The 115,343-nt window shown below is 38.4% G+C and carries 98 protein-coding genes, 5 pseudogenes and 1 riboswitch (2 of these 104 running past the window's edge); of the genes and pseudogenes, 77 read left to right on the forward strand and 26 right to left on the reverse strand.

The genetic code is table 11. The features are described from left to right. A protein-coding gene (locus OSO01_RS04775; RefSeq protein ID WP_147209217.1) for a heavy metal translocating P-type ATPase crosses the window boundary here: on the forward strand, positions 1-1,647 show its 3' portion. 780 nt of this gene lie to the left of the window's left edge; only the last 1,647 of its 2,427 coding nucleotides appear in the window; its start codon lies beyond the left edge, outside the window; it ends in the stop codon at positions 1,645-1,647. Positions 1,648-1,650: 3 nt separating this feature from the next. Further along, the gene (locus OSO01_RS23250) at positions 1,651-1,818 is read left to right on the forward strand and encodes a hypothetical protein (protein WP_186813561.1); all 168 of its coding nucleotides are present in this window, start codon (positions 1,651-1,653) and stop codon (positions 1,816-1,818) included. 56 nt (positions 1,819-1,874) lie between these two features. Here OSO01_RS23250 and OSO01_RS04780 read toward each other — a convergent pair whose 3' ends face one another. Continuing rightward, complete coding sequence (locus OSO01_RS04780; protein WP_147209218.1) at positions 1,875-2,741, reverse strand: SDR family oxidoreductase; 867 nt, start codon at positions 2,739-2,741, stop codon at positions 1,875-1,877. Between the two features lie 274 nt (positions 2,742-3,015). Between OSO01_RS04780 and OSO01_RS04785 the strand changes: the two genes are divergently transcribed. The 3 genes from OSO01_RS04785 (at position 3,016) to OSO01_RS04795 (ending at position 6,032) form a co-directional block, all read left to right on the forward strand. Next, positions 3,016-3,456 carry a hypothetical protein gene (locus OSO01_RS04785; RefSeq protein WP_147209220.1) on the forward strand — a complete coding sequence of 147 codons (441 nt, stop codon included), beginning with the start codon at positions 3,016-3,018 and terminating at the stop codon, positions 3,454-3,456. Between the two features lie 289 nt (positions 3,457-3,745). Continuing rightward, entirely contained in the window at positions 3,746-4,789 is a 1,044-nt protein-coding gene (locus OSO01_RS04790; RefSeq protein WP_147209222.1) for an ArsR/SmtB family transcription factor, read from the forward strand. 13 nt (positions 4,790-4,802) lie between these two features. Continuing rightward, on the forward strand, positions 4,803-6,032 hold the full coding sequence (locus OSO01_RS04795) for an MFS transporter (RefSeq protein ID WP_147209224.1): 1,230 nt from the start codon (positions 4,803-4,805) through the stop codon (positions 6,030-6,032). A 107-nt stretch (positions 6,033-6,139) separates the two neighbouring features. Here the strand turns inward: OSO01_RS04795 and OSO01_RS04800 are convergent, their stop codons facing one another. Continuing rightward, positions 6,140-7,291, reverse strand: a complete 1,152-nt coding sequence (locus OSO01_RS04800) for an acyl-CoA dehydrogenase family protein (protein WP_147209226.1) — start codon at positions 7,289-7,291, stop codon at positions 6,140-6,142. A 177-nt stretch (positions 7,292-7,468) separates the two neighbouring features. On the opposite strand from OSO01_RS04800, the gene OSO01_RS04805 reads away from it, so the two are divergent. From OSO01_RS04805 to glnA, 7 genes are all read left to right on the forward strand, one after another. Further along, a complete protein-coding gene (locus tag OSO01_RS04805) occupies positions 7,469-8,065 on the forward strand; it encodes a DNA-3-methyladenine glycosylase (protein WP_147209228.1) in 597 nt (198 codons plus the stop codon). A gap of 221 nt (positions 8,066-8,286) precedes the next feature. Next, complete coding sequence (locus OSO01_RS04810; RefSeq protein ID WP_147209402.1) at positions 8,287-9,552, forward strand: beta-ketoacyl-[acyl-carrier-protein] synthase family protein; 1,266 nt, start codon at positions 8,287-8,289, stop codon at positions 9,550-9,552. 48 nt (positions 9,553-9,600) lie between these two features. Continuing rightward, a complete protein-coding gene (locus OSO01_RS04815) occupies positions 9,601-11,325 on the forward strand; it encodes a class I adenylate-forming enzyme family protein (protein ID WP_147209230.1) in 1,725 nt (574 codons plus the stop codon). Between the two features lie 358 nt (positions 11,326-11,683). Next, positions 11,684-13,228: a gluconokinase gene (gene gntK / locus OSO01_RS04820; RefSeq protein WP_147209403.1), complete on the forward strand. Its 1,545-nt coding sequence runs from the start codon at positions 11,684-11,686 to the stop codon at positions 13,226-13,228. An 18-nt stretch (positions 13,229-13,246) separates the two neighbouring features. Then, complete coding sequence (locus OSO01_RS04825) at positions 13,247-14,605, forward strand: gluconate:H+ symporter (RefSeq protein ID WP_147209232.1); 1,359 nt, start codon at positions 13,247-13,249, stop codon at positions 14,603-14,605. A gap of 179 nt (positions 14,606-14,784) precedes the next feature. After that, complete coding sequence (gene gnd, locus OSO01_RS04830; RefSeq protein WP_147209404.1) at positions 14,785-16,182, forward strand: decarboxylating NADP(+)-dependent phosphogluconate dehydrogenase; 1,398 nt, start codon at positions 14,785-14,787, stop codon at positions 16,180-16,182. Positions 16,183-16,593: 411 nt separating this feature from the next. Then, on the forward strand, positions 16,594-17,931 hold the full coding sequence (glnA, locus tag OSO01_RS04835; protein ID WP_147209234.1) for a type I glutamate--ammonia ligase: 1,338 nt from the start codon (positions 16,594-16,596) through the stop codon (positions 17,929-17,931). 67 nt (positions 17,932-17,998) lie between these two features. Here the strand turns inward: glnA and OSO01_RS04840 are convergent. Further along, positions 17,999-18,187, reverse strand: a pseudogene (locus tag OSO01_RS04840) (PLP-dependent transferase); the annotation flags it as partial. A 62-nt stretch (positions 18,188-18,249) separates the two neighbouring features. Here OSO01_RS04840 and OSO01_RS04845 point away from each other — a divergent pair. Continuing rightward, positions 18,250-18,600: pseudogene (locus OSO01_RS04845) on the forward strand (ATP-binding cassette domain-containing protein); the annotation flags it as partial. A gap of 63 nt (positions 18,601-18,663) precedes the next feature. Here OSO01_RS04845 and OSO01_RS04850 read toward each other — a convergent pair. Further along, a complete protein-coding gene (locus tag OSO01_RS04850; RefSeq protein ID WP_246145051.1) occupies positions 18,664-19,821 on the reverse strand; it encodes a CapA family protein in 1,158 nt (385 codons plus the stop codon). A 288-nt stretch (positions 19,822-20,109) separates the two neighbouring features. On the opposite strand from OSO01_RS04850, the gene OSO01_RS04855 reads away from it, so the two are divergent. Then, complete coding sequence (locus tag OSO01_RS04855; protein ID WP_147209241.1) at positions 20,110-21,150, forward strand: YdcF family protein; 1,041 nt, start codon at positions 20,110-20,112, stop codon at positions 21,148-21,150. A 78-nt stretch (positions 21,151-21,228) separates the two neighbouring features. On the opposite strand, the gene chbG is transcribed toward OSO01_RS04855, so the two are convergent. Both chbG and OSO01_RS04865 read right to left on the reverse strand, forming a co-directional pair. Further along, a complete protein-coding gene (gene chbG / locus OSO01_RS04860; protein WP_147209242.1) occupies positions 21,229-21,921 on the reverse strand; it encodes a chitin disaccharide deacetylase in 693 nt (230 codons plus the stop codon). 156 nt (positions 21,922-22,077) lie between these two features. Beyond that, positions 22,078-22,815 carry a GntR family transcriptional regulator gene (locus OSO01_RS04865; protein ID WP_147209244.1) on the reverse strand — a complete coding sequence of 246 codons (738 nt, stop codon included), beginning with the start codon at positions 22,813-22,815 and terminating at the stop codon, positions 22,078-22,080. A 312-nt stretch (positions 22,816-23,127) separates the two neighbouring features. Here OSO01_RS04865 and OSO01_RS04870 point away from each other — a divergent pair, with 312 nt between their 5' ends. The 6 genes and pseudogenes from OSO01_RS04870 to OSO01_RS23655 form a co-directional block, all read left to right on the forward strand. Then, positions 23,128-24,438 (forward strand): 6-phospho-beta-glucosidase, encoded by a 1,311-nt coding sequence (locus OSO01_RS04870; protein WP_147209246.1) that lies wholly within the window; start codon positions 23,128-23,130, stop codon positions 24,436-24,438. 11 nt (positions 24,439-24,449) lie between these two features. After that, on the forward strand, positions 24,450-25,739 hold the full coding sequence (locus OSO01_RS04875) for a PTS sugar transporter subunit IIC (protein ID WP_147209247.1): 1,290 nt from the start codon (positions 24,450-24,452) through the stop codon (positions 25,737-25,739). 2 nt (positions 25,740-25,741) lie between these two features. Further along, entirely contained in the window at positions 25,742-26,077 is a 336-nt protein-coding gene (locus OSO01_RS04880; RefSeq protein WP_147209248.1) for a PTS lactose/cellobiose transporter subunit IIA, read from the forward strand. Position 26,078: 1 nt separating this feature from the next. After that, positions 26,079-26,387 carry a PTS sugar transporter subunit IIB gene (locus OSO01_RS04885; RefSeq protein WP_147209250.1) on the forward strand — a complete coding sequence of 103 codons (309 nt, stop codon included), beginning with the start codon at positions 26,079-26,081 and terminating at the stop codon, positions 26,385-26,387. 312 nt (positions 26,388-26,699) lie between these two features. Next, positions 26,700-27,752 (forward strand): 2,3-butanediol dehydrogenase, encoded by a 1,053-nt coding sequence (locus OSO01_RS04890; RefSeq protein WP_147209252.1) that lies wholly within the window; start codon positions 26,700-26,702, stop codon positions 27,750-27,752. Between the two features lie 167 nt (positions 27,753-27,919). Continuing rightward, positions 27,920-28,471 (forward strand): annotated as a pseudogene (locus OSO01_RS23655) (N-acetylmuramoyl-L-alanine amidase family protein); the annotation flags it as partial. Between the two features lie 520 nt (positions 28,472-28,991). On the opposite strand, the gene gpmA reads toward OSO01_RS23655, so the two are convergent. Together gpmA and OSO01_RS23255 are read right to left on the reverse strand one after the other, a co-directional pair. Next, positions 28,992-29,687 carry a 2,3-diphosphoglycerate-dependent phosphoglycerate mutase gene (gpmA, locus tag OSO01_RS04900; RefSeq protein ID WP_147209255.1) on the reverse strand — a complete coding sequence of 232 codons (696 nt, stop codon included), beginning with the start codon at positions 29,685-29,687 and terminating at the stop codon, positions 28,992-28,994. A gap of 103 nt (positions 29,688-29,790) precedes the next feature. Further along, a complete protein-coding gene (locus OSO01_RS23255; RefSeq protein WP_156985819.1) occupies positions 29,791-29,934 on the reverse strand; it encodes a hypothetical protein in 144 nt (47 codons plus the stop codon). Between the two features lie 148 nt (positions 29,935-30,082). On the opposite strand from OSO01_RS23255, the gene mmuM reads away from it, so the two are divergent. The 6 genes from mmuM to OSO01_RS04930 all read left to right on the forward strand — a co-directional run bounded on the left by mmuM (position 30,083) and on the right by OSO01_RS04930 (position 37,702). Beyond that, complete coding sequence (mmuM, locus tag OSO01_RS04905; RefSeq protein WP_147209257.1) at positions 30,083-31,048, forward strand: homocysteine S-methyltransferase; 966 nt, start codon at positions 30,083-30,085, stop codon at positions 31,046-31,048. Positions 31,049-31,303: 255 nt separating this feature from the next. Further along, entirely contained in the window at positions 31,304-32,329 is a 1,026-nt protein-coding gene (locus tag OSO01_RS04910; RefSeq protein WP_147209259.1) for an extracellular solute-binding protein, read from the forward strand. Positions 32,330-32,417: 88 nt separating this feature from the next. Continuing rightward, the gene (locus OSO01_RS04915; RefSeq protein ID WP_147209260.1) at positions 32,418-33,530 is read left to right on the forward strand and encodes an ABC transporter ATP-binding protein; all 1,113 of its coding nucleotides are present in this window, start codon (positions 32,418-32,420) and stop codon (positions 33,528-33,530) included. Further along, positions 33,514-35,172 carry an ABC transporter permease gene (locus OSO01_RS04920; RefSeq protein ID WP_198048606.1) on the forward strand — a complete coding sequence of 553 codons (1,659 nt, stop codon included), beginning with the start codon at positions 33,514-33,516 and terminating at the stop codon, positions 35,170-35,172. The genes OSO01_RS04915 and OSO01_RS04920 overlap by 17 nt, the downstream gene beginning before the upstream one ends. 75 nt (positions 35,173-35,247) lie before the next feature. Continuing rightward, on the forward strand, positions 35,248-36,939 hold the full coding sequence (locus OSO01_RS04925; protein ID WP_147209262.1) for a sensor histidine kinase: 1,692 nt from the start codon (positions 35,248-35,250) through the stop codon (positions 36,937-36,939). Continuing rightward, the gene (locus tag OSO01_RS04930) at positions 36,932-37,702 is read left to right on the forward strand and encodes a response regulator transcription factor (protein WP_147209264.1); all 771 of its coding nucleotides are present in this window, start codon (positions 36,932-36,934) and stop codon (positions 37,700-37,702) included. Before OSO01_RS04925 ends, OSO01_RS04930 begins: the two co-directional genes overlap by 8 nt. Before the next feature lie 96 nt (positions 37,703-37,798). On the opposite strand, the gene OSO01_RS04935 is transcribed toward OSO01_RS04930, so the two are convergent. Next, complete coding sequence (locus tag OSO01_RS04935; protein ID WP_147209409.1) at positions 37,799-39,019, reverse strand: amidohydrolase; 1,221 nt, start codon at positions 39,017-39,019, stop codon at positions 37,799-37,801. A 29-nt stretch (positions 39,020-39,048) separates the two neighbouring features. Next, positions 39,049-40,278, reverse strand: coding sequence for an amidohydrolase (locus tag OSO01_RS04940; RefSeq protein ID WP_147209266.1), 1,230 nt, complete (start codon positions 40,276-40,278; stop codon positions 39,049-39,051). Between the two features lie 205 nt (positions 40,279-40,483). Here OSO01_RS04940 and OSO01_RS04945 point away from each other — a divergent pair, with 205 nt between their 5' ends. Together OSO01_RS04945 and OSO01_RS04950 are read left to right on the forward strand one after the other, a co-directional pair. Continuing rightward, positions 40,484-40,888, forward strand: coding sequence for a MarR family winged helix-turn-helix transcriptional regulator (locus OSO01_RS04945; RefSeq protein WP_147209268.1), 405 nt, complete (start codon positions 40,484-40,486; stop codon positions 40,886-40,888). A gap of 19 nt (positions 40,889-40,907) precedes the next feature. Next, a complete protein-coding gene (locus tag OSO01_RS04950) occupies positions 40,908-42,116 on the forward strand; it encodes an MFS transporter (RefSeq protein ID WP_246145052.1) in 1,209 nt (402 codons plus the stop codon). Positions 42,117-42,187: 71 nt separating this feature from the next. Here the strand turns inward: OSO01_RS04950 and OSO01_RS04955 are convergent, their stop codons facing one another. Next, on the reverse strand, positions 42,188-42,736 hold the full coding sequence (locus tag OSO01_RS04955) for a nucleotidyltransferase family protein (RefSeq protein WP_147209272.1): 549 nt from the start codon (positions 42,734-42,736) through the stop codon (positions 42,188-42,190). A 573-nt stretch (positions 42,737-43,309) separates the two neighbouring features. Here OSO01_RS04955 and OSO01_RS04960 point away from each other — a divergent pair. The 7 genes from OSO01_RS04960 to OSO01_RS04990 all read left to right on the forward strand — a co-directional run bounded on the left by OSO01_RS04960 (position 43,310) and on the right by OSO01_RS04990 (position 55,330). After that, complete coding sequence (locus tag OSO01_RS04960) at positions 43,310-45,043, forward strand: phospho-sugar mutase (protein ID WP_147209274.1); 1,734 nt, start codon at positions 43,310-43,312, stop codon at positions 45,041-45,043. Between the two features lie 44 nt (positions 45,044-45,087). Beyond that, the gene (gene glgB, locus OSO01_RS04965) at positions 45,088-47,016 is read left to right on the forward strand and encodes a 1,4-alpha-glucan branching protein GlgB (RefSeq protein ID WP_147209276.1); all 1,929 of its coding nucleotides are present in this window, start codon (positions 45,088-45,090) and stop codon (positions 47,014-47,016) included. Between the two features lie 104 nt (positions 47,017-47,120). After that, entirely contained in the window at positions 47,121-48,263 is a 1,143-nt protein-coding gene (locus OSO01_RS04970; protein ID WP_147209278.1) for a glucose-1-phosphate adenylyltransferase, read from the forward strand. Then, complete coding sequence (gene glgD, locus OSO01_RS04975; RefSeq protein ID WP_147209280.1) at positions 48,253-49,425, forward strand: glucose-1-phosphate adenylyltransferase subunit GlgD; 1,173 nt, start codon at positions 48,253-48,255, stop codon at positions 49,423-49,425. The genes OSO01_RS04970 and glgD overlap by 11 nt, the downstream gene beginning before the upstream one ends. A gap of 14 nt (positions 49,426-49,439) precedes the next feature. Continuing rightward, positions 49,440-50,873 carry a glycogen synthase GlgA gene (gene glgA / locus OSO01_RS04980; RefSeq protein ID WP_147209282.1) on the forward strand — a complete coding sequence of 478 codons (1,434 nt, stop codon included), beginning with the start codon at positions 49,440-49,442 and terminating at the stop codon, positions 50,871-50,873. Between the two features lie 202 nt (positions 50,874-51,075). Further along, complete coding sequence (locus OSO01_RS04985) at positions 51,076-53,496, forward strand: glycogen/starch/alpha-glucan phosphorylase (RefSeq protein WP_147209284.1); 2,421 nt, start codon at positions 51,076-51,078, stop codon at positions 53,494-53,496. Between the two features lie 4 nt (positions 53,497-53,500). After that, positions 53,501-55,330, forward strand: a complete 1,830-nt coding sequence (locus OSO01_RS04990) for a glycoside hydrolase family 13 protein (RefSeq protein WP_147209286.1) — start codon at positions 53,501-53,503, stop codon at positions 55,328-55,330. Between the two features lie 54 nt (positions 55,331-55,384). On the opposite strand, the gene OSO01_RS04995 is transcribed toward OSO01_RS04990, so the two are convergent. Beyond that, positions 55,385-55,849 (reverse strand): DUF1307 domain-containing protein, encoded by a 465-nt coding sequence (locus OSO01_RS04995; protein WP_147209288.1) that lies wholly within the window; start codon positions 55,847-55,849, stop codon positions 55,385-55,387. 197 nt (positions 55,850-56,046) lie between these two features. Continuing rightward, positions 56,047-56,520: a DUF1307 domain-containing protein gene (locus OSO01_RS05000; protein WP_147209290.1), complete on the reverse strand. Its 474-nt coding sequence runs from the start codon at positions 56,518-56,520 to the stop codon at positions 56,047-56,049. Between the two features lie 385 nt (positions 56,521-56,905). Here OSO01_RS05000 and OSO01_RS05005 point away from each other — a divergent pair, with 385 nt between their 5' ends. The 7 genes from OSO01_RS05005 (at position 56,906) to OSO01_RS05035 (ending at position 63,539) form a co-directional block, all read left to right on the forward strand. Then, on the forward strand, positions 56,906-57,298 hold the full coding sequence (locus tag OSO01_RS05005) for a hypothetical protein (RefSeq protein WP_147209291.1): 393 nt from the start codon (positions 56,906-56,908) through the stop codon (positions 57,296-57,298). Between the two features lie 243 nt (positions 57,299-57,541). Further along, entirely contained in the window at positions 57,542-58,657 is a 1,116-nt protein-coding gene (locus tag OSO01_RS05010) for an ABC transporter ATP-binding protein (protein ID WP_147209293.1), read from the forward strand. Further along, positions 58,654-59,592: a carbohydrate ABC transporter permease gene (locus OSO01_RS05015; RefSeq protein ID WP_147209294.1), complete on the forward strand. Its 939-nt coding sequence runs from the start codon at positions 58,654-58,656 to the stop codon at positions 59,590-59,592. Before OSO01_RS05010 ends, OSO01_RS05015 begins: the two co-directional genes overlap by 4 nt. After that, positions 59,589-60,404 carry a carbohydrate ABC transporter permease gene (locus OSO01_RS05020; protein ID WP_246145053.1) on the forward strand — a complete coding sequence of 272 codons (816 nt, stop codon included), beginning with the start codon at positions 59,589-59,591 and terminating at the stop codon, positions 60,402-60,404. The genes OSO01_RS05015 and OSO01_RS05020 overlap by 4 nt, the downstream gene beginning before the upstream one ends. A 21-nt stretch (positions 60,405-60,425) precedes the next feature. Beyond that, positions 60,426-61,769 carry an ABC transporter substrate-binding protein gene (locus OSO01_RS05025; RefSeq protein WP_246145060.1) on the forward strand — a complete coding sequence of 448 codons (1,344 nt, stop codon included), beginning with the start codon at positions 60,426-60,428 and terminating at the stop codon, positions 61,767-61,769. 137 nt (positions 61,770-61,906) lie between these two features. Further along, the gene (locus OSO01_RS05030; protein WP_246145055.1) at positions 61,907-62,668 is read left to right on the forward strand and encodes a glycerophosphodiester phosphodiesterase family protein; all 762 of its coding nucleotides are present in this window, start codon (positions 61,907-61,909) and stop codon (positions 62,666-62,668) included. After that, positions 62,655-63,539, forward strand: coding sequence for a glycerophosphodiester phosphodiesterase (locus tag OSO01_RS05035; RefSeq protein WP_147209296.1), 885 nt, complete (start codon positions 62,655-62,657; stop codon positions 63,537-63,539). The genes OSO01_RS05030 and OSO01_RS05035 overlap by 14 nt, the downstream gene beginning before the upstream one ends. 169 nt (positions 63,540-63,708) lie before the next feature. Here OSO01_RS05035 and OSO01_RS05040 read toward each other — a convergent pair whose 3' ends face one another. Further along, a complete protein-coding gene (locus tag OSO01_RS05040) occupies positions 63,709-64,560 on the reverse strand; it encodes an AraC family transcriptional regulator (protein WP_147209297.1) in 852 nt (283 codons plus the stop codon). Between the two features lie 97 nt (positions 64,561-64,657). Beyond that, entirely contained in the window at positions 64,658-65,191 is a 534-nt protein-coding gene (locus OSO01_RS05045; RefSeq protein WP_147209298.1) for a GNAT family N-acetyltransferase, read from the reverse strand. A gap of 103 nt (positions 65,192-65,294) precedes the next feature. Here OSO01_RS05045 and OSO01_RS05050 point away from each other — a divergent pair, with 103 nt between their 5' ends. Both OSO01_RS05050 and OSO01_RS05055 read left to right on the forward strand, forming a co-directional pair. Continuing rightward, complete coding sequence (locus OSO01_RS05050) at positions 65,295-66,083, forward strand: aminoglycoside adenylyltransferase domain-containing protein (protein WP_186813563.1); 789 nt, start codon at positions 65,295-65,297, stop codon at positions 66,081-66,083. 112 nt (positions 66,084-66,195) lie between these two features. Then, a complete protein-coding gene (locus OSO01_RS05055) occupies positions 66,196-66,930 on the forward strand; it encodes an alpha/beta hydrolase (protein WP_147209302.1) in 735 nt (244 codons plus the stop codon). Between the two features lie 167 nt (positions 66,931-67,097). On the opposite strand, the gene OSO01_RS05060 is transcribed toward OSO01_RS05055, so the two are convergent. Then, on the reverse strand, positions 67,098-67,346 hold the full coding sequence (locus tag OSO01_RS05060; protein WP_077604723.1) for a hypothetical protein: 249 nt from the start codon (positions 67,344-67,346) through the stop codon (positions 67,098-67,100). A 259-nt stretch (positions 67,347-67,605) separates the two neighbouring features. Here OSO01_RS05060 and OSO01_RS23660 point away from each other — a divergent pair. Beyond that, a pseudogene (locus tag OSO01_RS23660) lies at positions 67,606-68,610 on the forward strand (Rpn family recombination-promoting nuclease/putative transposase). A 183-nt stretch (positions 68,611-68,793) separates the two neighbouring features. Here OSO01_RS23660 and OSO01_RS05075 read toward each other — a convergent pair. Next, positions 68,794-70,038: a YeeE/YedE family protein gene (locus OSO01_RS05075; RefSeq protein WP_147209306.1), complete on the reverse strand. Its 1,245-nt coding sequence runs from the start codon at positions 70,036-70,038 to the stop codon at positions 68,794-68,796. A gap of 312 nt (positions 70,039-70,350) precedes the next feature. Between OSO01_RS05075 and OSO01_RS05080 the strand changes: the two genes are divergently transcribed. The 17 genes from OSO01_RS05080 (at position 70,351) to OSO01_RS05160 (ending at position 87,930) form a co-directional block, all read left to right on the forward strand. Continuing rightward, positions 70,351-72,423, forward strand: a complete 2,073-nt coding sequence (locus OSO01_RS05080; RefSeq protein WP_147209308.1) for a BglG family transcription antiterminator — start codon at positions 70,351-70,353, stop codon at positions 72,421-72,423. A gap of 33 nt (positions 72,424-72,456) precedes the next feature. Next, a complete protein-coding gene (locus tag OSO01_RS05085) occupies positions 72,457-73,476 on the forward strand; it encodes a zinc-binding dehydrogenase (protein ID WP_147209309.1) in 1,020 nt (339 codons plus the stop codon). Positions 73,477-73,511: 35 nt separating this feature from the next. After that, positions 73,512-73,991, forward strand: a complete 480-nt coding sequence (locus tag OSO01_RS05090) for a PTS sugar transporter subunit IIA (protein WP_147209311.1) — start codon at positions 73,512-73,514, stop codon at positions 73,989-73,991. Between the two features lie 28 nt (positions 73,992-74,019). Further along, on the forward strand, positions 74,020-74,307 hold the full coding sequence (locus OSO01_RS05095) for a PTS sugar transporter subunit IIB (RefSeq protein ID WP_147209312.1): 288 nt from the start codon (positions 74,020-74,022) through the stop codon (positions 74,305-74,307). Positions 74,308-74,357: 50 nt separating this feature from the next. Next, complete coding sequence (locus OSO01_RS05100) at positions 74,358-75,716, forward strand: PTS galactitol transporter subunit IIC (RefSeq protein ID WP_147209314.1); 1,359 nt, start codon at positions 74,358-74,360, stop codon at positions 75,714-75,716. Between the two features lie 23 nt (positions 75,717-75,739). Further along, positions 75,740-75,943, forward strand: a complete 204-nt coding sequence (locus tag OSO01_RS05105; RefSeq protein ID WP_147209316.1) for a hypothetical protein — start codon at positions 75,740-75,742, stop codon at positions 75,941-75,943. A gap of 187 nt (positions 75,944-76,130) precedes the next feature. Further along, on the forward strand, positions 76,131-77,132 hold the full coding sequence (locus OSO01_RS05110) for a dihydroxyacetone kinase subunit DhaK (protein WP_147209318.1): 1,002 nt from the start codon (positions 76,131-76,133) through the stop codon (positions 77,130-77,132). Beyond that, positions 77,132-77,767 carry a dihydroxyacetone kinase subunit DhaL gene (gene dhaL / locus OSO01_RS05115; protein ID WP_147209320.1) on the forward strand — a complete coding sequence of 212 codons (636 nt, stop codon included), beginning with the start codon at positions 77,132-77,134 and terminating at the stop codon, positions 77,765-77,767. The genes OSO01_RS05110 and dhaL overlap by 1 nt, the downstream gene beginning before the upstream one ends. Before the next feature lie 107 nt (positions 77,768-77,874). Then, positions 77,875-78,699, forward strand: a complete 825-nt coding sequence (gene rhaD, locus OSO01_RS05120; RefSeq protein ID WP_147209322.1) for a rhamnulose-1-phosphate aldolase — start codon at positions 77,875-77,877, stop codon at positions 78,697-78,699. Between the two features lie 368 nt (positions 78,700-79,067). Beyond that, positions 79,068-81,125: a BglG family transcription antiterminator gene (locus OSO01_RS05125; protein ID WP_186813565.1), complete on the forward strand. Its 2,058-nt coding sequence runs from the start codon at positions 79,068-79,070 to the stop codon at positions 81,123-81,125. 1 nt (position 81,126) lies between these two features. After that, positions 81,127-81,594, forward strand: a complete 468-nt coding sequence (locus OSO01_RS05130; RefSeq protein WP_147209326.1) for a PTS sugar transporter subunit IIA — start codon at positions 81,127-81,129, stop codon at positions 81,592-81,594. A gap of 17 nt (positions 81,595-81,611) precedes the next feature. Beyond that, positions 81,612-81,893 carry a PTS sugar transporter subunit IIB gene (locus OSO01_RS05135; protein WP_147209328.1) on the forward strand — a complete coding sequence of 94 codons (282 nt, stop codon included), beginning with the start codon at positions 81,612-81,614 and terminating at the stop codon, positions 81,891-81,893. 187 nt (positions 81,894-82,080) lie between these two features. After that, positions 82,081-83,448 (forward strand): PTS galactitol transporter subunit IIC, encoded by a 1,368-nt coding sequence (locus OSO01_RS05140; RefSeq protein ID WP_147209330.1) that lies wholly within the window; start codon positions 82,081-82,083, stop codon positions 83,446-83,448. A gap of 49 nt (positions 83,449-83,497) precedes the next feature. Beyond that, on the forward strand, positions 83,498-84,526 hold the full coding sequence (locus tag OSO01_RS05145; RefSeq protein ID WP_147209332.1) for an alcohol dehydrogenase catalytic domain-containing protein: 1,029 nt from the start codon (positions 83,498-83,500) through the stop codon (positions 84,524-84,526). Between the two features lie 14 nt (positions 84,527-84,540). Next, on the forward strand, positions 84,541-85,374 hold the full coding sequence (locus OSO01_RS05150; RefSeq protein WP_246145056.1) for a class II aldolase: 834 nt from the start codon (positions 84,541-84,543) through the stop codon (positions 85,372-85,374). 2 nt (positions 85,375-85,376) lie between these two features. After that, positions 85,377-86,873 carry an FGGY-family carbohydrate kinase gene (locus tag OSO01_RS05155; RefSeq protein WP_147209334.1) on the forward strand — a complete coding sequence of 499 codons (1,497 nt, stop codon included), beginning with the start codon at positions 85,377-85,379 and terminating at the stop codon, positions 86,871-86,873. A gap of 4 nt (positions 86,874-86,877) precedes the next feature. Then, complete coding sequence (locus tag OSO01_RS05160) at positions 86,878-87,930, forward strand: galactitol-1-phosphate 5-dehydrogenase (protein WP_147209336.1); 1,053 nt, start codon at positions 86,878-86,880, stop codon at positions 87,928-87,930. 351 nt (positions 87,931-88,281) lie between these two features. Here OSO01_RS05160 and OSO01_RS05165 read toward each other — a convergent pair whose 3' ends face one another. The 6 genes from OSO01_RS05165 to OSO01_RS05190 all read right to left on the reverse strand — a co-directional run bounded on the left by OSO01_RS05165 (position 88,282) and on the right by OSO01_RS05190 (position 94,717). Beyond that, a complete protein-coding gene (locus OSO01_RS05165) occupies positions 88,282-89,106 on the reverse strand; it encodes a Cof-type HAD-IIB family hydrolase (RefSeq protein ID WP_186813567.1) in 825 nt (274 codons plus the stop codon). Positions 89,107-89,430: 324 nt separating this feature from the next. Continuing rightward, on the reverse strand, positions 89,431-91,023 hold the full coding sequence (locus OSO01_RS05170) for a bifunctional metallophosphatase/5'-nucleotidase (protein WP_186813568.1): 1,593 nt from the start codon (positions 91,021-91,023) through the stop codon (positions 89,431-89,433). A 104-nt stretch (positions 91,024-91,127) separates the two neighbouring features. Further along, on the reverse strand, positions 91,128-91,931 hold the full coding sequence (phnE, locus tag OSO01_RS05175; protein ID WP_147209339.1) for a phosphonate ABC transporter, permease protein PhnE: 804 nt from the start codon (positions 91,929-91,931) through the stop codon (positions 91,128-91,130). Continuing rightward, complete coding sequence (gene phnE, locus OSO01_RS05180) at positions 91,928-92,719, reverse strand: phosphonate ABC transporter, permease protein PhnE (protein ID WP_147209415.1); 792 nt, start codon at positions 92,717-92,719, stop codon at positions 91,928-91,930. Before phnE (OSO01_RS05180) ends, phnE (OSO01_RS05175) begins: the two co-directional genes overlap by 4 nt. Continuing rightward, positions 92,719-93,492, reverse strand: a complete 774-nt coding sequence (gene phnC / locus OSO01_RS05185) for a phosphonate ABC transporter ATP-binding protein (RefSeq protein WP_147209340.1) — start codon at positions 93,490-93,492, stop codon at positions 92,719-92,721. The genes phnE (OSO01_RS05180) and phnC overlap by 1 nt, the downstream gene beginning before the upstream one ends. Positions 93,493-93,778: 286 nt before the next feature. Further along, entirely contained in the window at positions 93,779-94,717 is a 939-nt protein-coding gene (locus tag OSO01_RS05190; protein ID WP_147209341.1) for a phosphate/phosphite/phosphonate ABC transporter substrate-binding protein, read from the reverse strand. A gap of 254 nt (positions 94,718-94,971) precedes the next feature. Between OSO01_RS05190 and OSO01_RS05195 the strand changes: the two genes are divergently transcribed. Beyond that, positions 94,972-96,564, forward strand: a complete 1,593-nt coding sequence (locus OSO01_RS05195; protein WP_147209342.1) for a motility-associated ABC transporter substrate-binding family protein — start codon at positions 94,972-94,974, stop codon at positions 96,562-96,564. Positions 96,565-96,832: 268 nt separating this feature from the next. Continuing rightward, complete coding sequence (locus tag OSO01_RS05200) at positions 96,833-97,639, forward strand: histidinol-phosphatase (protein WP_147209416.1); 807 nt, start codon at positions 96,833-96,835, stop codon at positions 97,637-97,639. A gap of 117 nt (positions 97,640-97,756) precedes the next feature. On the opposite strand, the gene galT is transcribed toward OSO01_RS05200, so the two are convergent. Genes galT through OSO01_RS05215 form a run of 3 tightly spaced genes read right to left on the reverse strand, consistent with a single transcriptional unit; the run spans position 97,757 to position 101,417 of the window. Further along, the gene (galT, locus tag OSO01_RS05205; RefSeq protein ID WP_147209343.1) at positions 97,757-99,241 is read right to left on the reverse strand and encodes a UDP-glucose--hexose-1-phosphate uridylyltransferase; all 1,485 of its coding nucleotides are present in this window, start codon (positions 99,239-99,241) and stop codon (positions 97,757-97,759) included. Next, complete coding sequence (galE, locus tag OSO01_RS05210) at positions 99,238-100,242, reverse strand: UDP-glucose 4-epimerase GalE (protein WP_147209345.1); 1,005 nt, start codon at positions 100,240-100,242, stop codon at positions 99,238-99,240. Before galE ends, galT begins: the two co-directional genes overlap by 4 nt. Continuing rightward, positions 100,239-101,417 carry a galactokinase gene (locus tag OSO01_RS05215; RefSeq protein WP_147209346.1) on the reverse strand — a complete coding sequence of 393 codons (1,179 nt, stop codon included), beginning with the start codon at positions 101,415-101,417 and terminating at the stop codon, positions 100,239-100,241. The genes galE and OSO01_RS05215 overlap by 4 nt, the downstream gene beginning before the upstream one ends. A 380-nt stretch (positions 101,418-101,797) precedes the next feature. Here OSO01_RS05215 and OSO01_RS05220 point away from each other — a divergent pair, with 380 nt between their 5' ends. The 13 genes and pseudogenes from OSO01_RS05220 to OSO01_RS05280 all read left to right on the forward strand — a co-directional run. After that, positions 101,798-102,679: an aldose 1-epimerase family protein gene (locus OSO01_RS05220; RefSeq protein ID WP_147209348.1), complete on the forward strand. Its 882-nt coding sequence runs from the start codon at positions 101,798-101,800 to the stop codon at positions 102,677-102,679. Between the two features lie 100 nt (positions 102,680-102,779). Beyond that, positions 102,780-104,711, forward strand: coding sequence for a fructose-1,6-bisphosphatase (locus tag OSO01_RS05225; protein ID WP_147209349.1), 1,932 nt, complete (start codon positions 102,780-102,782; stop codon positions 104,709-104,711). A gap of 109 nt (positions 104,712-104,820) precedes the next feature. Continuing rightward, positions 104,821-105,006: riboswitch (cobalamin riboswitch) on the forward strand. Between the two features lie 493 nt (positions 105,007-105,499). Further along, positions 105,500-106,630, forward strand: coding sequence for a 1-propanol dehydrogenase PduQ (locus OSO01_RS05230; RefSeq protein ID WP_147209351.1), 1,131 nt, complete (start codon positions 105,500-105,502; stop codon positions 106,628-106,630). 251 nt (positions 106,631-106,881) lie between these two features. Further along, complete coding sequence (locus OSO01_RS05235) at positions 106,882-107,454, forward strand: ANTAR domain-containing response regulator (protein WP_147209352.1); 573 nt, start codon at positions 106,882-106,884, stop codon at positions 107,452-107,454. Further along, entirely contained in the window at positions 107,447-108,832 is a 1,386-nt protein-coding gene (locus OSO01_RS05240; RefSeq protein WP_147209354.1) for a histidine kinase N-terminal domain-containing protein, read from the forward strand. Before OSO01_RS05235 ends, OSO01_RS05240 begins: the two co-directional genes overlap by 8 nt. Before the next feature lie 121 nt (positions 108,833-108,953). Then, positions 108,954-110,381 carry an ethanolamine ammonia-lyase reactivating factor EutA gene (gene eutA, locus OSO01_RS05245; RefSeq protein WP_147209355.1) on the forward strand — a complete coding sequence of 476 codons (1,428 nt, stop codon included), beginning with the start codon at positions 108,954-108,956 and terminating at the stop codon, positions 110,379-110,381. A 32-nt stretch (positions 110,382-110,413) separates the two neighbouring features. After that, positions 110,414-111,781: an ethanolamine ammonia-lyase subunit EutB gene (locus OSO01_RS05250; RefSeq protein WP_147209357.1), complete on the forward strand. Its 1,368-nt coding sequence runs from the start codon at positions 110,414-110,416 to the stop codon at positions 111,779-111,781. A gap of 12 nt (positions 111,782-111,793) precedes the next feature. Then, a complete protein-coding gene (gene eutC / locus OSO01_RS05255) occupies positions 111,794-112,687 on the forward strand; it encodes an ethanolamine ammonia-lyase subunit EutC (protein ID WP_147209358.1) in 894 nt (297 codons plus the stop codon). 62 nt (positions 112,688-112,749) lie between these two features. Further along, on the forward strand, positions 112,750-113,403 hold the full coding sequence (gene eutL / locus OSO01_RS05260) for an ethanolamine utilization microcompartment protein EutL (protein ID WP_077604704.1): 654 nt from the start codon (positions 112,750-112,752) through the stop codon (positions 113,401-113,403). 9 nt (positions 113,404-113,412) lie between these two features. Beyond that, positions 113,413-113,955, forward strand: coding sequence for a BMC domain-containing protein (locus OSO01_RS23905; RefSeq protein ID WP_147209360.1), 543 nt, complete (start codon positions 113,413-113,415; stop codon positions 113,953-113,955). 27 nt (positions 113,956-113,982) lie between these two features. Next, a complete protein-coding gene (gene pduA / locus OSO01_RS05270) occupies positions 113,983-114,273 on the forward strand; it encodes a propanediol utilization microcompartment protein PduA (RefSeq protein WP_077604702.1) in 291 nt (96 codons plus the stop codon). Between the two features lie 40 nt (positions 114,274-114,313). Beyond that, positions 114,314-114,940 (forward strand): annotated as a pseudogene (gene eutD / locus OSO01_RS05275) (ethanolamine utilization phosphate acetyltransferase EutD); the annotation flags it as partial. Between the two features lie 242 nt (positions 114,941-115,182). Further along, positions 115,183-115,343, forward strand: the 5' portion of a protein-coding gene (locus OSO01_RS05280; protein WP_147209362.1) for a EutN/CcmL family microcompartment protein. Its footprint extends 109 nt past the window's final position; only the first 161 of its 270 coding nucleotides appear in the window; its start codon is at positions 115,183-115,185; its stop codon lies off the right edge, out of view.

Consider the following 115,343-nt stretch of genomic DNA (forward strand, 5'->3'; position numbering starts at 1 on the left):
CTTTACTTTGAGGCTGCTGCGGTGATTATTACGTTAGTCCTGCTTGGCAAATTATTTGAAGTTCGTGCGAAAGGCCGTACTGGTCAGGCGATAAAAAAATTGCTGGATATGCAGGCAAAAACTGCCCGTGTTATCCGTGACGGCGAAGAGTTGGAAATAGCTATTGAAGAAGTAGCTGTCGGCGATCATATTATTGTTCGACCAGGAGAAAAAATACCCGTTGATGGAGCAATTATAAAAGGAAAATCAGCTGTTGATGAATCAATGATTACCGGAGAAAGTATTCCCGTTGATAAAAATATCGGAGATACAGCAATTGGCTCAACCATCAATAAAAATGGCATGCTGACCATCGAAGCAACCAAGATTGGAAAAGATACAGCGCTTGCCCAGATTGTGAAGGTAGTGGAAGAAGCACAGGGGAGCAAGGCTGATATTCAGCGTGTAGCAGACCGAGTATCTGGAATCTTTGTTCCTGTTGTTGTCGGGCTGGCTGTCATAACATTCCTTGCCTGGTATATCTTTGTTGCACCGGGTGATTTACGTGCAGCTTTAGTTCCTGCCATTACCGTTTTGGTTATTGCCTGTCCTTGTGCGCTTGGCTTAGCAACACCGACCTCTGTAATGGCCGGTTCAGGCAGAGCTGCAGAATTAGGCGTCTTGTTTAAAGGTGGGGAGTATTTAGAAAATACACGATTAATTGAAACAATTGTATTAGATAAAACGGGAACAGTAACGAAAGGTGAGCCTGGACTGACTGATGTCGTTCCTCAAGGCGATGTTACAGAGGAAGACTTATTAAGAATGGCAGCCTCCGCTGAGAAGCATTCAGAGCATCCGCTTGCTGAAGCAATTGTTAAAGGTGCAGAAGAACAAAATATTTCATTAATCGAAACAACAGATTTTCAATCTATACCCGGCGCTGGTATTCAAGTGACCTGGGAGGGAGAACCTCTCTTTATCGGAACAAGAAAATTAATGAAACAGCAAAATATTGATATCAGTATTATGGAAGAAAAAATGATAGAAATGGAAGCTGACGGAAAGACAGCAATGCTCGTTGGTTTTCAAGGAATGCTTATAGGAATGATTGCTGTTGCTGATACTGTAAAAGAAACTTCGAAGGCAGCTATTGAGCGTTTGCATGAACAAGGACTGGAAGTGATTTTGCTTACGGGAGATAATGAACGGACAGCGCAGGCGATTGCGAAAGAAGTCGGAGTAGATCGTGTTATTGCAGAAGTCTTACCAGAGCAAAAAGCAGATGAAATCAAACGGCTCCAGCAGGAAGGTAAAAAAGTTGCTATGGTAGGTGACGGCATTAATGATGCTCCTGCCTTAGCCATTGCAGATATTGGAATGGCGATTGGTACAGGAACAGATGTAGCGATAGAGGCAGCCGATGTAACGCTGATGCGCGGCGATTTACACAGTGTAGCTGACAGTATTGAGCTGAGTGCTAAAACGATGCGGAACATTAAACAAAATCTATTTTTCGCCTTTGCCTATAATTCTGCCTCCATTCCAATTGCTGCGATTGGATTATTGGCTCCTTGGGTTGCCGGCGCAGCGATGGCATGCAGCTCTGTATCTGTTGTTCTTAACGCTTTAAGACTGCAACGCTTGAAGCTGAAAAGGGAGGTATAATCCATGTCGATAAAAAAATGGGCGAGTATCGGGATTATCTATGTATGTGTTGTTGTTATTGCATACGGGACGATTGCAGGAAAGAATCCATTTGAAAGTAAGGATATAGAGCCTCATGATCATGCGGCAGTGCAAATCTTAGAAGTGAACCAGGGTGATTATTTCATATAGAAATAGGAAATAGCCGGTATTCTCTCGTCAGAATACCGGCTATTTTTGCAGGATGCTTAAGACGATGTCCAGCTTCCTCCATTAATATGGATAGCTTGTCCAGTCATATAAGAAGCTTCTTTGGAGGCAAGCATCACATAAGGCCAGGCATGCTCTGAAGGCTGTCCAGGCCGTCCCATTAAGGAATCCTGTCCAAATTTCTCAACCTCAGCTTCATCAAATGAAGATGGGATTAACGGAGTCCAGACAGGTCCAGGAGCAACCGTGTTTGCCCGGATGCCTTTTTTAGCAAGGCTTTGCGCGATACTTCTTGTGAATGAGGTAATCGCCCCTTTTGTTGCAGAATAATCCATTAATGTGGCATGCCCCTTATACGAATTAATAGAAGAAGTACTAATGATGGAATCTCCCTCACTCATATGGGGAACAGCTGCTTTTGTCAGATAGAACTGTGAAAAGAAATTCACACGGAATACTTCTTCAAACTGTTCAGAAGGAATATCCTCTACATTCTCCTGAACAAATTGGATAGCAGCATTATTAACCAGAATATTGATACCGCCAAATGCTTGTACGGTTTTTTCGACTAAATCAATACAATGGGATTCTTTTTTTATATCTCCAGGGAGAAGAAGGCATTGAACTCCTTCAGCTTCCACAGATTTCTTCGTATCCTCCGCATCTTCATGCTCGTCCAAATAGGAGATTGCTACGTTTGCTCCTTCTTTTGCGTATAAAATGGCTACAGCCCGGCCAATACCGCTGTCACCGCCAGTAATCAACGCATTTTTCCCTCGTAATTTATCCGTTCCTTGATAATCATATGGCTGATGCGGGAGCGGATTCATTTTTGATTCGAGTCCCGGCTGTTTGTCTTGTTTCTGTCTAGGAGTACCATTCTTCTGTATCTCTGTTGGTTCCATTAATGTGTTCCTCCTTTTATTCATTTTCTCATGTACTTAGCAACATTTTTCCACGTATTGGTGTTTTATAAACATTTTTATTGGAAAAGAAGTGAAAGCAAATGCTTCGAATTCGAACCATGCGGATAAAAAAGATGAACTTTTCCCTCTATTTGTATGCTTCTTGTTTTTTTCAGTGCAATTTAGGGAAAGGATTTTTAAGAGCCACACTGATAGATACTCAGACAATAAGATTATTCTCCTCATAACAAGGTTAAGGAGTTGAACGAAGGATATGAAATCATCTTGGAAGAAAATAAAAAGACAGTTAACACTACCTTTTTTTACACCGACAATTGACAGCTTTATCACATTAGGGTTTGCGATTGCCGGTGCTATTGCGGGGAGTTTTATGCGGGGGATTATCCCTTTGTGGCAGCTGTTGCTGTATGCTGTTATTTTCTTAATCATTATCACGCCGATTCTTAGAAATATAGGAAATAAATGGAGGGAGAAAAAAGGAATTGAAGAAAAGGATTTGAAGCCTAATAAGCTGGTAGATCGCGTCGTGCTCAATGTTCTTCTTGGTTTTTCGATTGTTTGTTTTGTGATCGCGCTGATTATAAATTTATTAGCGGAATCTTTTAACTGGGCATGGTTAGGTTTTCATGTGGTTGTTATTTTAGTTGTTTATTTTGCCCGCTTTATACATTTCAAACGGCTGGAAAAGAGCTGATTATCAATTATTGTTATAGGTTCGTGTTGATGGGTGCTTATTTTCGCACTTTCAGGGACTACTGTCTTATAATAAGTACTTTCTTTTCTGTTAAGAGAGTGCTTTTTTATAAATTAAATACTCTTTATAAGAGGATATCCCGTATTAATAATGTATGTCCTGTAAAGTGCTGCAAAATGAGACGTAAGAAAGAATCAGGCAAAATAATTCTATAAATGTGAAATGTTATGTTCTATATTTGTGGAATAAATGATACGATAAAGTTAATAAAATACAAAGGAGTGATAACATGGATGTTTTGCAATTAACAAGCAGAGAAAGGGAGAGCTATGGGATCCAATTGACTTATTCTATATTATGGGAGTGTGCTTTAGGAATCGCAGCAATAACAAACATAAGATTGCTGGATACGTTGGAGAAGCCAAAAGAATATTGGATACAGACAAGAGAATCTGTTTCAGCAGAGTTATCGGAGGAATTGGAGTATGTTGAACAAAATAATACATGGAAGGCATTGCTCCAAATACTCCACCAGCAGGAATTTTCCAGTCTGGATGCATTTCAGCAATATGTACAGCATTTAACAGATATAGAATTGAAATTTATTTGTCTGCCATTTGTTGGAAATCAGCATCAGGCAGATCGTGAGCAGGCTGCGCAAGGGGAGAAAAAAGCAATCAAAGAGCTGATGCGCATTACGAATAATAATCCCTTTTTTCCTGCCTATATTGAATTTATCAGCAGTTGTGAAGCAGAGTCTTTAAAAAAGCATCTGATAAAGGTCATGAACAGCTGGTACCAAGAAATAGTGAGAAAGAGTGAGCAGGAAACAAAGGTCATTTTGGAAAAGGATTATCAGTCAAAGAAAGAGAAGCAGCAGAAAGTATCTTCGGAGGAATTAGTGCAATGGGCTACCGGCGGAGTTACCTACACACCTGAACCAAGTGTACATACCGTCTTGTTAATCCCTCAATATATTTATCGTCCGTGGAATATTGAGGCTGATATTGAGGGAACAAAAGTATTTTATTATCCTGTTTCCAATGAAAGTGTGTCTCCAAGTGACCGTTATATGCCAGATTATTTTTTGGTTCAAAAATATAAGGCATTGGGTGATGAGGTGCGTCTGAAAATGGTTAAAATGCTGTTTGAGCATCCCAGGACATTACAGGATATGACGGAAAAACTGGATATAGGGAAGTCAACCATCCATCATCATTTGAAAATATTAAGAGCAGCGAAATTAGTAGAGATAATTGATTCAAAGTATTGCTTAAAAAATAATGTATTTACTCTGTTAGCAAAGGAATTTGACTGGTATCTGGAAAAATGAAAGGAGGAAGCGGATGGACACACCGATTTTCAGAAATAGATCTTTTCTTTCCATATGGATTGGCAATGGGATTTCAGAACTGGGCGGTGCTTTCGGAACCTTTTGCAATTCCATTTTAATCTATCAATTAACAGGCTCGAAACTAGCATTAGGCAGCATGTGGCTGTTATATTTTATTCCCTCTTTAGTGCTCCAGTTATTTATCGGTCCCTTTATTGACCGGTGGAGCCGAAAATGGATATTGATTTTCTGCCAGATAGCAAGAGGTTTTATCTTTCTTGTACCGCTGTTTGCCTTATTGACAGAAACGCTTTTGCCATGGCACATCTACCTGGTGCAGATAATTGTTGGATTAATTACCCCGCTCTATGTTCCGGCAAATCAGGCAATAACTCCTTCCATCGTGGCAAAGGGGCAATTGGAAGAAGCAAATGCTTATTTGGAAGGTACAGCGCGGTTAATGACTTTTACTGCTCCTTTTTTAGGCGGAGTTGTGATTGAGTATGTCGGTGTTATGCCCACAATGGCTTTAGTAAGTACACTGCTTTTATTAAGCGGTTTCACATTATTTTTTATCCAGGAGACCAGAATCCCGCAAAATAAGAGAGCGTCATGGTTAAAGGAATTTACAGAAGGAATGACTTACTTTTTCAAAAAGCGTGTCATTGTCTGGCTGGGGATATTTCTGGGATTTGTCCAGTTTGGTGTTGGTGTGACAATGGTTACCACACTTCCTTACATTACAGAAGAATTATCGGGAAGCTATGCTGAATACGGCTATTTTATGGCAGGTTTTCCGGTCGGGTTTATTTTAGGTTCAATCCTGGTCGGTAAAATAAAATATAAAAGTCGCAGAAGATTAATGCTGGGGGCCTTATTTATTGGCGGACTTACCTTTGTTTTCTTATTTATCAACACAAGTGTTATATTAGGAATTTTGGCAGAAGCAGCAGGAGGAATTGCCATGGCAGTTTTTGGGATACATAATACGACAATCTGTCAAAAAATCATACCTCACCACTTAATGGGAAAAATATTCTCTGTCCGGTTGTTAATTATCCGGTGTATGATGCCATTAGGTGTATTGGCGGGCGGATTTTTAAGCGAAATATGGGGAGTCCGGCCATTGTATTTATTGATAGGAATGGTGATAAGTACAACCTCTTTATTGGGAATACTGCTTCCGTATTTTAAGTTTATGGATGAGGAGATAGAAAAGAAAAAAGAACAGAAGATGGCTTGAAAAAATAAGCTATATGAAATCAGATTTTCATATAGCTTATTTTCATTAAAAGTGCTTCATTTATTATCATTCGTTTAATACCTTCAAAAACGCGACAATCAAAGGCCTTACAGCTCCCGTATCGACTTATCGGCTAACTGCATGATCGTCATATCATCCATTGGCGGATTATGCAGACCGGCCCGGACATCGCGGTAATAGCGTTCAAAATTATTTCTCAGCTTAAGGCTTTGTGCGCCGACAACACGCATGGCAAGATCTACACCTTGCACGGCTTTATTGGTGACAGACAGCTTCACAGCTCCTAATTCAGGGCCCATGCTATTTCTAATTTCTTCATCACTATTATCCCACTTTTCAGCAACTGCATGAAGAAAGTATTGTGATTCCAGCAAAAGAAGCTCCAGGTCACCAAGTTTTTGTTTCACATTAGGCAGTTCCGAAATAGTTCCCTTGATGCTGTTAGGTGAATAGCTTGTTGCAAAGGCAACTGCATCCTTCTGGGCAGCCTGCGCGATACCGAGATAGCATGCTGGAATATGCAATAACCAGCCTGTTGTTTTTCTTTTCTGATTCGATGTAATTTCAACAAGATCCTCTTTATCTAAACGAACCTCTTCTAAAACGAGATCATGACTGCCAGAACCGCGCATTGCGATAGAATCCCATGTTTCTTCCACATTGACACCTTCCAAATCATGCTTTACAAGGAAATTACCAACATCATCCGTTCCGTCAATAGACGCACTGACCACAAAATAAGTTAAGATTGGTGACAATGTCGTAAAGGTTTTCCGTCCGGTAATTATCCAGCCGCCATCTGTTTTTACTGCTGTTGTTTCCGGCTTCCCGCCGCGGGTTGGACTACCTGTTGCCGGTTCGGTTGCGGCATTGTTTAATAATGCACCATTTTCGATAACGTCCTTGATAACCTTTGTATAAACATTTTCGCTCCAAGGCCTGCTTTCGCCTAAATGCTTCATAATCCCCATATGCCAGCCGATAGACAATGCAGTTGAGCCGTCTGCCTGAGCGATGATCTGCTGATAGGTAAGCAATTCATCAAGTGAAATACCAGCGCCGCCATCCTCTTTTGGCACAGTGAGTGCAGGGTAGCCGATTTCTTGCAGGTCTTTAAAGTTTTCATAAGGAAAAGCACCGTCTGGAAGCTGACGGACACGTTCTCCAAAGGGTTTAATTGTTTTGGATAAAAGTTGGATTCGCTCTTCTTTTGTTTGTAAGTCTACTAAACTACTCATACTGTATTCCTCCTTGTAAAAGACAAAGTATGTTAATCAGATTTGTTTTATTTATATTATTTCATTGTTGGAGAAATAGTTCAATTAACATGTAACGCATTTTTTTGTATAATCTAATGATCGATATACTATAAAATAGGGTAGACTAGAGTAGAGAGAATGTAAGGAGTGTATACATTGAATCAGGACCTGAATTTAACCCCTTTACCAGAAACTTTTTACCAATATCCCACTTTACAATTAGCAGAAGAACTGCTTGGGTGCGTTTTAGTAAAGCAAACGGAGGAGGGGACGAGCTCTGGATTTATTGTGGAAACAGAAGCATATCTGGGAAGTGCTGACAGAGCAGCACATGGATTTGGAAACCGGCGGACAAAAAGAACGGAGATTTTATATGCTAAGGCGGGGATGACATATACCCATCTCATCCATAATCATTGTTTGATTAATGTCGTCAGCGCGGAGAAGGAAGTACCGGAAAGTGTATTAATCCGGGCAGTAGAGCCTTATACAGGCGTTGATCAGATGCTTGCCCGCCGTCCGGTGAAAAAATTTCAAAACCTGACAAGCGGCCCAGGCAAACTGTCGCAGGCTTTGGATATTAATATGGGTGATTATGGACGGTCTCTTATGGAGCCGCCGTTATTTATTGCTGAAGGAAAGAAGCCTGAGAAAATCAGCAGCGGTCCACGGATTGGTATTGATAATTCTGGTGAGGCAAGGGATTATCCATATCGGTTTTGGGTTGCCGGTAATAAGTTTGTTTCTAAATAAGACCTGAGATCCTCGTTATCATTTGTTGGATAACGAGGATTTTTTCATCTGGAAATGCGAATATTGATTTGGATAGTTTGAGGAAAATATATACTTACTCTATAATGATACTGAGAATTAAAAACTATATGACAGCTTTGAAATTATAGCTGATTATGTTCATAATAAAGACAGAATGCAGGGGAAGATATTGTCTAAAAATATGCAGAGGAGCATGAATGATGAAGCAGATAGAGATTGCAGTAACAGGGATGGGAGCTGTCTCTCCATTCGGTATGGGGGTATCAACTTTTTGGGATAATTTAATTGCGAATCGTTCTGCAGTAAGGGAAATAACAGATGATAATGTAAGCAAATGGACAAAGGTGGGTGCGCGCGTGCCTGAATTTGCGGCTGTCGATTTTCTTCCTAAAAAGATAATCAGAAATACTGATTATTTTACCCAACTGGCACTAATTGCAGCAGATGAAGCATTAAAGGACGCCGGATTGTTCAAAAGTGATGGAGAAACCTTTAGAGATGGTATAGACCGGAATCGCTTTGGAACAGCAATCGGAACAGCATTTGGGGGCATTCAATCCTTGGAACAGGCTTCTGAAAAATTGACGACGGGACGGGCAAAAAGAGTAGGTCCGCGAATGATCTCCAAATCAATTCCGAATGCAGCAGCAAGTACCATTTCTATACAGTACGGATTCCGTGGGCCATCTAATACATATGTAACAGCTTGTGCAGCTTCGGCGAATGCTATTGGTGAATCAGCTTACTGGTTTTTCCGCGATGATGTTGATTATATTCTTGCTGGGGGTGTAGACAGCCTGTGGTCTAATGTTTTTTTATCTGGGTTAGGAGATGCGGGTGCATTGGCAGTAAAAGGACCGGAGGATTTTTCAACGTGGTCCCGTCCGTTTGATGCTGCCCGGACAGGGATGGTAATGGGAGAAGGAGCAGGTTTATTTGTTCTTGAGCCGCTAGAGCGTGCCAAAGCAAGGGGAGCACATATCTATGCAACCTTAAAAGGATACGGAGCCTCCAATGATGCTTATCATGATACATCACCGGACCCAGAAGGAACAAGTGCTGCATTGGCAATCGAGCGGGCGCTCCGTTCAGCACAGCTGGACCCGGCAGATATTGATTATATTAATGCGCATGCAACATCTACACCGGCTGGTGATATTGCTGAAACTAAGGCATTAAAAATGATATTTAGAGAGAGGCTGGATGATATGCCGGTCAGCTCGATCAAAGGCAGTGTCGGACATCTATTGGGAGCTGCCGGAGCGATCGAAAGTATTGCATGCATTAAGGCTATAGAGACAGGAATTTTACCAGCAACACTTCATTCGGAAACACGGGATGAAGAGGCTCCAAAGGATATTGTTCCAAATACAAGCCGGAAGCAGCAAATTAAGACAGCGATGAGTAACTCCTTTGGCTTCGGTGGTCAAAACGGAATTGTGATTTGGCAGGCACCGGAGGCTTAATTTCACGAAGAAAAAAGATGGAATGAATAATGAAATGGAGAGATAACAATGCTTGGAGAACAACAAGCTCGTATAAGTGTGGCAGATAGACAAGCTGTACTGGAAAAGATGTATCCGAGTTGGGAAAAGCGGACAATTGCAGCACATTTTTATAAGCAATGTCAGCAATATGGCGAATCCCCATTGATTATGATGCCGGATAAGGTCGTGACCTATGGAGAAATGTGGGAAATGGCATATGATTATGCAAAAGCGATGCTTCATTTAGGGGTTGCGCCGGGGGAGCATATAGCTATCTTAATGGAAAATGAACCAGAATATGTTGCTTTATTTATTGCTTCCTCAATGGTTGGAGCAATTGTGGTTCCTTTGAATACACAGCTTCAAAAAGAAGAGTTAACCTACATGCTTCGTCAATCCGATACAAATTGGCTGATTACCCATCAATTTGCCGGTAAACAGAATCATGCCGAAGCTTTAAAAGATGTTGTTTATGAACTTCAGGAGGATGCAAAGAGTCCTTTTAAAAAGGCAGTTTGTATACCGAATAAAGATACAGAGATTCCGTCTGTTTATATGCAATGGGACGTATTTTTACAGGGGGCGGAAGCAGTAGAAGAATCCAGTTTAAACAATCGCTGGAAGGAAACCGATGCCCCGGATACTTGTGCGGCAATTATTTATACATCTGGATCAACCGGTTTGCCAAAAGGAGTTATGCTGACAGATGATATGCTGCTCCGTTCTGGTTTTGCGACATGTCTGACTAGAGGATATGAAGCGGGAAGGCGGATTTATGCACCATTGCCAATGTACCATGTTTATTTTCTGCAGGAAGGATTATTTGCTGCTTCCTTTGTAGGAGGAGGTATGGTGACATGTCACGCTTTCCAGCCGCTGCAATCGCTACAGCTGATGGAAAAATACCATGTACATGATTTTCTTGCTGTACCATCGATGCTTGTTGCCTTATTGAATCGCCCGGAGGTTAAAAGTATAAACTTAGATCATCTTTATGCGCTATTATGCTGTGCAGCACCCTCTCCAGTCCCGCTATGGAAAAGAGCAGTAGACGAGCTGGGAGTGACGGAGATTGGAACGGGCTGTGGAGCAACAGAAGCAGGCTCTACGACAATGCTTACTGAAATTGGTGACCCTTTGGAAATTATCTCGACAACAGTAGGGAAGGTGAAAACGGCAGGTATTGCGGGCTATCCGGAATTTGGAGATAAAAGCGTCACCTACAAAATTATTGATCCAGATACGAGGGAAACATTGCCCGACGGGTCTGTCGGTGAGCTTGCAGTACGGGGGAATGTTGTCACGGAGGGCTATTATAAAAAGCCGGAGGAAACAGCTTTTGCAAAGGATAAGGAAGGCTATATCCGCAGCGGAGACTTAGGAATGATTGATGAGCAAGGATATATCCGATTATTAGGCAGAAGTAAAGACCTTTATAAAGTATCTGGAGAAACAGTGGCTCCGAAAGAAGTGGAGGATGTTATTTCCATACATCCGGCAGTGAATCAGGTCTATATTGTCGGTGTACCGGATCAATTAACAACAGAAACAGGTGCCGCATTTATCGAATTAAAACAAGGTGAAACCTGTACAAAACAGGAAATTAGACAACTGTGCCGTGAGCATGTGGCGCGTTTCAAAATACCGCGTTATATCTGGTTTGTGGAAGCGAAGGACTGGCCGCTTACAGGAACAGGTAAGATTCAGAAATTTAAACTGCAGGATATAGCACGGGAAAAATTGAAGAAATAATAGATGAACCCTCCTGTCGAGTGAGATAAATCTTGCTTGGCAGGAGGGTTTTTACTCAGGTGGAATAAGGATATATTTGTAAGTTTGGGATAGATTGAAATATTTCATTTAGCTTGTTAAAAGCTCCCAATTGGTTTTTTTATGAAAAAATATAATAAAAGCGTTTACAAAGAAAAAAATACATGATAGTATACCTGTATACAAGTATTCATAAAAAACATATATGTCTTGAAAGCCCTTTATTATAATAAAATAGAGAAATGCAAGTACATTCGATAACTGATAGAAATATATCTTCAAGGAACAAACAGGTTCCGAAAAAAGATTGTGAGGGATAAAAGTGAATCAAAATAAATTTATGCTCGGCGTGGATATTGGTACAACAAGCACAAAAGCAGTACTTTACCGGGAAACTGGCGAAATAATTGCGCAGAGCAACCAGGGCTATGATCTAAATACACCAGATGTTCGAACAGCTGAGCAGAATCCGGAAGAAATTTATCAGGCAGTACTTTATGTCATCCGGCAAACAATCAAGGACTCAGAGATAGATAAAGAGGATCTTTCCTTTATTTCTTTTAGCAGCGCCATGCACAGCTTAATTGCGATGGACGAAAATAATAAAGCAATTACACCCTGTATCACCTGGGCAGATAACCGCAGCTTAAATTGGGCAAATAAAATCAAGAATGAATGGAACGGTAATGACGTTTACATGCGGACAGGTACACCGATTCATCCTATGTCTCCACTTAGTAAAATTACATGGCTGGAGCAGGAGCATCCGGAATTAGCTGGAAAGACAAAGAAATACATTGGCATTAAAGAATACGTTTTTAATCAATTATTCGGTGAGTATGTGATGGATTATTCTCTTGGCTCAGCTACAGGGATGATGAATCTGGAAGAGCTTGCCTGGGATAAAGGAGCTCTTGAGATTACAGGTATTTCAGAGAGTAAACTGCCAAGGCTGGTTCCTACTACAGAAATTTTTTCTGATTGCCGCTCTGAAATTGCGGCGGATTTAGGGATTGCTCCAGATACTAAATTTGTTATTGGAGCAAGTGACGGGGTGCTTTCTAATATTGGAGTGAATGCAATTAAAGAAGGAGACGTTGCAATTACAATCGGTACAAGCGGGGCAATCCGCACCGTTATTCCCAAACCCCGCACGGATCAAAAAGGGCGTATCTTTTGTTATGCGTTAACAGAAGATCATTGGGTAATTGGCGGACCGGTAAATAACGGCGGCATGGTGCTGCGCTGGATTCGTGATGAGCTTGCTGCAAGTGAAGTAGAAACAGCGAAACGCTTAAATATTGATGCTTATGAAGTATTAACTGCTATTGCGAAACAGGTAGAGCCGGGGTCAAATGGATTGTTATTCCATCCATTTTTAGCCGGTGAACGTGCTCCACTTTGGAATGCCAATGTCCGCGGGTCATTTATTGGCTTAACTTTAAATCATAAAAAAGAACATATGGTTCGCTCTGCTTTAGAAGGAGTTATTTTTAACCTATACACAGTGTTCTTAGCATTGGTAGAAGTAATGGATGTTCCAGTGAGGTCTATCAAGGCAACAGGAGGTTTCTCAAAATCAGGGCTTTGGCGTCAAATGATGGCAGATATTTTTGATCAGAATGTTATTGTTCCAAAAAGCTATGAATCTTCTTGCCTGGGAGCTTGTTTACTCGGACTGTATGCAGAAGGAAAAATTGATTCTTTCGATGTTGTGGAAGAATTGATTGGGTTTACGCATCAGCACGAACCAAATCCAGAGCATATTCAGGCTTATCGGGAATTAATGCCAATCTTTATTAATATTTCACGTTCACTCGAACAGGAATATGAACAGATTGCAGCTTATCAAGAAAGAAAATCATTAGAAAATAAAAAGAAATAGAACGGGAGATGAAGAAAGATGGAAAATATTTTTCCGCTTATCATTGTTGCGTTAGCAGTAACTGCATTGCTGCTGCTTATCATGAAGTGGAACCTGAATACGTTCATTTCATTGATTGTCGTTGCTTTTCTGACTGCATTAGCATTAGGAATGTCTCTTGGAGAAATAGTTGATACGGTTAAATCGGGATTAGGGGGAACATTAGGCGATATTGCACTCATTTTCGTTTTTGGTGCAATGTTAGGTAAATTAGTTGCTGATGCCGGGGGAGCACAGCGTATCGCTTTAACGCTGATTAATGCATTCGGTAAAAAACGTATCCAATGGGCGGTAGTAATTGCTTCCTTTATTATTGGTGTTGCGCTGTTCTTTGAGGTAGGACTGGTACTATTAATTCCGATTGTTTATCAGATTGCGAAAGAAATTAAATTGCCATTATTATACCTTGGTTTACCAATGACAGCTGCATTATCTGTAACGCACGGATTCTTGCCGCCTCATCCGGGACCAACAGTTATTGCAGAGCAATATGGGGCAAATATTGGTGTAGTACTGCTAATTGGTATCGTTATTGCGGTTCCGACAGTTATTCTTGCAGGGCCGTTGTTTACAAAGGTTGCTCAAAAATTAGTGCCGGACGCTTTTTCAAGGATCGGCAATATTGGATCTCTTGGTAACACTAAAACATTTAAAGAAGAAGAAACACCTGGATTTGGTATTAGTGCCCTGACTGCGCTTTCTCCAGTGATTTTGATGGCGGTTACAACGATAGTGCAGCTGTTTCAGGAAATTGGCGGTATTGCGGATAATCTGTTCTTTGAAATAGTGCGTACGATTGGTGATCCAACCACGGCTCTCCTGCTTTCTCTGTTATTTGCTATTTACACAATGGGAATAGCGCGCAAGATTCCAATGAAGACATTAATGAGTTCAGCAGAGGAATCAGTTCGCGGGATTAGTATTATTCTGCTGGTTACTGCGGGCGGTGGTGCTTTGAAGCAGGTATTAATCGACGGTGGTGTCGGTGATGCAGTAGCTAATATTTTTTCCGGCACGAGTATGTCTCCCATTTTTCTTGCCTGGTTAATCGCAGCTATTCTCAGAGTTGCATTAGGATCGGCAACAGTAGCGGCATTGACAACTGCCGGAATGGTTATCCCATTAGTAGAAGGATCTGATGTGAATTTGGCATTGATGGTATTAGCTACAGGTGCCGGAAGTCTGATTGCTTCACACGTAAACGATACAGGATTTTGGATTTTTAAGGAATATTTTAATTTATCTATGAAAGAAACATTTGCAACATGGACGTTGCTGGAAACAATAATTTCTGTATCGGGTCTTGTATTTACTCTATTATTCAGCTTATTTATTTAAAGAAATAATCTGTAAAAAATTGTAAGGTTATCAGACAGGTACCGAATTTATTTGTCAGAGCGAAAAAAGCTGCTAAAATCTTATATTTTCATATAGTGTACAGTATGTGTTCAAATTCCTGCAATGTAATTTTTACAGTGAGAATTTGAACACTTTTTTAAAGGAAGGGAATGAAGAAAATGAATTCAATTGGTGTCTTTGGACTAGGTGTTATGGGAGCAAACCTTGCTATGAATATGGCGAACAAGAATGGAAAAGTAGCTATTTATAATTATACATCTGATTTAACAGATTCATTTCAAGCAAAGCATCAAAATAAGAATATTGAAGCGCATTATCAGTTGGACAGCTTTATAAATTCTTTGGAAAAACCAAGAAAAATCTTTCTTATGGTTACAGCGGGACAAGTTGTGGATTCGGTTATAGCCAGTCTCCTGCCATTATTAGATCAAGGCGATATTATAATGGATGGAGGAAACTCTAATTTTCTGGATTCTAACAGGAGGTATGGATACTTAAAGAAAAAAGGACTCCATTTTATTAGTGTTGGTGTTTCAGGTGGAGAAAAAGGTGCTTTGAATGGGCCAGCGTTAATGCCAAGCGGAGATAAAGAGGCCTATCAGCAGGTCGCTCCAATTTTAGAAAAAATTGCCGCACAGGTAGATGGCAAGCCATGCTGTTCGTATCTTGGCAAAGAAGGCTCAGGACACTATGTGAAAATGGTGCATAATGGAATTGAATATGCAGATATGCAGCTTATAACAGAAGCCTATCAATTCTTACGGGAGAGATTAAAGCTTGATGTCAATCAGATTGCTGCTATTTTTGAAGAATGGAATAATGGGGAGCTGGAAAGCTATTTGATGGAAATCACGTCTGCTATATTAACCCATGTTGATGAGGAGACAAATCTTCCTATGGTTGATGTGATTTTAGACAAATCAGCTCAAAAGGGAACCGGTAAATGGACAAGCCAAAATGCATTGGATATCGGTGTATCCTTATCTATTATTACAGAATCCGTATTTATGCGCTTTTTATCAACTGTAAAGGAAGAGCGTATGATTGCGGAACAAGAGCTGAACGGCCCTAATCCATTTATGGGGGCGGTTAATAAAAAAGAGTGGATTGAACTGGTGCGTCAGGCATTATTTATGGGAAAAATCTGTACCTACGCGCAAGGATTCTACCAATATAAACAGGCTTCTGAGCAATATAAATGGGAGCTGCAGCTGGATGAAATTGCTTTGATTTTCGGTGGAGGTTGCATTATTCGTGCGGGTATCCTGAATGAAATCAGTAATGCATTTAAGGAAAATAAGGAGCTGTCAAATCTTTTTCTTTCTCCATACTTCAAAGACAAGCTTAATAATTATCAAGAGGCTATTCGTAAAGTAGTGATAAAAGGGATGGAGACAGGGCTGGCGCTGCCATGCTTCAACGCTTCATTGATATATTATGATGGCTATCGTTCTGCAAAAAGCGGTGCAAATATGATTCAGGCACAGCGCGATTATTTTGGAGCTCATACGTATCAGCGTGTTGACAAAGAAGGCGATTTTCATACAATCTGGTAAAACAAGTTTTGACTTTAGTTAATCAGGTAATACAGTAGCGGTTTCCTTTTTGTATAATTTTATCATTTCCCCATCTTAAAATAACATAATAAAAAATACCCTTTCAATTAGGTGGTTACCTTAATCGGAAAGGGTATTTTTATTGTCAATAAAAGTTATAAATTTTATTTGTAATAAAACCTAACATTTTATTGACAACAAACCTAACACTAGTGTAATATAAAAAAATCAAAGAAAACATTAAAAGCTAATCTATCTATAAAAGTTTAAAGAAAGCAAGTATAAGATAAGAGGATTTAGTATGTTTCTTCGCGAACACTGATTTCAGGTTAAAAAAGAGTTATCGCTGTAAAAAATGCAGTGGAAGCTTTCTTTTCATAATTATTAAAGATATTTTTAGGAGGGGAACAAATGGCAGAAAAATTAACAAAAGAAAAAATTTTAAAGCAGATTAAAGAAGAGAATGTGCGTTTTATCCGTCTTCAGTTTACTGATATGCTGGGCACAATTAAAAACGTTGAAATTCCTTTAAGTCAATTAGATAAGGCGCTGGATAATAAAATGGCTTTTGATGGTTCCAGTATAGAGGGGTTTGTACGTATTGAAGAATCAGATATGCTTCTATATCCTGATTTAGATACATTCGTTATTTTCCCATGGACCTCTGAAAAAGGTAAGGTGGCACGTTTTATCTGTGATATTTATAGCCCTGATGGTACTCCTTTCGAAGGCTGTCCGCGTTATAATCTGAAGCGTAATCTGAAAAAAATGGAGGAATTAGGTTTTGATGCCTTTAATATTGGTACAGAGCCGGAGTTCTTCTTATTCAAATTAGATGAAAAAGGAGCGCCGACATTAGAATTAAACGACCAGGGCGGATATTTTGATTTAGCACCGACAGATTTAGGTGAAAATTGCCGTCGTGATATTGTGCTGGAGCTTGAAGAAATGGGCTTTGAAATTGAAGCATCACATCACGAGGTGGCGCCGGGACAGCATGAAATTGATTTTAAATACTCCGATGCATTAAAGCATGCGGATGATATTCAAACATTTAAATTGGTAGTAAAAACAATCGCCAGAAAGCATAACCTGCACGCTACATTTATGCCGAAGCCTTTATTTGGCGTAAATGGTTCCGGGATGCATACAAATATGTCTCTGTTTAAAGGGAAGAAAAATGTGTTTTTTGATGAGAGTGCAGAGCTGCAATTAAGTAAAACTGCATATCAATTTACTGCTGGTATTCTTGTCCATGCCACAAACTTCACAGCGGTAACAAACCCGACAGTAAATTCTTATAAGCGTCTCGTTCCCGGCTATGAAGCACCTTGTTATGTAGCTTGGTCTGCTTCAAACCGCAGTCCTTTAGTTCGTGTTCCATCTTCCCGCGGACTAAGTACACGTATTGAGGTGCGCAGTGTTGACCCGTCTGCTAATCCGTACATGGCTTTAACAGTTCTATTAGCTGCAGGTTTAGATGGTATCAAAAGAGAATTGAAAATACCAGAATCGGTCGATCGTAATATTTATGTGATGAATAAAAAAGAACGGGAAGAAAATGGGGTAAAAGACCTTCCAGCTACTCTGAAAGAAGCGATGAGCAAACTTGAAGAAGATGAAGTGCTCGTAGAATCTTTGGGTGAGCATTTATTTGAACATTTTATGGAAGCGAAGGATATTGAATGGGATATGTTCCGCACTTCTGTTCATCCTTGGGAACGGGAGCAATATCTGACAAATTATTAAAGCTGGTTTATAAAAAAAGGTATTGCGGCGCTTATTAGTCAACTGCAATACCTTTCCTTTTATACTATTATAATGCTCTGTCTAAATCCTCAATTAAATCATCTGCATCCTCTATTCCAACTGAAATTCGAAGTAATGCTTTGGATATCCCAAATTCCTGCTGCCTGTCTTCCGGGATAGTTGCATGTGTCATTTTTGCCGGCACGGATATAAGGCTTTCGACCGCTAAGCTGACAGCTAATTGGAAAATCTGAAGCCAGTATAAAAGATGCCAAAGAAAGAAGCGTTAAGCATTGGCGAACGGCTGCTGGACAGAGTGGGTTACTTGCTCATAAAAATCATTATCCAGTACAGCTTTCAGGAGGGCAGGAGCAGCGCGTTGCCATCGCCCGTTCATTGGCGATGGATCCAAAGGTAATGCTCTTCGACGAACCGACCTCAGCACTTGATCCGGAGCTTGTCAGTGAAGTTTTAAAAGTTATGCGTGATTTGGTAAATGAAGGAATGACAATGGTTGTTGTTACGCATGAAATGAAATTTGCCGAGGAAGTGGCAGACGAGGTTATTTTTATTGATGATGGGTTTATTGTTGAAAAGAGAGAACCGGCACAAATCTTCAGGGAACCTGCCAAAGAAAGAACACAACGATTTTTAAGCCTGATTCGATAGGTTTGATTTAGTGTATATAAAAGGGAGGAGTTCTTGTAAAAAGAATCCTCCCTTTTATGTTAGTCAGCCGGATAATCCGATCCATTCCAGCTCAGGCATCCATTGTGTCATATGCGATTTTATTTCAGACATAACTTCATCCAAATCCTCAATTTGTTCCTCAGATGCTTTTTCTAATGGAACTACTTGGATATTTGACATTGTATCTCCATCTTCCTCAAACTCTACAAAGGTTGGCAGAAAACGTGGGGCCTTGACACGCACCTCATCTTCCTCCTTTACCAAATCAAATTCAAAAATCCCGCCAATACGATTGTAAAATTGATATTGACCTGACAGGAAGTTTCCTAAAGAATAAGCTACTAATGTTTTATTTCCTTCTTTTCCTTCCAGCCATTCGACTGGCTGAAGAACATGTGGATGATTACCGATCACGACATCAACGCCAAGATCAGCAGCGTATTGCGCTAAATCCGCCTGATCCTGATTAGGCGTTCTCTCTTCTTCTACGCCAAAATGTAAGCTGACAATGGTTACATCGGCAAGCTCATTTGCTTTTTCGACTTCTTCTTTTATCTGCTCACGGTCAATCAAATTAACGAGATAAGGTTTGCCATCAGGTATGGGCATGCCGTTTGTTCCGTATGTGTAGCTCAAAAAAGCAACAGAAATATCCTGGTCTGTTTCTAATACTCTAATTTCAGACTGGTCCTCTTTACTTTGGAAGCTTCCGGTGTAAGGCATGCTGATTTCTTTATAATAGGCAATAGCATTTTGAATTGCTTCTTCTCCTCTATCTAAAGTATGGTTATTTGCCATTGTTACGATATCAACACCTGCATCCTGCAGGTCATCTCCAATTTCAAAGGGACTGTTAAAATTAGGATATCCAGATAAACCGATAGATTCGCCGCCCATAATGGTTTCCTGGTTGGCAATAGTGATTTCGGGTTCTTTTAAATAATCTGCAACCTCAGCAAGCATCGGTTTGAAATCATATTTTTCTCCATCCCAAGCATCGTCGTAGACACGGTCATGAATTAATATATCTCCAATTGCAGCAACAGTAACTTTAGGATCAATCTCATCCGTTTCTTTAATTGTCTGGGAGTTCTCCCTCATGGAATGAGAGGAGCCTGTATTATTATCGGGAGATGGAGTGCAGGCTGTTAAAAGAAAGAAAAACAATAAAAAAGATATGAAAAATTTAAATTTATACATGAAAAATCCTCCGGTACGTATTTGTTTCGGCTGAGCATGCCCGTTTATTCTAACAGACAGGAAGGATGCTCCAGCTGTAATGGAGCATCTACTTTTGTTACTCTGAAAAGATTGTTTAATTAACTTGGAATAATAACATTGATTTTAGAATGTCTTTTAGATATCCTACCATAAAAAACACATTAGACAAATAGTGATTTCATCAGCATAAAAGCTTATAATGAAAGAATCTTCTTCATTTCAGATGAGAGGCCTAACCAACCTGGAGATTAAAAGAGGTGAATTGATTTGTTATACTTTATTGCTTCCATACCCCTGTTATTTTTAATTCTTTTTCTAATCAGTTATTTGCAGGATCCCCGTAAACTGATTAATGGACTTTTGTTTAATGGATTTTTAATCACATTCTTTTTCTTCTGTGCATTCTTTTATATATACATCGATGGTCCTTATCAATATCTGGTATTAGCTTTTCCGTTAATACTATTAATTGTTCTGATACCGTTTGGTGTGCTCGCATTAATTGCCGGCTTATTTTATAATGCAAAAGTGCTGAGAGAGAAGGAAGGAAAAAGATTCAGGAATTCTTTAACCTTAATGATGGCCATCGTCATACTTGCTTTAATTATTATTAATATCGTTAATCCGGAACAGTTTTTCCCGGAGTATTTACAGCCGCTTTTTGGGGGAGCTGGGTTGGTCGTTGTTTATGTGTTATTACATATGTTTAATTTTTTGACAGCCTATGGATTGAATCAATGGAATCGGCCGAAACGGGATCAGGATTTCATTATTGTATTAGGAAGCGGATTAATCAATGATCGCGTTCCGCCATTATTGGCAAGCAGAATTGATAAAGCGATTGATTTTTATCATCGGCAGAAAGAAGTCTCAGCTCCTCCTAAAATTATTTTTTCCGGAGGACAGGGGCCTGATGAGGGTATTTCTGAGGCAGAAGCAATGCAAAGCTATGCAGTGGAAAAAGGGATACCAATCGAAGACACTATTCAGGAGAACAAATCTGTCAGCACATATGAAAATATGAGATTTTCCAAAAAAATCATGGATAACATGAATGGAGAAGGAAATTATCATAGCATTTTTGCGACAAATAATTTTCATCTGTTCCGTGCCGGGATTTATGCAAGAAAAGCAGGTTTAGACAGTCAGGGAATTGGTTCAAAAACAGCATTTTATTATTGGCCGAACGCAATGGTCAGAGAATATATTGCTGTGGTTGTCATGGGGCGCCGGCGCCATTTTCTGATCGTAAGCTGTATCATGGGCTTTTCTTTGCTACTGGCAATCATCAGCTATTTGTTCACATAAGAAATCATCCAAATAAAAAAGAAATCCAAACACGTCAAATTCTAATGGAAGAATGCTGATAAATGTTTGGATTTCTTTTTATTTTACCCAATCAGGAATTTCTATTCTGTTAAGAATTTCTATTTCCTTCTCGCGGTCATCTGTATACGAGCTGACCTTTCTTAAATCGTCATCCGCCCGTCCCGGGTGCGTCATCACTTCGATTGATTGTACATTTTCTTTTTGAAGAACGTCGAATAAATTATCGGTGACACCTTCTTTGTAAAATCCTGTCCACAATGTATCCGTCCAGCATATTTCCGGGTGGTCTGATAAAGAATCAACATATCGTACAGGGACATTATATTCTTTAGCAAGCTTGATAACTAGATTTTTTAAAGGAGGCCAGCCATGAACATGATGGTGGCTGTCGATATGATTCAGTGCTAAACCTGTAGCTGTATAAGCATCCAATTGTGCACGCCATTCCGATTCAATCTCGGCAAGGTTCGGAGTCTCCATATCACGAAAACTACTGGTGAATTTAAAGGTTCCATCTGATTTCACAAGATTTGGAACAGAGGGATGAAGGGGAAATCCCCAAGTTAACACAAGATGAATCCCAACTTTTAAATTAGGATTTTCTTTTGCTTTTTCTACAGCATAGCCGGTGGCAAGTCCATTCATCATTAATGTTGTTGATGTGACACAGCCGTTTTGATGTGCTTGAATGATTCCATCTGTAACACCTTTTGTCAGTCCAAAATCATCTGCATTAATTTCTATTCTCATATTAAAAACACTCCTGATAGATTTGTAGTTAAATAAGAAAAATAGTTTTATGATTAAATTCTTATTCAGAAATAACTATGTCCACCTTTAAACGCCGAACGTTACACCACTCCCAAATAGCGTGAATTCAGGAATATACATCTCGAAACGGGTGTATTACGCTTTTGGTTCTTCCTTGTTATAGGAACGTTCAATAGAAAAGTTAGTCTTATCTCCCCGAAAGAAGGATCTGGAAAATTCGACTTTATTCCCTTGTTCATCCTCAGCCGATGTTTCAATATAAAAGCAGGGAAGCCCTTGTTCACATTCTAAAAATTTGCATATCTGCTCATCTGCAAAGACTATTTCAATATTTTCTGAGGTTTTTGCAATCCACACATCAAAGAACTCATCTAATGATTTGTATAAAGAATTACCAGCATGTTCTATTGTAATTCCAGGAGCAACAGACCAGGGAACATAAGCTACTTCGTACTGTGTCGGCTCTCCATTGGCTTTGCGGACACGTTCGATACGCTGAATTGGATCCTGAAGATTTACGTTTAGTTGATTAGATAATAACTCATTTGCGGCAACGACAGAAATGTCTGATACCTCAATTTCCGGATGTTTACCCTGATCGGCTAATTGATCACTATACCGTCTGATGGTTTGTGATAATGCCTGGTTTACTTTCTTGTCAGCCACAAAAGTACCCCGTCCTTGCTGACGTAATAAATATCCCTCTAATGTAAGCTGATTTAATGCAGTACGAACGGTGGTACGGCTTACATTAAAACTTTTACATAATTCCAATTCAGGAGGAATTTTTTCACCAGGCTGGTATTGGTTTGTTTTAATACGATGTAACAATTCTTCCTTGATATAAGTGTGTAGTGATTGGTTTCTCTCCATAGGTTCCGTACTCCTTTAACGACACTTTTAAAAAATCATACCCTTTTAAGTGTAAAAGTACAAGGGATAAAACATTGAATAGGACTAAAGACTCATTAAAGATGCCATGTCCTTCTGGTTATTGGTTAAAACAGTAAATAATCGTTTCTGTTATAAAGATAGTTTACAAGATAATAAATAAAAAAACAATTGTTATAACAAATTTATTTTATTTTGTGTAGACAAATAAAAATTTGTATGATACATTTAAATCGAATTAATTCAAAAACAATTAAAGCGATTACAAAAATAGCAATAAAGGAGTAATAAATCATGTCTTTAAAAGTAGTAATTATCGGTGGAGGATCCAGTTATACTCCAGAAATTTTAGAAGGACTTATTCAAAGGCAACCTACATTTCCAGTCTCAGAAATTGTTCTGGTTGATGTTGAAGAAGGAGTGGAAAAGGTAGAGACAATTTGCCAACTGGGAAACAGAATGATTAAAGAAGCCAAAGTAAATATTAAATTAACCTGGACTTTGGATAGGAGAGCAGCTTTACAAGGAGCGGATTTTGTTTCCACACAGATTCGGGTTGGCGGATTAGCTGCTAGAGCTCAAGATGAACGCATTCCTCTGAAACATGGTTTGATTGGTCAGGAGACAAATGGTGCTGGCGGGATAATGAAAGCGTTTCGAACGATTCCGGTCTTAATGGAGGTGGCTGAGGAAGTACATGAAATCTGTCCGGATGCCTGGATGATTAACTTTACAAATCCGGCAGGTATGGTTACAGAAGCACTGCTAAACCACTCAGCACATAAAAAGGTTATTGGTGTCTGTAATATACCATTTAATATGCGTCATTCTACAGCGGAATTATTACAAGTGCCTCCAGAGGATGTATTAATTCGATTTATCGGGTTAAATCATTTTGTATTTGGAGATCGTGTCTATGTCGGCGGAGAGGATCGAACAGAGGATGTATTCCAGAAGCTGATTCAAAAAGAGTTTGATTACAGCCCGGCGAATATTATGCCATTAGATTGGTCAGAAACATTTATTAAATCCACCAAGCTGTTGCCAAATCCATATCATCAATACTATTTCCAATCAGAAACCGTATTGGAGAAGGATTTAAAAGCTTATGAAGAAAATGGTACACGTGCTGAAATTGTTCAAGAATTAGAAGCATCCCTTTTCGAACTGTACAAGCAGGAGAGTCTTCGGGAAAAACCGGAAGAATTAGAAAAGCGGGGCGGTGCTTTTTACAGTCAGGTTGCCTGCAGTTTGATGGATTCCATATATAATAATAAAGAAGACATCCAAACGGTAAATACATGGAATCACGGCACCATCCCTGAATTACCTTATGATGCAGTAATTGAAGCAAATTGTGTCATTACAAAGAATGGTCCAAAACCAATCACAATTGGTGAAATTCCTGCACCGATGCGAGGAATGATCCAGAATATGAAAGCAATGGAAGAACTGGTTATTAAAGCGAGTATTTCAGGGGAGTATGAGGATGCTTATAATGCATTTTTAGTAAATCCGTTGATTCAGGATGAGAAAAAAGCAAAAATTGTTTTAGATGAACTTATAGAAGCACATAAAGATTATTTACCACAATTTAACCGGTAGGGGGAAGAAAGATGAATAATAAATTTATGCAAAAATTTATTGAAATTGCTGGTCGTATTGGTTCACAACGTCATTTAGTCGCTATTCGTGATGGTTTTGTAGCAACAATGCCTTTAATTATTATTGGGTCATTAGCTGTTTTAATTAATAATTTTCCTGCGTTTGGCAGCTTTAGTATTGTGGATATTTTAAACAATATTTTTGGAGAAGGGAACTGGCAGACAGTTGGGGGAAGCATTTGGAATGCCACGTTCGCAGTTATTGGACTACTCATTTCGTTTACGATAGCTTATAATTTAGCTAAGTCCTATGAAGTAGATGGATTATCTGCCGGTTTAATATCGATAGCTTCATATATTATGCTCGTACCGGTTACAGAGGATTTTGGTCTGAATATGAACTGGTTGGGAACGCAGGGACTTTTTGTAGCAATTATTGTAGCGCTTATTGTAACAGAACTATTTCGTCTTCTTATTAAGGCAAATATCACAATTAAAATGCCTGAAGGAGTGCCTGAGGGTGTAACCCGCTCATTTGCTGCGTTAATCCCAGCAATGATTATTCTTGCATTTGTAGGCTTATTCCAGGCAATTGTAAGCGTATTTGTAGAAATAAGTGTTTTTGAAGTTATTTTTAATCTTATTCAAGAGCCGTTGCAGGGACTCGGAAATACACTGCCGGCAGCATTGGTCGTTGCATTCTTAAATCATTTACTATGGTTCTTTGGTCTACATGGTACAAATATTATTGGATCTGTTATTGAGCCGGTTTATCTGCCGCTTATTGAACAAAATGCAAACCTGTTCCAGCAGGGGATGTCCGCATTCGATGTGCCGAACATTGTTACAAAACCATTCTTGGATTCCTTTGTCTTCATGGGTGGATCAGGAACTACACTGGCATTATTAATAGCAATATTTATTGTGATTCGCCGGGAAAAGAATCATCCGTATCGTGAGGTAGCAAAATTATCTGCACCTGCAGGGATATTTAACATCAATGAGCCAGTAATTTTTGGTTTACCAATTGTACTAAATCCAGTATTCTTAATCCCGTTTATTATCGTTCCTGTTACCCTTACTATTATTTCGTACTTTGCCTTATCTTGGGGACTCGTACCAAAAACAGTAGCAATTGTTCCATGGAATATCCCGCCGATATTGAGTGGCTACTTAGTAACTGGCGGAAGTGTTAAAGGAATTATCCTTCAGCTGGTCAACTTAACAGTCGCCATACTGCTATACGTTCCATTTGTAATGGCAGGTGTACGTGCGATGAAAGAAAAAATGGGAGGGCAATAAGTATGACAATGACAAAAGAAGAAGTACAAATGCTTTCGTTTCAAATTATCTTACATGCCGGGAATGCGAAATCAGACGCAATGGAGGCTTTGATTCTGGCTAAAAAAGGAAAATATGAAGAAGCAGCTAAAAAGATGGAATCAGCAGATGAGGCATTTGCAGAGGCTCATCATATGCAAACAGATCTTTTACATGATGAGGCAAATGGAAAAACAACGGAGCTTTCCGTGATTCTGATTCATGCGCAGGATCACTTGATGAATGCTTTAACGGTAAAAGATTTAGCTGTTGAAATGATAGATATGCATAAAAAAATAAATCGTCTGGAGGAGAAGTAATATGAAGATACGTTTAGTTTGTTCAGCGGGAATGTCTACGTCAATGCTTGTGAAAAAGATGAAGGAAGCTGCAGAAAAACAGGACTTTGAAGCAGATATTGAAGCAGTTGCAGAGTCACAGCTGAAGAATCATCTCGAATCCTTACAGGTTGTTCTTATTGGTCCGCAAGTCCGTTATCTGGAAGGTAAAATTAAAGAAAGCCTGGAGCCGCAGGGTGTAAAGGTTGCTGTAATTGATCAGATGGCTTATGGAATGATGCAGGGTGATAAAGTTCTGAAGCAGGCAATTGATTTAAATGAAGGAAACTAAAATAAACATGAAAAACTCGTATCTGCGGATACGAGTTTTTTAGTCTAAAGGTATTTTTTGTAGAAATCTTTCAGCTTCTCAACTGCTTTTTTTGCAAGTTCGTTCTGATCATATAAATCATAATGAGATACTATTCTATAGGGGATGGTGCTTTTTAAATGCATCCATACTGGCCGGGTAGTATAATAGAATCGTAGACAGAGTGTATTCGCCAGAAGGATCAGGTAAATAAGGACTAGTAAGACCCTTCCGTTTAGAGAAAGCAAACTCTGCCTTTCATAATTTAATTGTAGAATGGGAGAGATATTTTTTATGAAAGCAGCAAGAATTTACGCTGAAAAAGATGTCCGGGTGGAGAATGTCGAAGTAAAAGAAGTCGGGGCAAAAGATGTGAAAGTAGAAGTAGCCTGGACAGGAATTTGTGGTTCAGACTTACATGCTTATTCTCATTTTATTGGTATTCCAACAGAAGAGCATCCAATATCAAAAAGACAAGCTCCGCTGACATTGGGCCATGAGTTCAGTGGAACAGTAACGGAAGTAGGCAGCGATGTAACAGCATTAAAACCGGGTGACCGTGTTTGTATCGAACCGAATCTTCGCTGTGGAGAATGTAAGGAATGTCGTGAAGGAAATTATCATTTATGCAGAAACAGCAATGCAGCCTTTATCGGGCTTGCCGATGATGGTGGATTTGCAGAATACTGCGTCATGGATGAACAGTATTGTCATCAAATCCCGGATAACATGACATTAGAGCAGGCAGCACTTGTCGAACCGACGGCTGTAACCTATCATGGTGTAGATTTAGCAGGTGTGAAAGCCGGTGATGCTGTACTGGTTACCGGTGCAGGCCCAATTGGTCTATTAACAGTTCTCTCAGCTCGTGCAGCTGGAGCAAGTAAAGTATTCGTCAGTGATGTTTCGAAAGAACGTTTAGCGTTAGCAGAGTCTTTTGGATTTGTAAAAGCATTAAATCCAATGGAAGATGATGTGATTGGTACCATTATGGAAGATACAAATGGTGATGGTGTTGACGTGGCATTAGAATGTGCAGGCGTTCAGCCGACATTTGATACATGTTTGGAAGCTATCAAACGTACAGGTACCGTTTGTGTGGTCGCCATTTTTGGACAAAATCCAGAAATCAATGCATTTGCTTCTACAGTTAAAGAAGCAAACATTAAATTCTCTCTGGCCTATTCTAATATTTATGATCGTGTGATCAATCTGATTGCCAGTGGACAAATCCCTGCTGAAAAAGTAGTGACTAATAAAATTAAATTAGATAATGTTGTAGAAGAAGGATTTGAATTATTGCTTAATGACAAGAGCCAATCTAAAATTCTTGTCAGTGCGAAATAAAGATTATTATCCAATTTTTGAAAGCCTGCAGACAGTTCTGCAGGCTTTTTCTATAAAAATACAGATAAACTGCCTTTATTATTAAAAAATCAGCAAATATCGTAAGGAGCATGTTTGTACGGGCAAGCTCTTTTTTCAATATTTTAAAATAGAGAGAGTGTGTTTTTATGGTGAAGATTTATTTGGATCCCGGACATGGAGGAAGTGATACAGGAGCTGTAGGACAAGGATTGCAGGAAAAGCATGTAACACTAGCGATTGCTTTAAAAATACGAAATATCTTGAACAATCGTTATCAAGGGCATCAAATTCGGATGAGCCGTTCGACAGATAGTACTGTATCGCTGGCAGCGCGAACGAATGATGCGAACCAGTGGGGCGCAGATTATTTTATTTCTATTCACATTAACGCCGGGGGAGGAGCAGGCTACGAGGATTATATTCATTCGAACCTTTCTAATCAAGGAACCACAGGAAAATACCGGCAAATCATGCATGAAGAAATAATAAAGCAGGCGAACCTTCAAAATCGCGGCAGAAAGCAAGCTAATTTTCACGTGCTGCGGGAATCATCCATGCCAGCTATTTTAACAGAAAATGGTTTTATTGATCATGCAGCAGATGCGGCAAAACTGAAATCAGATACAATTCTGGAGCAAATTGCTTTAGGACATGCAAGAGGGATTGCGAGAGTATTTCAATTATCTGCTAAAAGCAGCCCGGGGTCTTCGAGCAGCTTCAATAGCTCTAACAATCAAGGAAAAACATCTATATCTAAAAAACAAATCCATTCCGTTGTGGACTATTTGAAATCAATTGGAGAAGATTCCAGCTTTACGAATCGTGCCAGATTAGCAAGATCTTATGGTATTTCAAATTATACAGGGACAGCTGCACAAAATACATGTCTGCTAAAAGCAGTCAAATCTGGAAAACCTTCGAATAATTCCTCTAAACTAGCAGCAAGGCGTATTCATTTGCCGGCATCTGCGTCTACATGGCGCACATATCCAATAAACGTTACACCAGTAAAGAAAAATAGCGATTGGAGTCTTACTCCTGCAGCTTTTGGCGGCTTAACCTATGATATTTTAGCAGAGCCATACCCGAATGTCGTGACAATCCAAACAGGGAGAGGAAGACGTAATATCTATATTGGACCAGATACCAGCGCACGCAGATTGTAATTAAAAACTTCATTCAGCAGAGATACCGCTACTGCTGAATGAAGTTTTTAATTTATTCTTCCTGATCTATAAAATATTTTGAAACAGGCACTAAATTGTCATCTAATTCATAAACAAGCGGAACTCCAGTAGGAATGGATACATTTACAATATCCTCATCACTAATATCTTCAAGGTATTTCATTAAGCCCCTTAAACTGTTTCCGTGTGCTGCAATAATCACACTTTTTCCTGCTTTCACAGCCGGTTTAATTTCTTCCTCCCAATAAGGAATAACGCGTTCAATGGTTGTTTCCAGGCTTTCACCAAGAGGAATTTTCTCCTCAGGTATTTCCTTATACTTTTCTTCATGTCCGGGATAACGTTCATCTTCTTTTTCTAAAAAGGGTGGAGCTACATCGAAGCTGCGGCGCCAGATATGTACCTGATCGGCTCCGTATTTTTCAGCAACTTCCTGTTTATTCAATCCCTGTAATGCACCATAATGTCTTTCGTTCAGCTTCCAGGATTTATGTACAGGAACCCATAAACTGTCTGTCTCCTCCAATACATAATTGAGTGTTTTAATGGCTCTTTTTAAATAAGATGTATAAGCTACATCGAAATGGAATCCATGCTGCTTCAATGCCTGTCCTGCATGCTTTGCATCCGCAGCACCATGGTCTGTTAAGTCTACATCTGTCCATCCGGTAAAAAGATTGGCCAGATTCCATTCACTCTGACCATGTCTAATCAGTACAAGCTTCATATATAATCCCTCACTATCTTTTTATTTATAACATACCACTCTGAGGAATGATTTACACGTAATGCGCAGTTGTATTTTCTAAAAAGACAGGAAGGGAGGGAATTTATTTTATAAACTTCCGTAATAATTTTTTCACCGTTCTGCTGGTCGCATGCTTACTGACTTGCTTTTTAAGCTTTTGTTTCTGATGAGGTTCCATGTCATTCCATTTTTTTAATCCTTTATCAATAAATGATTTAATTTTCATCCACTTCTCCTCCTTTTAGATATTTTATCAGGAAGCTGATGCAACGTATCATTTAAAGTATTTAAAAAATAACCCGCTGGCCGAATAAATTTGCAGGAGTAATAAAATACGGTAAGCTAGTATATAAAATGAACGGAGGCTGCAGAGAATGACAAAAATAAATCCAATTGAGTCATTGCTGAATCAATTTGAAACGTTGATTTTAGACGGAGCATTGGCAACAGAATTAGAAAAACTTGATTGTAATCTGGATGATCCTTTATGGTCTGCCCGTGTTTTGCTGGATGAGGCTGAAAAAATTAAAAAGGTCCATTATGCTTATTTTGCTGCTGGTGCGGATATTGCTATCACAGCAAGCTATCAGGCCAGTATAGATGGATTTAGAAAGCATGGTCTAAACGAAGCGGAAGCAAAAGCATTAATCAGGAAAACAGTAGAGCTGGCACAGCAGGCGAGGAAGGATTATTGGCAGGAAAAAATGGAATCAGTACGACCTTATCCATTAGTTGCCGGATCTGTTGGACCATATGGAGCTTATCTGGCTGACGGTTCAGAGTATGTCGGTAATTATGGCGTAAGTGATCAGCTTTTACATGATTTTCACAAGCCTCGTATAGAAGCCTTGGTTGAAGCAGGAGCAGATTTATTAGCAATTGAGACGATTCCATCTCTTCAGGAAGCCAAAGTTATCTGCGATTTACTAAAAGAATTCCCAAATATATCAGCATGGATGACATTTACGCTGAAGGATGCTGTACATATCAGTGAAGGAACAGCATTAAGAGAGTGTGCAGAGTTTTTAAATACATGCAATAAGATTGCTGCTATTGGCGTAAATTGTGTAACAACAGAATTTGTCAGTGATGCTGTCCAGGAATTAAAGACCTGCACGAATAAGCCTATTATCATTTATCCGAATTCTGGTGAAAATTACGATCCAGAGACAAAAACATGGTATGGAGATAATCATATGCATGTAGACAAGGCTGCTGCAGACTGGGCTGAAAAAGGAGCAAGAATTATCGGAGGCTGCTGCCGGACGGGACCTGAGGATATCAGAGGGATCAGCAGGGTATTGAGAGGAGTAAATGATAACCATATATCTGATAAATGAAAGTAGTTTAGAAGCCATGTTTTTATCTTAAGCAAATGTTTATATGGAGAACAAGATGAATATTTCAGAATGATGTTTTCTATTTTTACCACAGCTCTTTAGCAGCTGTGGTATTTTAGGTGGAATCATTTTCCTTATAAAAGTACGGTTTTTATAAGGAATAAATTTTAGGATGTTTTTTAGTTTTTTTAGGATTCAATTATAAAATAACATCGCTTAAGATAAAGTTGAAAATACATTACAGGAGGTAAATTAATGAAAGCGCTTAAAATGATGGCTTTATTTACAGTTATAAGTTTTTTATTATTAGGTTGTTCAAATAATAGCTCGGGAAATGGAGAGGAATTAGTTGTTTATACAGCAAGAAGTGAAAGCTTAAATGAATTAGTTATCCCAAGTTTTGAAAATGAAACAGGTATTAAAGTAAAAACCGTTACAGCAGGCACCGGAGAGCTGGTGACAAGAGTCGAATCTGAAAGAAACAACCCCCAAGGAGATATCCTATGGGCTGCAGATGTAACAATGTTACATGATAAAACAGACTTATTTGCAGAATATGTGTCTCCTGAAGATGAGAATATGATGGAGGAATTCAGAAATGAGACAGGATATTTTTCTCCAGCTTTTGCTGATCCAACTGTTTTTATAGTCAATACAGATTTAACTGGAGGTGAAGGGCAGATTACTAGCTTTGAAGATTTGCTGGATCCTGAATTAAAAGGAAAAATAGCATTTGGAGATCCCGTTAATTCCAGCTCTGCTTTTCAATCTTTAATGGCGATGCTGTATGCAGCAGGTGACGGAGATCCTTTATCTGATGAAGCATGGGATTTCGTTGAAAAATTTATAGCCAATTTGGATGGGAAAATTCAAGGAAGCTCTGGTCAGGTTCATAAAGGCGTTGCAGATGGAGAATACGTTGTTGGATTAACATGGGAGGATCCAGTAGTCCATTATATTAGAAATGGAGAATCAGTTGAGGTTGTTTTCCCGGTAGAAGGGGCTATTTTCCCTGGCCAGGCAGTCCAGATTATAGAAGGAGCAGGAAACATGGAGAATGCTCAAAAATTTGTAGATTATCTTCTCTCTGAAGAAATTCAGACGCAGGCAGGTCAGGAATTAACGGTAAGACCTTTAAGGGAAGATATTGAACTGGCGGATTATATGGTACCTCAGGATGAAATCAACTTATTTGAAGAATATGATGAAATGTGGGTTATCGAGAATACAGATGAGATAACCGCAAGATATGTCGATTTACTGGAAAAATCACTAGACTAGGATAAACAAAAATATTTAGGAAGTAACTTGTGGTATCGACAGATTATCACAAGTTACCGTTCATGCTTTTAAGGGAGGTAATTATGAAGTGAGTGTTTCCGTTAATATAGATAAAGTCGTAAAAAAATTTGGAGAGGATAAAGTTATTGATAAGCTATCTCTGGATATTCAAAAAGGAGAGCTTTTTACTTTACTGGGGCCATCTGGCTGTGGAAAGACAACTTTATTACGAATGATCATAGGGTTTCATTCCATTGATGATGGTCAAATTAAAATTGATGACAAAGTAATTAATCACATTCCAGTGAATAAAAGAAAGATGGGGATGGTTTTTCAGAACTATGCTATCTTCCCACATATGACGGTAGAAGATAATATTGCTTTTGGGTTAAAAGTCAATAAAATTGGAAAAGAGGAAATGACTGAAAGAATTAATGATATTTTAAAAACAGTTCGGATCGAGGAGCATAAAACGAAAAAACCTGAAAACTTATCAGGAGGCCAACAACAAAGGATTGCATTAGCAAGAGCGCTTGTTATCCATCCTAAAGTATTATTAATGGATGAGCCGTTATCCAATTTAGATGCAAAATTAAGAATTGAAATGCGGAATGCTATTAAAAATATTCAACAAGAGGTTGGAATAACGACTGTGTATGTTACACATGATCAAGAAGAAGCGCTGGCTATTTCTGATAGAATCGCAGTAATGAATAAAGGCATTATTCAGCAAATAGGAAAACCTGAAGAAATCTACAGCCGTCCTGCTAACGTTTTTGTATCTCAATTTATAGGAACATCTAATATAATAAAAGGTATAATTAAGAAGAAAGAGGATGGTTTATACGTTCATTTAAATGATATGTATTCAGTAAAAATGAATAACTTGAAGCAGGATGAAATAGTGGACAAACAAGAAGTATTAGTATCTGTAAGACCCCAGGAGTTTATCATCACTAATAAAGAAAGCGGTATCAAAGGTGAAATTGACAGTACCATGTTTCTTGGACTAAATACGCATTACTTTGTAAATCTTGATTCAGGAGAGCGGGTTGAGGTTATTCAAGATAGTGAAGAAGAAGAAATTTTACCAGAAGGAAAAGATATTAACTTAAACATAAAAAGTAAAAAAATTAATATCTACCATGCCGATACGAAGGAAACGTTAATCAAGGCAGGTGGTCATGATGAACAAAAATAAGTTTAATTTATGGAATATCAGCTCTGTTATTATCCTTCTGCTAATGTTAACCTTTATCATTTATCCTCTTTTTTTAATATTAGGTAAAGGTATATTTAATAGTGAAACAGGAGCGTTTACGCTTAGTCATTTTATCCATTTCTTTGAGAGGAAATTTTATTATATAACGATATTAAACAGTTTTAAGGTTACGATTGTAAGTACCATACTGGCAGTTATAATTGGACTGCCATTAGCCTATATGTTAAGAAAGATAAAAATATTTGGCAGTAAATTTATTCAGATTATCGTTATTGTATCTTATATATCACCGCCGTTTATTGGAGCCTACGCTTGGATTCAACTGTTGGGAAGAAGTGGGGTTATCACCAAGTTTATCAATGATACATTTCAGTTGAATTTTGATGGGATTTATGGTTTTGCAGGAATTGTTCTTGTACTGACATTACAATCATTTCCTCTTGTGTTTATTTATATCATGGGAGCATTAAAAAATCTTGACAATTCTTTAGTAGAAGCAGCAGAAAGTCTTGGGTATTCAAATTTTCAAAGAATGACAAAAATTATAATCCCATTAATTATGCCAACAATTTTAGCAAGTTCATTACTTGTATTTATGCGTGTTATCGCAGATTTTGGAACACCAATGTTAATTGGTGAAGGGTACCGGACCATGCCAGTATTAATTTATCAGCAATTCTTAAGTGAGGTTGGCGGTGATGCTGGTTTTGCTGCTGCAATTGCAACTATTTTTGTAATAATTACAGTTACTTTATTTTTATTACAAAGGATTCTGTCCAGACAGTATTCGTATTCTATGTCAGCACTAAAGCCGATGCAGGCAGAACCTCTTTCGGGAACCAAAAATATTTTAAGCCATATCGTTGTTTATTTTATTACCTTTATCGGGATATTACCTCAGCTGGTGGTCATCTTTACATCATTTTTAGAGACATCGGGTGGTCAGGTCTATACAGGCAGGCTCTCACTTGAAAACTATAAAAATATTCTTTTTGACAGGGACTTAAATGCGATTATAAATACTTACAAAATGGGTCTTTATGCGATTATAATCATTATTGTTATCGGGATTTTTATTTCTTATTTAACAGTTCGAAAGCGGAATTTAATGAATTCTGTTATAGATACATTATCAATGTTCCCGTTTGTCATTCCGGGATCTGTACTAGGTATAGCTTTAGTTTTTGCATTTAGTGATGAACCGATATTTATTACGGGAACAATTTTAATTATGGTTATTGCATTTGTCATTAGAAGAATGCCGTACACGATTCGGTCCAGTACTGCTATCATCAGCCAAATTAGCCCCAGCATTGAAGAAGCAGCTATCAGTCTCGGAGCATCTGAAACAAAAACATTTTATCGAATAATTGTTCCAATGATGCTGCCAGGAGTACTGGCCGGTGCAATTATGAGCTGGGTTACCATACTTGGAGAATTGAGTGCCTCTATTATTTTATATTCAACGGAGACACAAACTTTGGCTGTGTCTATTTATACAGAAGTAATAAGAGGGAATTTTGGCAATGCTTCTGCATATTCGGCTGTTTTAACCGTTACTTCTATTTTATCTCTGTTAATATTCTTTAAGCTCACTGGAAAAAAGGAAGTAGATTTATAGAAATGATATATAAGGGTTGCTCCAATTATTGGAGCAATCTTTATATCTAATCATGATTAGCAGGAGTTATTAACCATGAAGCAGAGTAAATCGATAAAAGACTATTTGAAAAAAACATTTTTAAAATATACAGTGATTATTATTTTCTTATTAGTATTCGTGTTTTTAATCTCACTGTGTGTTGTCTTTAATTATTCGGTTATAAAAGTTAACAGAGAAGCGGGAGAGGCGTTAGAGAATGAACTGACAGAGGAATTTGAAGGATATAGGGAAGGTATTGAAGAACTTTCGTTAAATAAGGAGATTGTTCAGGCACTAGAAAACAACGAGGTAGATTCGTATGTGAATAAATTGTTATATGAATTTAAAAACAGCCGGAATATCTCATCGGATTTTGTTTTGATAAATGGTAACGAAGAAATTGTGTCAACAAGCTTTCATCAGGATGATGAAGAAATTCTTTCCGATCATGTATTTCTTAGATTACTGGCTAATGAATTAAAACAAATACATTATAAGGAACAGACGATTCATAACCGGATTTTCGGAGAATCAAGAAGCTATTCCTATTATTTTTCAACTGCTGTATCAAACGGTGCTAAGAATGTAGGATATCTTATCTTTTTCATAGATGATTTTATTGATACCAGTGTTGATAATCAACTTGTATATATAACAGACCAATATGATAATGTCATTGCTAAAACAAACAATTATCATATTGATTCACTTGGCAAATTCACTGTGGATAATGGTCAAAATTTAGTGAAAATAGATGAAAATTACTTCTATATGAATAAACAGCCCGCAATGAATAATCAACTAAATATCATCACTTTATCTATTATCAATGTATATAGGAATATTTTGATATTTGGTATGGTGACCATGTTAATTAGCAGCTTTATTATCTTTTTGATAGCCAGAGTTATTATACCTAAAATATTTAAAAAGACTTTACAACCGTTGAATGCCTTAATCGCTATTATTTCTAACGGAAATCATAAAGATATATTTAATAAATCAACTGCTGTAGACGAGTTGAATGTGATTTATAAGGAGTATACGAGCAAAATAGAGGAAATTAGAGAGCTCATTCAAAAAAATGAAGAAATAACAGAAAAGAAAAGACTGTTGGAAATTAAACATTTAGAAGCTAAGTTTAATCCGCATTTTCTATATAACGCATTGGAAATGATTAAATATGAAATTACTTTAAATCCTGATAATGCATCTGATATTGTTGTTAAAATAGCCAAGCTTATGAGATATAACACTAATTTCGGGAATACGTTAGTTCCGTTAAAGGTAGATCTGGAATATTTGATAAATTATTGTGAAATACAGAAGCTGCGTTATGGTAAAAGATTAGAGTTCAAGATTAACATTCATAACGATTTGTTAGACATACCTATTCCTAAGCTTATTTTACAGCCTTTAATAGAGAATGCGATAAAACATAATATCGATTATAAAAACAATTTAAAAATAACATTAACTGCCCAGGAGATAAGTAATCATCTAGTCATAAATGTGATTGATAATGGTTTAGGTATCAAAGAAATTGAATTAGAAAGTCTAAAAAAGAAAATTTATCATAAAGACGAAGAAATAGAAGAGGTCAGGCAAATTGGTTTGAAAAGTACTCAGGGTATACTTAGACTGCTTTATGGTGAAAAATATGGACTGAGAATTGAAAGCTCCTACAATGAAGGCAGTGTATTTTCTTTAGACATTCCATTAAAAGAGGTGAATAATTTTGAATAAGGTATTGTTAGTTGAAGATGAACCTATTATTCAAAAGGGTCTCCAATATAAAATGAACTGGTTACAATTAAACTGTGTAGTGGTGGGATGTGCAGATAACGGAAATATAGGAAAGGAAATGATAGATAAATTAAAGCCGGATATAGTCATAACGGATATAAGAATGCCTTTTAAAGATGGAATAGAAATGTTGAAGGAGACAGTAGGAAATCATAAATTTGAAGCTATTATATTGACTGGTTATGATGAATTTAATTATGCGAAACAGGCAATCAGGCTGGGTGTCCATGATTATTTATTAAAACCGGTAGATATGGAGGAACTGGGAGAGGTAATTAAAAATCTTATTTTTAAAATTGAGGAGAAAAAAACGAAGGATAATTATAAAGTTAATTCATTATTATATAAAGAACTGTTGAATATTAATCTTAATGTTGCTGAAACATCAAGCTATGTGATAGAAACGATTGATTTTATTAAAAAAAATTATGCCACTAAGATAAACTTTAAAGATTTATGTGATAATTTAGGGGTTTCGAATGTATTTTTAAGTGCCAAATTTAAAAGTGAAACAAACTACAGTCTAAATGATTTTTTAAATAGATACAGGCTGCTGAAAGCTGTTGAATTGCTTCAAAATGATAAGGTTTTAGTTTATGAGGTAGCAGAAGAGGTAGGCTTTAGTGAATATAAATACTTCAGTCAGGTATTCAAAAAGTATATTGGAATGCCGCCAAAGCAGTTTTTACATCAAGAGTTTTAGAAAAGGTATTTAAAAAAGAGACATTACATTAGGAGAGATACCCACCCCCCTTTGATGTTATGTCTCTTTTAAAATGTTATTTATCTAGTTCCATGATTACAATTCACCAGCAGCAATATTTCCCTTAAACATCGTTGCTACACGCTCGGAACGTCGTGCAACAGCTTCTGCTGAACAGGAAGCCTTAATAAATACAATATTTGCTTCATCACCGACTTTTGGCCAGGATTTCTTTCCATCTTTCGTTAATGTTGTTATTCCACCGGCAATGTAGCCTAATGACTGAGTCAGTGAAGGCTGATCAACCCAACGGTATATTTCTGCTAACTGGCCTAAACGTTCTAAAATATCTCCATTTCCAAAAGGAGACCAGACATCAAAGATATTGTCACAGCCGACTGCTGTCTCAACTCCTTTATTTTTTAACAGTTCGAGCGGAGGAAACTTCCGGTTGTTTGGAACACTGCTGATAATGCCGACACCGGCATCAGCAAGAATCTCTGCTAACTCCTCTGCCTGATTCAGAGAAACATCACCAAGGCCGAATGCATGGCTGATGAATACTTTTCCTTGTAATCCAGCTTCCATGGTCAACTCTGCCAATCGTTTCATGGTAAAGGTTCCTAAATGATCTGCATCATGTAAATGTAAGTCAATGCCGGCCCCTGCTTCCACAGCCAGTTCAATCATTGTTTGCAAGGAAGCTTCAATATCTCCGTCTACATTTGCGGGGTCAACACCACCGACATAGCTGGCTCCTTGCCTGAGAGCTTCTTTTACAAGATGCTTAGAATCGGAACGCAGTAATCCATGCTGTGGAAAAGCGACTATTTCTGAAGCCAGCCTGTTTTCAAAGCTATGCAGAGCTCTTTTTACCTCATCCAAATTCTTCAATCCTACTTCCGGATACAGATCGACATGTGTCCGGACTTTTGTTACACCGGCGTGAGAATAAATATTCAGCAATTTTTCCGCTCTTTCCCGAGTTGTTGTTGCCAATGTAGGCAGTACTTTTTTCTCTACTTCGAAACGTTCGAAAATATTTTTGGTCGGAATCACAGGCCGCCATTCATCACCTAATAAAGTTTTATCTAAATGGCAATGCTTTTCGGTGAAAGAAGGGAGAGCCAATAGCCCTTTTGCGTTTATTTGCGGGATATTGTCGGTAATTACTTGATCAGCAGAAATAAACTGCACAATTTTCCCGTTCTTTATGAGAAGATGGGTTAATTCTGTTTCTGTTCCAGTAATATATCCATCTTCTTCTTTATAGTTTTTTTCTATTTTTACATTTTTTATCCATTGACTTGTTTGCATTCGATTCATTTCCTTCCATGATAGGTTTTTTATGGGTGCAAATTCCCTGTAACCTGCTTTCCTTGATAAAACACTGCTTTTCTTTGTGCTCTTCTGGCTACGGCTTCTGCAGAGCAGCTTGCATCTGCCAAAACAAAGTTTGCAGCATCTCCTGGTTTCGGCCACAACTGATCACCGTCTTTGCCAAGAGGTGTAATACCGCCAGTAATATATTGAAGGGTTTGTCCAAGAGAGCGTTCATCGCTTAAGCCGAAACGTTCTGCAAGCAGACCCGTTTTTTCTAAGCTGTCACCTTTCCCAAATGGCGACCAATGATCGATAATACTATCATCACCTAAGAACACCTCGACACCTTTTTGATGTAAGAAAGGGATAGGAATCGTTTTTGATAATGAAACAGAAGAAGCAATAGAGATGCCTTGTTGTGCAAGGATTTCTGCCATTTCATCAAGTTCATTTCCGTGAATATCGGCCAGTGCAAATGCGTGACTGAGTGTTACTCGTCCCTGCCAGCCGGCCTCCTCTGTCAGCGCCGCTAATCGTTTCATTGTAAAAATACCTAATTGTCCAGCTTCATGCAGATGAATATCAATTTTCGCGTTTCCTTCTACAGCAAGTTCCATAACTGTTTGTAAGGATTTTTCTACATCACCGTCAATGCTGGCAGGATCAACGCCTCCCACATAACCGGCACCGTTTCGTAATGCGTCCCGGATCAAGCTGGCTGCATTGCTTCTGAGCATGCCTTGTTGCGGGAAAGCGACAATTTCTACAAAAGCTTTATCTTGATAGTCCTCTGAGGCGCACAGAAGGGTTTCTAAATTATGCAGTCCTTCGATTGGCCCGACATTACAGTGAGAACGAATATGTGTTGTGCCCGCAGATAGAAGTAAATCTATTAATTTCTTTGCTCTGTCAGCAGCTTGAGACTGTAATTCCGGGATCAGCTTCTCCTCCTCCTGCAGCCTTGTCCAAATACCATTTTCAGGAATAGTGGGAGCCTTCCACTTCCCGCCATAATAGGTTTTATCCAGATGAATATGCATGTCCCTGAATGATGGGAGCATCAGATATTGCTTTGCATCATATTTAGGCAGATCAGATGTAATTGATACTTTAGCTGGTAAAATTTCTTTTATTTTCCCATTCTCAATCTGGATATGAAATGTATCTGTCTGTGTACCGGAAATTACTCCATGCTGCAGCTGATATCCTGTTTCCAGTGTAGCATTTGTTAACCAATAAGCTTTAGCACTCAATAGGAAACCCTCCTTTATTCTTTAAAAGAAGAAATTATTCTCTTTCTTACCTTATGCTATCATAGGCATCTGTAAAGAAGAAGAAAATAGGTGTTTTCAATGTGTGCGTTTACATAAAAAGAAGGTCTTGACAAACAAAAAAATAAGTTGTATAGTTACCTAGGTTAATAGTTACCCTAGTTAATTATTTTTCGGAGGGAAGTAAATGGAAGGCTTATTCCGGCAATATATAAGAATTTACCGGCCGTTAATGAAAAGTCTGAACGAGCTGCTGGAAAAATATCAGCTCTCTTATTCATTATGGCAGGTTATTGTGTACTTAAAAGATGAAGGAACCTCCACACTGGTTGATATCTCTAATTATTACCAAGTAGAAAAGCCAAGTATTACAAGACGTGTTCACCGATTACAGGAGCTGGGTTTGATTGACGAAGTCCCGAGTGCCAATCGGAGAGAGAAAATCATGGAATTGACTACTGAAGGAAAACGGATTTATCAAATATGCAGAGAAGAGATTACAGCTTTGGAGCATCATATTTCTAAGGGGCTATCGGAAGAAGAGCAGCAGACTGCTTTTCAATTTTTAATGAAGATTCAAGATAATATATAAAGTAAAGAAGGGTTTTGTAGTGAGTAACAAATCGAAGTTATGGACAAAAGATTTTATTATTGTGTCTGCAGTTAATTTTTTATTGACACTTGTTTTTTATCTTCTTGTTGTTGTGATGGGAGTTTACGCAGCAGAGGAATTTAATACATCCGCAAGTGAGTCTGGATTAGTGGTTGGTATATTTATTGTCGGCGCACTGATTGGGCGTCTTTTTATTGGCCGTTATATTGAAAAATTTGGTCAGAAAACAACATTGTTTATCGGGGTTATTATATTTATTTTGGCTACTGCTTTATATTTCTTTAATTTTGGTATCGGCTTTTTACTTCTTAACCGGTTTATCCATGGTATTGGGCTTGGTTTTGCAAGCACAGCGACTGGTACTATTGTAGCTCAAATCATTCCGGCTGAACGGAAGGGAGAGGGGATTGGCTACTACAGTATGAGTGCCACCCTGTCCACTGCTTTAGGACCGTTCGTAGGTTTATATATGAGCCAGCACACCAGTATGCAAGGAATATTTGGTCTTTGCTTAACAATAGGTGTTATCAGTTTCTTAACAGTCTTTTTTGTGAGAATACCAGTTATTAAGGAAACAGAGGAGGAAAAAGCTATAGAAAAAGAGGAAGAAGGGCATTTTATTGCTCAATTTGTAGAGCCAAGAGCTGTGCCGATTGCAATCATCACACTTATTTTAGCGCTTTGCTATTCCAGTGTGCTATCCTTCCTTAATTCCTATGCGATAGAACTGGATCTTGTAAGTACAGCAAGTGTATTTTTCCTTGTTTATTCCATTGCTGTATTACTTTCACGTCCATTTACCGGGCGTTTAATAGATTTAAAAGGATCAAACATTGTTATGTATCCTGCATTTGTTCTGTTTACAATCGGTATGATTGTACTAGGCTTTGCACATAGCGGATTTACACTATTACTGGCGGGTGTATTAATTGGGCTTGGCTTTGGTAATATGCAATCCTGTACACAGGCTATTGCAGTCAAACTGACACCGCCGCATCGTATGGGGCTGGCAACATCCACCTTCTTTATCTTCTTAGACGGAGGATTGGGCTTTGGACCATATTTGCTTGGGTTTATTGCACCAGTCATTGGGTACAGCACGCTTTATATCGTGTTAGGTATCGTTGTTCTGGCAACAGCAGGATTATACACTGTTTTGCACGGCAAAAAAGCTACCTCCGCACAATCACAAGCGTTGGCACAGTAAAAGAAGAAACCTGTATTTTCTGTATTTCGCACAGAGAATGCAGGTTTCTTTTATTTAAATTTTTAACTATCTTATAACGATAGATAATAATGTATTTTATTTTTCACTGGTCCCGGTAAAGGTTGTTTCAATGCTTTCATTAGCAAATCAGGATGGGCAATTCTTTTTTCATTAAAGTGCTGTTCAATGAGATCGACCTTTTCTTTTCTGTTTGGCATTAAACTATATAGTACATACCAGTCTTCTAAGGATGACAAGTATATGGTTTTCCCATTAAAGCTTGTGCTATCTACAATATTATTTTTCTCAAACTCAAGTTTATAAATTCCTTCCTCATGTATGATAGAAAAACCGCCCATTAAATCAACAGAAGTATTTCCTATCGTATACTTAGCAAAGAACGCTGTTTTAAAAGGTGCAGAACGAACAGCTTCTTTTCTTTCCCCCAGATTATCCAGCACTTTGCCGGCAAGAGTAGCATGATTTTCCGAAACTAAGAGATCAATATCATTTGGATTATCTATTATTCCGTGCATATGAAGCATTAATGAGCCGCCAAGTCCCCAGACTATATTATTATCGTTTAATATATCGGCTGTCTTTGCTAGAGAAGATAACAATATGTTAATCTCCTTTCTTTCTGTTATTTATTTTCATCATAACATTCATTAGAGAAGATTTAATGAAATAATAATGGAGATTATCTGCATTCTATTTAAATAGTAAACCATTTTAAAATAAGCTAATTGAAATTGATATGAATAAATTATGAAATTAATCTCTTTTTCTTAAATTCAATGTATAAATCTGTAAGGATTTATAGTATAATGAACTCAAATAACCTTCTTGCTGTTATATAGAAATGAGTACTATCTGGCTGGGCAGGAAATTTGTCTATATCTTCAGATTTTAGAATATTTTGTTATTTAAACTGGATTCTTTTAGAAAGTTTAAACACCGGCCGGAGAGCAAAATAGAATATATTTCAAGGGAATATTTTTAAACAAAACGTAAACATCGCAGTCATGTTATCATGTATAACATAGAACCATTCCATATATTAACAATATATAATAATGGGGGAAAGCGATGTTTTTTTGTACCAATTTCTAGTATTTTCTGGAAAATATAAAGTTATTTCTAAATAGCAGTGAGAGAAGTGCATTGTTTTTAATGTTGAAGGGGGAATGTTTATGTCATATCAAAGCACCTATGAACAATGGAAGAATGAAGAAGCTCTTGATAGAGAGCTCAAAACAGAATTAGAAAGTCTCTTAAAAAATGAAACAGAATTAGAAGATGCTTTCTCACATCCCTTAGAATTTGGTACTGCCGGCATGCGTGGAATATTAGGCCCAGGAATTAATCGAATGAACATTTATACGGTGAGACAGGCGACAGAAGGTCTGGCCCGATTTATGGAAAGTCAGACAGAAGAGAATAAATCCAGAGGAGTAGCGATTGCCTACGATTCCAGACATAAATCTCCTGAATTTGCTCTGGAAGCCGCAAGGACACTTGCGCGTCATGGAATTCCGTCCTATGTATTTGAATCACTGCGCCCAACTCCTGAATTATCCTTTGCTGTAAGGCATTTAAATACATTTACTGGAATTATGATTACTGCATCACATAATCCTGCAAATTATAATGGTTATAAAATCTATGGGGAAAGCGGAGGACAAATGCCTCCAAAAGATGCAGATGCGCTAACAGAATATGTCCGCTCTGTAGAGAATCCTCTGCAAATAGAAGTGTTATCTGAAGAAGAGGCAAAAGAGAAAGGCCTTCTGAAAATAATTGGTAAAGAGGTGGATAATGCTTATTTGCAGGAAGTAGATACGGTAACAATTGACAGAGAATTGGTATCAAGAGAAGGGAAGGATTTAAAGCTTGTCTTTACACCGCTGCATGGCGCAGGGAAAATGCTTGGAGAAAAAGCATTAGAGCAAGCTGGATTTAAAGGGTTTTCGCTTGTTCCTGAACAAAGTGTCGCTGATCCTGACTTTACTACTGTCAAATCACCTAATCCGGAGGAGCATTCAGCGTTCGAATATGCTATTTCTTTAGGTGAAAAAGAAGGTGCAGATTTGCTGGTGGCAACCGATCCGGATGCCGACCGTCTGGGTGTCGCTGTTAAGCTTCCGGACGAAACGTATAAAGTGTTAAGCGGTAACCAAATTGGAGCGCTGATGCTGGATTATATTTTGAAAGCACGGAAAGAGGCAAATACACTTCCGGAAAATGCTGTGGTATTAAAATCGATTGTTTCGAGTGAGCTCTCTACAGCAATTGCTGAAAAATATCAAACTAAAATGGTCAATGTGCTTACAGGCTTTAAATTTATCGCTGAAAAAATTCAGCAATATCAGGAGGATGGATCGCAGACATTTATGTTTGGGTTCGAAGAGAGCTACGGCTATCTGGTAAAACCATTTGTCAGGGATAAAGATGCCATTCAGGCGCTTGTATTGATTGCTGAAGTTGCTACCTACTACAAGCAGAAAGATGAAAACTTATACGATGCATTGCAGGAAATCTTTGCTGAGTATGGCTGCTATCAGGAAAAAACAATTTCTATTACAATGAGCGGTTTAGAAGGATCAGCGAAAATAGCTTCTTTAATGAGGCAGCTGCGGGAAGAATCTCCGGAATCTTTCGGAGGAATAAAGGTTGTCAGTACAGAAGATTATAAAACACAGAAAAAAGTACACGCTGATGGTTCAGTAACCTCATTGAACACACCGGCTTCAGATGTATTGAAATACTTTTTGGAGGATGAGAGCTGGATAGCGGCACGGCCTTCCGGGACAGAGCCTAAAATCAAGTTCTATATCGGTGTGAAAGCAGGAAGTGAAGAGGCTGCAGAGGAAAAAATAAAAGCTTTTTCAACAGCTATTTCGGAAGTAACCAATGTAACCAGCTGAAAGTCTCCTCAAGAATAAGCTTTAATGAGTGGCGGGGTGAAGAAATGCATACAAATGAGTATTTGGAATTGGAAACAGAAGATGCAATAAAAAGGTTTCACACTGGCGAAAATTTTTATAGTCAGCATGTTTTCGGTTATCACCAGGAAGAGCGGGACGGGGAGACAGGCTTTGTTTTCCGTGTCTGGGCTCCTAACGCACAACAGATATGGCTGGTAGGAACATTTAATAATTGGGATGAGTCCTTGCCGATGCAGAAAAATGAAGAATATGGTTATTGGGAGGTATTCACTACAAAGCCTGCAGAAAATGATTTATATAAATATAAGGTGCGCCAGGAAGATGGCAGAGAGGTTTATAAAATTGATCCATTTGCCTTTGTTTTTGAGAAACGTCCGGACAATGCTGCTGTCATTCATCATGTTCCGCAGAAAAAATGGAAGGACGGCTTATGGTATGGCAGAAAGAAGCGTTCTAATTTCTTTAGACGGCCCATAAATATCTATGAGGTACATGCCAGCTCCTGGAAGCATCATGAAGATGGCGCCCCTTATTCTTTTGCAGATTTAAAGGAAGAATTAATTCCTTATGCAAAAGAAATGGGGTATACCCATATTGAATTCATGCCATTAATGGAGCATCCATTAGGTGCATCATGGGGATACCAGCTGATAGGCTACTTTGCTTTAAGCTCTTATTATGGTAAACCTGAGGAGTTTCAGGATTTTGTAGAGGAGTGCCATCGGAATAATATAGGCGTTTTTGTGGATTGGGTACCTGGTCATTTCTGTGTCAATGATGATGCTCTTGCTAAGTATGACGGCACCCCTCAATTTGAATATCAGGACCCGGACCGGGCAGCGAATGTCCGCTGGGGCTCTATCAATTTTGATTTAGGCAGGCCGGAGGTACAGTCATTCCTTATTTCAAGTGCGCTATTTTGGCTGGAAATGTACCATATTGACGGGATTCGTGTTGATGCAGTTTCCAGTATGCTTTACTTAGATTATGATGATGGACCATGGAAGACAAATCATGAAGGTGGAAATAGAAACTTCGAAGGGTATTATTTCCTGCAAAAGCTCAACGCAGTTGTTAAACTTGCGCATCCGGAAGTTATTATGGTTGCGGAGGAAAGTTCATCTGATACGCAAGTTACAGGGTTAATTGAGACGGGAGCACTCGGCTTTGATTATAAATGGAATATGGGCTGGATGAACGATGTGCTTAAATTTTATAAGATGGATCCTGCCTTTAGAAAGGACCATTTTAACTTAATCACCTTTTCCTTTATGTATATGATGCAGGAAAACTATATTCTGCCGCTTTCTCATGACGAGGTTGTTCATGGAAAGAAGAGTCTGATGCATAAAATGTGGGGAGATAGATATAAACAATTTGCTCAATTACGTAATATGTATACGTATATGATGACCCATCCTGGAAAAAAACTCTTATTTATGGGAAGTGAATGGGGACAATTTTTAGAGTGGAAGTATGATGAAGGATTGGAATGGCAGGATTTAAATGATGCTTTCAACAAAAATATGCAGTATTTTACTTCCAGTCTGAACCAATTCTATAAAGAACAGCCGGCACTTTGGGAGCTGGAAGAGAGCTACGATACAATTTCAATTATCGATGCAGATAATCATAACGATTCTGTGCTTAGTTTTATTCGGAAAAGTAAGAAGAAAAAAGATTTTCTGATTATTGTTTTAAATATGACCCCTGTAGAGCGTCAGGATTTTCATATCGGCGTTCCCTATCAAGGAAGCTACAAAGAAATATGGAATACGGAAATGAAAGAATTTGGCGGTACATGGGAAGAGCATAACCCTGATCAATTGACAGAGGACGTTCCTTTTAAGGAGTATCCTTACCGCATAAAAACTGTTGTACCCGCGCTGGGAGCGTTAATTCTGCGTCCTGAGAGTATTAAAGTATCAAGAAAACCACCAGCGGCTAAGTGATTTTCCAATATATATATAAGCTGAATTACATGCTTCATTTTTTACAACAAATTTAGAAGAGTAGTTGAAAGGGGGACAGGTGAAAGGCTGCTTTCACCGCGTATATGAAAAATGAGATGCTAGCAATGATTCTTGCAGGAGGAAAAGGGTCACGATTGGGGAAATTAACAAAAAATATTGCTAAACCTGCTGTTCCGTTTGGAGGAAGGTATCGTATAATTGATTTCACTCTAAGTAATTGCGCTAATTCTGGGATAAAAAATGTAGGTGTTGTGACACAGTACCAGCCGTTGGCATTAAATAACCACGTAGATAATGGGACAAGCTGGGGACTTGATGGAATTAATTCCGGTGTGACAATTCTTCAGCCTTACGCCGGTTCAGAGGGCGGTAAATGGTTTGAAGGTACAGCTCATGCTATTTATCAGAATATTGCTTATATCGATGAGATGAATCCTGAATATCTGCTTGTGTTATCTGGAGATCATATTTATAAGATGGATTATGAAGAGATGCTGGAAACGCATAAAGCGAATGAGGCTTCATTAACTGTTGCAGTACTGGAAGTCCCTGAAAAAGAAGCTTCCCGTTTTGGAATCATGAACACAGATGAAAACGACCGTATTATTGAGTTTGAAGAAAAACCCGAGAATCCAAAAAGTAACCTCGCATCAATGGGAATCTATATTTTTGATTGGAGCAGATTAAGAGAAGTTCTATTAAGCAGTTATTCCAAAGACGATCACATGCTGGATTTTGGAAAGCATGTTATTCCTTCTTACTTGGAAAGTGGTGAGAACGTATTTGTTTACCGCTTTGATGGTTATTGGAAGGACGTTGGAACAATTGACTCCCTGTGGGAAGCAAATATGGAATTTATTAATCCTGAGATGAATCTTAATATCCGGGATAAATCATGGCGCGTATATTCTAGAAATACAATTTCACCTCCAAACTTTTTAACAGACACTGCGTCCGTGACAGATTCTTTAATTGTTGATGGGTGCTATGTTGCAGGAAGTATTAAAAATAGTATTCTATCAAATGATGTGCAGGTAAAAGAAGGATCGCAAATTACAGACAGCTTTATTATGCCGGGAGCAAGTATTGGCAGAAATGTAAGTATTCACCGGGCAATTATCGGAGAAGATGCAGTTGTCGGAGATAATACAGTAATCGATGGAACGGAAGATATAGGAGTAGTAGGTTATTCTGAAGTGATTGGAGTGACGATGGATGAGGACTAATAAAATTTGTGCTGTTTTAGGGAATATTCAACGCTATAACGCTTTACTTCCTTTAACCAATGAGAGACCGTTAGCAACATTACCATTTGCTTGTAAATACAGACTGATTGATTTCCCGCTTTCCAGTATTGTTAATGCAAATATAAATACAGTTTATATGATTTTTAATGAAGGTGAAACACAATCTGTATTCGATCATATCGGCGGGGGAAAAGAATGGAATTTAGATGGCGTGCATAACCGTTTCTTTATTCATCTTTACCAGGACTTCTTGAAATTAAAAGCACATAATCAAAGCTATTACCGTCCACTGATTGATTATCTGGAAAAATCTAAATCAGAGTATACCGTTTATATGAGCAGTAAAATGATTTGTAATATTGACCTGCGTGCCGTTTTAAAAATTCACCAGCAGCAAAACAATGAAATGACAGTTGTTTATAAAAAAGTTGAATCTGAAAAAATATGCCAGACAGATGCAGTATTATCCTTGACTGAAAATGGTCAGATTACCGAAGTGCGTCCGTATATGGAGCATTTGCAGACTGCAGATCAGGAGAATCTCTGCATGGATATTTATATTGTTCAGACAAATTGGCTGATCCGGCAATTGAAAGAAGGCCAACAGGAGGGAACCCCAGCCGACATCCAAGATTTTCTTCGCAAAAAAATTCATACTGTAAAAAGCTCAACTTATGAACACACGGGTTATCTAAGTAATATCTTTGACATCAACTCGTACTATAATGCATCGCTTGATATGCTTAACCAACAAAAATTCAGTTCTCTTCTCTACTCTAATCAAAAAATATATACCAAATTAAAAAATGAAGTTCCAACATATTATTCAGACTCATCAGAAGTAAATAACAGCCAGTTTGCAACAGGATGCATTATTGAAGGTAAGGTAGAAGGATCCTCCATATCCCGTGGAACAGTGTTGGATAAAGGAACAGAAGTCATCGACTCTATCATTATGCCGAGTGCAAAAATATGTGCTGGCGCCAGGGTCCAAAATGCCATTCTGGATAAAGAAGTGGTAGTGGACCCGGGGGTACAGATAATCGGAACGAGAGAAAATCCGGTTGTTATTGAAAAATATCAGCATGTAACCAATGATATCCTCGCAAATGGGGTAGCAGTCAGCGATATAGAGAGATAGGGGGGAAAATATATATGAAATTATTATTTGCTAGTGCGGAATGTGCACCGTTTTTCAAAACAGGCGGTCTCGGAGATGTAATTGGTGCGCTACCAAAGGAATTAGCAAAGAAAGATATAGAAGTGGCAGTTGTGCTGCCACTTCACAAAAAGATGCCGGCAGCATTCAGAGAACGCTGTGAGCATGTAGGCTCTTTATCCATAGATGTAGGCTGGAGAAATCAATATTGTGGTATTGAACGTTTAGACATGGACAATGTCACCTATTATTTTATTGATAACCTGTATTATTTTAACCGGGATGATTTATATGGTTTTTATGATGATGGAGAACGCTTTGCTTTCTTTCAGCTTGCACTGATTGAGATGATGGAAGCAGTCGATTATATTCCTGATATTATCCATGTAAATGACTTCCATACAGCCATGGTACCATTTCTCCTGAAAGAAAAATATCACTGGGTGGAAGCATATCAATCTATTCGAACAGTGTTGACGATTCATAATATAGAATTTCAGGGGCGATACAACCCGGAAGTGCTATCTGATTTGTTTGGAGTCGGTGACAGAAAGTATCATGATGGAACAATTCGTTTTGAAAATGACATTAACTTTTTGAAATCAGGTATTGTATATGCAGATAAGGTGAATACTGTCAGCCATTCCTATGCAAGAGAAATCCAAACCTCTGAATTCGGTAATGGCTTAGAGGGAATTCTCAGGCAGGAGCAAGGAAAACTGTCCGGCATTGTGAATGGAATAGATTATGAGATTAATAATCCGGAAACAGATCCGGCGTTGAAATCTAACTATTCTTTAACCAGCTTACAAGGCAAAAAAGATTGCAAGAAAGAATTGCAGGAATTAATGGAGCTGCCTGTACGGGAAGATGTTCCGCTAATTGCAGTTGTCAGCCGTCTGACACATCAGAAAGGCTTTCATCTTGTTCTGGAAGAATTAGAGAATTTATTGCAATATGATGTTCAGTTTGTTCTGCTGGGAACAGGAGATCCGTCATTTGAACATCATTTTCGATTAATTTCGGAATGGTACCCGAATAAGTGTGCAGTAAATATTACATTTGATGTGACACTTGCGCAAAAGATTTATGCCGGATCTGATATGTTTCTGATGCCATCTAAATTTGAACCATGTGGATTATCACAGCTGATTTCTATGCGTTATGGAACCCTGCCGGTAGTCCATGAAATAGGTGGACTCAAGGATACAGTAGAACCATATAATCCTGTTGAAAAAACAGGCACAGGGTTTGGTTTTTCCTTATTTACACCATACTACATGATGGAAGCATTGAAAAAAGCAGTGCATGTTTATCAGGACGAGCAGGATGTATGGAAAAACCTTATGCATAGAGCAATGTCACAGGATTTCAGCTGGGAAACATCCAGTGGGCAGTATTACTCGCTTTACCAAGAAATATATGGATAGAGTGTGTTCAAAAAGTTCAGTGTGTATTATATCTTGAGCTTTTTGAACACCTTCTTATAGATTAGGATGAACACATAACAGCATTAGTTTAAGTGGAATAAGCAGCTTTTTTAAGAAAAAAGTGAAATGCTGGTTTGAATTTTGATTTCTTAAAAGAAATGCTTGCAGCTGAACTTAGATATGCAGAAAAGAGGCTTAATACATGGCTTTAGATAAGGAAGTTTTCAAAGAAGAATTGAAGCAGAGGCTGAGAGAGAACTATGCAATGGAGCTGGAGGATGCAAGCAAGCAGGAAATTTTCTATGCATTGGGAGCGTTGGTAAAAGCACGTTACTCGGATGCTTGGAGAGATACATGGAAGTATTATGTGGATAAACATAAAAAGCAGGTATACTATTTTTCAATTGAATTTTTACCTGGCCGGATGTTGAAAAGTAATCTATTGAACTTGGGATTGCTGGATACAGCGAGAGAAGCTTTAACAGATCTCGGTATTGAATTAGACAGCCTGGCAGAAGTGGAAAAGGATATGGCTTTAGGAAACGGTGGTCTTGGACGATTAGCATCCTGTTTTATGGATTCGATTGCTTCTTGTGGTCTTCCGGGAAATGGGAATGGAATACGCTATGATTACGGACTTTTTAAGCAGCGTTTCGTGGACGGCTATCAGGTCGAGCTTCCGGATGAGTGGCTGCAAAGCGGGAATATATGGGAGATACGTAGAGAAAGTAAAGCTGTCGATGTTCGCGTCGGCGGGCGTGTGTACTTAGCAGAAACAATAGAAGGAAAATTAAAACCGGTATACGAGAATGAACGAATTCTTCGGGCAGTTCCTTATGATACAGGAATGGTGGGCTATGAGAATAATGTGGTGAATACACTGCGGCTATGGTCTGTGGAAATTCCTGATTCCGAAGAGGATAAATACCAAAGTATCCAGGGACGAAGAGAGTTGGAGGATTTAACAGCTGTTCTTTATCCGGATGATTCCAATGAACATGGGCGTTTAATCCGTCTTACACAGGAATATTTCTTTGTATCAGCAGGAATCCAGAGTATAATTCGCCACTATAAGAAACGGGTTCAAAAGCCAATTTCTAATCTCAGCGAATATATTTCTATTCATATTAATGATACCCATCCTGCACTATGTGTGCCGGAAATGATGCGTATCTTGGTTGATGAAGAAGATTTATCCTGGGAGCAGGCCTGGGATATTACAGGGAAAGTGATGAGTTATACAAATCATACGATTATGGCGGAAGCATTGGAAAAATGGTCGATTGATTTAATGCGGCGCACATTGCCGCGTATGTATCAAATTATTGAAGAGATTGATGCACGTTATGTACAGACGATGCGGGAGCTGCATCCGCATGATTTGGTAGAGCGCACCCGGATTATTCGTAATGGACAGGTTCATATGGCGCATTTGTCTATTATTGGCAGTCATAGCACTAATGGTGTGGCAAAATTGCACTCGGATTTATTAAAATCTGTTGTTTTGCATGATTTTTATATTATTTATCCAGACCGTTTTAATAATAAGACGAATGGAATTGCGCAGCGCAGATGGTCACAGATTGTGAATGAACCAATGTCAAACGTATTAGATGAGACGATTGGAAAGACATGGAGAAAGGATTCTGGAGATCTAAAGTTGCTGATGAACTATCAATCGGATCAAGCCGTTTTAGAAAAATTAGCTGAAGCAAAGAAAATAAACAAACAGGTGCTTGCTGATTATATTTTGGAAACAACGGAAATTGAAGTTTCTGCTGATGCTATTTTTGATGTGCAAATTAAAAGACTGCATGCATATAAACGCCAGCTGTTAAATCTATTGCATATTATCAAGCTTTATCAGGATATAAAAGAAAATCCGGATTTAGATATGCAAAAGCGTGTATTTATTTTTGGAGCAAAGGCAGCACCAAGCTATCATTATGCAAAAGTAATCATTAAGTGTATTAACGAAGCAGCTAATTTAATTAATAATGATTCTGATATCAAAGATCGTATTAAGATTGTTTTCTTACCAAATTACAATGTCAGCCTAGCGGAGAAAATTATCCCGGCAGCAGATGTCAGTGAACAAATTTCTCTTGCATCTAAAGAAGCTTCCGGCACAAGTAATATGAAGCTGATGCTGAATGGCGCTATTACACTTGCTACGCTGGATGGTGCCAATGTAGAAATCAGAGATGCAGTCGGTGATGATAATATTTATATCTTCGGTCTCACAGAGAAAGAGGTCTATGAATATTATGAGAATCAGGAGTATTCTGCGCATCAGCTGTATGATGAAAATCCAATTATCCGCCGTGTTTTAAATGCATTTATTGATGGAACCATACCAAATATCGTTTATGAAGGACGGGAAATTTTTGATTCACTCATTAAGTATAATGATGAATATTTCTTACTGCGTGATTTTGATTCCTATGTAAAGGCACAGGAGGAAATTGATAAAGCTTATGGAGATCAGATCTTCTGGCAGAAAATGAGCTTAATCAATATTGCTAATGGAGGCAGATTTTCGTCCGATGAGACAGTGCGCCGTTATGCTGAGGATATTTGGAAAATAGAACCGAAAGATTCATTTGTTACTGAGAAAGGATAGTATTATGCCGCATGTTTATTATAATTCGTGGATAAGTGATTATAAAAATCCATTTGGAGCTGTACAGCAAGAAGAAAAGGTTACGTTTCAGATGGATATCCATGAAAATCAAGTGATAGAAGCACAATTTATTATTCGAAAAGAAAATGGAAGTCAAGGCGAAGAAAAATATCAGATGAAGGATACAGGAGACAATCGGTTCTCCTGTATCTACACACCTCATGAAGGAAAGGGTCTGTATTTTTATTATTTTTCTGTGAAGTGGAAGGATGATCATGGCGGAGAATTAACGGCATATTGGGGAGCGTCAGCTGTCAAGGGAGAGGGCTGGCTATACCAGGAACAGCACGAGGTTATCCCCTACCAATTAACCTGTTTTGAAAAGGAAGAACAGACGCCGGATTGGTATCGCGAAGCTGTATTTTATCAGATTTTCCCGGACCGTTTTTATAACGGAAATCAAGACGGGAAGGTAAATAAACCGAAGCGGAACAGTTTTATCTATGGTGATACGCGTGATACTCCGATGTATGTACGCGGGTCTAAGGGTGAAATTCTGCGCTGGGATTTTTATGGCGGGAATTTAGAAGGAATCAGACAGAAGATACCGTATTTGAAGGATTTAGGTATCAATGCAATTTATCTGAATCCGATTTTTCAGGCAGCAAGTAATCATCGCTATGATACAGCGGATTATATGAAGGTGGATCCGATGCTCGGTGATGAAGCGTTATTCCGGGAAATCATGGAAGATCTTCATGAAGAAGGTATCCATGTTATTTTAGATGGTGTATTCAGCCATGTTGGAAGAAACAGTATCTATTTCAACTATGACGGTACTTATGGAGAAGACAAGGGAGCATACCGGAATCTGGACAGTCCGTATTATCCATGGTTCAGCTTCAGTGAATATCCTGATAAGTATGCATCCTGGTGGGGAATTGATGATCTCCCGGAAGTAGATAAGTCAAACAAAGAATTTCAAGATTATATTTACCAGGATGACAACAGTGTCATTGATAAATGGAGCAGGCTGGGTGTAGATGGATGGCGTTTGGATGTTGCGGATGAGCTTCCGGATGAATTTATTTCAGGTATTCGTCATAAGCTGGACCAATATCCGGAAAAAGTACTTATCGGCGAAGTCTGGGAGGACGCTTCGAATAAAATTGCCTATGAAAAGCGGCGACAGTATATTTTAGGAAATCATCTGCATGGCGTGATGAATTATCCATTCCGGAATACAGTGTTAGACCTGCTGCAATTGGAAAAGTCTCCACAGGAGCTTTGCCAAAGGCTGACGCAGCTTCATGAAAATTATCCAAAGGATGTTCTTTTTAATAATCTAAATAATATTGGTACACATGATACGAAACGAATTTATACATTTCTGGGAGAAGATAAGGAAAGACTGAAGCTTGCGTTGAGCTTTTTATTAATTGCCCCGGGGATTCCTTGTATTTATTATGGAGACGAAGCTGGTCTCACAGGAGAACAGGATCCAGATAATCGCAAATTCTTCCCTTGGGAGGATATGGATACAGATATTTTTAAGCATTGCCAAAAATGGATAGCTGAAAGAAAACAGAATAACACATTAAAATATGGTGATTTTGTTCTTTTCCATACGGATGATGTATTGGGAATGCTTCGTTTTACAGATGATGAATATACCATCTATATTATCAATCCCCATGATGCAGAAAAATCCTGCCATTTTGACGACCTGCAATTCTTGCGCGAGGTGCCATTAACGGATGAAGTAATAAAGGGTATTTTCAATAATTTAACAGTCCATGGCAAAAGTGATTTTTTTGTAACAGGAAAAATATAGATGAGCAAAAAAGCAGAGTGCATGGAGACGTATCGATGCATTCTGCTTTAAAGTTTATTCTTCTATCTTTTTAAAGCCCTGTTCTTCCAAGGATTCTATGGCATCTTCCAAATTTAAATTACCTTCTTCATTTTCCAAAAGCTCATTAAGTCCCGACAGCTCGGATGTGTCTACGGTAGAGAAATCAATTTTAATCGTTTCAATAAAATGATTATCCTGAAAATCGAGGTTATATTCCAAACCGTCAATTCCTTGTAAAGGTTCTGCGGTAGGGATAATTAGAGCTTCTGCATCTTCTTTTGTTTCTATGCCCCTGATACTTTCATAAGAGGTTTTGCTCATACTAGACTGCTCAACGATTTCTTCATCCTTGGTAACCAAAGTTACTTCAATAGAGTTAGCCCCTTCCTCTAATTTATACGTTACTGTTTCTTGATTTGATCCGCATGCAGCTAAAGTTATAAAGGAAATAAGCAAGAGAACAAATCCAGTCATTTTGAAGGTTTTTTTATTTCCCATTTTCGCTTCTCCTGTTCTTATGTAATTAAGCTAATCGTATCGGATTAAAACTGGAAAGTCAAAAGAGCTTTCTGTAGGTAATAGAAGGATGGTGTTAGAGCATTATTGGAAGAAAAATATAAAATATTTTTTATTGGAGTACAGAAAATAGATTGAAAGCAAAATAAAACCGTGCCACTAGGCACGGTTCAATTATATTATTCTTCTACTACTTCCAGTCCTGCATCTTCTAATTCTTTAACAGTTTCTTCTAAGCTGATATACTCATCATCTTCAATTGCTGGAAGGCTAGCACCAGGGACGCTGTTTAGCTCCTCCATATCAACAGTTGTCAAGTCAACAGAAATAGTTTGTGTAAGTTGATCTTCTCCATATTCAATCTTTATTTCGATGCCTTCTATATCTTCAAATGGCTCGAGTTCTGCACGAATTTCTTCATCCATCTTTTCAGCTTCTTCTTTTGATTCAAGCATCATAGTAGTATAAGGTATGTCTGTTTTGACAGTTTGATGTGTTACTTCATCATCTTTAGCATCGAGTGTAACTTCCATGCTCATTCCCATTTGATCCCCTTTAAGGGTAACTGTTTCTTCAGATCCACAAGCTGCCAATCCTAAAGTAGCAATCAATAAAAATAATAGTCCACTAATTCTAAAAGCTGTTTTTTTCATTATAGTCTTTTCTCCTATCCGTTTTTTACTATAGTTAGCTTATCGAATTAAACGAGCAAAGTCAAAGTGAAATTGAGAAAAAATAAAGAATTGGACTATTATCCTGCGTTGGAAGTAGCGGTTATTTGCTTTTTTTGGATGTTTGTTATGAAATTCGGGGTATTTTGAATATTATTTAGTGTAAGGTTTACAATATAGCTTATCCGTATGGCATTTAAGCATATTGGTAATCAATATGTTAAAATAGGGAAGAGTATTTCTCTATTATTCTGTTGTGAAACAGTGTGCTGCAGCACGAAGGTATTCATATTCATCAGGACGTAATTGCTGGAAATTGCAGCTACATCATATTTTGATTCTGCAAAAAAAGAAAAGAGGTACAATAATGGAAGCAAAAGAACGCAGAGAACAAATTAAGCAATATTGTCAGGAGTACGACAGCATTTATGCAAAGCTTGTGGAACCAATTAATGATATGTTAATGGACGTTGACGCTGGTATATCAGAGGAAACAACAAATAAAATACTAGAAAACTTAAAGCTTTCCAGTGAAGGAAAGAAAGAGGTCTTTGACTGTCATTTAGATGAAAGCAATAATTTCCTTAGAGACGGTATAGAGGATTTGAAAAATGGAAATCTTGGGGATGGTGCTTTACAGATATTCGGAGCAGGGCTTAATTTTGCCAGTTATGCGGCGAAGGCTTCTCAAACACAGGAAACTAATGCTCATGAAATGCTGGATGAACGGTTTAAGAAGTTAAAAACAACATTAAAATAGACAAATAATTTATTGGAATAGAGATTTTCAGGGCAGAGATAAATGCTCCCCTGAAAATCTCTATTTTTATTTTCCATTTATACAAAAATGATTTTTCTCCTTTCGATTTTTAATAAATGTGAATTTTATTAAGTTATTGTAAGTTATTTGAATGGTAGACGAAGTATCGGTGTGGATTTGGTAAATTTCTCAGTTTTACAAAAAATTTATGCTTTAATGAATTTGAATGAAGGGAGGAAGAGAATGAGCTATATCGAGTTAACAGATATTACAAAGTCTTATCATGCAGGGAAGAACATATTGGAGAAAATTAACTTCACCATAGAGAAGGGTGAATTCTTTGTCTTAGTTGGCCCTTCCGGATCAGGAAAAAGTACATTACTGCGGATGATTGCGGGACTGGAGAATGTGACAGATGGTATCTTAAAAATGAATCAAAAGATAGTCAATCATCTGCCGCCTAAAGACAGAAATCTTTCGATGGTATTTCAAAATTATGCGCTGTATCCGCATTTATCAGTGGAACAGAATATCCTGTTTGGTTTACAGGCAAAAAAGGTTTCCAAAAAAGAGCAGAAAAAAAGACTGAAAGAAACAGCTGAAATGATGGGACTATCAGACTTTTTAGATCGAAAGCCGCGCCAGCTTTCAGGCGGACAGCGTCAACGTGTTGCGTTAGCGAGAGCTGTTGTAAGTGAAGCACCGCTTTGCTTGATGGATGAGCCGTTATCCAATTTAGATGCAAAATTACGTGCGCAGATGCGTGTAGAGATTAGAAGGCTGCAAAAGCAGCTGGGATTAACACTTATTTATGTAACGCATGACCAAGTAGAGGCAATGACTATGGGGGATCGGATTATGGTCTTGAATGATGGGGAAATTCAACAAGTCGGGAAGCCTATCACGCTCTATAATGAGCCGGCAAATCTATTTGTAGCGTCCTTTATTGGCTCTCCTAAAATGAATATTGGCAAAGCAGAGGTAAAGAACACATCCTGTTTTCTTATAAATAATACATTGTCATTCCCCGTAGGACCGATACTCCAGGAGGCTTTGAAGGAGCATAAGGATATTGTAGTTGGAATCAGACCGGAGCATATTCAGCCGACAACGCATCATGAAGCAACACATTCTCTGGAAGTGGTCAATGTAGAGCAATTAGGAAATGAGACAACTCTTGCTTTTGATGTTGATGGGGAATTATGGACGGCGAAATGGCCAGGTCAGTGGGATATTATGGCAGGTCATCAGCTAAAGGTCTATATATCTGAGGAGCACCTCAGCTTCTTTGATGCACAAACGAAACAATTAGTCCGCCCGGCCAGCTTCAATAGTCAGGAGGAGGTTCAGGCTATATGACGGAGGCAGCTGCTACATTATCACAAGAGGATTATATTTTATTTGAGCAGACGAAACGGAAACATCGCTACAAGCAATTTATCAAGGGTATGCTTTTTCTCTTACCGTCTATCGTGCTCTTCTCTGTATTTTTATTCTATCCGTTACTTCGAACTATTTATTTGAGCTTCTTTCTAACAGACGCGAGCGGGGCCCCAACCGTATTTATTGGATGGGATAATTTTGTAACACTGTTTCAATCAAGTATTTTCCAGCAAAGTATAAAGTCTACATTTCTGTTTGTGCTTTATACTGTTCCGTTGACCATTGTTGTCAGTCTGTTTTTGGCAATTATTGCGAATGAGAAGCTGAGAGGAATTGGTTTTTTTCGGACGATATTTTCCTCTGGAATGGGAATCTCTGTAGCAGCGGCATCTGTATTTTGGCTGTACTTATTTCATCCGACAATCGGCTTTTTAAATATTATTCTGGATACATTTAGATTGGAGAAAATCAGCTGGCTGACAGATCCTTCCTGGGCATTGATTGCAATATCTGTGACAACGATATGGATGAATATTGGCTTTACCTTTTTGATATTGCTGGGAGGATTGCAGTCAATGGATAAATATCTATATGAAAGTGCAGATGTGGACGGTGCCGGGTATTTTTATAAATTAAGAAGAATTACCATTCCAATGCTTTCGCCTACCTTGTTTTTTGTTGTAACGGTAACGATTATTAATGCTTTTCAAACGTTTGGTCAGGTGGATATTTTAACACAGGGCGGTCCGCAAAATGCAACGAATTTTATTGTTTACTCTATTTATCGGGAGGCTTTTACAAATTATCAATTTGGTTCTGCCAGTGCGCAGGCGATTATTCTGTTCATTATTATCCTGATTATGACGATTATTCAATTTAAACTAGGAGAAAGGAAGGTTCATTACCAGTGAGAATTCCTTTAGGACGAAAAATCGTGACCTATTTTTTATTAAGTACGGCAGCTCTTCTTGTTTTTATGCCGACGCTGATGGCAGTGGTGATGAGCTTTATGACGAATCAGGATATTATGACAGGGAGCTTTCCCTCTGCTTTTTCACTTGATAATTATCGTCGGGCATTTGAACAGTTCTCGCTGATGCATTATGTAATAAACAGCTTATTTGTTTCAATTATTATCATGATTGGTCAGCTGGTTTTATCCAGCTTGGCAGCCTATGCTTTTGTCTTTTTAGAATTTAAAGGCCGGGACTTCCTGTTCTATCTTTTTATTGCAACCATGATGGTACCGTTTGAGGCTTCGATTATTCCAAACTTCCATACAATTCGCGACCTTGGCTGGATTGATCAATATACCGGACTGACGGTTCCGTTCTTTGCAATGGCTTTTGGAACATTCTTATTACGGCAGAATTTCAAACAGATTCCCAAGGAACTGCGTGAAGCTAGTCAGATTGCCGGAATGGGAGAGGTGAAGTTTTATTTAACAGTTGTCCTGCCGGTAGCGAAAACAAGCTTGATAACACTGGGAGTATATGGTTTCTTAACCTCCTGGAATATGTATTTATGGCCATTGTTAGCCACGACTAATGACAGTGTAAGAACCGTACAGATCGGTCTAAGGCAATTACAATCGCAAGAACAGATGAATGATTGGGGGATGATTATGTCAGGGGCTGTCATCGTTATTATTCCAACTCTGATTCTTTTATTTTTAGGTCAAAAAAAGCTCCAGCGTGGTTTAACAGAAGGAGCATTAAAATAGATGAATTTAATAAAGGAGTCGATTTTTTTGAAGAGAATTTTATTGTTTGTAATCCTTAGTTTGACGATGTTTATGGCTGCATGTGGTTCCAAAAATGCAGAGGGATCCGATCAAGAAACGAAAACGGAAGACGGCAAGCAGATCGTTACATTCTGGCATGCTATGAGCGGTGCATCACAAGAAGCTTTAGACAGGATTGTTGCTTCTTATAACGAATCCCAGGACGAAGTTGAGGTACGTGCTGAATTTCAAGGAACGTATGATGAAGCACTGACAAAGTTTCACAGCGTTGCAGGAACAGACAGCGCGCCGACGATGATTCAGGTCTTCGAAATAGGTACGATGTCGATGGTAAACAGTGGTCATATTGACCCGATTCAGAAATTTATTGATGAGGATGGCTATGATATGGGGCATTTAGAAGAGAATATTGTTAATTATTATAAGATAGATAACCAATTCTATTCGATGCCATTTAATTCATCTACACCAGTAATGTTCTTTAATAAAGATGCTTTTGAAGAAGCTGGGTTAGATCCAGAGAGTCCACCGCAAACATATGAAGAGGTGGAAGAAGCAAGTAAGGCTATTGTTGAGTCAAATCCTGATATGAAAGGCTTTGCGCTTCAGGCGTATGGCTGGTTATTTGAACAATTACTGGCAAGCCAAGGGGCATTATTATTGAATGAAAATAATGGACGTTCAGGAACAGCTACAGAAATTGGTTTTACAGAGGAACAGGGCAAATCTATTTTTGAATGGGTTGAGCGGATGAATGAAGACGGAACATTTGCGAACTATGGTATTAATGGCGATAATATGCTGGCCGGTTTTCTGGCAGAAGATGTATCTATGTTCCTGCAATCCTCTGCAAATTCCCGCGATTTAATTGATAATGCACCATTTGAGGTTGGTGTAGCGTTTTTACCACATCCGGAAAACACAGAGTGGGAGGGCGTTGTCATTGGCGGAGCAAGTCTTTGGATGAGTGCCGGCAAGGAGGAAGCAGAGCAAAATGCAGCATGGGATTTCATGAAGTATCTGCAATCTCCAGAAATTCAGGCGCAATGGCATACAGACACAGGGTATTTTGCTATTAACCCGGCTGCTTATGAGGAAGATTTAGTAGTAGAAATGCATGAAGAAAATCCGCAATTAAAGGTTACGGTAGAACAGCTTCAGGCAACGAAACCATCCTATGCGACACAAGGTGCTCTGATGGATATGATACCAGAAGAACGAAAAATTATTGAAATTGCATTGGAAACCGTATTTAATGGCGAAGATGTAGATAAAGCCTATAGTGCAGCGATGGAACAATTGAATAGAGCAATTGAAACAGCAAATAAAGCTCGTGGAGAATAAATGATAGAAAGTAAGATTACGTACAAAGAAAGAAGTTTTGTTTGGTGAGAGGCATTTAATTTAAATAGTTAGCAGCAGGAGTCCTGTTGAATGAATCTATATTCTATTATATCAACTCTATTTCAGGAGGGATAATTTTGACAAAAGTATATGGTCACCGAGGCATGATGGGTGTATACCCGGAAAATACATTGCTTAGTTTTGAAAAAGCACTCGAAGCTGGTGTGGATGGCTTAGAAATAGATGTACACATGACAGTGGACGGTGAATTTGCTGTGATGCATGATGCTACACTAAATCGGACAACGAATGGATTTGGAGCCATAACAGAGTATACCTTTTCAGAAATTCGGGAATTACAATGGAATCATCCCTATCTTTCATCGTTCCAGAGGTATGATAAGAGCTGGGAGGAAGAAAAAATTCCCTCATTAGCAGAAGTGCTTCAGCTGGTTAGTACGTATCCAGATGTTGCATTGAATATTGAATTAAAAACGTATGAAAATTTATATGAAAATATTGAAGAAAAATTGCTGGATTATGTTGCTAAATATCCTGATGTAAAGAATCGTGTCATCTACTCCAGCTTTCATCTGCCCACGCTGATTCGTTTACGTCATTATGATCGGGACGCCCGTCTGGCATGGATTATTAACCAGCCAATTTCTCACCCGGAGGATTATATTGATATTCTTGGGCTGGAAGCACTGCATATTGGAGTGGATACATTTTTACAGCATATTTATCATTGGAGCAAGTGGAGGAGACTACTGCGAGTATGGACTGTAAATGATAAAGATACATTAAAGCAATTACTGGATATAAAAGTAAAAGGAATCATTACAGATTATCCGGATCGTGCCATCTTTTACAGGTGTGAGCGCTATGCCATGGCGTAGAATATTACTCATTTTTGTAATTGCAATATTTATTATCTCCGGTTTTTTTGAAGCAACACCCGCTGTACCTCAGGCAACAGTCTCGTATAAGGGAGAGACATTGTATGCAAGTGCAGCGGTTAACCCTAAAGCCCCTTCCGGAGAGTTAGAAATTATCGCTCACCGTGGAGCGAATAATATGTTCAATGAACATACGCTGACAGCTTATAAACTAGCTTCAGACGCTAATGCAGATTCGCTGGAGATAGACTTACGTATGACAAAGGATAATGAACTAATTGCACTTCATGATGCAACTTTAGACCGAACAACTACAGGATCAGGTGCTCCTGAAGAGTTGACGCTTAACGAAATCAAGCAATTGGACACTATAGCGGTGTTTGGACAGGAAACCTATAAGGAAGCTGTTCCCGCTTTTGAAGAAATACTGATGACATTTGAGCAGGATCAGCATTATTATATCGAAACCCGGCTGGTAGGTGGTGAGGCAAAAATGGAAGAGCCATTAATCGACTTGCTTCAGGAGTATGATTTATTAGATTCAAAATATGTCACCTTCCAATCATTCTCAAAGAAAAGTCTTCAAAAAATGCAGGGATTTGCACCAGAAATCCGTTCAACACTTTTATATGGAACAGATAAATTTGATTTAAAGGATGCATTGAAAGCAAATGTGGATGTTATTGGAATAGAATCAAGAAATGTTACGAGGGATATTGTTGATGAACTCCATCAGCAAGGAAAAGAAATTCATGTGTTTTTTACGGATGAGCGCACGCAGCTCATTGAACAGCAGCGTGTCATGATGTATGGAGTGGATGGCATCTTTACGGATGATATTGATTTTACAAAGCGGGTTATCATGCAGTAAAAGAGGTCATTACTTATATATATATATATCCTCACAGAGTTGCCCCCCTGACTTTGTGGGGATTTTTTAATAAATATATATGAGAAAAGATAAAAATTTGCTAAAACAGCCATAAGCCGCAGGATAGGAAAAAGCGGTTTTAATGGCTGTTTTATTCATATGAAATACATTATCTTTTTCGTACAGGAATCCAAATTTCTGTTTTTGTATCATCAATACTTTTTACAATTTCCGGAGCTTCTGTAAGTTCGTAACCTGAGGTTGGAAACCAGTCTGTGTAGATTCTGCTCCACGTATTCGTTAAAGCATCAGGCATTTTTCCTTCAGCATCAAATACAGCCCATAGATGTTTGGATATTTCTAATGCAGCAAGATCATTTGGAGCGGGTTGATTTGTGACAACAGCAATATAGTATTCCAGAGCTTCTTCACTCTTCTCTGGACCATGGCATGTGTTGACAGTAATATTCAGCACACCGCTTAAGTCAGTATCCTCTCTTTCAAGTGTTTGAAGCTTTCTATAATCTGCATCAGTGAGCGTATTCCAAAGGGTTGGATTAAAATCTCCATTCTCTGGATGCATAATTTCCTTGTACCCTACAGTTTTGAAAGCATTTTTTTCCACAAAACGATATTTCATCTCAACATCTCCCTTAATCGAAAGTTGGAAGGTTATCCGTGGGTAGGCTTTGAGAGTAACTCTTGCATGCTTGACTGTACTAGGCAAGGTATGATGTAGCTCCTGAAAAGCTCTGGAGAAGGAGTCAGGGGACTGGTAACCATATTTTAAAGCTACATCAATAACCTTCTTATTATGATCCCGTAATTCCAATGCAGCTAATGTTAACCTTCGCCTGCGTACATATTCAGATAAAGGAACGCCGGAAAGAAAGGAAAACATCCGTTTGAAATGATGTTCTGAAAAGCAGGCAATCCGGGCTGCCTGCTGATAATCCAATTCTTTATCTAAATGTTCCTCGATATAGTCGATAGCAGCATTCATTGAATCAAGCGTATCCATATCGCAACCTCCCTGTATTATTAAGGATAGCAAATGAGAGCGGCAGTTACCCGACAATATATGTTCTATTTTGTCGGAGAGTCTGTTAAGCCGGTTATTACTCAGAAAATGCTTCAGAGTATTGAACGACACCACTTACCTTTTTTAACGCATTTTTTTCTAATTCCAGCGCCATAAAAGCATTATCTGGAACATCGAATGGAGCTTCGATTCCCCACAGACTGGCTGACTTAAATCCGAAGCGGGGATAGTAATCCGGATGACCAAGTACAATAACAGAAGTATATCCAGATTCTTTTGCTTTCTCTAATCCTCTGTTCATCAGCATAGACCCGATACCTTGTTTTTGATAATCTGGATGTATGGATACTGGTGCAAGGGCAAGCGATTCTGTTGCTTGATCTTTGTTTTCAATGGTTATTTTTGAAAAAAGGATTTGACCAATAATTTCATCCTGCTGGTTGACTGCGACAACAGATAACTCAGGAATGAAGGCATTAGAACTGCGGATACGCTGCACTAGAAAATGCTCCTGCTGATCACTCATTTCTTCGTTTCGAAAAGACTGTTCAATAAGTGCTTCTGTTTTTAGGTAATCCTTTGGTTGTTCTTGACGATAGATTATATTCAAATAAACTCCTCTTTCTTATATGTCATATTTTTGCTGGCGGCTTTTGAATCTATTGTACTAAATAAGAGGGAAATAATAAATAATGGAAAGGAGTCAGTCTGAAGTGAAGAATGAAAATACATTTAATGAATCTGTTCAACCTTTTTTAGATAATCTTTTATATGAGATAAAGCAGATTACAGGTAATCAATTCGTTGGCTGCTATCTGCACGGCTCCTTAGCAATGGGAAGATTTCAACCTGCAAATAGTGATATTGATTTACTGGTGGTTTTGAATAAAACATTGCGTAAACAGCAAAAACAGGAGCTGGCTGTATTATTTCTATGTCAATCCAAACAACCTTATCCGATTGAAATCAGCTTTTTATTAGAAAGCCACTTAAAGAAATGGGAGCATCCCTTTTCATATATTTTCCACTATAGCGAATTCTGGAGAGAAAGTATGGAAGTGGATAAAGAGCAAGTGATAGAGAAGAGTGAAGGGAAGGATGCAGATTTGGCTGCACATATTGCAGTTCTCTTGGATAGGGGAATTACTCTGGAAGGTCCACCAGCCGGTAGTGTATTTCCTGCAATTCCAAAAGCGGATTATATTTCATCAATACAGTCAGATTATGAAGAATGTCTGGCTGCTTATTTGGATAAACCTGTTTATGCGCTGCTGAATATGCTGCGTTTCTACTGGTATTTAAAAGAGGGCTGTATTTTATCGAAGGAGGAAGCAGGAGAAAGAGCGCTTGAGGATTGTCCAGAGAGTATGCTTACAGCCATAAAAAGCCTGCTGTATAATTATCGGGTCAAAGAAGCGGATAAGCAGAGGATAAATAAACAGAAATTAACAGCTTTAAAAAATTTAATTGATGATAAAATAAAAGAGCTTTTGAGACAGTAAAAAGGTTTTTGGTAAAAGAAAGCGTTATCACTTGTGGGATTCTCTAATTCGTTTTATGCTGAAAATATGTAAGAACCAGAATAAAAATCAGTTTCAGGAGGAGGAAAAATAAATGAATGAGCAGTATCCGGTTTTAAAAGATGCAGAGCCATTTTACTTTGAAGGAAATCGCATAGGTGTTCTCGTATCTCATGGATTTACTGGCACAACACAAAGTATGTATCCAATTGGAAAAGCTTTTGCGGAAGCAGGCTACACTGTTTACGGACCAAGGCTGCAAGGACATGGGACAGCTCCTGAAGATATGGAAAAATGTACGTATCAGGATTGGGTAAGCTCTATTGAAGAAGCATATTCCTGGCTTGAAGAAAGATGTGACACAATTTTCATGTGCGGTTTATCAATGGGTGGGACTTTAACTCTTGATGCAGCAGCAAAGCACCCTCTGGCAGGGATTATTTTAATCAACGCAGCTGTAGATATCCCTGCGATGGAAGCAGATCAAAAGGTACGATTTATGGACGCGATCGGTTCAGATATTAAAAAAGCAGGTGTAGTGGAGCTGGCTTATGATAAAACACCGGTAAAATCAATTGGAGAAATAAAGAAACTGATGAAGGCAATAAAAGCAAATTTAGGAAAAGTAACCTGTCCGGCACTAATTTTTGTTTCGGATGAAGATCATGTGGTTCCACCGGATAATGCTCAAATGATATTGGAAGGGATAGCTTCTGAGCAGAAAGAAATTATTTCTATGAAGGAGAGCTACCATGTAGCGACATTGGATAATGATCAGGGAATGATTATTGAAAAATCTCTGAATGCATTACAATCATGGATGATATAAAAGGAAAATGAAGTCAGACTTTTTTCGGCGCTTGAAGCTGGGCCGGCTTACTACTGAATGAAAAAGAAAATAATAAAAAATTTACTAGCCGTTAAAAAAGGGATGACGCCAAAATGGAGCCATCCTTTTTTGTTATCTTAAATAGTAAACGCTTCTGCATTCACAATTTAAGAAGATTGTGTTTGATTCTGTCCACCACTATTGCTCTGGTTCATTGCCTGGTCACCGCCAGAAAGCATATCCTGGATTGGTTTTGCAATGTCCTGCATGGTAGAGCTATTCATGGAATTGGAAAGCTTTTGTGACATGTTTTGAAATGAACCATTTTGCATACCCATACTTATACCATAGGCTGCAGCGCCTGCTACACCTGCAGCAATCAGTGACGTGGTCATTCCTTTTTTATTATTCATCATTAATTATCATCCCTATCCATTTAGAATGTGAATCAACAACGATACTTAGTTTGTAGTTAAAATTGAAAAATATACAATGGATTTAATTATTTATGGATATTTCTATTATAGTTTTTGTTAACAAAATGGAATTATAATGGTGAATATTATAGAAAAATATAAAAAAATAGAATATTTGTTCCTTTTATAGAGATGTGATAATATAAAATAGAGCTACCATTCGATTATCAGATTTAAATAATGAAAGGATTTGATAAGCTTGCAGATCCAAAATCCGCATGACAAAATTTTTAAAGAAACCTTTTCAAATGTGGATGTTGCTAAAGATTTTATCGAACATTTTTTACCGCCCTCCGTTCGCGAAAACCATTGATGTCATCCATTCAGCCCCCAAAAAGACAGCTTTGTCAGTCATGACCTCCAAGAATATTTCTCCGATTTATTATTCCAGACAAAAATCCATCAAAAACCCGCTTACGTATATTTTCTATTCGAGCATAAAAGCTATCATGACTACTATACCTCTCTGCAGTTACTGCGCTATATGGTTGAGATATGGGAAACCAAACGAAATAATAAAGATGAGAAGAAGCTGCCAATCATTATGCCGATTGTTCTGTATCATGGCAACATGGATTGGTACGCTAGAGCTTCGTTCAGTAATCTTTGGGAAGGGTATCAGGATTTCCCTCAGGAACTGCAGAAATACGTCCCTGATTATGAATTCTTTCTGTACGACGTATCCGATTATGAAGATGAGGATACGCAATTGAATGTATTCCTGCGAATCATACTGATGGTGTTTCGGGATATCCGTAAAAGTGATGTTCAAGTTGTATTGAATACCATTTATCGAGCTGTTGATTATCTGCGGCAATTACAGGATCAAAGAACGGCAACAAAGTACCTTGAAACGTTGTTTTATTATACTTTCCGTGTCCATCGTCATCTAACTAAAAATCAATATTATGATATAATCAATCATATAGGAAATACTTATCAAGAAGGGAGCGAATTGGCAATGACTTTAGCAGAGATTTTTCGGAATGAAGGTAAAGAAGAGGGCAAAGAAGAAGGAAGAGTAGAAGGGCAAGCAGATGCATTATCTAATACTGCCATTCGATTAATCACAAAATTTGTAGCTCCACTTTCAGAAGGTATAAAGACAAAAATATGCGAACAGGAAATAAGCACACTGGAAACCATAATAGATCATATAGATGAATTTGAAACAATAGAAGATTTCAAGCAATACTTGAAATAGAAAAACACGGGAATGGTGGTTACCTCTGAAAGTTAGATTTTCCACTCTAACTTTCAGAGGCGGTACCGATTCTCGTGTTTCTTATTTTATCTATAAAGAAGCAAGTTTCCTGCCACTCATGAAGTTTGCTGGTTTCACTTATTGAAATCAGGAAAGGATTATGCCTGCATAATCCCAGTTTTATCAGCAAAATGAATCCCTGGGTTTCGGCACCGAAAGACCGAATAATGGACGCAAATATAAGGAGAGGAAGGTACCTGCAAGTGCCATCACACCCCAAATATAACCATGGGCACTAAAGGAAGCAATGCCGCTGAAATAAGCACCGACATTACAGCCAAACGCAAGACGGGCACCATAACCCATTAAAAGACCGCCAATAATGGAAGCAGCAGTATTTCCTTTCGTGATTTTCGTAAACCGAAATAATCCTCCTGCTGCGGAAGCAATAAAAGCTCCCAAGATGACACCGAAATTAAGAGCAGTAGTTGTATCAGCAAAAATGGAAGCGTGAAGAGCTTCGGTATTTCCTGCCCAGTAGCCCCAGTTTTCTACGTTAAAGCCAAGCACCTCTGCCACTTTTGATCCCCATAGCGTAAATGCTGCTGTCACTCCCCATGGGCTGTCACGGGTAAGTAGTGTGAGCGCATTTAAAACAGCCAATGCTGCAGCTGCTGTGAAAAGAGGCCAGGAACCCCGGAAAATTCGTCTCCATCCTTTTTCGGAAGGGAGTGCCACCATTTTAGGAGGCTTCCGTTTTTTCTCAATTAAAATGGTTATCCCGGCGATAATGGCAAAAATCAGCAGAGAAACTGCCCAAGCCCCTCCGTAACCAAGTCCCGTTGATGTTGCGAGTGAGAAAGGTTCTGCTGCCGGTAAATCCTCCATCCAAAACGTGGAGTGAGCAGCGCCAATGGTCGAACCGATAATAAAAAACAGCAAAGTAATAAACATAACGGTCCGGCCGCCGCCAACTGCGTAAAGTGTACCAGAAGCACAACCGCCTCCAAGCTGCATACCAATCCCAAACATAAAGGCACCCACAATCAGGCTGATACCAATCGGTGAGATATTCCCGACAGGTGTTCCTCCGAAAAAGGAATATCCAAAGGCCAGAATAGGTGCAAATAATGTACAAGCAATCGCCAGCATAAACATATGCGCACGAAGAGACTGGCCGTTACCTACTGAAGCAAGTCTCCGGAAAGCAGAAGTGAAACCGAATCGTGCATGAAATAGTGTATATCCAAGCAGCACACCAATCAATAATAACAATGGCTGAACGATATGCTGTGTGGCTGCTAAATAAATAGTCAGAATGAATGTAGCAAGAATTCCTCCTGTAACCAGTTTTTTCTGAGGCGGATTCAGTTTTGGTGCTTCTTTTGCTGCTGGTTGTTCGGAAACGTATTGTGTCAATGTAGACATCTATAACACCTCTAATTCCTATCAGTTTAGTTTGTTATGGTTTTTTAGTTTATGCTCCTTTTGAAAAAATGTCAATGGGATATTAGAAATGTTAAATAGTCAGTTTTAATGGGCACTATGCAACAGTGAAAATTTGTGACCTATACTATACATTTCCTTAAATAGAAGCTGGAAAATATGTAACGAAAATTATCTTTACCATTATTAATCACATTTTTTTTGAGAGGAGTTCAAAAAAGTTGGGATGAAAGCGTATTCTTAACAGGGTTAGTTCGTGATACGATATAAATATAGAAAGGAGGTAATGAACATATGCACCTAGACGATCGCAGTAAGGCATTAATTCAAGAGGTATTTGTGAACTCCGGCCTTAAAGTAAAGGATCTATCTAGGAAATATGGATTAAGCAGAGGTCAAATCGACTACAGCTTTAAAAAAATAAATGACTGGTTAGAAGACAATGGATTTCCGCCCATTAAAAAAGACTCAAGAGGTTTCTTTGTAGGTGATCCTAAACACCAGACGTTGTTCCTGAAGGAAGGAAAAGAGTTGACTCCAGACTATATTTTTTCTTCTGAAGAACGGGCGCTTCTTATCTGTTTTATATTACTGACTAAAACGGGGGATATTTCACTTATCCATTTAACATCTGAGCTTGAGGTGAGTAAGAATACAGTATTAGCTGATCTAAAAAAAGCGCAGGAGATAGTCCGTTTTTATAATCTGCAAATTCATTATTCCAGGGTTGAAGGATATGATATGAAAGGTGATGAATGGAATATACGCTGTCTTCTGCTGGAGGTGATTGACCGAATACAAAGAACATCTAATGGATCACAGCGCCTAGAAGTATATGGGCATTTGGCAAGAGACGAAATAAATAGAATGCAGGATATTATTGAGCATTGTGAAAGTAAAATGAATATTCGCTTCACGGACGAAAAACATAACTTGCTTCCCTACGTATTTGTTTGCATAATCAGACGGATCCAACAAGGAAACATGCTGAATAATGGTGAAATTGATTTCTCTCAAGAAAATGTCTATAACATTATTCTCGATTTACTCGAAATGGAAGAGCTTATCTCCAATGCAGATTTATCCTTTTTGACACTGCAAATTCTTACAGCTAATCTGACTTTTTCAACAGAACCGGATTGGTCAACAGACACCGCGATGATGGAAGGATTACGTCAAATGATTCAGAATTTTGAACGGATTTCCTGTACTGTTTTTCTGGATAAAGAAGAACTTTTGAAGAAATTATGGCTTCATTTAAAGCCGGCATATTATAGAATCAAATTTGGTCTGACTCAAAATCATCAGGTGGATGAAAAATATTTTCATCAAATATTTCAGGATGAATATAGGGAGCTGCATCATTTGGTAAAAAAATCAATCCATTCTTTAGAAAAAGTAATCGGCTATTCCATTCCGGAGTCGGAGAGCATTTATTTTACCATTTTGATAGGAGGCTGGATGGAAAGACAGGGAGATTCGCTGCGCCATCGTATAAAAGCGATCGTAGTTTGTCCTAATGGCGTATCTGTTTCCAAATTGATGAAAAGTACATTAGACCAGCTATTTCCAGAGTTTGTATTTTTGGAAGCGTTATCGATAAGGGAGTTTTATAAATTTGATATAGAGTATGATATTGTATTTTCTCCTGTCTATCTGAATACAGATAAAAAACTATTTATTGTGGAGCCTTTTATATCAAATGAAGTAAAAAAACAATTACGTAATCAGGTAATGCAAACGGTCTATGGATTTACCCCTCAGTCGATAGATATAGAAGAATTAATGAAAATTGTAGGAAACAATACTGATATTCAAAACAAATCAAAATTAAAACGGGAATTAAGCATGTATTTAAAGCGTGAACAGTCACATGAGACAGCTATATATGAGGATGAACAGCCTAGGCTGATTGAATTGCTGCGGCCAGATCATATTGTTATCAGATCAGAAGTAGGTTCCTGGAGGGAAGCAATAGAAATTGCTGCAGAACCTCTTTTGAATAAAGGGATTATTACACAACAATATATTAAGAAGATGATTGAACTGCATGATATTGATCGCCCTTATATTATTTATGGAACAGATATTGCAATACCTCATGCTACGCCAGAGGATGGAGTAAACGATTTGGGTATGAGTATGCTGAAGCTTCAAAAGGGAGTAAGCATATCATCCAGCCAATCAATCAGACTCATAATTATCATTGCGCCAATAAACAAGAAAAAACATTTGCGTGCTTTGTTGGAAATATCTAAGCTTTCAGAGCTGAAGCCGGAAATAGAAGAAATAATTAGAGCTTCACACGTAGAAGATATTTATCATTGTTTAGAGCTCTATTCCAATCAAGAAAAGCTTCAGCTATAAGAGTTGTACTTAAATTAAAAGGAGGACCAGAAAATGAAACGAATTGTTTATCATGGTATTCAAGATTTAAGGTTAGAAGAAACAGAAATTCCTGTACCATCTTATGGAGAAGTAGTTATTAAAAATTTTGTTACATTAACTTGTGGAACGGATGCAAAGATGTATATGAGGGGATATAGATACGATCCTCCACATCTTATTGGTCATGAAGCAGCAGGAGTAGTACATGCTATCGGTGAAGGCGTCACAAAATTTAAAATAGGTGACCGAGTAGTTGCCCATAATACAGCTCCATGCCATAAATGTTACTACTGCAAGAAGGGGCAGCATTCAATGTGTGAGGATTTACCTTCTAACCTAGGAAGCTATGCAGAGTACCAGCTTATTCCCAAGAATATCGTTGAAGAAAATATGTTTCAGATGCCAGATGATATGGAATATAAACAAGCTGCGCTAATGGAACCGCTTGCATGTGCTGTTTATGGTACATCGCAAGTTCCAATTGAATTAGGTGACACAGTGGTTGTTAATGGCTGTGGACCAATAGGACTCATGTTTATTCGTTTATGCTACTTGCGCGGAGCACGTGTAATTGCATGTGATATGATGGACAATCGTCTGGAAAAAGCAAGGAAGCTTGGAGCAATAGAAACAGTTAAAGTGAGTGAAGATATAGATCAAGTGGAAGAAGTCCGTAAATTGACTGAAGATGAGCGGGGTGTAGATATTGCCATTGAAGCAGCCGGTGTACCAGCTGTATGGAATATGGCTTTTGATATGGTGCGTCCTGGTGGGACAGTTCTTTGCTTTGGCGGAACAAAAAAGGATACAACAGTAACCTTTGATTGTACAAGGCTCCATTATGAACAGATTACCGTAAAAGGAGTTTTTCATACGACACCTATTCACGTGAAGGCAGCTTTTGAACTATTAAAAATGAGAGCTATTGAAGCGAGCGATTTTGTAGAGAATGAATACCCAATTGAACAGACTGAGCAGGCAATTCTGGAACATGCCAAAGGTGAAGTTATTAAGAATTGCATTGTATATTAGGAAAAGTTAAGGGATAGAACGGGAGATGATGGAGTGTGAACCTATTAGATTTATTTGATGAACAATTAGTTCATTTTGACTTAGAAGCAGAATCAAGTGATGAGTTGCTTGGAAAAATGGTGGAATATCTTGAAAAAAGAAATCTAGTAAAAGACACCTACAGACAAGCTGTAATCGAACGTGAACATAAGTTTCCAACCGGGCTGCCTACGAAAGTGATGTCAATAGCAATTCCTCACACAGATGTAGTGCATGTCAATCAATCATGTATTAGCATCACCAGACTGAAGAAACCTGTTTCATTTCGAGAGATGGGTAATTCAAATAATGTAGTGGAAGTTAATCTGGTCTTTATGCTTGCACTTAACGGAAGCCAAGATCACTTAAAGGTTATCCAAAAGTTAATCAGCTTATTTTCGTTGGAAGATGTTATGAAGGATTTACAAAAAGCAAATAGTAAAAAGCAATTGTTAAATACTGTTTTTCAAGCAATTCATGAGATGGAAACAATATAATAAAGAAAATAAAAGGGAGGAAGAAAAAATGAAAAAAATTATTGTTGCTTGTGGTGGAGGAATCGCAACTTCACAAACTGTTGCGGTCAAGTTAGAGAATCTATTAAAAGAAAGAGGATTAGGTAATAAAGCGAGTATTGAAGCAATAAATATCAATTCTATTCCAACATATATTAAGAGTTCAGATATTTATGTTTCAATTACACAAGAACCGGAAGGAAAATACGAAATCCCGGTATTCAGCGGTATTCCATTTTTAACAGGGATAGGAGCAGAAGAAGAACTTGAAAAAATAATTAAAGTGATCAATTCATAATGAGTCGTTTATAAGACAGCAGCAGAATTTAACAATAAAGGAGGATAAGTATGGGTTATATTGAAGGTTTTTTTCAAGGATTAATTGATATGGGAGCACCTGTATTTTTGACCATTATTTTGACTGTTCTCGGTCTGGTCTTTCGAATGAAATTCAGCCGGGCTTTTTCAGCCGGTTTGACATTGGGCGTAGCTCTGGTTGGGATTAATATTGTAGTAGACTTTATGATTACAAATGTTGGAGAAGCCTCTCGATCATTTGTAGAATTGACTGGTATACAGCTTGGAGCTCTTGATATGGGTTGGCCACCAGCCTTAGGACTTGCATGGACATGGGAATTTGCATTTTTGATGTTTCCTATTCAAATTCTGGTAAATATTTTAATGCTATCCTTTCGCTGGACATCTTGTGTGAACGTGGATATGTGGAATGTGGGAAATAAGGTATGTACTGCTTTTCTGGTCGCTTATGTATCAGGATATGCATGGCTGGGATTACTATTTGCAACGCTGCAATCTGTGCTTGAATTAAAAAATGCAGATTATACGAGATATCGTTTGCAGAAGCTCACTGGAATTCCAGGAGTATCGATGCCTCACCCAATGTTTTTGTCTGGAATTTGGTTCTATCCGTTTGTAAAGATTATGGATAAAATATTCCCAAGTACATTCAATTTTGATGCACAGAAGCTGCGTGATAAGATAGGAATTTTTGGAGAAACACACGTTATGGGCTTTTTAATCGGCTGTTTAATTGGTGCCTTCGGCGGGTACGATATCAGGTCAATCCTTACACTTGGGGTTCAAGCCGGAGCAGCTTTGATGTTATTTCCATTAGTTGCTAAGCTCTTTACAACAGCGCTGACACCGGTCAGTGAATCAGCAACATCATTCATGAAGAAACGCTTCAGTAACCGCGCTTTTACAATTGGTTTGGACTGGCCAATCATGGCTGGACGTTCTGAACACTGGTTAATTATGATTCTGACTATACCGATTATTTTAGTATATGCTTTAATACTGCCCGGGAATCTTGTGCTTCCTTTTGGCGGTCTGATGAATATATGTATGGTTGTTCCACTTTTTTATCTTACAATGGGGAATCTTCCTAAGATGGCGATTGGGACAATTATAGGTATTCCAATGCAATTGTATGTTGCTTCTTATTTTGCACCACACTTTACTGCGCTTGCCAATGCCACTGGTGGTGTGGAAGTGCCAGATGGTCAAATGCTTGCTTGGTTTGGTATGGATATATCTGAATTACGGTATATCATTGCAGAATTTTCATTATTTACGCCAATTGGAATTGTTCTATTTATTATAACAATTGCTCTTACGATTTATTATTTTAAAGGGATTAGAAAAGAAGATTTAAAAATAAAGAAAGAATTAGGCATTGAGGAATAATCAATCAGGAAAGGGAGATTACCATGTGGGCAAAAAAAGTAATTTTTTTCTTCTTTTTAGGATTAAGTATTCTTTTCTTAATTATCAGTATTCTAAGCTGGAATATGCTGCTGGGGGCTTGTTCTTTTGTCATCGCCTTAGGACTGACAAGATATCTGGATGACGCAGGTTTACCTTCGCGCTATAGCCGAAAGGAAGTAAAAAAAGAACTGAAAGAAATGACTTGATTAAAAAAGGAATATGACAGATAGAAAAATATCCAGGCTGCTTTAGTTTTGAATTGAACCGGGAAAAGACAGCTTGGATATTGAACAAGTAATCTGTTTTTTGCAATTCTATATATTGATTGTACTACCGAACCCATTTTTATAGATATAAATCACTAAAAAATGAAAGAAGAGGTGCATATTAAAAATGAAAAAGTTAATTAATGAAGTGGATGATGTCGTTTTAGAAAGCTTAGATGGTTTTGTAGCTGCAAATCATCGTACACATCAAAAAGTAAATGGAGTTAACGGCGTTATTCGTAAAGCTGAAAATAATAAGAAAGTCAGTATTGTTTTAGGTGGAGGAAGTGGTCATGAGCCTGTTTTTCTTGGTTTAGTTGGAGAGGGTATGGCAGACGGAGCAGCTTTAGGCAGTGTGTTTGCTTCTCCAGATCCCCAGACAATCTTAGAAGTGATTAAGTCTGCATATACGGATGAAGGCACACTTTGTCTTGTTATTAATTATGCAGGAGATACGATGAATTTTGGAATGGCTTCGGAGTTGGCAGGCTATGAAGATTTAAAAGTAGAAACTGCACTGGTAACTGATGATGTAGCTTCAGCACCGAAAGGACAGGAGGATGAGCGCAGAGGGGTAGCCGGTCTGTTATTCATTACCAAAGTGACTGGCGCTGCTGCTGAAAAGGGTTATTCACTCGCTGAAGTAAAGCAAATAGCTGAAAAAGCAAATAGGCTTACTCGTACAATGGGGATTGCCTTGACACCCTGCTCGCTTCCTGGAAGTAAGCCCAATTTTACCATTGGAGAAGATGAGTATGAATTTGGTATGGGTATCCACGGGGAGCCGGGAATTAAAACGAAAAAGCTTAAAGCGGCGGACGAAATTGTTACTGAAATCATAGAAGGGCTTGTCGATGACCTGGTTTTGCAGGGCGGCGATGAAGTTGCAGTTCTGGTGAATAGCACAGGAGCGACAACAATATTAGAATTAAATATTGTTTTTCGGCAGGTCGCTAATCTGTTAAAAAAACAAAACATTCATATATACGATACGAATATTGGTTCCTTCTGTACTTCTTTGGAAATGGCGGGTGTATCTATATCTATAATGAAGTTAGATAACGAGCTGAAGAGTCTATATAATGAACCTGCTTATACTCCCTACTTTTATAGAAAGGGCAATGCGTAATGGAACAATTAACTGTACAAGAAACGCAGGCTATGTTGATTTTTGTTGCAGATAACTTGATTGAGGCAAAGGAAATGCTATGTGAAATTGATGGCAAAATTGGTGATGGGGATCATGGCTTCGGTATTGCGAGAGGTTTTAATGCTGTTAAGGAAACGCTTAATAGTAACACGTACGCTACAGTAAATAATGTGTTCAAAGATATCGGAATGTCCATGCTTCGTTCCATGGGCGGAGCTTCTGGCGTTATATTTTCATCCATGTTTCTTGGAGCAGGTACATTACCTGACCTGGCAAAACTTAATACAGAGTCACTAACCTCTATCCTGCGTGAAGGGCTTAAAAAAGTGAAGGCTCAGGGAAAAGCAAAAATGGGAGATAAGACAATGGTTGATGCTTATGAACCTGCTGTGATTGCTCTGGAACAAAGTCAGGATAGCACCTTAGAAACGGCACTTAAATCAGCAGTTTTAGCAGCAGAAGATGGTGTTAGAAAAACAAAAGAATATCCAGCAAAGCACGGCCGGGCAAAATTTCTTTATGACCGCTCCATCGGTATAGAAGATGCTGGTGCTACAACGGTGTCATTAATTTTTAAAGCGATGTACAACTATCTTTCAACAAAAAACTCTTAAAGTATGGACAATCATTTTTAATTTAGTTGAAAATTTTTGTGAATAAAAGCTTAAGTAAACAGAAGAAGTTTTGCTGAATATTAATTCCCTTTGAAGGAGGTAGCATTTTGAAAAAACAAATTTTAAAAACACCGTTTATAGAAGAAATTATCAATGTTTGCAGTAACATATATAATGCAGGCTGGGGAGAAAATCATGCTGGTAATTTAAGCTACAGAATGACCGCTCAGGAAGTAGATGCTTATATAGGGAAAGATTGGGGAGTAACCAGGAAGTACAATCTTGAAAAGCCGTGTCCAGAACTTGGAAATCAATTTTTCCTCGTGACAGCCTCAGGGAGTCCTTTCAGAAATGTAAAGCATGATCCAGAGGTGCATTTGGGAATCATTCATCTTAATGAAGAAGGAAGCACCTATGAGATTATTTGGGGTTTTCGAGAAGGAAGGCAGCCCACTAGCGAGCTTCCAACACACCTTCTCTGCCATAATGAAAGACTGCAGGTAGACCCAGATAACAGAATTGTTCTTCATTGCCATCCAACATATACTATCGCAATGACATTTATACACGAATTAGAGCAGAATGCCTTTATTAAAACGATGTGGTCGCTAAATTCGGAATGTGTTCTTGTCTTTCCAGAGGGAATTGGGTTACTCCCATGGATGGTATGTGGTAATGGAGAGATTGGATGGGAGTCAGCAATGAAGATGAGAGAGTTTCGCATTGTTCTTTGGCCGCATCATGGTATCCTGGCATCTGGGCAATCTATTGATCAGGCATTGGGATTGATTGAGACAGTCGAAAAAGGTGCGCATGTATATATTCTGACAGAAGGAAAAACAAATCAATGCATGACAGATGAACAAATTGTGGAATTAGCTGATGCATTTAACTTAGAGCCGAGAAAAGGGATTATTAAAGAGAATGTATAACGATTTTTGATATTATTCCGGATGCTGAAAATTTATTGGGAAATGGAACTGATTGATTAATTGTACTTGAATAAAGTGATAAAAAGCCCTAGTTCAGGTGAACTTTAACAAAAGTTGCTTGGTAGGGCCTTTGTATTATTTTGGAAATCAGAATTTAATTATCTAAAAACAAAACTCAAAAAAATGTGTAACGTAACATAATAATAAGCATGAAATAGCTGGGATAAAAATATAAACTGTTACAGATTTCGTGCATATAAAACTACATCATCTTGTGAAACAATGAGCATAATAAAGGTTGGGCTGAAATTGAATTTACTTTGAGGTTGGTGCAAACTAAAATGATATGTAACAGGAGGCGAGCAATAATGCATATCGATGAAAGAAGCAATCAATTGCTGCAGGAATTAATTAACAATCCGAATGCAACATTAAAGTCACTTGAATCTAAGATGGGTATTAATCAACGGCAAATAAAATATAGTCTTGAAAAAATTAATAGTCATTTAATGAATATTCACCATGTGCAGATTGAGCGTACTCCTAAAGGACAATTTATCATACCAGGGAAAATTACAGAAATGTTTTCAGAAACTAAAGGTGGTCATTCCTATGTTTTATCAGAAAAAGAAAGGGTTGATATCCTATTAATTATCATTTTAAACCGATCACAGGATTTGTCACTTACCCATTTAACGGAGTTATTGGATTTCAGCAGAAACACAATAACAAAAGTTATCAAGCAAGCCAAAGAAAAGCTTAAGCCTTATCAAATTGAATTAAATTATTCGAGAATAGAGGGCTATCAACTTTTAGGAGGTGAGTATGAAAAAAGGAAGTTATTATTTGATATTATCCAACAGTACGTGAAAAACAGGAAAGACAGAGAACTGTTAGAGAAGTATGGAGATATAGAGTCGGAAGATTTGAAAGGATTTTACTACAAATTGGAACAATGTGAAAAAACACTTGGTTACACTTTTTCAGACAATATGATTACTACAGTAGCATATTGCTTAGCAGTTTGGCAAACTCGGGTAAGGCAAGGAAAGACAGTGGAAGAAAACGAAATGAGTAAGTTTGATTTGGCGGATAAGAAAGAATATTATACGGTAAAAAAAGTATTTCATGAACTTCGTTTTATTAACGAAAGTGAATTACATTACGTAACATTGCAGTTGATGATTATGAACGTATTTTCTACCAAGAATTTTTATACCAGTGAATCAATGAATAATATCAAAAAGGCATTGCAGGAAATGCTTGATAGATTTGAAAGAGTAAGTGTCATTGATATCCCTCAAAAGGAATTATTAGTAGAAAAATTATACATTCATATGAAGCCTGCATATTACCGGATTAAATTTGACCTTATTGATAATTCATCATTAGCTTTAAAATTTGATCAAAAACTTACCAACCTTCATCGGGTAATTAAATTAATTGTAGAACCGATTGAAAACGCTTTAAATAAAAAAGTACCGGAAAGTGAACTAGTCTATATAACTATTATTATCGGTGGTTGGCTGAGACAGCATGGTATTGACTTTAACAAAAAGATACTGGCAGCAGTAGTGTGTCCGAACGGTCACTCTGTATCCGTTATGATTCATGTGACGTTAACATCAATATTTAAAGAGTTTTTATTTTTAAATCCTATGTCGATTCGAGAATTCTCTAATTATGAAGGGGAAGTAGATATTGTCTTTACAACGGATAAATTGGATACCGATGTAAAACAATTCCTGGTCGAACCAATTATGAGTGAGATTGATATTAGAAAATTACAATCAACTGTTTTTACTGAGCTGTATGGTTTTTCTTTTTCAAGTATTGATATGGATTCGATAATGAGCATTATTGAAGAACATGCGGATATAAAAAATCGAATGAAGCTGATGGACAGTTTAAATAAATATTTACTGGATCAAAATCCAGCTGCTGCCCGAAACAATCCATATGACATGGAAAGGACACTGAATGATTTTTTAACCAACGATACCATCCAATTGATGAACAGGGTGAAAAATTGGGAAGAAGCGATCAGAAGAGCTGCTCAGCCTCTGTTGAACAGGAGACATATAGAAGAATCCTATGTGGACGCAGTCATGGAGAACTGCAGAAGGAATTCAGATTATATTATGCTAGGAAACCGGATAGCAATCCCCCATGCTAAACCTGAAGAGGGGGTATTGAAGCTTGGAATGAGCCTGTTAAATCTGAAAGAGCCTGTAGAATTTCCCAATGGTCAGCGTATGAATTTGATTTGTTTTATTGCCGCAGAGGATAAGGAAAAACATATTAATCCATTACTTCAACTTAGAAGACTTGCAGAAGATGAAAGTACGGTTAATCAAATTAAAAAAGCAGGCTCTGAAGAAGATGTGGAAGGGATTATTAACCATTTTGTAAACGAGGTGATTTAGTTTGACAAAAAAAATAATGATATCAGAGAATGCTGTTTTTACAGAATTAGAAGCTTCCAACAAGGAAGAAGCCCTAAAAAAGATGTCTGAGGCTTTTTCAGAAAACGGATTTGTAAATGAGGGATACTATGAGAGTATTCTGGATAGAGAAGAGAAAGCTCCTACAGGGATAGAAGCCTATGATTACGGGATTGCAATTCCGCATACAGACCCAAAATTTGTGAATAAGGATTCTTTAGGCATTGCTGTTTTAAAAGAACCTGTCATTTTTAATAACATGGTCAATGCAAAGGAAACAATTGAAGTCAAAGTAATATTTTTATTAGGGTTGTCAGAGAGTACGAAACATTTAAATATTCTGCGTCAAATCATGGAACTGATTAAAGAGCAGGGTGTACTGAAAAAAATGGTCGCAATGGATCAAAATGAGCTTTATTACTATTTACAAAAACATTTAAAATCAGAATAAAATTGGAGGAATTTAAAATGAAAAAAAATATTGTTTTTGCGTGTTCAAGTGGAATTGCAACATCTACGGTGGTAGCAGAAAAAGTAAGAGAACATTGTGAGCAGCATGGGATTAATGTTGACTCTCGGCAAGCGACAGTGGGTGAATTATCCGGATTAGATGATTCCGTTGATTTATTTGTTGTTACTTCAGACGTTGGAGGCGGTTATAATACACCAGTTGTGAATGCTTTACCTATCCTTACTGGAATTGGGGAACAAGAGGTGTTAGATCAAATTGTTTCTCTTTTAAAAGGATAAAAGAGGGTTAATACTAAAAATCTATGGTTGGAATCAATACAAAAATACTGTTTTGTCAGTCATAGATTTTGGTGAGTACCTAAAATAAGCTTTTATTGATTATAGTTTTGTTGCTTTGATCTGAAAATTCAGTAATAAATAAAGAAATTATAAGTAAAACACAGTTTAAAAGGAGGAGATGAAAATAATGGGACAAACAATAGTAGATGCTTTTCAATACATTCTCAGCTTCGGGCCTGAAGTTATGCTGCCAATTATTATATTCATCATGGCTATCGCTTTTCGGGTAAGTTTCAGTAAAGCATTAAAATCTGCTTTAACTATTGGATTTGGTTTTGTAGGTATATTTTTAGTACTCGATTTACTGACAGGAAGTCTTGGCCCTGCAATTGAAGCGATGATAGACAACTCAGGAGTAAACCTCCCTGTTATGGATACAGGATGGCCGCCGCTTGCAGCAATTGCATTTGCGTCACCGATTGCTCCTATTGTAATCATACTGACTATCGTTATCAATATAGTTATGTTGGTATTTAAATGGACAAAAACAGTAGATGTTGATTTGTGGAACTATTGGCACTTTGCATTTGCCGGTTCGTTAGTCTATATAGCTACAGGAAGCATCATTTTTGGATTACTTGGTGCCGCAATTGCTACAGTTATAACTTTTAAACTAGCTGACTGGTCTGCTCCATATATTCATAAAAGAATGGGCTTACCTGGGATTTCTCTGCCGACATTATCATCAGTTATATATTTCCCTGTTGGAATTTTAGGAGATAAAATCATAAATTTAATTCCTGGCCTTAACAAATTGAATGCCGATCCAGAATCAATAAAAAAGCGTTTCGGTGTCTTTGGGGAACCGATGATGATTGGAGTAATTTTAGGTATTATTATTGGAATTATTGCCAGGTTTGAAATTAGAAATATTATTGAACTGGGAATTTCTTTAGGGGCAGTTATGTTTATTATGCCGCGGATGGTTAAAATTCTTATGGAAGGTTTAATTCCTTTATCCGATGCCATACGTAACTTTTTACAGAAAAGGTTCCCTGATCGTAAAGATTTAAATATTGGACTTGATATAGCAGTAATTATTGGTAATCCTGCTGTTGTTTCTACAGCACTTCTGCTTGTGCCGATTACGATATTATTAGCTGTTGTTCTCCCAGGTGTCATTATCATGCCATTAGGAGATTTACCATTCATTGTGGTTCCATTAGCAATGGTTCTGGTTGCTACCAACAAGAATATTGTGCGGTCAGCGATTATTGGCATCCCGATGATTATAGTGTCGCTATACCTGGCATCGAATTTAGCGCCACTTGTTACGAACGTAGCAGAAAGTATTCAATATGAATTTCCGGAGGGTGCAACATCAATGATAAACAGCTTTTTAGATGGAGGAAACCCAGTAAGATACTGGCTTGTTATGTTAGCACAAGGAAATTGGATTGCTATTACAGCTATTCCTGTTGTCTTAATTGCTGTTTGGTATATTTATAAACTTAGCAGAAGAGATTTTGATGAAAACGGCCAGCTAAAAGAATAAAAACTTATTATTATCATCAATATAATCAGATAAAAAGGAGTGTTATTCATTGAAAGCGTCTGTTTTTTATGGGAAAAATGATATCCGTTTTGAAGAAGTTGATAAACCGGATATAAGTGATAAAGAAATATTAATTCAGATGAAAGCATGTGGTCTTTGCGGAACAGATATTCATAAAATAACGGAAGAATTAGTCCCTGCGGGTTCTGTACTTGGCCATGAATATGCAGGAGAAGTTGTTGCAGTCGGAAAAGAAGTTTCGGAGTTCAGGCCAGGAGACAGGGTTACAGGCGGTATTCATGTTCCATGTTTCACATGTGAGCAGTGTTCAAGAGGGCATTATACCTTATGTCCAGAATTCAAAAAGACGAATATTCATCCAGGCGGGTTTGCAGAATATATTAAGCTCCCGGAAGAACATGTGAAGCATTTACTTTATAAGATTCCGGATGGAATGAGCTATTCCAAAGCTTCACTCGCAGAGCCTGTTGCCTGCTGCATCCATGGTCAGAAGGCAGTCGGTATTCATGCAGGAGATCGAGTGCTTGTGATGGGTGCCGGACCAATTGGCTTGATTCACTCTCAACTTCTAAAAAACAAATTAGTGAAAGAAGTTGTCATAACAGATGTGTCTGATCATCGCTTGAATCATGCACATGAGTTTGGCGCTGATGTAACCATTAATGCAGCAGAAAAAAATCTGGAAACATATTTAGAGGAGCAAAATCATCCAGGATTTAATGTCATCATTATTGCTGCAGGTGTATCGGCGCTACTGCCTCAGGCAATGAATGTTCTAAAAAGAGGCGGGACAGTGATTTGCTTCTCACCATTTACGATGAAACCATCCGTGGAAATTGATGCAAGTATGTTTTTCCATGATGAGAAATCTATCGTTGGAACATACAGTGTTTCTCCATACGAGTTTGAAGAAGCTATCCTGGCAATTCAAAAGGGTGTGATTAATACAGAAGCATTAATCACACATGTAATGCCTTTATCTAATTTAGGTAAAGCAATTGAATTAACACAAGAGAAAACAGAGAATGTCTTAAAAATTGTTCTGAAGAATGAATAGAAAGGGGAATTTATATGACATATAAAGCGATGGATGGCTTTTTAGAAGCATTAGAGGAAGGAAATTATGTTGCACCGGCAATGAACACGACCAATTTAGAGATGACAATCGCGATTGTAGAAGCAGCGGAAGAAACAGGCTTTCCGGTAATAGTTCAGATTGCCCCAACGAATGTAAAACTATCAGGTTATGACTATATTGCAGAAATTGTCAAAAAAGCTGCAGAGAAAGTATCGGTTCCAGTTACTTTACATCTGGATCATGGTATGAGTTTTGAGGATGTCAAGAAAGCTGTAGACGCTGGATTTGCTTCTGTCATGATCGATGCTTCTACTTTAGACTATGAAGAAAATATTAAACTGACAAAAGAAGTTGTGGAATATTGTCATCAACGGGGTGTTTTTGTAGAAGCTGAATTAGGAGAGCTGAGCGGGAAAGAAGACGACCATGTGGCAGAAGATGCAGCCCAAACAGATGCCTCATTATGTAAAGACTTTGTGAATCGAACCGGTATAGATTTATTGGCTGTTTCCATTGGAAATATTCATGGTATTGATCATGCTCCAGACCTGAATTTTGATCTTCTTCAAGAGATAAATGAAAAAGTAGATGTTCCATTGGTTATTCATGGCGGTTCGGGCATACCGGATGAAGCATTGGCAAAGCTGAAGGATTATGGAGTAAGAAAAGTCAATTTAGCAAGTGACTTAAGAAAAGCATTTATTACAGCTGTCGGAAAGCGTTATGAAAAGAATCCGAATGAATATAATCTGATTTCTGTATTATTAGAGGCGCAAACAGCAGTAAAGGAAACTGCTATAACTAAATTTGAGGCATTGAACCGTTAAAAATGTATATCATCAGCATCGATGCCGGTACTACAAATACAAAGGTATGCTTATATCAGCTGCCAGATTTTCAATTAGCAGAAGTAGTCAAATTTGCGACACCTCAATTGGTTAAGGGTACAGAAACAGATATAGATGCAGAGCGGCTTTGGGGGAATATTCTTAGAGCATTACAGAAATTAAGTGTTGCTGTAGAAGACACACAGCAAATAAAGCAGATTACTGTTTCAAGCTTTGGACAGGCGATTGTGCTCCAGGACAGTCAGGAGAAGGTTATTCCTCCGACCATTGCCTGGTTTGATCCAAGAACGAAAACAGAAGCTCAGGAAGCAAAAGAGATTTTAGGAGAAGAAAGACTATATGAGGTAACTGGAATCAACTCTCACTCAAATCATAGTTTAACAAAGCTGCTATGGCTGAAGCGGCATGAAAATACAGCATTTAATAGGATGCATATATGGACCTGTATGTCAGGCTTTATTGCTTCCCGCTTAACAGGTGTTTTTGCTACGGATTGGAGCTTAGCATCCCGGACAATGTTATTTGATATAACAAAGAAAACATGGGATAACAAATTCATCGAGACCTTTGAACTGGATGTGGAAACATTTCCTCATGTTGTAGAATCAGGAGCGAGGATTGCCAATATCAAAGAATCTATTTCTAAGAAGACAGGGCTGCCCAATCATGTCACCGTCTCTATAGCAGGACACGATCATATGGCTGGCTCCATCAGTACAGGATTACAAAAGAAAACAGAGATATTAAACTCAACAGGAACAACAGAAGGGCTATTATTAATAGCAGATAAGCCTAATCTATCAAATGAGTTCAGAAAATTCTTAATATCCAATGGCTGTTATGTCCTGGAATCGACGTACAGTATTTATGGGTCTATGCCGACAGCCGGGCAAAGCTTTAGCTGGATATCTAAAATATTTAATAAGGATATTACAGAGGTCGGGCGATTATGCGATGAAATCTATCAGGAATACACAGCTGATTTCCATCCTATCCTGGAAAGAATGCAAGTGTTTATTCCACATTTAAGAGGAAGCGGGCCGCCAATTCGCAGCACTTCTTCTAAAGTAATGATTTATGGGCTGACGGATCAATCAACGGATAATGATATTCTTGTTTCGATGATTGCAGGACTCTGCTTTGAATTAAAGCAGTTAAAAGGTGTCTATGAACAGTATCTGAATGCTAAAATCAACAGAATAAAAGTTATTGGTCCGGCAGTAAAAAATCCGCTTTGGCTGCAGTTGAAAGCAGATATTCTTCAAGCAGAAATCATAGCTTACGAGGAGGAAGAAGCGGTGGCCAAGGGAGCAGCTATGTTAAGTGGCTGGAAACAAGGCTTGGTGGAAACACTTCCAGAAGCGGAAATAAAAACATATACACCTAAAGCAGAAAGTGTAAAAATACTTCAGGATTTTTATCAAACATTTTATTTGCCTGTTTACAATTTAAAAAATCATTTGGAAGGTAAAGGATGATTAGATGGAAGCTTTAGCTTTTTATGGAATTGGTGATATTCGTTATGAACAAAAGGAAAGACCCAGGTTAGAAAAAGATGATGAAGTGATTATTAGGGTGAAGTATGCGGGAATCTGTGGTTCTGATTTATCCAGATATAAAAAACTCGGACCTCTGACACCAGGAAATATTTTTGGACACGAATGTTCAGGAGTTGTTGAAGAAGCAGGAAGCAGGGTGACAAATGTTCAAGTTGGTAACCGCATTGCAGTATGTCCGCAACTAAAATGCGGGGAGTGTGAAGCCTGTAAGTCTGGATTTTTTGCAGCATGTCCGAATTTATTAGTAATCGGAGCAAAAGAGCCAGGGGGGTTTGCTTCTTATACAAAGGTTCCAGCAGAAAATGTATTGAAATTACCAGACAATGTTAGTTTTCAGGAAGCAGCGTTAATAGAACCATCCTCTGTTGTCCTGCATGGACTTTTTCAGACAAAGCTTCAGCCGGGAAAAACAGTGGCAGTATATGGTTGTGGAACCATTGGTTTACTTGCTTGTCAGTGGGCTAAATTATTTGGAGCAGAAAAAGTTGTAGCTATTGATATTGATTCGGAAAAGCTCCAATTAGCCAAAGAGCTAGGAGCAGATGAAATAATAAAACCAGAAAAAAGTGTGTCCACCTATTCGAAATTAATGGAACTGACAGATGATAATGGAGTGGACTTAGCTATTGAAGCTGCTGGTTCCATTCAGACATCAGAGGAAGTATTTGCAGCTCCCAAAAAAGGTGGAGAGGTCTTATTTCTGGGAATTCCATATAGCGATATTACTTTAAAAAGATTTTATTTTGAGAGAATCGTCAGACAGGAATTAACTGTACGGGGATCATGGAATGCGGTATCTGCTCCATTCCCGGGCAGAGAGTTTACGACAACACTGCAATTTCTTAAAGAAGGAAAGCTAAGAACGAAGCCGATGATCTCTCATTACTTACCTTTAAAAGAAGGTCCAAATATATTTCAAAAAATAACCAGTGGTAAAGAGAAAGCAATGAAGGTTTTGTTTGAAGTAGGGAAGTAAGTGAAAAAATTTTATAAAAGAAAAGTAGTGGGATAGAAAAGTTAAAATTAAATTTCCGTTTCACTACTTTTTTAATTTGTAGGAATCATATCTATTTTTCATACTTACCCCACTATTAAAAGCACTATCGAACATTTACAAATTCAGTTTCTTTAAAGCAAAAAAACATATCATTAAACTGGATTTCTAAAGGAAAGGTGATTTGATGTTTGAAGACCTTTGCTTCTCTACATGATTTTTAATATATTATCCATCTTATGAAAGAAAAATCTGTGCTGAAGCAGCTTCTTTTTTCACTTTAAATAGACAAATCATCTCTGTTCTCCATTAGTTCAACTTATCTAGCTTCATTTAAGGTTTTTCTATAGGTGAATCGTACTTATGATTTTCAAATGATGGCTCAATAAGTTCTAAGTGCTGTAATCCATATAAAATCCCATTTTGGTCACAATCTGTTGTGATATAAGAAGCTACGTCCTTTAATTCACTGACTGCATTTCCCATGGCAACCCCGTTCCTCACTAGTGACAACATTTCTATATCATTTTTGCCATCTCCAAAAGCATAAACGTGTTCAAGGTCTATACCTGCATACTCAATAAATTTTTGAATACCTAGAGCTTTTGAAGATCCTGAAGGCAGTACATCTGCCCCAAAGTCTCCCCAGCGAACAAACGTATAATCTGTGTATTTTTCTTTATAGATAACCTCCTCTTGCTCTGTACAGAATAAATTCAACTGGTTTACTATATGCTTTCTGTAATAATTGGGATCAACTGCAGGATAGTCTAATTTTAAATGCAAAAAATTATCTTTTACAAGTGGGTGATTAGCATGCGTAATCATAAAACCTTTTTTGTTTCCAAAACCAATTGCATGATTATATTGATTAGCATATGCAGTAATATCATCTACAAATTCGGAATCTAATGTTTCCGAATGAACCTCGAAACCGTCACATACCACCAGCTGTCCATTGAAAGCTACATAAGAGGAAATATTTAATTCTTTTTGGATATGATGAAACATGCTGGGACCTCTTCCAGTAGCTATCACAGTATAATGGCCTTTCTCCTGCAGGTGCTGGATGGATTTTTTTGTGCTTTCCGGAATAATCTTATCTTCTGTCACTAATGTCCCATCAATATCAAAAAAGATGATTTTTTTATTTTTCATTTTTTTATCGCTCCTTTTAACGTAAATCATAATGTATGAAATGCATTTCATGTCAACAATTGAATTTTGCTTTAAAAGGAGAAAAACTAAATATGCTAAGGATACTATCATGTAAACTCATATAATATGGTTTATCGTCGTGTGATTGGCTGGGACTGGGGCTGAGACTGCGATTACTCTCCCCATCGAAAACCATTGCGATTACTTGCCTCATTGAAGGACTTTTGTAAGGCTTTTACTTCAAGAAATGGAGGAAATATAGTATTAAAAATGCCGGTTGTTTCTGCAAATAGAAACAACCGGCATTTTTAATACAAAACTACTTTACTTCAATACCTTCCAATTTTGATTGGTTGTCGGAATAAACTCCTCTGTATTTTCCAGTTCCTCAATCAGCATTTCCGTTACGCCAAATGGAAATTCTTTAATAATTTTATCCTCGCCAAACATATCATAGCCGCCTGTACCACTTGCACGGTAACTGCTTGTCGCTACGCGGTATTTTTTGTTTGGATCCAGTGCTTCTCCGTTAAATGTAAGAGAAGTAATCCGTTCACCTTTTGGCTTACGTAGATTAACAGTATACTGAATTCCTTCCCACATATCATAGTTATAGCTGAGTAAACGCGGATATTTCCAAGACTCACTTATCGCAGGAAGGCCGTCTGCGTCCAATGTTAGAAAGGATGCGCTGAACTCAAGAGAGGACCGGATTTCTTCTCCGGCTGCCTCCATCACGACTAATGTATTGGCAAACGGATAGAATGCATGTATATCTCTTCTGGTAAGTGTATTGCTGAATGTCATACCCTGTGTGAGGAAAAAGGCTGTTGAGGCCATTTCCGCTCCAGTGATTTTCAAAAAGGTTTTATTGACCCATTCAATCATAGGATGTTCCTTGATCCATACATCCTTCAGCGGATCCTCAATTTGCATCGTAGACGGGTCAGATATAGTTGTTAATGTTTCATCGAGCCAATCGTCTACTTCATTTTCGATCTCTTTAATATCTGATAAAATCTTCTCATCTGCTGCGGCATCTTCAACTGGAATAAGCGATGTTTCCTGGTCTGCTATTGTATAAGGCTCTTCTTGCTGTTTCTTTTCAAGGTCCAGATCGATGCGGCCGACGAATTCTCCCTTTGTTCCAGATTGAACAACTGCTATGCCAGATTCTGTGACGGCTTGATAAACCAAATGCTGATGGCCGGTAATTAATACATCCAGATCAGGAAGGCATGCCAGTAACTCATTCCCTTGATTTTCACCATTGCTGACAGCAAGATATTGTCCGGTTACGGGATCATGCTCAAAACCGCCGTGGTAGGCAATAACGACAACATCTGCCTGCTCCTCATCCTTTAAATAGCTTATCCATTTTTTTGCAGTTTCCACCGGATCCAAAAAATCAAAACAATCAATATGGCGGTCCGGTTCCCAAACAGGAATATTCTTGGTTGTTAATCCAAGGATACCAACAGTCAGATCATCGAATTTTTTAATCATATATGGTGTACCAAAATAAGGATCTGTTGTTCCTTTTTTAACAATATTAGCGGATAACCATGGGAAGCTCGAATCGTTCATGGCTTTTTCCAGCTTCTCCCGGCCATAATTGAATTCATGATTACCGATAACAGCCGCATCATATTGAATGGTATTACAGGCAGAAATTACCGGATGAATTTGACTGTTATCCTCTTTCTCTGCAAGCATGTAATGCGAAAGCGGCGTGCCCTGCAGCATATCTCCATTATCAATGACAATTACATTTTCTTCTTCTTTTCTTACAGTATTTATGACAGAGGATACTTTGGCATAACCTTTGCCATCATAGCTTTTGTCCTGGCTGTTATATGGTGAAATTTTGCCGTGGACATCACTTGTAAATAAAATAACGATTTTTTTCTTTTTCAAAAAAATACACGCTCCTTTCGTCCTTGAATAAGGCTGGTATAAGAAGTCTCCTCCCATAAATCTACTTACGTATGATCTATGGGAGGAGGTTAATTAAATCGTTCTTAAGTAATTCTCTTTCTCAATGCACTGGAAAGCAGGTCGACGATTAATACGACTACAACAATTCCGATGAGAATGATACCAACACGGTCCCAGCTCCTGCCCTGGATGGCAAAAATTAATGCTGTACCGACTCCACCGGCACCAATGAGCCCTAATGTAGCTGCAGAACGCATATTGATTTCAAAACGATAGAGTGTTGCGGAAATAAAACCTGGCAATACTTGAGGAATGACTCCAAAAGCAAGCTGCTGCAATTTATTCCCTCCAACAGCCGCAATCGATTCAACAGGTCCCGGATCCATAGCTTCTACTTCCTCTGCATATAATTTACCCAGCATCCCCATCGCTCCAATACCAAGTGCCAGCATCCCTGCAAATGCACCAGGTCCGACTACCTTGATAAAAAGAAGGGCGAGAATGATATCCGGAAGTGTACGGAAAAAGCTCAATACCCCTTTTCCACTTTGGGAAGTGATAAAGCTTTTACTTAAATTTTTGGCTGCCCAAAGCCCGACAGGAACCGCAAGAATAATAGACAGGAAAATACCGGCAATGGCAATAGCCAAGGTTTCCAGCAGTCCCCGGATTAAATCTTCACCGTCAGGACTATATACATAGCTCCAATCCGGAGAAATAAAGCCTTTTAATATATTTTTCGTAACAGGTCCCGCTGTTTCTTGAATACCTCTGAACTCAATTCCGGAGATTGCCCAGACGTATATAGCAATCAGGCCGATAAGAATAATTGCGATTTTTCCTCTTTTCCTGGCGCGTGCTTTTTTTAGTTGATCACGTTGACTCATAGCAGTTTCTCCCTTATCTTCAAACTAATTAAATCAATGATAATAACAACGACTAAGGTGTACAGAATCAGAGCCAGAACCTGATCGTAGGCGAAAAAACCAAGTGCGCGGTCATAGAAGACCCCAATACCGCCAGCTCCGACCAAACCAAGAATTGCTGCAGCACGGATATTAATTTCAAACGTATAAAGCACATAGGAAACAAAATGCGGCAGTATTTGCGGGACAACGCCGAAAGCAATCCATTGCAGTTTATTTGCGCCTACCGCAGTCATTGATTCCAATGGTCCGTTATCAATATTTTCAATTGCTTCAAAGGATAGCTTTGCAATAATACCAATCGAAAAAATAGATAACGCGACAATCCCTGCGAGAGGAGAGAACCCGAGAATTGCTGCAAAAATAGCAGCTAACAGTAAATCTGGAATGGTACGTAAAACGTTCAAACCAATTCGTGATAATTCCACCAGCCAGCGCAGCCGGAAAATATTACGCGCGCACAGGAACATAATAGGAATGGAAAATACCATCCCAATGGTTGTTCCTAAGAGAGCCATACGGATTGTCTCCAGCATGGCCGGCGTTGTTGTTGCTATATACGACCAGGCAGGCGGAAACATTCTGACAAATAAATCAACCATATTGTCGCTGTTCTGGATAAAAGTAAGCGGATTTGCTCCGATATAAATGGCACTAATTAACACAATTGCAAACAAACCAATGAGAAAAAAATAAAATGGCCACCTTGAAGGCTTCGCCGGGAGGGGTCCATTCAGTTTTGTGTCCATCATAGGTTTTCCTCCCCGAGCAATTCATCTTCTTTAAGTGAGCGACCGTAAATTTCTTCAAAAACCTCTGAGGTAGCCTCTTCCGGTGTGCCATCGAAGACAACTTTCCCTGCCTGAAGACCAATAATCCTTGTGGAATATTCTTTTGCCAGGTCAACAAAATGCAGATTGATAATTACTGTGACATCATCTTCTGTATTGATTTTTTTTAGATCGTCCATTACCTGTTTGGTAGTTACCGGATCAAGTGATGCTGTTGGTTCATCAGCCAGGATTATTTTTGCTTCCTGAGCCAATGTACGTGCAATGGAAACGCGCTGTTGCTGTCCGCCGGAAAGTTCACTGGATCTTGTATAAGCTTTATCCAATATATTCACTCTTTCCAATGCTTTTAAGGCAAGATCAACATCCTTTTGCGGAAAAAGGTTTAAAAGCGTCCGCAAAGTATTATTGTAAGCAACACGCCCAGAGAGAACATTGCGCAGCACACTGGAACGCTTTACAAGATTGAAGCTCTGAAAAATCATTCCGATGTCTCTGCGGATCATACGCAGCTGTTTTTCCGATGCAGACGTGATAGATTTTTCATCTATTTTTATATCACCGGAAGAAATATCAATGAGACGGTTGATCGAACGGAGCAATGTAGATTTACCTGCTCCTGATAAACCGACAATCGATACAAATTCGCCTTTATTAATTTTTAGATTAACGTCTTCTAATCCTTTTACACCATTTGAGTAGACTTTAGAAACGTCATTTAATTCAATCATATTTACCCAACTTTCTTATCAGAAATAGTCGGCCATAGGCTGACTGTATACAGATTCCCATATACACAAGATGCGGGAAGATGTTAAAAAATGCTGACAAATTTTAAAAAGGATGAATAAAAAGGATTTACCCTTTTAGACATCCTTTCAGGAATGATACTATAAAGCTTTAATCAGCTTGATAATCAATCACGGAATAAATGAAAGTAAAAGTTCCGTCTGTTGATCATATCTTAAGAAAGCTTTTTTTATAAATCTAATTTGCTATAGGAACAGTATGTTGTTTCTACTGTTCTTGAATGCGCTCTGAATATTCACGGACAATATCAAAATTGGAATCCTGGGATTCAACATAGCCTTCGTGTGTGTAAATGTCACGAACAATTTCCCGGCCTTCTTCGGACTCACCGACATTGATAAATGCCTGCTTGATTTTTTCTTTCCATTCTTCATCCATGTTCGTCTGTACAGCGATCGTATCGTTTGGAATAAGCTCTGTATGAGCAATCACCTTTGTATCTTCAAACACGTCAGGGAAATCAGATAAAACAACATTACGTGCATCCTGGAAGATTGCTGCAGCATCTGCTTCTCCATTAAGTACTGCCGTAACAGCTGCATCGTGTCCTTGAAGAGTTAACGGTTTTACATCTGTTAAAGGATCAATTCCCTCATCCATCAAAGCAGCAGCAGGCCAAACATAACCAGCTGAAGAAGTGATGTCCTGGAACGCAATGGTTTTACCTTTCAAGTCAGCTATGCTGTCAATATCGGAATCAGATTTTGCAATAAACATAGAGTAATAAGAGTCTACAAGTTCATCTGTGCTTGTACCGTCGTCATTTACACCGTAACGCTGAGACTGCAGTATTACATCTGCTGCACCGTATTCGTCATGTGCCTGCACATATGCATTCGGCGGCAGGAATCCTACATCAATTTGCTCGGAAGCCAATGCTTCGACAACAGAGTTATAATTTGTTGAAACACTTACAGTAACATCAATATCCAGCTCATTCTCCAGTAAATCTTCTAAAGGTTTTGCTTTTGCCTCTAAAGTTTCCGCATTTTGAGAAGGAACAAATTGTACTGTCAGTGAATCGGGTACGTATGTATCGCCATCTGATGAGTTATCGCCGTCAGCCGAATCATCTGAACTACCGCATGCAGCTAAAAATAATAAGGATACGGCAAACAGAAAAATGCCTGTTTTCTTCCACGTCATTGATAAAACCTCCTAGTAAAAAATATGGGTAATAGATTCGATTACCTATTATTTCGAAATTCTACATAATTATAACATGGAATATGTCAAATAATACATATAATTTTGCTAAAAAAAAGTAAATTATGACATAATGTTTGTTTTAAATGTAAAATATTAAAGTTTTGTAAAAGTAATGTTATTTTTTGACTACTTTGTTATAATAGAACATCATAGAAAGCGTTTTCAAAAATTAATTGGGAGGTATGTGTAGAATGAAGTATGCCTTGAGATGGACGATGTCAGCCTTGTCTTTTGTGTTGTTATTAACATTTGGAAGTATTGCTGCGGCAGAAGGTCCCAATGATCCAGCTCCTGTACTGAATCCTGAAGAGCCGAATGGGATGAAAGTTCTGTTTGACAATAGTCATGGTCAAACTGCAGGGCAATCTGACTGGGTAATTGATGGAGCATTTTCTGATTTTGCTGACGCATTGGTTGAAGAAGGATACGTTGTTCAGGAGCATCGAAGTACAGAACCTTTATCACTGGAAAATTTGGAAGATTTCAATGTACTTGTTATTCCAGAAGCACAAATTCCTTTTAAGACGTCTGAACAAGATGCGATTGTAGCATTTGCTGATAATGGTGGAGGTGTCTTCTTTATAGCCGATCATTATAATGCTGATCGAAATTTCAATCGCTGGGACTCGAATGAAATCATGAATGGCTGGCGGCGAGGAGCATATGAAGATCCGACAAAGGGAATGAACATCGGAGAGCAGGAAGCAATGAATGGAGTGGAGAGCACCGATTGGCTGAGTGAAGAATTCGGAGTCCGCTTCCGGTTTAATGCAATTGATAATACGATAGGAGACGACATCGTTCCTTCATCGGAGGCTTTTGGCATAACAGAAGGTATCGGTGAAGTAACTATTCATGCAGGGTCTACGCTGGCTGTAACGAATCCTGAAATTGCCAAAGGTATTGTGTATTTGCCTGAAGGTTTAACAGAAGGTGAAAATAAATGGAACAATGCTGTCGATCAGGGTGTTTATTTTGGCGGTGGAACAGATGAAGGTCCGTTTACAGCTATAGGAAAAAAAGGAGATGGAAAGTCTGCGTTTATTGGAGATTCTTCTCCAGTAGAGGACAGTACACCGAAGTATCGGAACGAAGAGCATGGAGAGACGAAGCGTACCTATGATGGATTTACGGATGCAGATAATGGTCTGTTACTGGTCAATATCGTGAATTGGCTGGCGGATCAAGAGGATTATCAGGCTTTTTCTGAGGTGGATATTCCTTTAGATGAGCCGTCTCCAATTTTAGATATGGAGACACCGGAAAATTCTTCGGAGCCTGAAAATGAACCATGGAGAGAGCCTGCGGAGGGCTACTTATGGTATGAACCGTCGACATTTGCTGATGGTGCTTTTGGATCTGAAGTGAGTCCGCCGAAAGATATCATATATAATATTGAGACACCGGAGGTAGTTCCTGTTGACGGTACGCCATTTGAAGCAACGATAACATTAACGGATATGGAACCTGGTCAAGTTATCGAAAATGCGGAAATGCAAATTTATCTTGACGGCGGGAAAGCTGTTTCACAAATACAGAATGAAGATGGAAGCTGGCCGGGCAACAGCTATGGCTACCAAAGCATTGGTATTTTAGAAGCGGATGAATCGGGAGAAGCTGAGGTCACAGTGACTATGCGGGTTGGTAATGGTGCCTCAGAAGGTAACGCAAATATCCGTCTTCGTCTGGGGGCTGGAAATAATGTTTATACGAAGACAATTATGCTTGGCGCTCAGAGTGTTTCTTTAGAATACAGCGAGGTAATCTATCCGATTGCAGGTTAGTCAGACAGATAAACGAATCAGATATTCCGATTCAATAAAGAGGTAGACAGAAAATCATATAACTTACAGTTTGAAAAACGGTAATTTACGAAGAACTATCATCTGTTATGCGGATGGTAGTTTTTTGTTGTGAAATTTTTTTTGAAGGCGAGGAAAAAAAGATAAAGCACACTAGTAGCTTAATTGAAATGAATATAACAAAGGAAAGTATTAATAGGATATAATTAAATGAAAAGTATGGAAAGGGAGAGCAAACTATATGACAAGTATTATCTTTGATTTACATTCACATCATGACCGCTGTGGACATGCAGAAGGAAAAATAGAAGATTATATTCAAGCAGCTATCGATCGAGGGCTTCATTACATAGGCATTTCTGATCATTCTCCATATTTTTATGCAGATGAAGATCAGCTTCATCCCGGAATAGCTATGGCCAAGAGTGAACTGAACAACTATGTAAAGGAAGTATTGTCACTAAAGGAAAAATATCAGGATAAAATTCATGTGCTATTAGGAATGGAAAGTGATTATTTTCCGGAGTATGAAGCGTTGTATAAAGAAAAATATAAGCAGTATCCTTTTGATTATATTATTGGCTCTGTACATTTTGTTCATGGCAAAAGTATTTTTCAAAGAGGCAGATGGGATAATTTATCGAAACAAGAACGTCTGGAGGAAAAAGAATCTTACTACCGTTTGATACAGCAATCTGCAAAGAGCGGTATGTTTCAGGTTCTTGGTCATATTGATGCAATGAAGGGGTTTCTATTAGATTTTCATGATGAAAAGACACCAATTATAGATGAGACATTGAAGGTGATTGCTGATGAAGGAGTTGCCATTGAAGTAAATACATCTGGTAAAAATAAAGATTGTGGCGGCTGGTACCCATCTCATGAAATATTGGAAAGAGCCTATTATTATGGAGTAGATATTTCCTTTGGCTCAGACTCACATGTTCCTTCCAGGATTGGCGATGATTATAAAGAGGTACAAGAAACATTAAGACAAATTGGCTTTAAGGAAATGGTTTATTTCGTAAATAAGAAAAGACATAATGTATTATTATAATTTTGAAGGCAGGAATGATTAGCTTTCATGGTGAAAAGTGGACGACGCATATAAGCTTCGTCCACTTTTTACAATATTATCCCTCTTTCAACATTTCCCGGGAAATAACGACAGTATTCAACTAGGGGTATTTAATATTTTAATAAACCTTTTAAATGCTTCTTTCTCTTTAAAAACTCCTGCGTCTTCCAATACCTTTGTAAATTTCTGGCCGAGTTCCCTTTGTATAATCATACCTGCCTGTTCAGAATTTGAGCAGATACCATAATTCTGTCTAATCTGCTCTGCCCATTCTTGATGATAGGCCTCTATATTAGATGGCTCTCCACATAAAAAATGCTGGATTTCGATAAGCTCATCTTTTAAACGCGGAGGTAATACGGCAAGACCCATCACTTCAATTAAACCTATATTTTCCTTCTTAATATGATGAACATCTTTATGAGGATGAAAAATGCCCAGAGGGTGCTCGTCTGAAGTCCGGTTATTACGCAGAACAAGATCAAGCTCATAGCTGTTATCCCGCATTCTTGCAATTGGTGTAATGGTGTTATGAGGTATGTCCTCAGAAAAAGCTCGAATGCCGGCTTGTTTATCATCATAATATTTCCATGTTTGCAGGATGTGATTTGCCAGAGACAGCAGAGCTTTTTTATTTTTGCTATGCAGACGGATAACGGACAATGGCCAGTTTAAAATGGATGCAGTTACATCAGAATAACGCTGCAGATCAATAGAAAAGGCAGTCTCGGCATTTGTCATGGTAAATTCATAATTTCCCGCCTGATAATGATCATGGCTTAGAATCGAACCGCCAACAATCGGTAAATCAGCATTGGAGCCAATAAAATAATGTGGGAACTTTTCTGTGAAAGTAACAAGCCTTTCAAATGTATCCTGATTAATTTTCATATCCCGGTGCTTTTCAGATAATACGATACTATGCTCATTGTAATAAACATAGGGGGAGTATTGAAAATACCAGTTTTCATCGCCTAAAGGAACCTTCACTAAACGGTGATTAGCCCGGGCAGGATAACCGACTCTGCCCTTGTAGCCTTCATTTTCCACACATAATAAACATTTTGGATAAGAAATGGATTGCTTCATTTGCCTTTCCCGTTTTAATTGTTCAGGGTCTTTTTCCGGTTTGGACAAATTAATGGTTATATCGAGCTTGCCGTAAGCTGTTTCTGCTTTAAAGTGGATATTTTTCTTAATCCGGTTCATCTGTATATAATTACTGTTCTTACTTAAGTTGTAAAAATAATCGGTTGCTGCTTTCGGAGATGCTTCATATTTTTTATAAAAGGCTGCTTGTATTTCAGAAGGACGGGCAACGAAGCAATTCATTATATTTGCAGCAAATATCTCTTTTTCATCAAAAATGTCTTCAATCAGCTGCTGTTCTACAGCGTAGGCTAGGACTTCTTCTAATAGATTAGGGATAGTATCCTGTAACGCTTCTGGCATTTCTTCGGGTATGGATTCTAGATTTAATAAAGCAATAACCTGATTACGCACATAAATTTGATCAGCGGATTCGATTAACCCATTTTTTGTGGATTGCTGGATAAGCCCTTCGATGATGGAGTAAATCATTTTATATTTCCTCTTCCACTGTATCCATGTGGATTTGCACTATGCCAATTCCATGCATCCCGTATCATTTTTTCAATAGATGTGCGGGATGGATTCCATTCGAGTATGCTTTTTGCTTTTTCAGAGCTGGCAATAAGCATGGCAGGATCACCTGCCCGGCGTCCACTCATTTTTTCAGTGATATCGATCCCTGTGACAGATCTTGCTGCGGCAATCACTTCTTTTACTGAAAATCCTTGACTGCTCCCTAAGTTAAAGATATCGCTCTTTTCATGATTGTCTAAGTACTCCAAGGCTAGCAAATGCGCCTCGATAAGGTCCTCCACATGGATATAATCTCGGATACATGTACCATCCGCTGTTTCATAATCATCACCAAAAATAGAAATATGTTCTCTCTGCCCCAGAGCCGTTTGTAAAATAATAGGTATCAAATGTGTCTCTGGAGTATGGTCCTCACCAATCTCAGCTGTTTCTCTGGCGCCGGCAACATTAAAATAGCGAAGAGAAATATAATTTAAATCATGCGCCTGTGCTGTCCACTTCATGAGCTTCTCCATGATGAGCTTAGTTTCACCGTAGGTATTTGCAGGAAGACAGTCCATTTCTTCTGTAATTGGCATGGATGCTGCTTCACCGTAGGTTGCAGCACTGGAAGAGAAGACGATTTTTTTCACGTTATGCTCTATCATCACCTTCAATAAGATTTGTGTACCGTACACATTATTATCAAAATACTTTAGCGGATTTTCCATCGATTCTCCAACTAAGGAGTTTGCAGCAAAATGAAGGACAGCATCAATCGATTCCTTGGTAAATACTTCACGAAGAAAAGAGATATTACGTATATCTCCCTGATAAAAGATAGCCTTTGGGTGAATAGCTTCTGGATGACCGGTTTCCAAGTTATCGACAACAACAACCTGTTGTCCTTGGTCAATTAACTGATACACCGCATGAGAACCAATATAACCAGCTCCGCCTAAAACTAAAATACTCATAGGATTTCTCCTTCCATAATTTCTTTCGCTCCATCTGCAATGGAAGCTAGATAGAATGTAGCGTCATAGCCAATGATATTTTGATAGATTTGATTAACATTCAGCTTAAAATTATCAACAAAGTCCTGATGGATAATAGCAATAGCACAGCCGCCAAAACCTGCCCCTGTCATACGGGCACCGATAACACCTTCCTGCTCCCAGGCAGCATGCACAATTGTATCCAGTTCAAGACCAGTCACTTCATAATCATTCTGCAGAGAACGATGTGATTCATTCATCAAAGCTCCAAAAGCGGTCAAATTACCTTTATGCAGATCTTCGAAAGCCCGCAGTGTACGTGCGTTTTCATAGACAGCATGCCTGGCGCGTTTTTGATGGATTTTATTCGTAATAGCGTGTTTGTTATCTTCAAACTGTTTTGTTGATAATTCACCGAGACTCTGGATAGGGAGACTTTTTTGAAGCTCTGCTAATGCTTCTTTGCACTCAGTGAATCGTTCATTATATTTAGAACCTGCCAGGGTCCGCTGTTTATTCGTATTAATAATGATAATAATATGGTCCTGTAACGCGATAGGAGCGTACTGATAATTCAGTGTCTGACAGTCTAACAATATTGCGTTATCTTTTTTTCCCATGCCAATAGCAAATTGATCCATGATTCCGCTGTTGACACCAATGTATTTATTTTCGACTTTCTGGCCGATTTGAATCATTTCTATGCTGTCAATCTCTAAATGAAAAAGTCCTTCTAATAAAACACCGGTTGCTAATTCAATAGATGCTGAAGAGGAGAGGCCTGCACCATTGGGGATATTGCCATAAAATAAAATATCCGCACCAGAGTCTAACGCATACCCTTGATCCACTATATATTGAATCATCCCCTTAGGATAATTAGCCCAAGCATGCTTCTGTTGAAAAGAAAGCTCATCCAGTGTACATTCAATGATACCATTTTCAGAGAAATTTAATGAATAAAATCGAAATGTATTATCTGTACGTTTTCTCCCGAGAGCATACGTACCAAGTGAGATAGATGCTGGAAAAACATGCCCGCCATTGTAATCAGTATGCTCACCAATAAGATTGATACGTCCTGGAGCAAAGAATTTTCTCGGTACATCCGATGTATTAAAAGTTTTTTGGAATAGTTTTGTTAAATTTACCATCGGGGCCTCCTTATTATTTAAAGTAAGCAGTTTATATCCATACATATTTTTGACGTTGTGCAATTATCAAACTTTTGCTATAAACATTCGCATTTTACGGATTTGAACACAATGGATATAAATAGCTACAAAATTCTAAAAATAAATTATGTTATTTTATTAATTTAATTAATTAAGTTTTATTTTACAATTGATTAATTAAATCTGCAAGAGGATTTTGTTAAAACAGGCTGGTGATAACTATAATGAAGGAAATAAGAAATATACTCAATCAAATAATAACGTAAAGCCAGACTAGACAGCCTATATTCCGCAGATTAAGATGGAGGATAGAGATACTTTTCTATCAAGTCTTTATAATTTAGAAGGGATGAAGTAAAGTGAAGCAAATAATTGAAAATGATTGGTTAAAAGTTGAAATAGACAGTAATGGCGCGGAAATACAAACTGTAGAGCATAAGAAGAATAAAATTAATTATATGTGGACAGGAGACAGCGCATATTGGGGACGCGTATCACCAGTACTATTTCCGATCGTCGGCCGTTTGAAAGAGGATCAATATCAGCTTGAAGGGAAAACATATGAGATGTCGCAGCACGGATTTTTAAGAGATATTGATTTTGAGCTGAGCACACACTCTGGGGAGAATGCTTCATTTGAAATGGCTTCTAATGGGCGTTTTAAAGATATCTATCCATATGAATTTAAAGCGGTTATCACCTATACGCTGAATCAGAATTCTCTTTCCGTTGATTGGAAAATTGAAAACCAAAATAGTGGAGAGATGTATTTTTCAATTGGCGCACATCCTGCTTTCCGAATTCCGCTTATAGAAAATGAAGGGTTAGAGGACTACCACTTAAAATTTACACCTGCTCCAAATAAAGAAGTCATGGAATATGAATTGGAAAATGCACTGATTCAAGAGAAAGGAGTCCGTACTAATTTGTCGGATACCCGGGTGCAGCCGGAGCTGTTTGCAAAGGATGCGATGATATACAGTCATATAGATCGAATTGAACTTGTTTCTGCAAAATCAAATCATGGTATAGAGGTAGGGTTTACTGACTTTCCTTTTGTAGGAATCTGGTCTAAATATAATAAAGAAAAAAATAGCATAGCTCCATTTCTATGTATTGAACCATGGTACGGTGTTGCAGATACACATGATACAACAGGAGATTTAAAAGAAAAGTTTGGAATTAATCAATTAGAAGCAGGCGGTGTTTTTCAGAAGGCGTATACAATGATATTTAAATGATTTTGATGGAGGGCGCTCTTCTGATAATTACTGCAATTCTCGTTCGAAAGTGTTATACTATTTAGAAATAATATGGCATAATTAAAGGGGGATTTGGGAATTGAATACAAAATACCTTGATTTATTAGCGGAGAAATATGATAGCGAAGAGAAGGTAGTTACAGAGATTATCAATTTAGAGTCAATTTTAGATTTGCCAAAGGGGACGGAGCATTTTGTAAGTGATTTACACGGGGAATATCAAGCTTTTCAGCATGTGCTCCGGAACGGTTCCGGTAAAGTAAGAGAGAAGATAAATGATATTTTTAAAGATACCTTATCAGAGGAAGATATTAATGATTTTGCTGCGCTGGTTTATTACCCGGAAGATAAACTGAAGCTTATTAAACATCAATTTAATTCAAAGCAGGCGTTAGACGAATGGTATGCAGAGAAAATTCATCATATGATTCATTTAATTTCCTATGCTTCCTCCAAATATACACGTTCAAAGCTGCGTAAGGCATTGCCGGAGCAATTTGTCTATATTATTGAAGAGCTTTTGTATAAGACGGATGAATATACAAATAAGAAGCCATATTATGAGAAGATTGTTCAAAAAATTATCTCGCTTGGTCAGGCAGAGAAGCTGATTATTGGCTTATCCTATACAACGCAGCGTCTTGTCGTAGATCACCTGCATGTTGTTGGAGATATCTATGATCGTGGACCAGAGCCCGATAAAATTATGGAAACACTGATTGGATACCATTCGATTGATATCCAATGGGGCAATCATGATGTGCTTTGGATTGGCGCATATGCAGGCTCTAAGGTTTGTCTGGCCAATATTATTCGAATCTGTGCCCGTTATGATAATTTAGATATCATAGAGGATGCTTATGGTATTAACTTACGCCCATTACTTAACCTGGCGGAAAAGTATTATGGAGATAATCCAGCTTTCCGTCCTAAAAAACATTCAGATCAGAATATTACGGATCAGGAAAAATTACAGATTACGAAGATTCACCAAGCAATTGCCATGATCCAGTTTAAGCTGGAAAGCCCGATTATTAAACGTCGTTCTTTCTTTAATATGGAAGAAAGGCTGGTATTAGAAAAAACGGATTACGAGAAACAGGAAATCACGGTATATGGGAAGACTTATCCGCTGGAAAACACATGTTTTTCTACCATTGACCCGTCTGATCCTGCCAAGCTGTTACCAGAGGAAGAGGAAGTCATTGATAAGCTTCTGCTCTCGGTACAGCAATCAGAGAAGCTGAAAAGGCATATGAACTTCCTGATGAAAAAAGGAAGTCTGTATCTGAAATATAATGGAAACCTATTAATTCATGGCTGTATTCCTGTTGATGAAAATGGAAATATGGAGCAGATGGAGATTGAGGGAAAAGCATACAAGGGAAGAGAATTGCTGGATAAATTTGAGTCTTATTTGCGCCATGCTTTTGCACATAAAGAATTGACAGATGATTTAGCGACGGATATGGTGTGGTATTTATGGACAGGAGAATATTCTTCACTCTTCGGTAAACGGGCTATGACCACTTTTGAACGTTACTTTATTTCGGATAAGGTATCTCATAAAGAAGAAAAAAATCCATACTATTATTTACGTGAGAATGTGGAAATGTGCCGTAAGATGCTGGAAGAATTTGAACTGGACCCAAGTCAGGGGCATATTATTAATGGACATACACCAGTAAAAGAAATAGATGGCGAGAATCCAATTAAAGCAAACGGGAAAATGATTGTTATCGACGGCGGGTTCTCAAAAGCCTATCAATCTACGACAGGTATCGCCGGCTATACTTTACTATATAATTCATTTGGAATGCAGCTCGTTGCCCATCAGCATTTTAATTCAAAAGAAGATGTTGTATTAAATGGTGCTGATGTTTTATCTGTCCGGCGGGTGGTAGACAAAGAGCTGGAACGGAAAAAGGTCAGGGAAACCAATATCGGAGCTAAGCTGCAAGAAGAAATTGAAATGCTGAATCAGCTGATGGCATATCGTTATATTAATTAAATAGGGTTAAGACCAGGCATTTAGAATGCCTGGTCTTTGTGTTGAAAAGAGCCGGGATAACTTTTCCTTTGAAAAAGTATGAAACTGATATATAATAAATCTAACAAACTTATATGGAATTTATTTTGGTTCATTTACAATGCTGTAAATGATTAAAAAGGAATCAGGTGAAAATCCTGAACGGTCCGGCCACTGTAAATGGTAGGTTCACTCTATATTGCCACTGGATACTTCCGGGAAGGCGGAGTGGATGACAGCCATGAGTCAGGAGACTTGCCAAAGTAATATGCACAGCTGCCTTCTGGGAAAAGGAGATGCATACTGGTAATTCAATGAATACAAATTGAATTCTATTTGCTGCTCTCAACTTAAGACAGGTGAGGGTTTTTTTAATGTGTATAGAGCGAGAAGTGCTATGTACAGCATTTATTGCCGCTACTTACTTTGGTTTGTGCGAAACCAAAAGTTTGTTAAGCATTCGGGAGCCTTGCAATGCAGCAGGCTGAAAAAGCCTTACATGGATCGTGGGGCTGCATCGTTACGCAGAAGTAACCAGCTCGGACAGAGGTAATTACAAAGAGGTAATACCTTCCATGCTGGAAGATTCGCTCCAAAGAAGTGGTGAACCTTCCAGCTTCTAAATTAAAATTGACAAGGTTAACAGATTAATAGTACACTACAGGTAACACAAAGACGTGTAGTTTTAAAAGCAGAGGAGCTTTGCAGAATGATAAATTCTGTAGAGCTCCTCTGCCTTTTTTTATGCCAAAAAATGAGGAGGAGTTTTCTTGAAAAAGGTGGCTTTTCAAACGGATATTTACTACGGGAAGAACGCTTTGGATTATTTGAAAACAGTTAGTGCTAAACGGATTTTCATTGTTGTGGATCCCTTTTTAAAAGAAACAGAGATTTTGGAGAAAATAGAAGGGTATCTTTCAGAAGGAGATAATGTGTGGCGGTTATTTACGGATGTTGTGCCTGATCCGCCGATAGAGAATGTTGCTGCCGGTGTAGAGGCAATGAAGGATTTTGAGCCTGATTTTGTCATTGCCATTGGCGGAGGATCGGCAATGGATGCGGCAAAAGCGATGAAGGATATCGCCAGGAAGGTATATTCTATTGACCAGCTCCCGCTTCTTGCTATTCCAACAACAAGCGGCACAGGGTCGGAAGTAACCTCCTATTCTGTTATAACGGATCAAAATAAAGGAGTAAAGTACCCGTTAACAGCAGATTCTCTTATTCCGGAGACGACTATTTTAGATGTAGAGCTTGTGAAAACTGTCCCTAAACCGATTGTGGCTGATACAGGGATGGATGCCTTAACACATGCTGTAGAGGCTTATGTTGCGAAAAATGCCAATGATTTTTCAGATGCCATGGCGGAGAAGGCCATTCGTCTGTTGTTTGATTATTTGCCAAAATCCTATCAAAATGAACAGGACGAAGAAGCAAAGGAAAAAGTTCATCATGCTTCTACATTGGCTGGTTTTGCATTTAATACGGCCGGTTTAGGGATCAATCATAGTATTGCTCATGCCAGCGGGGCAAGGTTTCATGTTCCACATGGCCGTCTGAATGCTATTTTACTCCCGCACGTCATTGCTTTTAATGCAGGTATCCATCAAAATCACCATCAGTATATAACTCCGGCAGCAGAAAGATATGCAATGCTTGCCCGGTTATTGAATCTTCCTGCAGCAAATCATGCCAGCGGAGTAAGAAGCCTTATTAAAGAAATAGAGAAGCTCCGGAAAAAGTTAGACATTGCTGCCAATTTAAAAGAATATCAATTGGAATACAATGATGAGATAGAAAGAGAAATTGCAGAGGCTTCATTAAACGACAGCTGCACAAATATGAACCCTGTTAAACCGGCCCCTCAGGATATCACAGCTATTTTAAAAAAGATAAGATAATTATGCGGATTGACTTCAGTGTAAAAGAGGCTTGCAAGAAAGTGCTTTCAAATATATAATGGTTGTAGAAGCACAATGGCGTGCATAAGTAATCAAATGAATGCAGTTAGTTGATGATAAAAGCAAAGGGGCTTTGGAAAAGAATGTATCTTTTTCATGCCCCTTTTTTGCATTTTTTACGGCTGAAGTCTTATTAAATTCTTCAATAATCAATAATCAACAATGAATTATACTGTTTAAGGAGTATGGATATGAATGAAAAAATTGTGATAGTCGATGATGAACCTATTACAAAGATGGATTTGCAGGAGCTTTTGGAAGAAGCCGGGTACAATGTAGTAGGACAGGCTTCCGACGGATTTGAAGCAATTGATGTTTGTCAGGAACAACGTCCAGATCTCGTTATCATGGATATAAAAATGCCTGTACTGGATGGACTCAAGGCCAGTAAGAAGATCATGTATGACAAGATTGCCGGAGGTATATTGCTGCTTACTGCTTTTTACGATGAAGCATTTGTGAAAAAAGCAAGAGAAATTGGGGCTCTTGGATATTTAGTGAAGCCGCTGGATGAAAAATCATTTATTCCGACAGTGGAAATGTGCTTATCACGGGCAGAAAAGATCCAGTCCCTGGAAAAGCAGGTGCAGGAAGTATCTCAAAAGCTGGAAGACCGGAAGATTATTGATATAGCTAAGGGTTTATTAATGAAAGAGAGAAATCTGGATGAGCAGGAGGCTTATAAGCTTCTCCGGAAAATGAGTATGGATGGAAGGAAGTCCATCAGTGAAGTTGCAAGGACGATAGCTATTGTTTATGAATAAACAAATAGATAAAATTATGGAATTATGCAAGAAGTATACAGAAATGACAGATAAAGAGATTGAAATTATTTATCAGAAAGCGCATGCTCTGGATGAACTGGCAACTATTTTTGATTGTGATATTTTTATAGATGTTCCTCTGAAGAACAGTACTGCCTCCATCGTTATTTATCATGTTCTTCCTGTATCGAAGGAATCACTCTATGAGCAATCTCCTGTAGGCCAGCCGGCAATGAAGATGAATGAACCGGGGGTCTGGAAGGTTTCACGGGCTGGTGGAAAGCTGAAAGGATATAAAGCGTTCACACAGGAAAATGTGTTTATCCGGCAAAATATATATGCCATTGAATATCAGGACAAGATTCTTGGAACATATATTATGGAAACGCCTTTTCATGAAGTGCAGAAGGATGGAACAGAAGAACAAAATGATTATATGGTTATGACTGCCCGATTAAACAACTATATTGATGATGCTATCTATTTTTTTGACTCATCCAGCAGGCTGATTTTTCAAAATGAGAAAGCAGATAGTATTTTAAAAGACAGTTTACAGGAGGAAGTTTATTATAATCAATTGTTTGGCAATCAAATTCCTTATAGTGATCTGGTCTTAAATGATAAAAAAGCATTTATGAAGGAAATTGAGCTCGATGATAAATTTTATATGATGAAGCGGATTATTCTCGAGGATGATAAGCTGGAATTTGCGATTATTCTAAGGGATATTACGCAATTGAAAAACAAAGAAGCTGAAATTATTTCCAAGACAGAGGCAATTCGGGAAACGCATCACCGCATAAAAAATAATTTGCAGACAATGGCTTCTCTTTTGCGGATGGAGAAAAGAAGAAGTGAGAATGAAGAAATTAAGCATATTTTATCAGACAATATGAATCGGGTAATGTCTATTGCTGCTACGCACGATATTTTAGCAAGACAGCTCGGTGATAAAGTAGAGTTAAGCGAAGTAATTAAATTTATTGTGAATAATATGCATCGGAGCTATATGCTTTTAAACAACCTTGAATTAAGTCTTGATGCAGAGGAATCTATTATTGTCAGAAGTGAAATCGCCACATCTGTTTCTCTTATTGTGAATGAACTCGTACAAAACAGTTATAACCATGCTTTCATAGGGAAAAGCAATGGGAAGCTGAAGGTTTCTTTGAAAAAACAAGATGACACAGTATTTATCACCGTTGCAGATAATGGTATAGGCTTTTCAATCGATGAAATTAAAAAGAATAGCCTGGGGTTAGTTATCGTTCAAAATTATGTGAAAGACAAGTTGAAAGGAACGATTCAATTTAATCGCCAGAAAAAGGGTATGGAAGTTACCTTTCAATTTAAACAGACACTGTACAATGATGTATAAGTGAATCCGAAAGCAAAGAAGCTTAAGGTATAAATGGGATTGCTATGTGCAATTTTTTATACTTTAAGCTTCTTTGCTTTTTTATATCCTTTAAAAGCTTAACAGAAGGGAGGAGGAGAAAATGGCTGAAAATGTTTTAAGTGTCGGGATTGATATTGGGACTTCGACCACACAGCTTGTATTCTCGCATCTGAAGATTGAGAACACAGCTTCTGCTTTTAATGTCCCGCGCATTGTGATTGTTGATAAGAAGGTTGTATATAAGAGTGACATTATCGATACCCCGCTTTTGGAAGGAAAGCGGATTGATCAATCCCGCATCGAGCAGTTTGTAGCGAGTGAGTATCAAAAAGCAGGTATTGCCAAAGAAAGCATTCAAACGGGCGCTGTCATTATTACTGGAGAGACTGCCAGAAAAGAAAATGCAGAAGAGGTTTTACAGGGCTTGAGCGGATATGCTGGAGATTTTGTTGTTGCAACTGCCGGGCCGGACTTAGAAAGTGTTATTGCAGCGAAAGGAGCCGGACTTCACCGGTATTCCAAAGAGCACGCCGGGAAGCTCGTCAATCTGGATGTTGGCGGCGGAACAAGCAATATGGCCGTGATGCAACGGGGAGAGATAGTAGATACCGGCTGCTTAGATATCGGTGGCAGACTTGTCAAAGTAAATAAGGAAACGAAAGAAATTGAATATATTTCGGAAAAGATCCAGGCCTTAATTAAAGAAAATGGATGGCCCATTTATGTAGGAGGAAAAGCAACAGAAAAATTATTTAAACCGCTGATTGAGCGCATGGTACAACTGCTGGAAGAGAGCGTAGGCATCCGGCCGCAGACGGAGGCCTTTAGCAAAATAGTGACACATAGAGGAATTCAGTACAAAGAGGATATTTCACATATTTCATTTACGGGAGGTGTTGCAGAGGCGGTTTATCAGCCATCTGAAGGTGATGTGTTCAGGTTTGGGGATATTGGCATTTTACTGGGAGCAGCAATCAGTGAATCTGCATTAACGAAGCGCTTAACGCTGGTAGAACCAAAAGAATTAATTCGGGCAACAGTTGTTGGAGCTGGATCACATACGACAGAAATTAGCGGAAGCACCATTCATTATTCTCAAAACCAATTTCCGATTAAAAATATCCCGGTTGTAAAAATTCCTGATAAAGAGATGGCCCAATTTCATTCCATCGCAGCTTATACAGATGAAAACTTAAGCAGATTCCAATTGGAGGAAGAGAAACAGCGTGTGGCAATATCTTTTTCAGGCAGGGAAATATCGAGTTTTAAAAATATCACAAGAGTGGCAGAAGAAATTATAAAGGGTTCCAGAAGTTATCTGAATTTAGGACTTCCGCTCATTGTCATTGTAGAGAAGGATATTGGAAAAGTGCTTGGCCAGACGCTTTATACAATACTTGGAAAAGATATTGAAATCATCTGTATTGATAGTGTTTTTGTAGAAGATGGTGATTATATTGACATTGGACATCCGCTTGCAGAAGGGAGTGTATTGCCGGTAGTGATTAAAACACTCGTATTTAATTAAGCTATTTTGTAAATTTCGAGAGGAGGATATGCATGATTTTAAGTACAGTATTATTTGGAAGAACCTATCAATTTAAATCAATCAACGAAGTAATGGCGAAAGCAAACGAAGAAAAATCAGGGGATGTGATGGCCGGGATTGCAGCAGAATCCGCAGAAGAGCGTGTCGCTGCCAAAGTCGTTTTAGCAAATTTAACATTGGAGGATTTGCGGAACAACCCTGCTATCCCTTATGAGCAGGATGAGGTTACAAGGATTATTCAAGATAGTTTGAATGAGAAAATCTATGATTCTATTAAGCGTTGGACTGTACAGGAGCTCCGTGAGAAAATTCTTGATTATAATACATCAGGAAATGATATCAGGAGAATTTCAAGAGGGCTGACCTCAGAAATGGTGGCAGCAGTAACCAAGCTGATGTCCAATTTAGATTTGATTACAGCAGGAAATAAAATAACTGTTACAGCACATTGTAATACGACAATTGGATTAGAAGGAACCTTATCAGCGAGATTACAGCCAAACCATCCATCTGATAATGAAGACGGAATTGTCGCATCCATTTTAGAAGGTCTTGCATATGGATCTGGCGACGCTGTGGTTGGATTGAATCCGGTCGATGATACGCTTGAAAGTGTGAAGCGGATGTTCCATCGTCTGGAAGAAGTGAAAAATAAGTATGCAATTCCTACTCAGAATAGTGTGCTTGCCCATGTAACAACACAGATGCAGGCTATTCGGGAGGGCGCACCTGCTGATTTAATCTTCCAATCTATTGCCGGCTCTGAAAAAGGAAATACAGCTTTTGGAATAAGCGGCGAACTAATTGCGGAGGCAAGAGAGCTTGCTTTGCGTGAAGGAACAGCAGCCGGACCAAATGTCATGTATTTTGAAACTGGACAGGGTGCTGAACTATCCTCTAACGCCCACCATGGTGTGGATCAGCTCACTTTGGAAGCCAGATGCTATGGGTTTGGCAAAACCTATGAGCCTTTCCTGGTGAATACAGTTGTAGGATTCATTGGACCGGAATATTTATACGATTCTAAGCAGGTTATCCGGGCTGGATTAGAGGACCATTTTATGGGTAAGCTTTCCGGGCTTCCGATGGGCGTGGATGTTTGTTATACCAACCATATGAAAGCAGATCAGGATGATATGGAGATTTTAAGTACACTGCTTGCCCAGGCTGGAGTTAATTTCTTAATCACTGCTCCTCATGGCGATGATGTCATGTTGAATTATCAAAGTCTTGGCTATCATGAAATTCAGACATTGCGGGAATTGCTGCAGCTGAAACCAATTAAGGAATTTGAAGAGTGGCTTCGAAAAATGGATGTTATTGATTTATCTGGCAGATTAACGAAGCAGGCAGGAGATGCATCATTATTCTTAGTGTAAGGAGGAGAAAGGATGGTTACAGATACACAATTAAAAACGCTGATTGAAAAGATTGTCCTGGAAATGGCGGGAGAAAGCAAAGCTTCTGAGGAGCATACACCAAAATTAAAGCAAACCGATAGTACAAATCATGCTGTCAGTGAGGAAGTGCTGCCTGATATATCAGAAATACTGATTAAGAAAGAACTTCTTGTACCGAATCCGGCAGATGAAGAAGGATATTTGGATATGAAGGATAAAACGCCTGCACGATTGGGAGTATGGCGGAGCGGCGCACGCTATATGACCTCCAGCGCATTAAGATTTAAAGCAGATCACGCTGCTGCTCAGGATGCTGTGTTCTCTTATGTCAGTGAGGATTTTGTCAAAGAAAATAATCTATTTCCTGTTGCAACTGTCTGTCAGGATAAGGATGAGTACGTAACCCGGCCTGATTTAGGAAGGCAATTCTCTGATGAGGAGAAAGAAAAAATAAAAGCGCATTGCGGTAACCCTAAAGTACAAATTGTTGTAGGAGACGGCTTGAGCTCGGCTTCCATCGAAGCAAATCTGGAAAATACTTTGCCGGCTATTAAGCAAGGCCTGAAGCTGCATGGTATTGACGCCACGAATGATTTGTTTATAAAGCATTGCCGTGTGCCGGCGATGGATGTCATTGGTGAGCTAACAGGAGCTGACGTAGTCTGTCTGCTTGTCGGTGAGCGTCCTGGTCTGGTTACAGCAGAATCAATGAGTGCTTACATCGCATATAAACCGACTGTCGACATGCCGGAAGCAAGACGTACTGTTATATCGAATATTCACGAGGGGGGTACGCCTCCAGTTGAAGCGGGAGCACATATCGCGGAATTAATTAAGAAAATGATTGATAAGAAAGCTTCAGGTCTTGATTTAAATAAGGTTTAAGGGAGTTTCAAAAAAAGTAAATATGCTGCTCGACGATAAAGCTAAGAAATGGAGGGTTTACTATGAAGGATGATGCGCTTTATGCACAGGTCCTCGGTGTGAAGCTGATTTCAAATGTGGATGCGCATTTAGCAGATGAATTAAAACTACTGCCCAACCAGCGGAGCATCGGGATTCTGACAGGAGATATTGATGATGTTGTCTACACAGCATTAGATGAAGCAACAAAGAAAGCAGATGTAGAGGTTGTTTATGCAGAATCAATGTATGCCGGTGCGGACAATGCAACCACAAAATTAACCGGAGAGGTTATTGGTATTCTGGCAGGCTATAATCCGGAAGAAGTAAGAAGCGGATTAGATGCAGCAATTTCCTATATTGAGAATGATGCCTATTTTGTCAGCGCCAATGAGGATGATTCTATTCCTTATTTTGCGCACTTAGTATCACGAACTGGAACATTTCTTTCCAAACAGGCAAATATAACAGAAGGGGAAGCAATTGCTTATTTAATTGCTCCGCCATTAGAAGCTATTTATGCGTTAGATATGGCGTTGAAGTCAGCGGATGTGAGGCTGGCTGCATTCTTTGGCCCGCCGTCTGAAACAAACTTTGGAGGCGCCTTACTAACTGGAAGTCAATCAGCCTGTCATGCTGCCTGTGAAGCATTTGCACGCGCAGTAAATGATGTGGCAGATAATCCAAAAGGATATTAGGTGAGATAAATGGAAGCATTAGGATTAATTGAAACGAGAGGATTATTGAGCTCTATTGTAGCAGCAGACGCAGCGGTAAAGGCGGCAAATGTGAAGCTCCTGGATGCAGAAATTATCAAGGGCGGGCTTGTTACAGTCCAGCTGCTTGGAGATGTTGCGGCTGTTCAGGCGGCAGTGGAAGCTGGTGAAAATGCAATTACATCACTTCAAACATTGATTTCCGTCCATGTTATTCCGAGAATGCATCATGAAACCAGCGCTTTGCTAAAAAAGCTTCCATTACAGGAAGCGGCTCCTGCCAAGCTGGAAGTTGAGATACAGCCCAGCCCTAAAACTGAAAACAAACCAGGTATAGATACAAAACCTGATTATTCCGCCCCAGGATGGAAACTGGAAAATCTGGAAAAAATGACGGTGCTTCAATTAAGACAGCTGGCCAGAGCAAATGATATCACCCTGCTGGATCAAGCAAAAAATATAAAATATGCAAGAAAGAGTGAATTAGTCCAGGCAATACTTGCAAAAGACAGTAATGAAAAGAAAGAAAAATAGGTTAATTACTTAAAGGAGGAATTTATAATGCAAAATGCAAATGCGTTAGGAATGGTAGAAACAAAAGGATTAGTCGGGGCTATTGAAGCAGCTGATGCAATGGTAAAGGCAGCAAATGTTACGTTAGTTGGCAAAGAACAGATTGGTGCAGGGCTGGTAACTGTACTTGTCAGAGGAGATGTGGGAGCAGTAAAAGCAGCAACAGATGCTGGAGCAGCAGCTGCTGACCGTGTAGGGGAGTTATTATCCGTCCATGTTATTCCACGTCCGCATACTGAGGTTAGTGCAATCCTTCCGAAACAATTTGATGAAGCTTAAAATCTGGAAGTAGCGGAGCTTTAGAATTGAGGTGATTGATTTGGACGAGCTACTTGTAAAAACGATCGAAGAAGCAGTAAAGAAGGAAATGCTGAACCAGTCTTTAGTTGAAATAGAAGCCTCTGGCAGGCATGTACATTTAAGCAGAGAAGCTGTCGATTATTTATTTGGTGCAGACTATCAATTAACAAAGGCTAAAGAATTATCACAGCCGGGTCAGTACGCATGTAAGGAAAGAATTACAATCAAAGGACCTAAGGGAAATCTTGAAAATGTAGTGATTTTAGGACCTGAAAGAAGCTCCTCCCAGGTTGAAGTGTCTAAAACAGATGCAGTTGTTTTAGGAGGGAATATCCCGGTGAGAGAAAGCGGGGATATTGACGGAACACCAGGGGTAACACTTGTCTATGGAGATAAGGAATTGCAGCTGGATAAAGGGCTTATCGTCGCTAAACGGCATATTCATGTAGCTTTGCATGATGCTGCGAAACTCCAGGTAGAGCATAAAGAAATCGTACAGGTAAAGGTGTTTGGGGAACGGTCACTTATATTTGATGATGTTGTTATACGTGTTCATCCCAACTATCAGACTTATATGCATATTGATTTTGATGAAGCAAATTCCTGTGGGTTCCAGCAGGGAGCACTCGGCAAGATTATTAAAAAGAATGCGGAGGAAGCATCTTCAAATATAGAAAAGGCTGATAAACCTCTAGAAAGCTGTCATGCACCTGGAAATGACACGGGATTTATAGAGAAGCGGGTCATTACAGAAAGAGATTTACAAAAGCTGCTGATGCAGAAAAAGAAGAAGGTTCTGATTCCGCAAAATAGTATTACTACGCCGCTGGCTATGGATTACGCAAAAAAGCATAAATTAGAAATTCAACGATGTGAGGAGAATGAGGAATGATCATCGGCGATGTGATGGGCTCTGTATGGGCAACACGAAAAGATGAAAAACTGAACGGTCTGAAGCTGTTAATTGTCAAACCGACGTATAATGATGATTTATCCTCTACCTTTGTTGCTGCGGATTTAGCGGGTGCCGGTGTTGGAGATATCGTATT

The organism is Oceanobacillus sojae, from assembly GCF_007991515.1.
Taxonomy (GTDB): Bacteria; Bacillota; Bacilli; order Bacillales; family Amphibacillaceae; genus Oceanobacillus; species Oceanobacillus sojae.

Coding starts and splice junctions, on each gene's coding strand:
- OSO01_RS23250 (WP_186813561.1), top strand. CDS start 1,651: ATGTCGATAAAAAAATGGGCGAGTATCGGGATTATCTATGTATGTGTT.
- OSO01_RS04780 (WP_147209218.1), bottom strand. CDS start 2,741: ATGGAACCAACAGAGATACAGAAGAATGGTACTCCTAGACAGAAACAA.
- OSO01_RS04785 (WP_147209220.1), top strand. CDS start 3,016: ATGAAATCATCTTGGAAGAAAATAAAAAGACAGTTAACACTACCTTTT.
- OSO01_RS04790 (WP_147209222.1), top strand. CDS start 3,746: ATGGATGTTTTGCAATTAACAAGCAGAGAAAGGGAGAGCTATGGGATC.
- OSO01_RS04795 (WP_147209224.1), top strand. CDS start 4,803: ATGGACACACCGATTTTCAGAAATAGATCTTTTCTTTCCATATGGATT.
- OSO01_RS04800 (WP_147209226.1), bottom strand. CDS start 7,291: ATGAGTAGTTTAGTAGACTTACAAACAAAAGAAGAGCGAATCCAACTT.
- OSO01_RS04810 (WP_147209402.1), top strand. CDS start 8,287: ATGAAGCAGATAGAGATTGCAGTAACAGGGATGGGAGCTGTCTCTCCA.
- OSO01_RS04815 (WP_147209230.1), top strand. CDS start 9,601: ATGCTTGGAGAACAACAAGCTCGTATAAGTGTGGCAGATAGACAAGCT.
- gntK (WP_147209403.1), top strand. CDS start 11,684: ATGCTCGGCGTGGATATTGGTACAACAAGCACAAAAGCAGTACTTTAC.
- OSO01_RS04825 (WP_147209232.1), top strand. CDS start 13,247: ATGGAAAATATTTTTCCGCTTATCATTGTTGCGTTAGCAGTAACTGCA.
- gnd (WP_147209404.1), top strand. CDS start 14,785: ATGAATTCAATTGGTGTCTTTGGACTAGGTGTTATGGGAGCAAACCTT.
- glnA (WP_147209234.1), top strand. CDS start 16,594: ATGGCAGAAAAATTAACAAAAGAAAAAATTTTAAAGCAGATTAAAGAA.
- OSO01_RS04850 (WP_246145051.1), bottom strand. CDS start 19,821: ATGTATAAATTTAAATTTTTCATATCTTTTTTATTGTTTTTCTTTCTT.
- chbG (WP_147209242.1), bottom strand. CDS start 21,921: ATGAGAATAGAAATTAATGCAGATGATTTTGGACTGACAAAAGGTGTT.
- OSO01_RS04865 (WP_147209244.1), bottom strand. CDS start 22,815: ATGGAGAGAAACCAATCACTACACACTTATATCAAGGAAGAATTGTTA.
- OSO01_RS04870 (WP_147209246.1), top strand. CDS start 23,128: ATGTCTTTAAAAGTAGTAATTATCGGTGGAGGATCCAGTTATACTCCA.
- OSO01_RS04875 (WP_147209247.1), top strand. CDS start 24,450: ATGAATAATAAATTTATGCAAAAATTTATTGAAATTGCTGGTCGTATT.
- OSO01_RS04880 (WP_147209248.1), top strand. CDS start 25,742: ATGACAATGACAAAAGAAGAAGTACAAATGCTTTCGTTTCAAATTATC.
- OSO01_RS04885 (WP_147209250.1), top strand. CDS start 26,079: ATGAAGATACGTTTAGTTTGTTCAGCGGGAATGTCTACGTCAATGCTT.
- OSO01_RS04890 (WP_147209252.1), top strand. CDS start 26,700: ATGAAAGCAGCAAGAATTTACGCTGAAAAAGATGTCCGGGTGGAGAAT.
- gpmA (WP_147209255.1), bottom strand. CDS start 29,687: ATGAAGCTTGTACTGATTAGACATGGTCAGAGTGAATGGAATCTGGCC.
- OSO01_RS23255 (WP_156985819.1), bottom strand. CDS start 29,934: ATGAAAATTAAATCATTTATTGATAAAGGATTAAAAAAATGGAATGAC.
- mmuM (WP_147209257.1), top strand. CDS start 30,083: ATGACAAAAATAAATCCAATTGAGTCATTGCTGAATCAATTTGAAACG.
- OSO01_RS04910 (WP_147209259.1), top strand. CDS start 31,304: ATGAAAGCGCTTAAAATGATGGCTTTATTTACAGTTATAAGTTTTTTA.
- OSO01_RS04920 (WP_198048606.1), top strand. CDS start 33,514: ATGATGAACAAAAATAAGTTTAATTTATGGAATATCAGCTCTGTTATT.
- OSO01_RS04925 (WP_147209262.1), top strand. CDS start 35,248: ATGAAGCAGAGTAAATCGATAAAAGACTATTTGAAAAAAACATTTTTA.
- OSO01_RS04935 (WP_147209409.1), bottom strand. CDS start 39,019: ATGCAAACAAGTCAATGGATAAAAAATGTAAAAATAGAAAAAAACTAT.
- OSO01_RS04945 (WP_147209268.1), top strand. CDS start 40,484: ATGGAAGGCTTATTCCGGCAATATATAAGAATTTACCGGCCGTTAATG.
- OSO01_RS04960 (WP_147209274.1), top strand. CDS start 43,310: ATGTCATATCAAAGCACCTATGAACAATGGAAGAATGAAGAAGCTCTT.
- glgB (WP_147209276.1), top strand. CDS start 45,088: ATGCATACAAATGAGTATTTGGAATTGGAAACAGAAGATGCAATAAAA.
- OSO01_RS04970 (WP_147209278.1), top strand. CDS start 47,121: ATGAAAAATGAGATGCTAGCAATGATTCTTGCAGGAGGAAAAGGGTCA.
- glgD (WP_147209280.1), top strand. CDS start 48,253: ATGAGGACTAATAAAATTTGTGCTGTTTTAGGGAATATTCAACGCTAT.
- glgA (WP_147209282.1), top strand. CDS start 49,440: ATGAAATTATTATTTGCTAGTGCGGAATGTGCACCGTTTTTCAAAACA.
- OSO01_RS04985 (WP_147209284.1), top strand. CDS start 51,076: ATGGCTTTAGATAAGGAAGTTTTCAAAGAAGAATTGAAGCAGAGGCTG.
- OSO01_RS04990 (WP_147209286.1), top strand. CDS start 53,501: ATGCCGCATGTTTATTATAATTCGTGGATAAGTGATTATAAAAATCCA.
- OSO01_RS04995 (WP_147209288.1), bottom strand. CDS start 55,849: ATGGGAAATAAAAAAACCTTCAAAATGACTGGATTTGTTCTCTTGCTT.
- OSO01_RS05000 (WP_147209290.1), bottom strand. CDS start 56,520: ATGAAAAAAACAGCTTTTAGAATTAGTGGACTATTATTTTTATTGATT.
- OSO01_RS05005 (WP_147209291.1), top strand. CDS start 56,906: ATGGAAGCAAAAGAACGCAGAGAACAAATTAAGCAATATTGTCAGGAG.
- OSO01_RS05010 (WP_147209293.1), top strand. CDS start 57,542: ATGAGCTATATCGAGTTAACAGATATTACAAAGTCTTATCATGCAGGG.
- OSO01_RS05015 (WP_147209294.1), top strand. CDS start 58,654: ATGACGGAGGCAGCTGCTACATTATCACAAGAGGATTATATTTTATTT.
- OSO01_RS05035 (WP_147209296.1), top strand. CDS start 62,655: ATGCCATGGCGTAGAATATTACTCATTTTTGTAATTGCAATATTTATT.
- OSO01_RS05040 (WP_147209297.1), bottom strand. CDS start 64,560: ATGGATACGCTTGATTCAATGAATGCTGCTATCGACTATATCGAGGAA.
- OSO01_RS05055 (WP_147209302.1), top strand. CDS start 66,196: ATGAATGAGCAGTATCCGGTTTTAAAAGATGCAGAGCCATTTTACTTT.
- OSO01_RS05060 (WP_077604723.1), bottom strand. CDS start 67,346: ATGATGAATAATAAAAAAGGAATGACCACGTCACTGATTGCTGCAGGT.
- OSO01_RS05075 (WP_147209306.1), bottom strand. CDS start 70,038: ATGTCTACATTGACACAATACGTTTCCGAACAACCAGCAGCAAAAGAA.
- OSO01_RS05080 (WP_147209308.1), top strand. CDS start 70,351: ATGCACCTAGACGATCGCAGTAAGGCATTAATTCAAGAGGTATTTGTG.
- OSO01_RS05085 (WP_147209309.1), top strand. CDS start 72,457: ATGAAACGAATTGTTTATCATGGTATTCAAGATTTAAGGTTAGAAGAA.
- OSO01_RS05095 (WP_147209312.1), top strand. CDS start 74,020: ATGAAAAAAATTATTGTTGCTTGTGGTGGAGGAATCGCAACTTCACAA.
- OSO01_RS05100 (WP_147209314.1), top strand. CDS start 74,358: ATGGGTTATATTGAAGGTTTTTTTCAAGGATTAATTGATATGGGAGCA.
- OSO01_RS05105 (WP_147209316.1), top strand. CDS start 75,740: ATGTGGGCAAAAAAAGTAATTTTTTTCTTCTTTTTAGGATTAAGTATT.
- OSO01_RS05110 (WP_147209318.1), top strand. CDS start 76,131: ATGAAAAAGTTAATTAATGAAGTGGATGATGTCGTTTTAGAAAGCTTA.
- dhaL (WP_147209320.1), top strand. CDS start 77,132: ATGGAACAATTAACTGTACAAGAAACGCAGGCTATGTTGATTTTTGTT.
- OSO01_RS05125 (WP_186813565.1), top strand. CDS start 79,068: ATGCATATCGATGAAAGAAGCAATCAATTGCTGCAGGAATTAATTAAC.
- OSO01_RS05135 (WP_147209328.1), top strand. CDS start 81,612: ATGAAAAAAAATATTGTTTTTGCGTGTTCAAGTGGAATTGCAACATCT.
- OSO01_RS05140 (WP_147209330.1), top strand. CDS start 82,081: ATGGGACAAACAATAGTAGATGCTTTTCAATACATTCTCAGCTTCGGG.
- OSO01_RS05150 (WP_246145056.1), top strand. CDS start 84,541: ATGACATATAAAGCGATGGATGGCTTTTTAGAAGCATTAGAGGAAGGA.
- OSO01_RS05155 (WP_147209334.1), top strand. CDS start 85,377: ATGTATATCATCAGCATCGATGCCGGTACTACAAATACAAAGGTATGC.
- OSO01_RS05160 (WP_147209336.1), top strand. CDS start 86,878: ATGGAAGCTTTAGCTTTTTATGGAATTGGTGATATTCGTTATGAACAA.
- OSO01_RS05165 (WP_186813567.1), bottom strand. CDS start 89,106: ATGAAAAATAAAAAAATCATCTTTTTTGATATTGATGGGACATTAGTG.
- phnE (WP_147209339.1), bottom strand. CDS start 91,931: ATGAGTCAACGTGATCAACTAAAAAAAGCACGCGCCAGGAAAAGAGGA.
- phnE (WP_147209415.1), bottom strand. CDS start 92,719: ATGGACACAAAACTGAATGGACCCCTCCCGGCGAAGCCTTCAAGGTGG.
- phnC (WP_147209340.1), bottom strand. CDS start 93,492: ATGATTGAATTAAATGACGTTTCTAAAGTCTACTCAAATGGTGTAAAA.
- OSO01_RS05190 (WP_147209341.1), bottom strand. CDS start 94,717: ATGACGTGGAAGAAAACAGGCATTTTTCTGTTTGCCGTATCCTTATTA.
- OSO01_RS05195 (WP_147209342.1), top strand. CDS start 94,972: ATGAAGTATGCCTTGAGATGGACGATGTCAGCCTTGTCTTTTGTGTTG.
- galT (WP_147209343.1), bottom strand. CDS start 99,241: ATGATTTACTCCATCATCGAAGGGCTTATCCAGCAATCCACAAAAAAT.
- galE (WP_147209345.1), bottom strand. CDS start 100,242: ATGAGTATTTTAGTTTTAGGCGGAGCTGGTTATATTGGTTCTCATGCG.
- OSO01_RS05215 (WP_147209346.1), bottom strand. CDS start 101,417: ATGGTAAATTTAACAAAACTATTCCAAAAAACTTTTAATACATCGGAT.
- OSO01_RS05235 (WP_147209352.1), top strand. CDS start 106,882: ATGAATGAAAAAATTGTGATAGTCGATGATGAACCTATTACAAAGATG.
- OSO01_RS05240 (WP_147209354.1), top strand. CDS start 107,447: ATGAATAAACAAATAGATAAAATTATGGAATTATGCAAGAAGTATACA.
- eutA (WP_147209355.1), top strand. CDS start 108,954: ATGGCTGAAAATGTTTTAAGTGTCGGGATTGATATTGGGACTTCGACC.
- OSO01_RS05250 (WP_147209357.1), top strand. CDS start 110,414: ATGATTTTAAGTACAGTATTATTTGGAAGAACCTATCAATTTAAATCA.
- eutC (WP_147209358.1), top strand. CDS start 111,794: ATGGTTACAGATACACAATTAAAAACGCTGATTGAAAAGATTGTCCTG.
- eutL (WP_077604704.1), top strand. CDS start 112,750: ATGAAGGATGATGCGCTTTATGCACAGGTCCTCGGTGTGAAGCTGATT.
- OSO01_RS23905 (WP_147209360.1), top strand. CDS start 113,413: ATGGAAGCATTAGGATTAATTGAAACGAGAGGATTATTGAGCTCTATT.
- pduA (WP_077604702.1), top strand. CDS start 113,983: ATGCAAAATGCAAATGCGTTAGGAATGGTAGAAACAAAAGGATTAGTC.